98 protein-coding genes and 2 tRNA genes (1 of these 100 running past the window's edge) are annotated in these 115,343 nt (G+C 62.8%); 47 read left to right on the plus strand and 53 right to left on the minus strand.

All coding sequences use genetic code 11. The features are described from left to right. Positions 1–697: 697 nt before the first annotated feature. The 19 genes from QNJ86_RS04330 to QNJ86_RS04420 form a co-directional block, all read right to left on the minus strand. Complete coding sequence (locus QNJ86_RS04330; RefSeq protein WP_283831499.1) at positions 698–3,082, minus strand: VirB4-like conjugal transfer ATPase, CD1110 family; 2,385 nt, start codon at positions 3,080–3,082, stop codon at positions 698–700. Between the two features lie 88 nt (positions 3,083–3,170). Beyond that, on the minus strand, positions 3,171–3,578 hold the full coding sequence (locus QNJ86_RS04335) for a PrgI family protein (protein WP_283831366.1): 408 nt from the start codon (positions 3,576–3,578) through the stop codon (positions 3,171–3,173). A gap of 9 nt (positions 3,579–3,587) precedes the next feature. Beyond that, positions 3,588–3,803, minus strand: a complete 216-nt coding sequence (locus QNJ86_RS04340) for a hypothetical protein (RefSeq protein WP_015539328.1) — start codon at positions 3,801–3,803, stop codon at positions 3,588–3,590. Continuing rightward, complete coding sequence (locus tag QNJ86_RS04345; protein ID WP_283831367.1) at positions 3,797–5,644, minus strand: VirD4-like conjugal transfer protein, CD1115 family; 1,848 nt, start codon at positions 5,642–5,644, stop codon at positions 3,797–3,799. The genes QNJ86_RS04340 and QNJ86_RS04345 overlap by 7 nt, the downstream gene beginning before the upstream one ends. Continuing rightward, on the minus strand, positions 5,641–6,315 hold the full coding sequence (locus QNJ86_RS04350) for a hypothetical protein (protein ID WP_283831368.1): 675 nt from the start codon (positions 6,313–6,315) through the stop codon (positions 5,641–5,643). The genes QNJ86_RS04345 and QNJ86_RS04350 overlap by 4 nt, the downstream gene beginning before the upstream one ends. Before the next feature lie 174 nt (positions 6,316–6,489). Next, positions 6,490–6,783: a helix-turn-helix domain-containing protein gene (locus QNJ86_RS04355; protein ID WP_283831369.1), complete on the minus strand. Its 294-nt coding sequence runs from the start codon at positions 6,781–6,783 to the stop codon at positions 6,490–6,492. Between the two features lie 167 nt (positions 6,784–6,950). Continuing rightward, positions 6,951–7,592, minus strand: a complete 642-nt coding sequence (locus tag QNJ86_RS04360; protein WP_283831370.1) for a class I SAM-dependent methyltransferase — start codon at positions 7,590–7,592, stop codon at positions 6,951–6,953. A 73-nt stretch (positions 7,593–7,665) separates the two neighbouring features. Further along, complete coding sequence (locus QNJ86_RS04365) at positions 7,666–8,271, minus strand: TetR/AcrR family transcriptional regulator (RefSeq protein ID WP_283831371.1); 606 nt, start codon at positions 8,269–8,271, stop codon at positions 7,666–7,668. A 232-nt stretch (positions 8,272–8,503) separates the two neighbouring features. After that, positions 8,504–9,211: a TVP38/TMEM64 family protein gene (locus QNJ86_RS04370; protein ID WP_283831372.1), complete on the minus strand. Its 708-nt coding sequence runs from the start codon at positions 9,209–9,211 to the stop codon at positions 8,504–8,506. A gap of 61 nt (positions 9,212–9,272) precedes the next feature. Beyond that, positions 9,273–10,916, minus strand: a complete 1,644-nt coding sequence (locus QNJ86_RS04375) for a HAMP domain-containing sensor histidine kinase (RefSeq protein WP_283831373.1) — start codon at positions 10,914–10,916, stop codon at positions 9,273–9,275. Further along, positions 10,904–11,563 (minus strand): response regulator transcription factor, encoded by a 660-nt coding sequence (locus QNJ86_RS04380; RefSeq protein ID WP_283831374.1) that lies wholly within the window; start codon positions 11,561–11,563, stop codon positions 10,904–10,906. The genes QNJ86_RS04375 and QNJ86_RS04380 overlap by 13 nt, the downstream gene beginning before the upstream one ends. Before the next feature lie 163 nt (positions 11,564–11,726). Further along, positions 11,727–11,927: a helix-turn-helix domain-containing protein gene (locus QNJ86_RS04385; protein WP_283831375.1), complete on the minus strand. Its 201-nt coding sequence runs from the start codon at positions 11,925–11,927 to the stop codon at positions 11,727–11,729. Beyond that, on the minus strand, positions 11,924–12,331 hold the full coding sequence (locus tag QNJ86_RS04390) for a metal-dependent transcriptional regulator (protein ID WP_283831376.1): 408 nt from the start codon (positions 12,329–12,331) through the stop codon (positions 11,924–11,926). The genes QNJ86_RS04385 and QNJ86_RS04390 overlap by 4 nt, the downstream gene beginning before the upstream one ends. After that, a complete protein-coding gene (locus QNJ86_RS04395) occupies positions 12,321–14,123 on the minus strand; it encodes an ABC transporter ATP-binding protein (protein WP_283831377.1) in 1,803 nt (600 codons plus the stop codon). Before QNJ86_RS04395 ends, QNJ86_RS04390 begins: the two co-directional genes overlap by 11 nt. Next, positions 14,120–15,916 (minus strand): ABC transporter ATP-binding protein, encoded by a 1,797-nt coding sequence (locus QNJ86_RS04400; RefSeq protein WP_283831378.1) that lies wholly within the window; start codon positions 15,914–15,916, stop codon positions 14,120–14,122. Before QNJ86_RS04400 ends, QNJ86_RS04395 begins: the two co-directional genes overlap by 4 nt. 130 nt (positions 15,917–16,046) lie before the next feature. Next, a complete protein-coding gene (locus QNJ86_RS04405; protein WP_283831379.1) occupies positions 16,047–17,048 on the minus strand; it encodes a helix-turn-helix domain-containing protein in 1,002 nt (333 codons plus the stop codon). Between the two features lie 21 nt (positions 17,049–17,069). After that, positions 17,070–18,530: an ABC transporter ATP-binding protein gene (locus QNJ86_RS04410; RefSeq protein WP_283831380.1), complete on the minus strand. Its 1,461-nt coding sequence runs from the start codon at positions 18,528–18,530 to the stop codon at positions 17,070–17,072. Then, positions 18,530–19,255 (minus strand): energy-coupling factor transporter transmembrane component T, encoded by a 726-nt coding sequence (locus QNJ86_RS04415; protein ID WP_283831382.1) that lies wholly within the window; start codon positions 19,253–19,255, stop codon positions 18,530–18,532. Before QNJ86_RS04415 ends, QNJ86_RS04410 begins: the two co-directional genes overlap by 1 nt. Beyond that, positions 19,255–19,863: an MptD family putative ECF transporter S component gene (locus QNJ86_RS04420; protein WP_283831383.1), complete on the minus strand. Its 609-nt coding sequence runs from the start codon at positions 19,861–19,863 to the stop codon at positions 19,255–19,257. Before QNJ86_RS04420 ends, QNJ86_RS04415 begins: the two co-directional genes overlap by 1 nt. Positions 19,864–20,396: 533 nt before the next feature. Between QNJ86_RS04420 and QNJ86_RS04425 the strand changes: the two genes are divergently transcribed. Next, positions 20,397–21,056 carry a hypothetical protein gene (locus tag QNJ86_RS04425; protein WP_283831384.1) on the plus strand — a complete coding sequence of 220 codons (660 nt, stop codon included), beginning with the start codon at positions 20,397–20,399 and terminating at the stop codon, positions 21,054–21,056. A 151-nt stretch (positions 21,057–21,207) separates the two neighbouring features. Here the strand turns inward: QNJ86_RS04425 and QNJ86_RS04430 are convergent, their stop codons facing one another. The 5 genes from QNJ86_RS04430 to QNJ86_RS04450 form a co-directional block, all read right to left on the minus strand. Continuing rightward, positions 21,208–21,396: a helix-turn-helix domain-containing protein gene (locus QNJ86_RS04430; protein ID WP_283831385.1), complete on the minus strand. Its 189-nt coding sequence runs from the start codon at positions 21,394–21,396 to the stop codon at positions 21,208–21,210. 83 nt (positions 21,397–21,479) lie between these two features. Beyond that, positions 21,480–22,745 carry an ABC transporter permease subunit gene (locus QNJ86_RS04435; RefSeq protein ID WP_283831386.1) on the minus strand — a complete coding sequence of 422 codons (1,266 nt, stop codon included), beginning with the start codon at positions 22,743–22,745 and terminating at the stop codon, positions 21,480–21,482. Continuing rightward, a complete protein-coding gene (locus QNJ86_RS04440; protein WP_283831387.1) occupies positions 22,738–23,664 on the minus strand; it encodes an ABC transporter ATP-binding protein in 927 nt (308 codons plus the stop codon). Before QNJ86_RS04440 ends, QNJ86_RS04435 begins: the two co-directional genes overlap by 8 nt. A 28-nt stretch (positions 23,665–23,692) precedes the next feature. Then, positions 23,693–24,484, minus strand: a complete 792-nt coding sequence (locus QNJ86_RS04445) for a hypothetical protein (protein WP_283831388.1) — start codon at positions 24,482–24,484, stop codon at positions 23,693–23,695. Then, positions 24,481–24,978: an RNA polymerase sigma factor gene (locus QNJ86_RS04450; RefSeq protein WP_283831389.1), complete on the minus strand. Its 498-nt coding sequence runs from the start codon at positions 24,976–24,978 to the stop codon at positions 24,481–24,483. The genes QNJ86_RS04445 and QNJ86_RS04450 overlap by 4 nt, the downstream gene beginning before the upstream one ends. 546 nt (positions 24,979–25,524) lie before the next feature. Between QNJ86_RS04450 and QNJ86_RS04455 the strand changes: the two genes are divergently transcribed. Next, positions 25,525–26,889, plus strand: coding sequence for an ATP-binding protein (locus QNJ86_RS04455; RefSeq protein WP_283831390.1), 1,365 nt, complete (start codon positions 25,525–25,527; stop codon positions 26,887–26,889). A 262-nt stretch (positions 26,890–27,151) separates the two neighbouring features. Here QNJ86_RS04455 and QNJ86_RS04460 read toward each other — a convergent pair whose 3' ends face one another. From QNJ86_RS04460 to QNJ86_RS04510, 11 genes are all read right to left on the minus strand, one after another. After that, entirely contained in the window at positions 27,152–27,421 is a 270-nt protein-coding gene (locus QNJ86_RS04460) for a helix-turn-helix domain-containing protein (protein ID WP_283831391.1), read from the minus strand. 28 nt (positions 27,422–27,449) lie between these two features. Continuing rightward, a complete protein-coding gene (locus tag QNJ86_RS04465) occupies positions 27,450–28,793 on the minus strand; it encodes an MFS transporter (protein ID WP_283831392.1) in 1,344 nt (447 codons plus the stop codon). A gap of 98 nt (positions 28,794–28,891) precedes the next feature. Beyond that, positions 28,892–29,848 (minus strand): TetR family transcriptional regulator, encoded by a 957-nt coding sequence (locus QNJ86_RS04470; protein ID WP_283831393.1) that lies wholly within the window; start codon positions 29,846–29,848, stop codon positions 28,892–28,894. 206 nt (positions 29,849–30,054) lie between these two features. After that, on the minus strand, positions 30,055–30,705 hold the full coding sequence (locus QNJ86_RS04475; RefSeq protein WP_283831394.1) for an ABC transporter ATP-binding protein: 651 nt from the start codon (positions 30,703–30,705) through the stop codon (positions 30,055–30,057). A 43-nt stretch (positions 30,706–30,748) separates the two neighbouring features. Then, complete coding sequence (locus tag QNJ86_RS04480) at positions 30,749–32,008, minus strand: FtsX-like permease family protein (protein ID WP_283831395.1); 1,260 nt, start codon at positions 32,006–32,008, stop codon at positions 30,749–30,751. 13 nt (positions 32,009–32,021) lie between these two features. Next, on the minus strand, positions 32,022–33,284 hold the full coding sequence (locus QNJ86_RS04485; RefSeq protein ID WP_283831396.1) for an ABC transporter permease: 1,263 nt from the start codon (positions 33,282–33,284) through the stop codon (positions 32,022–32,024). Between the two features lie 15 nt (positions 33,285–33,299). Then, positions 33,300–34,634: an ABC transporter permease gene (locus tag QNJ86_RS04490; protein ID WP_283831397.1), complete on the minus strand. Its 1,335-nt coding sequence runs from the start codon at positions 34,632–34,634 to the stop codon at positions 33,300–33,302. Positions 34,635–34,812: 178 nt separating this feature from the next. Further along, entirely contained in the window at positions 34,813–36,195 is a 1,383-nt protein-coding gene (locus tag QNJ86_RS04495; protein WP_283831398.1) for a sensor histidine kinase, read from the minus strand. Further along, on the minus strand, positions 36,176–36,862 hold the full coding sequence (locus QNJ86_RS04500) for a response regulator transcription factor (protein ID WP_283831399.1): 687 nt from the start codon (positions 36,860–36,862) through the stop codon (positions 36,176–36,178). Before QNJ86_RS04500 ends, QNJ86_RS04495 begins: the two co-directional genes overlap by 20 nt. A gap of 92 nt (positions 36,863–36,954) precedes the next feature. After that, positions 36,955–37,230 (minus strand): helix-turn-helix domain-containing protein, encoded by a 276-nt coding sequence (locus tag QNJ86_RS04505; RefSeq protein ID WP_283831400.1) that lies wholly within the window; start codon positions 37,228–37,230, stop codon positions 36,955–36,957. An 18-nt stretch (positions 37,231–37,248) separates the two neighbouring features. Further along, positions 37,249–37,635, minus strand: a complete 387-nt coding sequence (locus tag QNJ86_RS04510; protein WP_283831401.1) for a helix-turn-helix domain-containing protein — start codon at positions 37,633–37,635, stop codon at positions 37,249–37,251. Between the two features lie 469 nt (positions 37,636–38,104). Here QNJ86_RS04510 and QNJ86_RS04515 point away from each other — a divergent pair, with 469 nt between their 5' ends. Further along, positions 38,105–38,632 (plus strand): RNA polymerase sigma factor, encoded by a 528-nt coding sequence (locus QNJ86_RS04515; protein WP_283831402.1) that lies wholly within the window; start codon positions 38,105–38,107, stop codon positions 38,630–38,632. Next, positions 38,616–39,716 carry a DUF4179 domain-containing protein gene (locus tag QNJ86_RS04520; RefSeq protein ID WP_283831403.1) on the plus strand — a complete coding sequence of 367 codons (1,101 nt, stop codon included), beginning with the start codon at positions 38,616–38,618 and terminating at the stop codon, positions 39,714–39,716. Before QNJ86_RS04515 ends, QNJ86_RS04520 begins: the two co-directional genes overlap by 17 nt. A 154-nt stretch (positions 39,717–39,870) precedes the next feature. Here QNJ86_RS04520 and QNJ86_RS04525 read toward each other — a convergent pair whose 3' ends face one another. Then, on the minus strand, positions 39,871–40,110 hold the full coding sequence (locus QNJ86_RS04525) for a helix-turn-helix domain-containing protein (RefSeq protein WP_283831404.1): 240 nt from the start codon (positions 40,108–40,110) through the stop codon (positions 39,871–39,873). Positions 40,111–40,335: 225 nt separating this feature from the next. Here QNJ86_RS04525 and QNJ86_RS13885 point away from each other — a divergent pair, with 225 nt between their 5' ends. After that, positions 40,336–40,521 carry a FaeA/PapI family transcriptional regulator gene (locus QNJ86_RS13885; protein WP_365993970.1) on the plus strand — a complete coding sequence of 62 codons (186 nt, stop codon included), beginning with the start codon at positions 40,336–40,338 and terminating at the stop codon, positions 40,519–40,521. Positions 40,522–40,784: 263 nt separating this feature from the next. On the opposite strand, the gene QNJ86_RS04530 is transcribed toward QNJ86_RS13885, so the two are convergent. From QNJ86_RS04530 to QNJ86_RS04545, 4 genes are read right to left on the minus strand one after another with little or no spacing between them, the layout of a single operon-like run. Beyond that, positions 40,785–41,096 (minus strand): helix-turn-helix domain-containing protein, encoded by a 312-nt coding sequence (locus tag QNJ86_RS04530; protein ID WP_283831405.1) that lies wholly within the window; start codon positions 41,094–41,096, stop codon positions 40,785–40,787. Continuing rightward, a complete protein-coding gene (locus QNJ86_RS04535; RefSeq protein WP_283831406.1) occupies positions 41,093–41,470 on the minus strand; it encodes a metal-dependent transcriptional regulator in 378 nt (125 codons plus the stop codon). The genes QNJ86_RS04530 and QNJ86_RS04535 overlap by 4 nt, the downstream gene beginning before the upstream one ends. Further along, entirely contained in the window at positions 41,467–43,215 is a 1,749-nt protein-coding gene (locus QNJ86_RS04540) for an ABC transporter ATP-binding protein (RefSeq protein ID WP_283831407.1), read from the minus strand. The genes QNJ86_RS04535 and QNJ86_RS04540 overlap by 4 nt, the downstream gene beginning before the upstream one ends. Next, a complete protein-coding gene (locus QNJ86_RS04545) occupies positions 43,205–45,055 on the minus strand; it encodes an ABC transporter ATP-binding protein (RefSeq protein WP_283831408.1) in 1,851 nt (616 codons plus the stop codon). The genes QNJ86_RS04540 and QNJ86_RS04545 overlap by 11 nt, the downstream gene beginning before the upstream one ends. Positions 45,056–45,187: 132 nt before the next feature. Between QNJ86_RS04545 and QNJ86_RS04550 the strand changes: the two genes are divergently transcribed. Next, on the plus strand, positions 45,188–45,910 hold the full coding sequence (locus QNJ86_RS04550; protein ID WP_283831409.1) for a TetR/AcrR family transcriptional regulator: 723 nt from the start codon (positions 45,188–45,190) through the stop codon (positions 45,908–45,910). Here QNJ86_RS04550 and QNJ86_RS04555 read toward each other — a convergent pair. Genes QNJ86_RS04555 through QNJ86_RS04570 form a run of 4 tightly spaced genes read right to left on the minus strand, consistent with a single transcriptional unit; the run spans position 45,847 to position 50,728 of the window. Continuing rightward, positions 45,847–47,358 carry an ABC transporter ATP-binding protein gene (locus QNJ86_RS04555; protein WP_283831410.1) on the minus strand — a complete coding sequence of 504 codons (1,512 nt, stop codon included), beginning with the start codon at positions 47,356–47,358 and terminating at the stop codon, positions 45,847–45,849. The genes QNJ86_RS04550 and QNJ86_RS04555 overlap by 64 nt on opposite strands. Next, positions 47,355–48,167, minus strand: a complete 813-nt coding sequence (locus QNJ86_RS04560) for an ABC transporter permease (RefSeq protein ID WP_283831411.1) — start codon at positions 48,165–48,167, stop codon at positions 47,355–47,357. The genes QNJ86_RS04555 and QNJ86_RS04560 overlap by 4 nt, the downstream gene beginning before the upstream one ends. Continuing rightward, positions 48,151–49,137, minus strand: coding sequence for an ABC transporter permease (locus tag QNJ86_RS04565; protein WP_283831412.1), 987 nt, complete (start codon positions 49,135–49,137; stop codon positions 48,151–48,153). Before QNJ86_RS04565 ends, QNJ86_RS04560 begins: the two co-directional genes overlap by 17 nt. A 22-nt stretch (positions 49,138–49,159) precedes the next feature. Next, on the minus strand, positions 49,160–50,728 hold the full coding sequence (locus QNJ86_RS04570) for an ABC transporter substrate-binding protein (protein ID WP_283831413.1): 1,569 nt from the start codon (positions 50,726–50,728) through the stop codon (positions 49,160–49,162). A gap of 526 nt (positions 50,729–51,254) precedes the next feature. Here QNJ86_RS04570 and QNJ86_RS04575 point away from each other — a divergent pair. The 5 genes from QNJ86_RS04575 (at position 51,255) to QNJ86_RS04595 (ending at position 54,677) form a co-directional block, all read left to right on the plus strand. Beyond that, positions 51,255–51,515, plus strand: coding sequence for a helix-turn-helix domain-containing protein (locus QNJ86_RS04575; RefSeq protein ID WP_283831414.1), 261 nt, complete (start codon positions 51,255–51,257; stop codon positions 51,513–51,515). Positions 51,516–51,527: 12 nt separating this feature from the next. Beyond that, a complete protein-coding gene (locus tag QNJ86_RS04580; RefSeq protein WP_283831415.1) occupies positions 51,528–52,919 on the plus strand; it encodes a tyrosine-type recombinase/integrase in 1,392 nt (463 codons plus the stop codon). Positions 52,920–53,006: 87 nt separating this feature from the next. Continuing rightward, positions 53,007–53,080, plus strand: a tRNA-Gly gene (locus QNJ86_RS04585). Between the two features lie 280 nt (positions 53,081–53,360). Beyond that, on the plus strand, positions 53,361–54,071 hold the full coding sequence (locus QNJ86_RS04590) for an HAD family hydrolase (RefSeq protein ID WP_283831416.1): 711 nt from the start codon (positions 53,361–53,363) through the stop codon (positions 54,069–54,071). A gap of 21 nt (positions 54,072–54,092) precedes the next feature. Then, a complete protein-coding gene (locus QNJ86_RS04595; RefSeq protein WP_283831417.1) occupies positions 54,093–54,677 on the plus strand; it encodes a VanZ family protein in 585 nt (194 codons plus the stop codon). Here QNJ86_RS04595 and QNJ86_RS13840 read toward each other — a convergent pair. After that, on the minus strand, positions 54,674–55,279 hold the full coding sequence (locus tag QNJ86_RS13840; RefSeq protein ID WP_347278113.1) for a helix-turn-helix domain-containing protein: 606 nt from the start codon (positions 55,277–55,279) through the stop codon (positions 54,674–54,676). The genes QNJ86_RS04595 and QNJ86_RS13840 overlap by 4 nt on opposite strands. 64 nt (positions 55,280–55,343) lie before the next feature. Here QNJ86_RS13840 and QNJ86_RS04605 point away from each other — a divergent pair, with 64 nt between their 5' ends. Further along, a complete protein-coding gene (locus QNJ86_RS04605; RefSeq protein ID WP_283831419.1) occupies positions 55,344–56,930 on the plus strand; it encodes an LCP family protein in 1,587 nt (528 codons plus the stop codon). 117 nt (positions 56,931–57,047) lie between these two features. Then, positions 57,048–58,904 carry a sensor domain-containing diguanylate cyclase gene (locus tag QNJ86_RS04610; protein WP_283831421.1) on the plus strand — a complete coding sequence of 619 codons (1,857 nt, stop codon included), beginning with the start codon at positions 57,048–57,050 and terminating at the stop codon, positions 58,902–58,904. 124 nt (positions 58,905–59,028) lie between these two features. Here QNJ86_RS04610 and galE read toward each other — a convergent pair whose 3' ends face one another. Beyond that, positions 59,029–60,165, minus strand: a complete 1,137-nt coding sequence (gene galE / locus QNJ86_RS04615; RefSeq protein WP_283831422.1) for a UDP-glucose 4-epimerase GalE — start codon at positions 60,163–60,165, stop codon at positions 59,029–59,031. A 444-nt stretch (positions 60,166–60,609) separates the two neighbouring features. Between galE and QNJ86_RS04620 the strand changes: the two genes are divergently transcribed. Beyond that, on the plus strand, positions 60,610–62,022 hold the full coding sequence (locus QNJ86_RS04620; protein WP_283831423.1) for a phosphohexomutase domain-containing protein: 1,413 nt from the start codon (positions 60,610–60,612) through the stop codon (positions 62,020–62,022). A gap of 331 nt (positions 62,023–62,353) precedes the next feature. Here the strand turns inward: QNJ86_RS04620 and QNJ86_RS04625 are convergent, their stop codons facing one another. Then, on the minus strand, positions 62,354–63,313 hold the full coding sequence (locus tag QNJ86_RS04625) for an ORF6N domain-containing protein (protein ID WP_283831424.1): 960 nt from the start codon (positions 63,311–63,313) through the stop codon (positions 62,354–62,356). 1,030 nt (positions 63,314–64,343) lie between these two features. On the opposite strand from QNJ86_RS04625, the gene QNJ86_RS04630 reads away from it, so the two are divergent. The 9 genes from QNJ86_RS04630 to QNJ86_RS04670 all read left to right on the plus strand — a co-directional run bounded on the left by QNJ86_RS04630 (position 64,344) and on the right by QNJ86_RS04670 (position 77,832). After that, entirely contained in the window at positions 64,344–67,304 is a 2,961-nt protein-coding gene (locus QNJ86_RS04630; RefSeq protein ID WP_283831425.1) for a leucine-rich repeat protein, read from the plus strand. A 119-nt stretch (positions 67,305–67,423) separates the two neighbouring features. Continuing rightward, positions 67,424–68,776 carry an InlB B-repeat-containing protein gene (locus QNJ86_RS04635; protein ID WP_283831426.1) on the plus strand — a complete coding sequence of 451 codons (1,353 nt, stop codon included), beginning with the start codon at positions 67,424–67,426 and terminating at the stop codon, positions 68,774–68,776. 299 nt (positions 68,777–69,075) lie between these two features. Next, the gene (locus QNJ86_RS04640) at positions 69,076–69,726 is read left to right on the plus strand and encodes a YtxH domain-containing protein (protein ID WP_283831427.1); all 651 of its coding nucleotides are present in this window, start codon (positions 69,076–69,078) and stop codon (positions 69,724–69,726) included. 150 nt (positions 69,727–69,876) lie between these two features. Next, the gene (locus tag QNJ86_RS04645) at positions 69,877–70,899 is read left to right on the plus strand and encodes a PRC-barrel domain-containing protein (RefSeq protein WP_283831428.1); all 1,023 of its coding nucleotides are present in this window, start codon (positions 69,877–69,879) and stop codon (positions 70,897–70,899) included. After that, the gene (locus QNJ86_RS04650) at positions 70,892–71,698 is read left to right on the plus strand and encodes a TVP38/TMEM64 family protein (RefSeq protein WP_283831429.1); all 807 of its coding nucleotides are present in this window, start codon (positions 70,892–70,894) and stop codon (positions 71,696–71,698) included. The genes QNJ86_RS04645 and QNJ86_RS04650 overlap by 8 nt, the downstream gene beginning before the upstream one ends. A gap of 193 nt (positions 71,699–71,891) precedes the next feature. Continuing rightward, complete coding sequence (locus tag QNJ86_RS04655) at positions 71,892–72,899, plus strand: TM2 domain-containing protein (RefSeq protein ID WP_283831430.1); 1,008 nt, start codon at positions 71,892–71,894, stop codon at positions 72,897–72,899. 322 nt (positions 72,900–73,221) lie between these two features. After that, complete coding sequence (locus QNJ86_RS04660) at positions 73,222–74,166, plus strand: beta/alpha barrel domain-containing protein (protein ID WP_283831431.1); 945 nt, start codon at positions 73,222–73,224, stop codon at positions 74,164–74,166. 288 nt (positions 74,167–74,454) lie between these two features. After that, complete coding sequence (locus QNJ86_RS04665) at positions 74,455–76,008, plus strand: catalase (RefSeq protein ID WP_283831432.1); 1,554 nt, start codon at positions 74,455–74,457, stop codon at positions 76,006–76,008. 429 nt (positions 76,009–76,437) lie between these two features. Next, complete coding sequence (locus QNJ86_RS04670; protein WP_283831433.1) at positions 76,438–77,832, plus strand: serpin family protein; 1,395 nt, start codon at positions 76,438–76,440, stop codon at positions 77,830–77,832. A 44-nt stretch (positions 77,833–77,876) separates the two neighbouring features. Here QNJ86_RS04670 and QNJ86_RS04675 read toward each other — a convergent pair. Beyond that, a tRNA-Leu gene (locus tag QNJ86_RS04675) sits at positions 77,877–77,959 on the minus strand. 236 nt (positions 77,960–78,195) lie between these two features. Here QNJ86_RS04675 and QNJ86_RS04680 point away from each other — a divergent pair. From QNJ86_RS04680 to hypD, 8 genes are all read left to right on the plus strand, one after another. Beyond that, complete coding sequence (locus QNJ86_RS04680) at positions 78,196–79,623, plus strand: Sapep family Mn(2+)-dependent dipeptidase (RefSeq protein ID WP_283831434.1); 1,428 nt, start codon at positions 78,196–78,198, stop codon at positions 79,621–79,623. An 87-nt stretch (positions 79,624–79,710) separates the two neighbouring features. Continuing rightward, positions 79,711–80,592 carry a tyrosine-protein phosphatase gene (locus QNJ86_RS04685; protein ID WP_283831435.1) on the plus strand — a complete coding sequence of 294 codons (882 nt, stop codon included), beginning with the start codon at positions 79,711–79,713 and terminating at the stop codon, positions 80,590–80,592. Between the two features lie 289 nt (positions 80,593–80,881). After that, positions 80,882–81,595 (plus strand): LytR/AlgR family response regulator transcription factor, encoded by a 714-nt coding sequence (locus QNJ86_RS04690; RefSeq protein ID WP_283831436.1) that lies wholly within the window; start codon positions 80,882–80,884, stop codon positions 81,593–81,595. Positions 81,596–82,331: 736 nt separating this feature from the next. Further along, positions 82,332–85,181 (plus strand): hypothetical protein, encoded by a 2,850-nt coding sequence (locus QNJ86_RS04695; protein WP_283831437.1) that lies wholly within the window; start codon positions 82,332–82,334, stop codon positions 85,179–85,181. A 137-nt stretch (positions 85,182–85,318) separates the two neighbouring features. Further along, entirely contained in the window at positions 85,319–87,037 is a 1,719-nt protein-coding gene (locus QNJ86_RS04700) for a glucose-6-phosphate isomerase (RefSeq protein ID WP_283831438.1), read from the plus strand. A 218-nt stretch (positions 87,038–87,255) separates the two neighbouring features. Next, positions 87,256–89,718 carry a carbamoyltransferase HypF gene (gene hypF, locus QNJ86_RS04705; RefSeq protein WP_283831439.1) on the plus strand — a complete coding sequence of 821 codons (2,463 nt, stop codon included), beginning with the start codon at positions 87,256–87,258 and terminating at the stop codon, positions 89,716–89,718. Between the two features lie 60 nt (positions 89,719–89,778). Continuing rightward, a complete protein-coding gene (locus QNJ86_RS04710) occupies positions 89,779–90,042 on the plus strand; it encodes a HypC/HybG/HupF family hydrogenase formation chaperone (protein ID WP_283831440.1) in 264 nt (87 codons plus the stop codon). Beyond that, positions 90,039–91,148 carry a hydrogenase formation protein HypD gene (gene hypD / locus QNJ86_RS04715; protein WP_283831441.1) on the plus strand — a complete coding sequence of 370 codons (1,110 nt, stop codon included), beginning with the start codon at positions 90,039–90,041 and terminating at the stop codon, positions 91,146–91,148. Before QNJ86_RS04710 ends, hypD begins: the two co-directional genes overlap by 4 nt. A 157-nt stretch (positions 91,149–91,305) precedes the next feature. On the opposite strand, the gene QNJ86_RS04720 is transcribed toward hypD, so the two are convergent. Further along, positions 91,306–92,958 (minus strand): FAD-dependent oxidoreductase, encoded by a 1,653-nt coding sequence (locus tag QNJ86_RS04720; protein ID WP_283831442.1) that lies wholly within the window; start codon positions 92,956–92,958, stop codon positions 91,306–91,308. A 225-nt stretch (positions 92,959–93,183) separates the two neighbouring features. On the opposite strand from QNJ86_RS04720, the gene QNJ86_RS04725 reads away from it, so the two are divergent. The 4 genes from QNJ86_RS04725 to QNJ86_RS04740 all read left to right on the plus strand — a co-directional run bounded on the left by QNJ86_RS04725 (position 93,184) and on the right by QNJ86_RS04740 (position 98,873). Continuing rightward, complete coding sequence (locus QNJ86_RS04725) at positions 93,184–94,593, plus strand: helix-turn-helix transcriptional regulator (protein WP_283831443.1); 1,410 nt, start codon at positions 93,184–93,186, stop codon at positions 94,591–94,593. 359 nt (positions 94,594–94,952) lie between these two features. Next, complete coding sequence (locus QNJ86_RS04730) at positions 94,953–96,455, plus strand: cytochrome ubiquinol oxidase subunit I (RefSeq protein ID WP_283831444.1); 1,503 nt, start codon at positions 94,953–94,955, stop codon at positions 96,453–96,455. An 8-nt stretch (positions 96,456–96,463) separates the two neighbouring features. Then, positions 96,464–97,495: a cytochrome d ubiquinol oxidase subunit II gene (cydB, locus tag QNJ86_RS04735; protein ID WP_283831500.1), complete on the plus strand. Its 1,032-nt coding sequence runs from the start codon at positions 96,464–96,466 to the stop codon at positions 97,493–97,495. Between the two features lie 220 nt (positions 97,496–97,715). Further along, complete coding sequence (locus QNJ86_RS04740; RefSeq protein ID WP_283831445.1) at positions 97,716–98,873, plus strand: DUF4190 domain-containing protein; 1,158 nt, start codon at positions 97,716–97,718, stop codon at positions 98,871–98,873. Positions 98,874–98,987: 114 nt separating this feature from the next. On the opposite strand, the gene QNJ86_RS04745 is transcribed toward QNJ86_RS04740, so the two are convergent. Beyond that, a complete protein-coding gene (locus tag QNJ86_RS04745) occupies positions 98,988–99,254 on the minus strand; it encodes a helix-turn-helix domain-containing protein (protein ID WP_283831446.1) in 267 nt (88 codons plus the stop codon). A 127-nt stretch (positions 99,255–99,381) separates the two neighbouring features. Here QNJ86_RS04745 and QNJ86_RS04750 point away from each other — a divergent pair, with 127 nt between their 5' ends. Beyond that, a complete protein-coding gene (locus QNJ86_RS04750) occupies positions 99,382–99,633 on the plus strand; it encodes a helix-turn-helix domain-containing protein (protein ID WP_283831501.1) in 252 nt (83 codons plus the stop codon). A 23-nt stretch (positions 99,634–99,656) separates the two neighbouring features. Here QNJ86_RS04750 and QNJ86_RS04755 read toward each other — a convergent pair whose 3' ends face one another. Beyond that, positions 99,657–100,100, minus strand: coding sequence for a GatB/YqeY domain-containing protein (locus QNJ86_RS04755; protein WP_283831447.1), 444 nt, complete (start codon positions 100,098–100,100; stop codon positions 99,657–99,659). A gap of 442 nt (positions 100,101–100,542) precedes the next feature. Next, positions 100,543–101,448, minus strand: a complete 906-nt coding sequence (locus QNJ86_RS04760; RefSeq protein ID WP_283831449.1) for a prepilin-type N-terminal cleavage/methylation domain-containing protein — start codon at positions 101,446–101,448, stop codon at positions 100,543–100,545. A gap of 314 nt (positions 101,449–101,762) precedes the next feature. On the opposite strand from QNJ86_RS04760, the gene QNJ86_RS04765 reads away from it, so the two are divergent. The 9 genes from QNJ86_RS04765 (at position 101,763) to purB (ending at position 111,930) form a co-directional block, all read left to right on the plus strand. Further along, positions 101,763–102,251 (plus strand): PH domain-containing protein, encoded by a 489-nt coding sequence (locus QNJ86_RS04765; RefSeq protein WP_283831450.1) that lies wholly within the window; start codon positions 101,763–101,765, stop codon positions 102,249–102,251. After that, on the plus strand, positions 102,251–104,314 hold the full coding sequence (locus tag QNJ86_RS04770) for a PH domain-containing protein (protein WP_283831451.1): 2,064 nt from the start codon (positions 102,251–102,253) through the stop codon (positions 104,312–104,314). The genes QNJ86_RS04765 and QNJ86_RS04770 overlap by 1 nt, the downstream gene beginning before the upstream one ends. Before the next feature lie 6 nt (positions 104,315–104,320). Continuing rightward, a complete protein-coding gene (gene trhA, locus QNJ86_RS04775; RefSeq protein ID WP_283831452.1) occupies positions 104,321–105,061 on the plus strand; it encodes a PAQR family membrane homeostasis protein TrhA in 741 nt (246 codons plus the stop codon). Positions 105,062–105,225: 164 nt separating this feature from the next. Beyond that, a complete protein-coding gene (locus QNJ86_RS04780; RefSeq protein WP_283831453.1) occupies positions 105,226–106,578 on the plus strand; it encodes a hemolysin family protein in 1,353 nt (450 codons plus the stop codon). Next, positions 106,575–107,768 (plus strand): PspC domain-containing protein, encoded by a 1,194-nt coding sequence (locus QNJ86_RS04785; protein ID WP_283831454.1) that lies wholly within the window; start codon positions 106,575–106,577, stop codon positions 107,766–107,768. The genes QNJ86_RS04780 and QNJ86_RS04785 overlap by 4 nt, the downstream gene beginning before the upstream one ends. 289 nt (positions 107,769–108,057) lie before the next feature. After that, positions 108,058–108,876 carry a CMP-2-keto-3-deoxyoctulosonic acid synthetase gene (locus QNJ86_RS04790; RefSeq protein WP_283831455.1) on the plus strand — a complete coding sequence of 273 codons (819 nt, stop codon included), beginning with the start codon at positions 108,058–108,060 and terminating at the stop codon, positions 108,874–108,876. A gap of 194 nt (positions 108,877–109,070) precedes the next feature. Further along, positions 109,071–109,736 (plus strand): potassium channel family protein, encoded by a 666-nt coding sequence (locus QNJ86_RS04795; RefSeq protein WP_283831456.1) that lies wholly within the window; start codon positions 109,071–109,073, stop codon positions 109,734–109,736. A gap of 9 nt (positions 109,737–109,745) precedes the next feature. Next, positions 109,746–110,417 carry a potassium channel family protein gene (locus QNJ86_RS04800; RefSeq protein WP_283831457.1) on the plus strand — a complete coding sequence of 224 codons (672 nt, stop codon included), beginning with the start codon at positions 109,746–109,748 and terminating at the stop codon, positions 110,415–110,417. Positions 110,418–110,586: 169 nt separating this feature from the next. Beyond that, the gene (gene purB, locus QNJ86_RS04805; RefSeq protein WP_283831458.1) at positions 110,587–111,930 is read left to right on the plus strand and encodes an adenylosuccinate lyase; all 1,344 of its coding nucleotides are present in this window, start codon (positions 110,587–110,589) and stop codon (positions 111,928–111,930) included. A gap of 572 nt (positions 111,931–112,502) precedes the next feature. On the opposite strand, the gene QNJ86_RS04810 is transcribed toward purB, so the two are convergent. Next, the gene (locus QNJ86_RS04810) at positions 112,503–114,095 is read right to left on the minus strand and encodes a Tat pathway signal protein (RefSeq protein ID WP_283831459.1); all 1,593 of its coding nucleotides are present in this window, start codon (positions 114,093–114,095) and stop codon (positions 112,503–112,505) included. Positions 114,096–114,246: 151 nt separating this feature from the next. Here QNJ86_RS04810 and QNJ86_RS04815 point away from each other — a divergent pair, with 151 nt between their 5' ends. After that, complete coding sequence (locus tag QNJ86_RS04815; RefSeq protein WP_103264709.1) at positions 114,247–114,957, plus strand: response regulator transcription factor; 711 nt, start codon at positions 114,247–114,249, stop codon at positions 114,955–114,957. 47 nt (positions 114,958–115,004) lie between these two features. Next, positions 115,005–115,343, plus strand: partial view of a sensor histidine kinase gene (locus QNJ86_RS04820; protein ID WP_283831460.1) — the 5' portion only. The gene runs 1,272 nt beyond the window's last position; 339 of the gene's 1,611 nt are visible here — the first part of the coding sequence; the start codon lies at positions 115,005–115,007; its stop codon lies off the right edge, out of view.

A 115,343-nucleotide genomic window follows, 5' to 3' on the forward strand; every position in this document is an offset into this window, starting at 1 on the left:
CCCCGGACGCGTCCGGCCCGCCCGGCCGCGGCAGCAGCGCGGCGGCGGAGCCCGCCGGCGCGGCCCCCCGCGCGAAGGCCCCCACCCGAGGGCGCCGCGTCCCGAAGGGGGCCCGCCGCGCCCGGGGCGCGCCCTTCCGCGGCCGCGTTTCGGAAGGGAGCGGGGGCGGCGGTTTCGCCGGCGGCCCTGCCCGAAGGGGCGGAAGCCCGCCCGAGGGGGCGCTGGGGATCGGACCCTCCCGCGCCGTGACTCTCGGCGCGGGACAGAACCCCCGCCCGCCCGTCTCGGCGAAGCCCTGCCGCCGAGGCGGCTGCGCAGAGGGCGCCGTCCGCGGGGTTCGCGTCCTCGCGCCCGCCTGACCCGTCCGATCCGCCCGCGGCGGCGCGGGCCGCCGCCGACGCCCGCGCGGCGAGCCTCGCGGACGGGAGGAGGGCTCCGGCAAGGGCCGCCCTCCGGCGCGCCCGCGGGCGCGCGCCCTTCCCTGCCGTCGGGACGGCGCGGCCTGCGCCCCGGCGCGCGGCCGCCTTCGCGGGAGCGGCGCCGCGGCGCGCCGCGCGCCGTTCCTCCCCTGCCGTGATCCCCGCGCTCACGGCGTCGGTGCGCCCCGAGCGCGCGACGCCCGAGGGGCCTTCGCCCCGCCCTTTGGCGAGGGGCTCCTCGGAAAGGTCCCTCGCGCGGGCGACTCCCTCTTCCCGGGTCACGGCCGCGCCCCTCCCTCCCCGGGCCCGGGCCGGGCGCCGTCCGCGGGCGCCTTCCCGCGCTTGAGCGCGGCGACCTCGTCGGGCTTGGTGTTGAACAGGTCGTAGAGGGCGCCTTTGGGGAAGTCGTCCTTGAGCGGCACCCGCGCGCCGCCCGCGATGAGCAGGCCCTCGCCCGCCTTGATGGACTCGTCGATGTAGGAGGCCTCCTGCGCGCTCATGTCCAGCAGGTCCGCCCAGGCGCGCCGGTCGAGCGGGGACTGCTTGTGCAGCAGGATGAAGTCCGAGTTCAGCACCATGTTGCGCGCCTCCTCGTGCTCGAGCATGTGCACGCTGTTCTGGGTGATGCCCGTGGCGACGAGGTTGAACTTGCGCCCCTCCGCCCAGAAGCGGCTGAAGTACTCGATGATCGAGGGGTGCCCGAACAGGCTCTGCACCTCGTCGATGTAGAGCCAGGTGGTCACGCCCCGCTCGAAGTTGCGGTACATCCGGTTGCGCACGCACTCGAGGACCGCGACGATCCCGAAGGCGCGCATGTTCTCGGAGAGGTCCTTGAAGTCGACGTTGGTGATGCGGCGGTCGAACGAGACGTTGGAGTGGTGGTTGAAGAACGACAGCGCGCCCGAGACGTAGCGCTCGTAGCGCAGCGCTATGTCGCGGGCCTCCCGCTCGGGCTGCGCCTTCAGGATCCGGTGGAAGTCGCCGAGCAGCGGCACGCGCCCCTCGGCCCCCGCCTCGCGGTAGGCCTCCTCGACGCACCTGCTGATGATGGACTTGTCCGCCTCGGGCAGCCCCTGGTCGCCCTCGGCCATAGTCGCGCTCGACAGCGCCAGGAAGGCGTCGATCTTGAAGGCCATCTGGGCGGAGCGCGACTGGTGCGCCACGTCGGAGAGGTCGAAGGGGTTCAGGTGCGTGTCGGCGTCGGGCGCGAAGCGCATGCACTCGCCCCCGTTGGCCGACACCACCGGCGAGTACTCCCCGGCGGGGTCGAGGACGATGATCTCGTCGTCGGGGCAGGCGAGGATGGTGTTCTCTATCTCGCGCTTGACCGAGAAGGACTTGCCCGAGCCGGGCTTGCCCGCGACGAACCCCATGGGGCTCGCGAGCCTCTTGCGGTTGCACAGCACGAGGTTGGAGGACTGCTTGTTCTGCCCGTAGTAGCCCCCTCCCTCGTGCGAGAGCTCCTGGGTGGCGAAGGGCATCTGTATGGCCACCTGGGCGGTGGTCATCATCCTCGAGACCTCCACGTGGTTGTGCCCGAGCGGCAGGACGGAGTTGAGCCCCTCGCGCTGCCGGTAGTCCAGCGCGTCCGCCTCGATGGAGTTGCGCCTGGCGGTCGACACGATCTGCATCACCTGGTCGTCGAGCTGGCGCCTCGTGGGCGCGTAGGTGTAGACGAGACCCGTGTAGACGTAGAGCCTTTGGTTCTTGTTCTGGAGGTGGTCGAGAAGGTCCTCCGCCTCCTCCTTGGAGTACTTCAGCTCCGAGGGCAGGATCTGGAAGTCGTAGCCCTTCTTCACCGCGCTCATCTGCTCGTCGATGATCTCCTTGTCCATCCACGCGATGCGCTTCTTGACGAACGCGACCGCCTTGGACTTGTCCATCGCCTGGACGTGGATGGAGATCGCCAGCGGGACGGGCAGGTCGATGATGTCGGCGAGGCAGCGGTCCGAAAGCTCGCTGCCGAACCGGTCGAGCACGAGCACCTGGCACCACGTGTCGCCCGACTTGAAGCACGACGCGCTCCCCTCGGGCTTGAAGTCGAGGGAGGTCGGGCACACGAAGTCCTTCGTGGTGAGCCCGCTGGCCGCCCCGACCGCGTCCCACGAGAACCGGCAGGGCCTTCCCGGGCGCAGGAGGCCGTTCAGGAGGGCGACGCGCTCCTCGCCCGACAGGGCGCGCGCGGCGCTGCGTATCTTGGCGAGGGTCTGCTCGGCGTCGCCGCGCATGCGCGCGAGCTTGGGCACCGCCGCCTCGACCGAGGGCGCGCCCACCGCGAAGGTGAGGTAGCGCTCTCGCACGAGGTTGGAGACCCCCTCGCGCATCTTGTCGTTGAGGATGCGGTTGTACTCGGCGGCGTAGCGCGCCGTGTCGGGGTCGTCCGTCCGGAAGAACTCCTTCGAGCCGATCTCGTCCGCGGGGATGGGGCGGTTCACTACCGTCAGCTGCACGCAGCTCTCGGCGCCGAAGTAGTCGAACAGCTGGCACCATCCCGAGAAGATCGCCTGCTGGTTCTCCTCCCGGGCGGACTGGTAGCTGATGTCCTCGAACGCGACGGTCTGGCTGAAAAGCCCCTCCTCGACCTGGGCTATGCCGTTCCTGTAGATGAGGTCGTACCCGATGGCGGCGTACACGTCCCTCGCCGCCCGGCGCCGCCGCCTCATCTCGGCGGTGCGGCCCGTGAGTTCGCGCTCCTGCTCGGCCACCCGCCTCCCGAGCGGCTTGGCCTTCCTCGATCCCTCGGTGCGGTTCTTATCCCTGCGGCTCACGCCTCTCCTCCCCCTTCCTCGCGGCCCTGCGCCTCGGCCGCCTGCCCGCCCTGCCGCACGCCACCCGGCCCGCGACCTCCCATGGCCTGCAGCTCGTCGAGTACAGCAGCACGCCGTCGGAGAGCGCGTGCCTGGCCACCAGCGCCGCGAACCTCTCCGCGGGAAGCCCCTTCGGGCGCCAGAACCCCATGAGCCAGAACGGCATGGACGCCGCCGTGACGGGCAGCGTCGCCGCGTCGACGGGCACCCCGAGCGCGAGGTTGAGCAGCGCCGCGCACGCGACCGACGACGCCAGCCCGCCCGCGGTGCACGCGAGCGTCCTCGCCGAGAGCTTCCCGACCACCTTCTCGGTGTACTCGCCTATGTCCTTGTGGACCGCCACGCTCAGCACGTCCGCCCCCTACGCCGGCAGCCAGCTCGTGTCGAGCATGCCGAAGTAGACGGCCGCGGCGATGATGATCGCCCCGCCCGCGATGGTCGAGATGGCGCTCGCGATGGACGCGCCGCCCTGCTGCTCTCGGATGGCGAGGCCGAGGGACACGGCGCCCCATACGACGAGGAACCCTCCGAGGAAGGTCACGCACCCCGAAACGAGGTTGATGATGTTGGCTAGCATTGCTGGTCTCTCCTCTCCATGTACTCCGCGTAGTCGAAGGGCCTCTCGAAGCGCGCGCCGGGATGCCCGGGGTAGACCTCCGGCCACCTGGGGTGCTTCTCGATGTCGTACTTCCTGTCCTTGAGGGGGCTCGCCCCCGCGATGAGCACGATCGCCTCGTCGCGCGGCAGCCTCGCCACCTCGGAGGGCTGCACGAGGTCGCGCTCGAGGGTGCTCCAGTTGCGGGTGGACGTGGCCGACGCCCCGCGGCTCTCGTTCCACGTGACGGTCGCCACCGTCTCCTTGCCGACGGACTCGGCTATCTCCTTGGCCGTCTCGGTCGACTTGCCGCCGAGGAACAGCAGCGTGTCGCAGCAGTCGACGATGGTCGCGGCGTTGTCCTTGTAGGCCGCCTTGAGCTGGGAGAGCGACTGCAGGCCGAACGCCATCGAGACGTTTCGGCTCCGCACGACGGCGACCATCTTCTCGATGTCGGGGAGCCTGCCGATGTTGGCGAACTCGTCCATGAGCATGGTCACGGGGACCGGCAGCGACCCGCCGTGGTCGAGGAGGGCCCGCCTGCACAGCAGGTTCGCCGCCTGCCAGAGCATGATCGCGAAGAGGAACGAGTAGAGCGGCGAGGTGTCGGACATGACCGCGAACACGGCCCGGCGCGACCCGGGCGAGCCCAGCCGGTCGAGCTCCATCTCGTCGCGGCTCACGAGCTCGCGCACCTGGGGTATCGCGAAGGGCTCCATGCGCGCGTTGCACGAGACGAGGATCGATTTGAGGGTCTTGCCGGCGGCGTCCTTGAACATCTTGTAGTGAAGCAGCGCGAAGTCGGACTCGACGGGCACGGGGTCGGCGACCCTCTCCCACCGGCACCCTCCCGACGGGTCGTACGAGCGCCTTTCCGAGGGGTCGAAGGCGGGCGGCTCGCCGTCCCCGTCGAAGACGAGCCGCATCCCCGTCTCGACCTCCTCGAACAGCAGGTCGAGGGGGCTCCTGTACGCCTCGTCGGACTCCTTGGCCTTGGCGAGCGACAGCAGCGTGACGACGCCCGAGAGCGATCGGTCCTCGGGCGGGCAGCGGAACACCAGGTAGCCGACGAGCGCCACGTAGAGCAGCCGCTCCGCGTTCTCCCAGAAGGGGTCGCCCGCGTGCTCGCGGTCCCCGGAGGTGTTGGATATGAGGCAGGAGACGAACTCGAGGACGTCTGCCTCGTCGCGCACGTAGGCGAGGGGGTTGTAGTGCAGCGACTTCGAGAAGTCGACGGTGTTGAACGACAGTATCCTGTAGCCCGCCTCCTCGAGCATGTGCCCGACGCGGGGGAGCGTCTCGCCCTTGGGGTCGGTCACGAGGTAGTCGGAGTTCATCTGCATAATGTTTGGCTCGAAGAACCCGCGGGTCTTGCCCGATCCCGACCCGCCCACGACGATCACGTTGCGGTTGCGCTCGTAGCGGCGGTCGTGGTCGGGCCTGGACATCGCCATCCCGAAGCGCTCGGTGAGAAGGACGTTCTGGTCTGGTTCCTCCAGGTTCATGAACCTGCGGCCCTCGCGCACGGTGCCCCAGCGGGCGCTGCCGTGCTCCTCGCCCTGGCGCTGCGCGCGCCCGTGCGTGAGCGACCACGCCCACGCGCACCACACCCCGCTCGCGGCCGCGAGCCCCGTCGCGAGCGCGGCAGCCTCGAGCGAGAGGGGGCCGCGGCCGGCGAGGTGGGAGGGGAGCCTGTAGAGGGCCTCCGCCAGGTTGAGGGCGGGGCTTCCCGGCAGCGACAGCAGGCACGCGACGTAGGAGTCCGCGAGCGCGAACGCGGCGAGGGACAGGGCCGCCGCCGCGGCGACGCCTCCCGGCCTCATCTCGCCCGCACCTCCTGCGGGCGCGCCCCGCGCGAAACGGCGCGGGCGGCGGGCCTGTCCGCCTCGAGGGCGGCCGACGCGCGCCTCGCGTGCGCCGCGCGCTCCTCGAGGGGCCTCCAGTCGCGCAGCACCGGCACGTCGTGCTTCTGCCAGAAGGTCTTGGCGTGCGCGGGGCGCGCCTTGGGCGGGGCCTCCTCGGCCCGCCGGTCCGCCCCGCGCTCCCCGCCCCGCTCCTCGGCGCGCCGCCTGATGGCCTCGGCCGCCTTGTCCCCCGCGGCGCCCGCCTCGGCGGCGAGCTCCTCGAAGGAGCGCCAAACCTCGCGCGCGTCGGCGACGCGGAAGAGCAGGTGCTCCCTGCCCGTCGCGGGGTCGGAGAACCACGCGGATTCGACGCCCCGGGCGCCGAGCTTTGCCTCGATGGCGCCCTTGATGCCCTCGTAGCCCTCAATCCCCTGGAACTCGGACATGTCGAGCTTCGCCCACTCGGGGGCGCCGCGGCCCTCGGGGGAGCCGCCCGCGCCCGCCTCCCTGGCGGCCCGCGTCGCGTTCTCGAACGCGCGCCGGATCCTGCCCGCGCGCTCGTACATCGCCTTCTCGCCCATGCGCTCGCCGAAGCGCACGAAGTCGTCGATCATCTTCTCGCCGGCGTCGTCGCCGTAGTCGCTGGACATCGCGCCTCCCCTTCCGTCTGGCGGAAGGGGCATCCCTCCCGCTCGGCCAGAGCGCGGCAGGCGCCCTCGGTGGGCGCAATGCCGGCCCGGATGGGCGGGGAAGGGGCGCGAGGGCGCAGCCCGCGCACTTGAAGGGATGCGATGGGGCGGGCGCGGGCCTTGCGACCCGCGCCCTCACTGGAACCTCAGCGGGCCGAGCGGCTCGCCCTCGCCGTACTCCTCGGCGATCCTCTTCCTTTCGGCGGCGAGGCGGATTGCCATCTCCTTCGTGGCGAAGCACCCGAGCCCCATGTTGAGCACGGCGCAGAGGCGCACGAACTCGTCGACGCGCATGGCGCGTTCCCCGTTGAGGACGCGCCAGAGCCTCTTGCCGTCGACCTCTATGCGGCGGGCGAGCTCGGCGACGCCGATGCCCCGCTCCTGCCGGGCCTGCTCGATCCTCGCCACTATGAGGTCGGCGTGGTTCATCCGTCCCCTTTCCCCGCGCCCGCCGCCCCGTCGGAGCAGGCGGCGGGCCTCCGATTCGCGGACACCGTAGCAGCCGGGCGGGGCGTTGGAGAGGGTGTTTCCCCGTTCTGGGAAGCCGCGGCGTCGTTATGGGGCGCGCGCCCGACGCGAAGGGCAAGTTCGCGCCCTCAGGCCTTCCGGGCGACGCAGACGCACGCAGTCTGCCCGACCCTGCGCCAGTCGACCGCGTCGAACCACTTCCCGAGGATCGCGCGCATCTCGCCCTCCGAGTAGATGCGCACGTCGCCCTCGCGGGAATGCGGCATCCACGCGTTCATGAGGGCGCGGGCGGGCGCGGGCTGCCACACGTCCCCGACGACGAACGCCCCGCCCGGCCTGAGCGCGCGCCATACCGAGAACGCCGCCCGGTCGGGGTCGGGGTAGTGGTGGAAGGAGTCGTTGCACCAGGCGGCGTCGAAGGACTCCTCGGGAAACGGCAGCGCCTCCGCGTCGGCAACCGCGACCTCCGCGCGCGAGCCGAGCCGCGCCCGCGCGGCGTCGGCCATGCGGGGCGAGAGGTCGACGCAGGAGAGCCTGCATCCCGGCACCCTCGCAAGCACGAGCTCGGCCAGCGCCCCCGTGCCGCACCCGAGGTCGAGCAGGCGCGGCCCCTCCTTGCCGGCGACCGCCGAGGCGACCTCCTCTGCCACGACCGGGTAGAGCCCGCGCGCGTGGTCGCCCTCCATCCCGTCGTCGTAGGTGGCCGCCTGGGCGTCGAACGCCGCCCGCGACCGCTCCTTGAGCTCGCGGGCCCTCCTGTCGTCTTCCATCTCCAGCTCCTTTCGTTAAACATTGTTCAATCGTATCGGCCGAAAAAAGCCCCGATCGCCCGGGGCGGGATCCCTATCGTTCCTCGGCGGCACCCTCCGCGCGCCCCGAGCGGAACTCGGCGACGAGCGCGCCCAGGTAGCGCCTCGCGGCGGCGAGGGACGCCTCGTCCGGCATGCCCGGCCCGGAGGCGAGCCCGACGCACCCGTAGGCCATGATCGAGGCGAGCTCCCCGGCACCGTCAGCGGGCGCGCCCCTCGTGAGCGCGTCGAGCTCGAGGGCGGCGGCGAGGTGCGGGCGCACCTCCTCGCACACGGCGAGCGAGAGCCGGTCGTGAAGGGCGCCGTTGCCCTCCGCGTGGAAGTATGCGGCATGGGGGAACGCCGCGTGGTCGGACATCGCCCCGATGCAGCGCTCGACCTTCTCGTCGAGTGAGAGCGCGCGGTCGTCGAGGATCGCGCAGGCGCCCTCGGCGCAGCTCGCCGCGTAGTGCCCGATGGCGGCGGCGAACATGCGCTCCTTGGAGTCGAAGTAGTGGTAGGCGAGCCCCGGCGCGACCCCCGCCGCACGCGCCACCGCGCGCACGGACACGTTGTCGTAGCCCTCCTCCGCGAAGAGCCTCATCGCGCACTCGAGGAGCTCGCGTCTCCTCTCCTCGGGGTCCTTGACCGTCCTCGGCATGCCCGCCACCTCCTTCCGCGCACATGGTAGCCTATTACTGAACATTGGTCAATTATGGATCTTGGAAGGCGGATGGGCAGGGCGGCCAGGCTCGCGGGAGGAGCCGAGAAAGAAGCGGCCGAGCTCTGCCACCGGGATGCCGCACTCCCAACGCGCCTGCTCCATCCTCGCCGCTACGAGGTCGATGTTGTTAACGGTTCGGCTCCTAAAGACGGCGCAGCCAAAGACCCGCCTACCCTTCGCTGCGAGCCTTCTTCTGCAAAGCGGCGTAGGCAAGCCCGCCTGCGACCGCCAGCACAACGGTGACAGCGAGGGTGACCGCAGCGAGCGCCCAATCTCCGTTTGCGGCGAACCCGGCGGCGAGCGTGGATGAGACGACGGACGGGATGCGCCCGACGGTCGTGATCGTTGCGATTCTCCACCAGGGGCAATCGGTGAGCGCCGCCGCGTAGGTGAGGACGTCCTTCGGGGTGCCGGGGATAAGGAACACGACGAACATCGCCGCTTCGAGACGGGATGAGTCCCGCAACCACGAGACGCCTTCGATCTGCTCGCGGGTGAAGAACAGCCGCACGACCCTCATCCCGAGCGCCCGGACTAGCCCTGTGACTGCGAGCGTGCCTGCGAGCGACCCGGCGAGGCACAGCGCCGTGCCGCCCCAGAACCCGAAGAGGTATCCCGCCGCGAGCTCGATCGGTTCGCCCGGCAGGACCGCGACGACGATCTGCGCGACAACGACCGCCACCATGGCGATCGGGGCGAGCAGGCCCCGATCGCCGATCCAGGCACGAACGGCGTCGATGTCCGAGAAGAACGACCAGAGCTTGGGACCAAACGCGATTGCAAGCGCGATCGCTGTGATTGCCGCAGCGGCGCATGCGGCAATGCCGACAACACGCCTTTTTCCGAAGGGGCGAACTGCCGCGCTCCCTTTGCTCATCCCGTCTTCCCTTCCCTCGTCGCTTTCAACACGAGCCTAGAGGAGGAAAGTCAAGAAAGGGTCAACGGTAGAGAATCTCCTCGCTCGCATCGTCTTCGCTGCCATTGTCGGCAGAATCGGCGGGCACCTCAGGCGCAGAGAACGTCGCGGTCGCAATAGCTCCGCCTCCCTTTCGGTCGTCCACCTTGATCGATCCGCCGTGCCTGGCGCACAGCACCGAGCAGACATATAGCCCAAGGCCCATGTGGCCGTCGGAACCGCCAGCAGACGCCGCCCGATCCTTGACTCCCCGCCAGAACGGCTCGAGCGCGCGGGCGGCGGCGTCGCCGAACCCGGGCCCATCGTCGGCGACCTCGAGGACGAGCGCGCCGTCTTCCCAGGACAGCCTGACCTCGACGGTGGACCGCGCATGCCGCGCGGCGTTCGAGGCGAGGTTGTCTGCGACGCGAAGCACCGCTGCGGCGTCCGCCTCCACGACGGGAGGAAGCCCTCGCGACGAGACAGAGAGCGAGGCCCCGTACTCTTCCGCCACGGAGCGCGCGTCCTCCCGGATCCTCTCGAGGAGCGTTTCGCACGCGACGGGCACCGGGCGCACAGACGCGTCCTCGAGCGAGTCGAGCCCCGACATCGAGTCCGCGTACGTGGCAAGGCGCTCCGCCTGGCGCGATATGGCCGACGCCGCCGAAAGCACGCGGTCGTCGTCCGACACCATGCCAATGAGCTCGGCCCTACCCCTGATGACCGTGAGCGGGGTGCGCAGGTCGTGCGCGAACGCGGCGTTCACGCGCCGGCGGCTCTCGGCGGCGCGCCACGTCTCTGTCTTGGCGCGCGCGAGCTCGGAGCGCATCTCCTCGAACCGGGCGCAGAGCCGCCCGAGCTCGTCTCCGCGCTGCGGGGACATCTCGAAATCGAGGTCGCCCGCCGCGATGCGCTGCGCGGCAGAATCCATCGCCGCCACGGGACCGAAGATTCTCGTGCGGTAGAAGCGCCGCCCCGCGACGACGAGGCAGACGACGAAGATGACGGGCACCGATGCGACGAAGGCCCACGCCGTCATACGGTACGCAACCGAATCCCCCGGATAGGGAACGTAATATCCGACGTTCGAGACGATGGGCTTCTCGCCATCCGCGTTTTCGGGCAGCTGCTCAGTGAGGGCGAGAGCCGCCTCGAAGCCCGGTCGCGCAGGACGCTCCGCGGCGTCGTAGGCGGCGATTTCGGAAAACGAGAGGGATTCGTCGTAGACGTCCGACACGCTCGCCGTCCACGAGACGTCGACAACCGTCCCATCCGGGACTCCAGCAGGCGGGTCATCGAGAGAGATCGGCTTGGCATCGCCGCGTGCGCTTCCCTCGACGTAGAGAAAGACGGCGCTCGCTCCGAGGCTTTCGCCATCTGCGCCCATTTCGGTTCCGCCTTGCTCGTACAGGGAATCGAAGGCGGATAGCTCGTACCAGGACAACGTTTCGGCGGGCACGAGGGAGTTCGACCCTTCGTCGAAGACGAACGTGCCCGAGTACGCGTACGGGTCGTCCGAAAGCGTGGTCTGCGCCAGAAGGCCGAACACGCCCGATGAGACTATCGACAAGACAAGGGCGGCAGCAAGCGCGCCTGCAGCGTACAGCGCGAACGCCGCCTTCACCGAGCAGCCAGCCAGACGAGCGCGCAGCCCCTGCGCGGCGCCGCCTTCCCTCACGCCCGCCACGAGTACCCCACTCCCCACGAGGTCTCGATGGGGTCGGCCTCGCAGCCCGCCTGCGCGAAGGCGCGGCGGATGCGGCGGATGTGCTCGGTGACGACCGACGAGTCCCCGGGTTCGTCCCATGCGAGCTCGCGGATCATGTCGCGGTCGAACACCTGGCCGGGCCGTTTGGCGAGCAGCGCGACGATGTCGAAGTCCTTGCGGGCGAGATCGACCGGCCGCCCGTCGACGCGCGCCTCGCGGCGCCCGAAGTCGACCGAGACACCGTTCGAAAAGCCCACGACGGCGCGGTCCGACGCGCGCTCGCGGCGGGCGAGGTGCGCCCGCACCCGCGCGCCGAGAACCTCGAGCGAGAAGGGCTTCGTCACGTAGTCGTCGCCGCCCGCGGCGAACCCCGCGATGGCGTCGGCGTCCTCCACGCGCGCCGTGAGGAACACGATGGGGCACGCGACGGCGTCGCGCACCTTCGCGCACACCTCGAAGCCGTCGCCGTCCGGCAGGTTCACGTCGAGGAGGATGACGTCGGGCCCGCGCCTGCACGCCTCTATGGCGGACGCGGCGTCGCCCGCCACGAACGTGCGGCATCCCTCGAGCCCGAAGTAGTCCGCGAGCATGTCCGCGATGTCGCGCTCGTCCTCCACGATGAGCACGAGTGGGGATCTTCCCGTGACACTACCTCCCATACCGCCCATCACCGCCCTTTCCATCGCCCATTGGGTTGAAGCACAAGGATAAACCCGAATAGTCAACAAACAATCAAATTGCATCCTGGGCATAACGCGGAGAAAAGCTATCTTGCCTCGCGCCTACTGCTTAGATAAATCGGCCGAGCCCGACCCCCAGCTCCATGCACAGCCTCACGAACTCGTCGGCTCTCATTACGCGCTCGCCGTTGAGGACGCGCCAAAGGCGTTTCCGATCGACGCCTATGCGGCGCGCGAGCTCGGCGACGGGGATACCTCGCTCCCAGCGCGCCTGCTCCATCCTCGCAGCTATGAGGTCGATGTGCTTCATGTCTCTTCCGGGCGCTCCGACGCGGCGCGGCTTCCGGGCCGTCGCCCGCCGTGGCCGAGGCGGGCGGCGAGCTTCCTGAACGACTCCTCCGACAGGCAGTGCTCCATGCGGCAGGCCTCGGCCGAGGCGGTCTCGGCGTCCACGCCGGACTCGGCGAGCAGCCGCTCGAAGAAGCGGTGCTTGGCGAGGGTGGCCTCGGCGAGGCGCCCGCCCTCCTCGGTCAGCCGCACGTCGCGGCCGACCACCTCGGCGAGGCCCCTGCGCGCCAGGTTGCCGAGCGCCTTGGTGACGCTCGGCTTGGCGACGCCCATGCGCTCGGCGATGTCCACGTTGCGGCACGACCCGCGCAGGCGGCGGATCACGAGGATGGCCTCGAGGTAGTCCTCTTGCGACTCACGAAGCATCGGTCGGCTCCTCGCGGAGATCGCCTGCAGGCGCGCCGCCTATGCGCCAGCCCTCCGCGCGGCTGCGGATCTCGACGAAGCGGCGGTACGTCCCCTCCTGCCCGAGCAGCTCCTCGTGCGTGCCGCGCTGCACGATCCTGCCGCCCTCGACGACGAGGATCTGGTCGGCATGCTCGATGGTCGCGAGCCTGTGCGCGATGACGACCACCGTCTTCCCCCGCGTGAGCTCGGAAAGCGCTCCCTGTATGAGGGACTCGTTCTCTGGGTCGATGCTCGCCGTCGCCTCGTCGAGGATCACGATCGGGGCGTCCTTGAGCAGCGCCCTGGCGATGGAGATGCGCTGCTTTTGGCCACCGGAGAGGGCGCTTCCGGCCTCGCCCACCAAGGTTTCGTAGCCATCCGGAAGCTCGCGGACGAACTCGTCGACCCGCGCCCTGCGCGCCGCCTCGACGACCTCTTCGTGCGTGGCGCCCGGGCGCCCGAAGCGAATGTTGTTCTCGATGGTGTCGTTGAACAAGTAGACATTCTGGAAAACCGCCGAGAAGTTCCTCAGAAGGCTATCGCAGGTCAACTCTCGCACGTCATGCCCCCCGACGAGAACCGAGCCCTCGTCGACATCCCAGAAGCGCATCATGAGGTTGGCGATCGTCGTCTTGCCCGATCCGCTCGGGCCCACGATGGCGCACGTCGTCTTCTCCGGAATGTCGCACGACACGCCCGACAGCACCTTCGCACCCGATTCGCGACCGTACGAGAACGAGACGCCTCGCAGCTCGATACCGTGCTCAGTAAGGGGGACGTCTCGGCCGTCGGAATCGATGTAGGGGGCGTTCTCTATGGCGTCGATACGGTTCATGATGTCATCGAGATCGCCGAGCATGTGGGCGGAATCGTTCACGCGCTCGACGCCGGAGAACACGGTGAACGAGAATGCGCAGAGGGCAAGGAGCATCCAGAGCTCGATGCCGCCGTTCGCATATCCCCACACGGCAGACGCCACGACGCCGACGCTCGCCAACTTGAACGCAACGAGGTGGACGAGATTGCGAGGCGTGAAGCCGAACTCGATCGCGATGCGCGCCTCCTTCAGCCTCCTTATCGTTGCCAGGATGGGCCGCATCGCGGCCCCTCCATGGCCGTACGACTTCGCCGTTCCGAGCCCCCGGACGTACTCGACGATATCCCCAGCGAGTTGTTCGGTCTCCGCATGCGCCCTCGGCGTCAGGCGCTTCGAGACCCTGTTCACCGCCGTGAGCGCGAGGCAGGATACGACGGTGCCGGCGAGGGCGGCAAATCCGGCCATCGGCTCGAGGATGAAGAGGAACGCCACAACTGCGGCAAGGTTTACGTAGCCGTTGATAACTGCGTCGACCATCTTCATGCCCTGAAGCTCCAAGATGCCCAGTTCCGTGGTCGCCGTCGCCAGTATGTCGCCCGTCTTGACCTCGTCGAAATAGCCGAGTGGGACGCGCTTCAAGACGTTGCCGATCTTGATGCGATCCTCAGGCGCCACCTCGTATCCGATCGACTCCTGCAACCGGTTCTTCCCGTATGTCAGGATGAAGCGCAAGCCTATGCAGGCGATGAGCGCCAGAAGCGACCACCAGACCCACGACGGGTCGAGCTCCTGGATGCCGCGAGCATCCTCCGCGACGCAGGCGAGCAGCCAGGCCGCGAGCATCACGGGCGCGGCCGTTGCCCACGTCATGAAGAACGAGCAGACGCAGCCAAGGATGAGCCTTTTCTTGTAAGGGCCGGTCCAGCGGACGATTCTCATGAGAGCCTTGATCATCGGGAGCCCCCTTTCTGGCCACTCGATCCAGCCGCCCAGCTCCTCGCCCCGATGTGCGCCCTCCACATGCGCCCGTAGAGCGAGCATTTTGCGAGAAGGTCGTCATGGGTCCCTTGGTCGACGATCGAGCCCTTGTCGATAACGACGATGTTGTCTGCAGCCGTGATCGTCGAGAGCCGATGGGCTATGACCACAAGCGTCTTTCCGGCCGAGAGCTTCGCGATAGAGCGCTGGATCTTGTCCTCGTTCTCCGGATCGGTGAACGCGGTGGCCTCGTCGAGGAGGACGATCGGCGCGTCTTTGAGGATCGCGCGGGCTATCGAGATGCGCTGGCGCTCCCCGCCGGAAAGGGCGCCGCCGGCCGCACCGGCTTGCGTGTCATAGCCTTGCGGGAGCTTCGACACGAACTCGTCGCAGCAAGCAGCCCTGGCGGCCTCGGCGACCTCCTCGTCCGTCGCCTGCGGCCGGCCGAGACGGATGTTCTCCCGGATCGTTGCATCGAAGAGGTAGTTGTCCTGGGCGACGAAGCTCACGAGTTCGGACAGCTGGTCGAGGGGCATCTCGCGGACGTCCACGCCGCCCACGGTGACCGATCCGCCGCACACGTCCCAATGGCGCGCGACAAGGCGGGCGATGGTCGACTTGCCCGAGCCGGAAGGGCCCACCAGAGCGGTGAACGAGCCCTGCGGAATCGCGAGGGACACCCCATGGAGGACATCGTCGCCCTCGTCGTAGGCAAACCTCACATCCTTCATCTCGATCGACGCGTCGAGCGGCAGCGCCCGCTCGGCGGGATCGGAGAGCTCGGGCAGGTCGAGGAACTCTCTCGTGTCCGCGACGGCGTACTCCATGGACTTCATCTCGTTGACGAACGAGGTGAACCTCATGATCGGGTCAACGACGGCAAGCGCCAAAATCACGCACATCGCGAATTGCGACGGGGAGAGCGCTCCCGCGAAGTACATCCAAAGTCCGACGGGCAGCACGCCCAGAAGCGTCGTCGGCATGATGCTCGCCATGAGGTTCATGCCGACCCACGTCGAGCGGAACCATCCCATCGTGTAGTCCTTGAAGCTTCGCACCGCATCCGCGTACTTCCGATACGAGTCGCTCGCCTGGTTGAACGCCTTGACTACCTGGATGCCCTCGATGTACTCGACGATCACGCTGTTCACGTGGTTGCTCTCGGCCATGTACGCCGCGTACCTGGCATTGAACTCCTTCAGGCTCGACGCGAATATGCCGAGCCCTATGGGCACGGACACGAGGCAGGCAGCCGCCATGCGCCAGTCGATGGCCACGAGCCACGCCGCGAGCCCCAGGGCGAGGAGCGTCGACCCGGAAAGCTCGGGGATCATATGGGCGAGCGGGACCTCGATCCCCTCGATCCTGTCGAGGAAGACGTTCTTTATCTGCCCGATGCTCTTCCCCTGCACGGTGCCGAGCGACGCCCTCATCAGCTTTTCGACGAAGTCCCGGCGTAGCGTCTCAAGGATGGTGTAGGCGGAGACGTGGGACAGGAGCGTCGAAATGCCGAAGAGCGCCTTGCTTGCGACATGCGATCCCGCGGCCAGGCAGAGCCAGGGGGCTGCGATCTCGAACGTGAGCCGCCCCTCCATGGCCGCCTCTACGATGCGGAACACCGCATAGAAGGGAACGAACCCCGTCCCGACGCTCGCTATCGACGCGGCGAGCGATAGCGCCATCTTTCCTTTGCATCTCCCAGAGTACGAGAGGAGCGTCCCCAGCCAGGAACGCCCCCCTTCGCCCCTGTGCCTGCCGGTTCCAGCCATAGCATCACATCCCCGTCCTGCCCGTATGGCCGGGCAATAGAAGTTAACTAAGGCTTATTATTGGGCAGAGCGGGAGGGGGTTCAGCTCCATCTGGGCGACGCTCGCCCAGATGGTCGGAAACGGCGGCGCCTACCGCAATGAGCGGCGATAGCCGGCGGGAGAGACGCCCCACGCCGACTTGAAGGCGGCGGAGAACTTGGACGGGCTGTCGTAGCCCACCGCGGCCCCGATGTCTGCCACCTTCATCTCGGACTCCCTGAGGAGCTGGGCCGCGAGATCCATCTTGAGGCGCCGGAAGTACGCGGCGGGAGAGGACCCGTACACGCCCTTGAAGCACGCCTTGAACGTCGTGAGCGGCATGTGCGCGAGGCTTGCCGCCTCCTCGACGGTCACCGTCGAGGATAGGTCGCGCGCGATGCTGTCCCTCACTTGCTTGACCCGAGCAACCTGCGATTTCGGGAAGTACGCCATGCCGTTTGCCGGGAGCGGGTCGAGCACGTGGAGCAGCAGCAGGAGCTCGAGCGCCTTGATCTGGCAGTAGCTCTTCCGGATTCTTTCCGGGGTCACGCTGAGCTCCGAGAATATGTGCGCGGCTCCTTCGCAGCGGTGGAGCAGGAACGGGGTCCCGTCGAGGCAGTATCTGCGACGAAGCCTGCGCAGGTCGACGGGGAACCCCTCGAGCGCCCGGAGGATCGACCTCTGGGCGCGCTCGACCTCGTAGGTGACCGTGACGCCCCGGTACCTGCCCGTGGGGAGCAGGAACTCCCCGGAATGGTTCGACCTGTCGTCGACCTTGATGTCCCCGGCTGCGACGTAGGCGCACGACCCGCCCGCCATGGGCTGCTCGAGGCGCCCCTCCTCGCACCAGTCGACGCAAAGGACCTCTGCCGAGGTGGAGAACCCTGAGACGCAGCGCTCCATATGGAAGTCGTTGAACGAGATCATTATCCCGGGAAGCGGCTCGACGAGCGACATCGAGCCGGCGCCCGACTCGGTCTCGATCTCGAGCAGGCCCGAGTCCCCGTTGATGTCGATCCGAACCTCGCCCTCGATGGCGCGCTCCGGCGCATCCCCGAGCACCCGCGCGGGCAGCAGCCCCCTGCTAGAAAAAATGTCCGACGGAATGTCCACGATCCACCTCCTCACACCATCCTACCCGGCGCGCGTGAGCTCCAGCGCGCTGTCGCAGCAGCGGTTCAGGAATTCTCGGTCGTGGGTGACGAGGACTACGGTCGCCCCCTTAGCCGACAGGTCGCGAACCAGCTTCGCTACCTGCTTCATGTGGTCGAGGTCGAGCCCGCTCGTGGGCTCGTCCAAAAGGATCAGCTTTCTTTCAGAAAGGAGCGCACACGCCACGGCGAGGCGCTGCTTCTGCCCGCCGGACAGGGCCATGGGGTGCACGTCCCGCGCACCGAGAAGGCCGAGCGAGGCAAGCGTCGCCTCTGCCCTCTCCTTGGCTTCCCCCTCCTCTCTGCCGCCCAGCGAGAGCATGCACTCGTTCCAGACGCTGTCGCTGAAGAGCTGGTTGTTGACGTCCTGCATCACGAGCGAGACGAGGCGCCTCCGAGCGCGGCGCGCGACCTGCTTCCCTCCGACGAGGACGCGGCCCGCGTCCTTGCGCTCGAGGCCGGCGATCCCCCGGAGCAGCGTGCTCTTCCCCGTGCCGTTCTCGCCCAGGACGCCCAGCACACCGCCGGCAGGAACCGTCACGCTCAGCGGAGCGAACACCGCCCCGTCCCCCCGAACCACGGTGTAGTCGTCCAGCGCGAGGCCAGCACCCGCCTGATTGCCCATCGTCGCGCGCGGCACGCGCACGTCGAGGGCATCGCCCGCGCCGACGGCGCGGAGCCCCATCCCCTCCCGCTCCTCCGAGGAGAGCCCGAGGAGTTCTTCCGGCGAGAACTCGCGGACTATGCGGCCTTTCTCGACGAGAATGGCGCGGTCGATGAGGTCCGAGGCGAAATAGAGCCGGTGCTCGGCGATGATGACGGTCCTGCCCTCCGCGATGACGGAGCGCACCTCGTCATGCAGCCTCTGCACGGCGGTCGTGTCGAGGTTCGCGGTGGGCTCGTCGAGCACGTACACGTCGGGCCTCGCCACGTCGACGGAGGCGAAGACGAGGCTCTGGCGCTCTCCGCCGCTCATCTCGGTGACGTTGCGCCCCAGCAGCCTGCGGGCGTCCAGGGCTTCCACGGTGGTTCTTATCTGTGCCTCGATCTCCGATACGGGAATCCCGCGCGACTCGAGCCCGAAGGCGAGCTCGTCGTTGGACGTGAGGTTGAAGAACTGGCTCTTCGGGTTCTGGAACACGCTCCCGACGCGTTCGGCGAGCTCGTACATCTCGCAGCGGCCGGGATCGAGCCCGCAGACGGAGACCGAGCCGGTCATCTCGATGCCCGGCTCGAACGACGGGATCAGGCCGTTGATGCATTTCGTGATGGTCGTCTTGCCCGATCCCGAGCGCCCGACGAGCATCAGGCATTCGCCCCTTCGGACCTCGAGGTCGATTCCGTCCAGGATCTTCTTGCCCCCTGCCGCCTCGCAGGAGACGTTCTCGAGCCTCACGACGGGCTCGCCGAGCGGTCTTCGGGGCGCATGCGAAACCCTCTCCATCAGGCAGCACCTCCCCACAAGGCAACCGCGGCCACCGCCGCCGCTGCCGCCGAGAGGATCGCCCAGTCCGACGCGCGCATGGAAAGCCTCTCCGTGTCCGTGGACGGGGCGGGGTTCTCGATCCCCCGGCACGTCGCGGCGCGGGAGAGCTCCTCGGCCGTGGAGGTCGCTGACATGACGAGGGGCACCGCGAAGCATTCGAGGCGACTTGCCGCCGGGATGTCGCGGAGAGCCATGGCGTCCCGGATGTGAGCCGCCTCCTCCTTAAGCGTTGGGAAGTAGCGCATCGTGACGGTCAGGGGGATGAGGACCGCCTGGGGCACGCGCAGCTTCGCAAGGGCCGAGGCGATGCGGTGGACGGTGTTGTCCCTCACGAGCAGGGTGCCCACCATGAGGCAGAGGTAGATCTTGCGCGCGAACGTGAGGCTGATGGTGAACATCGTCGCCGCCACCCCGCCGACGACGGGAAGCACGACGTTGAGCACCGCCCACAGCGCGGCATATAGGGCCGCGAAGCCGACCGCCATGCGAACATGGCCGCAGAGCGCCTGCAGGACGGAGACCGTGAGGACGAGCAGGAGCTCGGATTCGATGGATTTGCCCATGAAGGCCGTTGCCGACACGGCGACGAGCACTCCCATGAGCGTGCGCGGGTCTGGATCTATGAGACCCTTCCCCTTGCGAACGCCAAGGATGCGACGGGCATCAGTTTCGGACGTCCGCATTACGCCAGGCCGGCTTTCACGAAGTGCTTCCTGAACATCCCGCGGGCGATGTAGGCGCCGATGAGCCCCGCGACGAAGGTCGCTGCGAACATGGCAACGAGCATGCCCGGGTTTGCCGCCGTCTCGAGCGTCGCGAGGTAATCGGCCCCCATGCCCTGCCCGGCGATCTGCGCGACGAACGAGTCGTGGAAGGCCCACAGGGGCAGCGGGCTTCCGCACATGCCGAAACCGAACACGGCGTAGGCGACGGCGTTGCCCGCGAAGCTCTCATAGCGCGTCGCGGCACGGATGATCTCGGCGACGACGCACGAAGCGAGCATGAGGCCGAGGATGAGGGGCGTGAACATCCCGGTGATGAAGTAGATGAGCGAGGGGACCATTCCGATGATGAGGACGGTCCCGAACTTCGGCACCTTCGCGCAGGCGAGCATGAACGGGATGCCGGCGAACAGGGCGTCGATGGCGGGCATGAACACCCAAAGGTAGGGATGCAGGCCGCTGAGCAGCATGAAGAGGAAGTTGATGACGAAGTAGAGCGCGGTGAAGATGCCGACGGTGATGAGGTCGCGGCCTTTGAGGCCGCGGGAGGCGGAAGGGGTTTCTGACATAGCTCGCTCCTTAGTTAGTTTAGGCTTACTATTTGAGAGTATGCAGCGCTTCCCGACTTCCTCCTAGCCCATTTGGCCAGGGATGTCCCGTTTAGTCAAAAAGATAGACGCGGCAAACAAACAATGATGCCGCTGGCGCTCGTGCGACGAGGTCGTCTCGCTCGTGGAGAACGCCGGGCTCATGGGCGCCGCGCCCGCGGGGGCCCTCTGACGCTCGGGGCGCTTGGCGGCCTTCCTGGGGCAAAGCAGCCGCCTTATCCACCCCCTCGCCTCCTGCCGGCAACCCAGAACACGAGGAGCACCGCCGCGCCGCCCGCTCAAGCGCCGCGGGGCTGTCGCGCCGGTCGGCTCCGCGTAAAGGGCCCGCAAAATCCCCCCACAGCCCCCGAGGGCGGGGCCGGTGGAGGGAGCGCCTCCGGCTTTTCGCAGGCTCCTTGACGCGTCCCCTCCGCGGCGCGGGTCGGCAGCCAAGCCGGGTGAAGGAGCGCCTGCACCCGGCGGGCGCGAGGAGACCCGAGGAAAGGACGGCTGTCATGAGCCATTTCTCCGTTCTGGTGCTGACGAGGGAGGGGCAGGGCGTCGAGGAGCTCCTGCTCCCGTACATGGAGAACTGCTGCGGCGAGCCCCCGCGCGAGTTCATGGAGTTCTTCGAGGACGAGGAGTGCGGAGTCGACGACGAGACGGGAAGGCGGGGCTACTGGCAGAACCCAAACGCCAAATGGGACTGGTACGAGGTCGGGGGCAGGTTCCGCGGCAAGCTCAAGGCGGCGCGCGGCGCTCGGTCGATGCCCGAGCGGCTGGTCGGGCGCTATCCCGACGGGCGCTACGACTCCGCGCGCGTGGGCGACTGCGACTTCGGCCCCGACGAGGGGGCGCGGGCCGCGGCGACGGACTTCTGGGCGCGCGCGGTCGAGGGCGCGGGCGACGGGGCTCCCCCATCCCTCCGCTCCCCCGAGTTCTACCTGCGCAGGTACGGCGACGTCGCCACGTTCGCCGAGGCCGAGTCCTCCTTCAGCACATGGGCTGTCGTGACGCCAGACGGGGAATGGCACGAGCAGGGCGCGATGGGCTGGTGGGGTTTGAGCTCGGAGACCGACAAGGAGGCGCTCGACTGGGTGCGCGGGTTCCGCGCGAGGTTCCTCGACACCGCGGATCCCGATTGGACGGCGACTATCGTCGACTGCCACATCTAGCGCGGCGCCCCGGGCGTCGGGGCGCCCTTCCGCGGGGGCTGCGCGCCCCCGCGCCTGCGGCAGGGGGCCGGCCCCCTGCACCCCGCCGCATCGATCCCCCGCCCGCTCAAACGCCGCGGAGGCTGCTCCCTGCCCGCATGGTCGGAGCAGATCAGCGGGGGCGCGTCGGCGCCGCGAAGTCGGCCAGCCCGACTCGCAGCTCCGCGCACAGCCTCACGAACTCGTCGGCGCGCATGGCGCGCTCCCCGTTGAGGACGCGCCAAAGCCTTTTGCGGTCGACGCCGACGCGGCGGGCGAGCTCCGCCACGCCGATGCCGCGCTCCCAGCGCGCCTGCTCCATCCTGGCGGCTATGAGGCCGAGATGGGACCGCGTCGTTAAGGGCGCGCCGCCCGCCCCGCCCGATGCCGGGCGGGGACGCGAGGTCACGACACCTGATGGCGCCTGAACGACGCGGCGGCGACAGGGGTCGCGACGATCGCGAGAACGGCGTACACGACGAGGATCATCCCGATAAGATCGAACACGACAAGGCCGACCGGGTACGACTCGAGCGCCGAGAAGAGCATGGTGAAGTTGGAGAAGTTGAGCGGGAAAAGCGCGAGCGCGCGCTCGAGGATCCCGACGCCCGCAGAGGGGATGAGCCCGGTGAAGAGGACGAGCACCACGTCGGTCACGAACACCGGGAGCGTCGAGCGGGCCCGCGAGGAGAGCGCGAGGGTGAGGCACGCGAACCCGAGGCACGCCGCGTACATGAGCCCTATCGACACGAGCGCCGCCTGGCCTGCCGTGAGCGGGTAGGGCGAGGAGAGCGCCATGCTCTGGATTGACAGCCCGAAGCCGTCGGCGCCGTAGAACGCGAGCGACACGCCCACGACGATCGCCGCGCAAATCGCGAAGTACGCGGTGGCGTACGCGAGCGCCGCCAGGACCTTCGCCGCCACCAGGCGCGTTCTCCCGTGCCTGGTGGAAAGCACCACGGCGTCGGCGCCCGACTGGTACTCGAACGAGAACACGGGCGCGAGGGTGACGCACACCGCGAGGATCGCGAACACCAGAAACGCGAAGCAGTTGACGATGTTGTCCCAGCCGCCCGAGTAGCCGTACTCGATCGGCTCGGGCACGGACGCCTGCTTCGCGGTCCAGTACCCCCGCTCGGCCTCCGAGTACTCCCACATGCCGCCCTGGCCGTCGTCGAGCGCGTCCTGCGTGAGCCCCGCGACCGCGCCGTACCACTCCGCCGCCATCTCGGGCGTCACGCGGGCGGCGGTCTGGGCGGGCTCCTCGCCTGCGACTTTCCACGGCTTCAGCAGCGTGCTCCAGTACGGGTTGTAGAGCTCGTAGACCTCCTCGTCGGAGAAATTCTGGAACATGAGGTCGTAGACGGCCGCGCCCGTCATCCCGCCCACCGCGTCGCGGTCGATCCGCTCGAAGAGCGTCTCCTGGTAGGCAGCTATGTCCGAGGCGGCGCGCTCGGCCGTGATGGCCCCTTGGTGCTCCTCGGCCTCCGCGCGCATCTGCGCGATGGCCTCGACGCCCGAGACGATCTCCCCTTGGGCGTTCGTCGTCTTGCACTGAACCACGTTGAGCGCCATGACGCCGACGATGAGCGCGACGACTCCGACGTTCACCGCGACCGCCAGGCGGCGGCCAAGCATCTTCTTGAGCTCGAACCAGAAAAGGCTACGCATGGCGGCCCCCCTTCCCCGCGGCGCGGGCCGGCGCGCCCGCCGAAGGGGGCGCCGCCTCGTCGCGGAACACGTACAGGTACAGGTCCTCGAGCGTCGGGTCGGCGGGGGCGGACCCGGGGACCGCCGGCTCGTCGGACACGTAGCGGACGATCGACCGCCCGCCCTCGCCGTAGCGCGCGTTCGCCACCGTGAGGCGCGCGGAAAGCGCCTCCGCCTCGCGCGAGGGGACCGCCGCCTCCCACACCTTGCCCCGCGCCGCCTCGAGCAGGTCTGCCGGCGCGCCCTCCATCACGAACGCGCCCGCCCGCATGACGAGGATGCGGTCGGCGATGCTCTCGACGTCCGAGACGATGTGCGTGGAGAGCAGCACCACCTTGTCCTGCGCGAACCCCGCGATGAGGTTGCGGAAGCGCACGCGCTCCTTCGGGTCGAGGCCCGCCGTGGGCTCGTCGAGGACGAGCACCGCCGGGTCGTTGAGCACCGCCTGCGCGATGCCGAGGCGCTGCTTCATGCCGCCGGAGAACGTGCGGATGCGGCGGCGCTCCTCGCCGGCGAGTCCCACGGCGGAGAGCAGCTCGAGGGAGCGCTCGCGCGCGGCGCGCCGCCCGATTCCCTTGAGCGCGGCCATGTACTCCATGAAGTCGAGCGCCGTGAACTCCGGGTAGTAGCCGAAGTCCTGGGGCAGGTACCCGAGCATCGCCCGGTAGTCGCCGCCCATCCGCTCGATGGGCCGGCCGTCGAAGCGCACCTCGCCCGAGGTCGGGCGCAGCACGCCGCACGCCATGCGCATGAGCGTTGTCTTCCCCGCCCCGTTCGCGCCGAGCAGGCCGTGCACGCCCGGGCCGAGCGCCGCGCTCACGCGGTCGACGGCGATCTTGGCGCCGTACTCCTTAGTAAGCCGGTCGAATGCCAGTTCCACGAAAAAGCTCCTTTCGGTCGAAGGCTGTTCAGAACGCCCGCGCGCGACGCGCGCTCTCGGACGCGACGCCGCCCTGGGCGCACAGGCGCAGCCAGCCGGCCGCCTCCCGTGCGAGCCAGAGCGCGCCGGCGGCCGAGACGGCCGCCCACGCCCAGACCGCGCCGGCGCAGTAGGCGCCGGGCGCGGCGATCCCCAGCAGGAGGCAGAGGGCGCCGACCCCCGCCGACCAGGCGACCGCCGCGACGGTCGCGTCGGCGGCCGCGACCCTCCGGGCGAGCATGAGCCCGCCGGCCGCCGAGGCGAGGTACGGCGCGAGGGCGTACGCCGCCGCCGCGCCCGCGGGGACGGCGGCGGAGCAGACGGCGCAGGCGAAGGCGAGGGCGAGGAGGGTGGCGCCGCCGAGGACCGCGAGGCGCGCGCACGCGACGGAGACGGCGTTGCGCGGGCACGACGCCTCGAGCTCCTGCATGAGGCACGACCTCGCGCGGACGACGCCCGCCAGGCATGCGGCCACGAGCACGGGGCCCGACGCCACCAGGGCGGCCTGCGCCTCGCGCGCCGGCGCGCCGGAGAGCGCGAGGGCGAGGGCGAGGGCCGCCACGGCGGCGGGCGCCGCCCAGAAGGCGCGCGGCGAGAACCTGACGGCCGCCCGCGCGAGGTCGCCCGGCCCGAAGCCGCTTCCCGACGCCCGCGCCGCCTCCGCCGCCGCCAGGGCGGCCACCGCCCCGGCATGCCCCGCGCGCGCCCCCGCCGAGGGGCGCTCGCTGCGGAAACGCTCGCGCAGGGCGCTCTCCAGCCGCCTCTTCTCCGTGAACCTCATAGCGACCCTCCTTCGCCGGTGTCGGACAGCTCGGCCTTGAGCGCCTCGAGCGCGGCCGAGATCCTCCGCCCCGCCGCGAACCTGCTCACGCCGAGCACGCGGGCGACCTCGTTGACGCGCAGGCCGTGGTCGTAGCGCAGCTCGAGCACCTCCCGCTGCTCCGGGGGGAGCGAGGCGAGCGCCTCGCGGACGCCGCCGCCCTGCGGCTCGCCCGCTGCGGCGTTCTCGTCGAGCTGCTCCCACACCCTCCCGCGCCTGCGGTAGGCGTCGGCGCACACGCCGCGCGCGACGGTGAGCAGGAAGGCGAGCGGCTTGCCCCGGTCGCGGTAGCCCGGCAGGCTCCTCACGAACCGCAGGAACGTCTCCTGCGTCGCGTCGAGGGCGTCGTCGTAGGTGGGCGCATGGCGCCTGCAGTACGCCAGCACGTCGTCGTAATGCTCCTCGACGACGCGCCGCGCGCCCTCCTCGTCCAGACCCCTCCCGATGAAGCCCAAGCCCTTCTCCTTCCGTCCTCGCCCTATATAACGCGCGGGGAGCGCGAGATGAGCGCGCTCTCCTGAAAAAAGTTTCGACAATCCTCGGCGCCGCGGGGCGCCGCCCCGTCCGATTCCGCGGCCTCCCCTAGATCAGGTCGTAGGGCATCTCCCGCTTGAAGAGGTAGAACGCGAGGCACGCGAGCGACCACGCCGTTGCGAGGCTCTCGCCGTAGCTCGAGAGGAACCGCCCTGGAAAGCCCATCGCCGCCCCTTCCCTCCATCGGGCACCCTTTCCGGAATCGATTATCCCCTTCGATCCTTGCGGAGCCATTACTGCGGGGTGAAGGGAGGCTTTCGGTTCCGCCTTGCGGGAGGCGACGGGATGCGCGCCCTCCTCGACGCGGACGGCAAGCCCGTCGTCACGCGACCGAGCGTGGATAGCATCGTTGCGATGGGCCGGGCGCCCACTCGCGAGCAGGCGCGGGGCGCAGGGATTGCCAAACGCAGCCCTGCGGTAAAATGTCCCCACGTCCAGCATCGAAAGAAGCCGAGAGGAGGCACACTGTGAACCTCGGCATGGAAAACGAGACCACCGAGCACAAGCGCAGCACGTCCGAGATGCGCGAGGCGATGGAGTCGGTCGCCTCCATCCTCAACAAACACGGATCGGGCACGCTCTACTTCGGCGTGCGCCCCTCTGACGGCGAGGTCGTGGGCCAGGACGTCTCCGAAAAGACGCTGCGCGACGTATCGCAGGCTTTCGGCAACCGAATCGAGCCGAGGGTCATCCCCACCATCGAACGTCTCGAGACCGAGGACGGGAAAGCCTACGTCAAGGTATCCTTTTCCGGCGACGAGCGCCCCTACGCCTGCGACGGGCGCTACCGCGTTCGCTCCGCCGACGAGGATCTGCCCATGGGCGCCGCCATGCTCGAGGAGATGATGCTCGAGCGCGCCGCGAAAAGGAACTCCTGGGACCGCCGTCCCTCCGACAGGCTGCTCGCCGACGTGAACGAGGACGAGCTGCGGTCATACGTCGAACGCGGGGTCGAGCGCGGGCGGATCCCCTTCCCCTTCACCGACGCGAGGGACGTGCTCTCCCGCCTCGGCCTACTCTGCGACGACGGCGCGCTCACCAACGCGGCTGCCGTCTGCTTCTGCGGCTCGCGCGACCCCATGCTGCGCATGGGCGTTCTGGGGAACTCCGACCGCACGCAGATACTCGACAACCACCAGGAGGCGGGAACACTGTTCGGCCTGGTCAAGGCCGCCGAGACCTATATCCTGAACAACACGCGCCGCGAGTTCATCATCGACGGCACGTCCCTCCACCGTACGGAGCGCCCCGAGATCCCCCTGAGCGCGATTCGCGAGGCGCTCTTCAACGCCTTCTGCCATCGCCGCTACGAGGACTCCTCCGCCATCCAGGTGGACATCTTCTGGGACGCCGTCGACATCTACAGCCCGGGCAGCTTCCCCGCTGGCTACGAGCCCGAGGACTACCTCTCCGGCGCCGAGACGGCTTCGAAGCCTCGCAACCCTCTCATCGCGAGCACGCTCTACCGCTCGGGAGACATCGAGACCTACGGCACGGGCCTTCGGCGCATCCAGGGCGCTTGCGACGCGCAGGGCGTGCCCGTCGCGGTTTTTCAGCGAGGCAACGGCGTGCACGTTCGATTCACCCGCGCGGAGGCAGTCGCCGCCGACAAACCGCCAATAACGGGCGAAAAGCCCGCCGACAACCTGTCCCGCGCGCTCGCCCTGTTCGCCGCCAGCGCGATCCCTCTTGCATCTCAGAACGTGGCGGAAAGCCTGGGAGTCGGGCTTCGCCAGGCTCAGCGCATCCTGAGGGAGCTCGAGGCCAAGGGGCTCGTCGAGCGGAGCGGCCATGGTCGCGGCACCCTTTGGAGCTCCGTCGAAGGCAAATGACGCACTATGGCCGAATCGCGACATCGCGACATGTCGCGATGTCGCGATTCCCGCCAGATGCGCGGAATCCTCGCCGCCTGCAACTCGCTCACGCCGCTCCCGCAAGCGCCGCGTAGTCCCGCCGCGAGCCATCGCCGCCCGCTATCGCTGCCCTCTCCCATGGGCGCGGCACTTTCGGTGGCGATTTTCCTAGGAATTACGATGCGGCCCCTGCGTCAAGCCGAAAGTCCGACGCCGCCGTCCGCGAGAGCAGGCGGCGGCCTCATCGCGGGCCGCGGGACGCGTCCCCGCCGCCCGGCCTCCCCTCGGCGTGACGGGCCGGCGCCTCATTGGCGATAAAGGCTCCCAGCCCGACCTCCAGCTCCGCGCACAGCCTCACGAACTCGTCTGCCCTCATGGCGCGCTCCCCGTTGAGCACCCGCCACAGGCGCTTCGGATCCGCCCCTATGCGGCGGGCGAGCTCCGCCACGCTGATGCCGCGCCGCCATCGCGCCTGCTCCATCCTGGCCGCTATGAGGTCGATGTGCCTCATTGAGGGCTCCCGTCTGCACGCGAGGGCGCTAATCTGCGCAAGCTGGAGCTTCGGCTCCCTCCCCATCGCCCTTGAGCCCCTCCCGAACGACCGAGCGAACGGCAAGCGACAGGGCGAGGGAGGCGGCGACCACCCCCGCGACGACGATCGGCACGCCGTCCCGGAACGCGTCCAAAAGCCAGCCGTAGGCGAGCGCGCCGACGGGCGTCGCGCAGTTCGCGAGCGCCATGACGAGCGCCATCACCTTCCCGATGAGGTCTCCGGGCGTCTCCCCCTGCACGAAGGCGACTGCCTGCACGGAGAAGAGCGTGCAGCACGCCATGGTGAGGAAGAGCCCTGCCACGACGAGGGCGTACGAGCCCATGGACGGCAGGGGGAGGGCGCAAGCCGCGGCGACGAGAAGCAAAGCGAGCGATCCGGCAGCGAGCACAACAGGCGACGACGAGAGCCCGAGCCTGCCCGCGAGCGCCCCCGCGGCGATCCCGCCCGCGAGCCCGCCGAGCGCGAGAGCTCCCTCGGCGAACCCCATGAGCTGGGCGGAGAGCCCCAGCACCTGAGTGACGACAACGGGCGCGCCGATGACGACGAACGAGCTCAGCACGAGGTTGAACGCCGTCGCGAGAAGGATCATGCGGAAGATGGCGGGGCTCCCCTCCCGCAGGAAGCGCAGGGCGGCGGCGAGATCCCCCGCCGCCGTGCGCACGATCCCCGCATCGCGCGGCAGGGGCGCGAACGGCACGCGCACCGCAGCCGCCACCAGAACCGCCGACGCCGCGAAGAGGGCGCCCGACACCGCGACGACGGGCGCGATGCCGAACATGCCGAACAAAAGCCCGCCGAGCACCGGCCCCACCAGGCTCGAGAGCATGCCCACCTGGCTGACGACCGCCGCGCCCCGCTGGATCGCCGATCGCCCGACGAGGGCGGGCACGCTCGCCTGCACCGTCGGCTGGTAGACGCTTTGCACGGCGTAGAGCGCGACGAGGGCGGCCACCGCGAGGCCGACGGCGTCCGCCGTCCCGCTCAGGAGCAGGTACGCCGCGCACACCGCCGCCATGACGGCGTCGAGCGCCGCCATGATGAGGCGCTTGCGGACGCGGTCCGCCGCCACGCCGCCGATGGGGGCGAGGACGATGTAGGGCACCCAGGCGCACGCCGTCACGACGCCCATCGCCGCTGACGACCCCGTGACGCCCAGCACGTGCAGCGGCAGCGCGAACCGGAGCACCGCGTTGCCGAACAGCGACACCGTCTGCGCCGCCGCGAGCGCCCAGAACGTGCCCGTCAGGCCCCCTTTCCCCGCTCCCCGATTTCGGCCTTCGACCCCAACGACCCCTTCCGACACCTGCGCCGATCCTTTGCGTTCGTCCATTCCCTTCCTTTCTCTCAGATTAACATACCTACGGTTGGTATGTATAATAGGTAAAAAGAGAAGGGCGGAATGCCCTTCTCTCGACGGACGGCGGGAGGCTACTCCGCCGCCGACGACGCCTCCTCCCGCGCCCGGCGGAAGCCCTCGACCCTGCCCGCCACGTTCTCGGCCGACAGGTCGGCGCCCATGGCCCTGAGCAGCCCCAGGTAGAAGCGCATGCGCGCCTCGAGCTCGTCCGCCGTGAGGGGCTGGAACATCGGGGCGACCCACAGGTTCGCGAGAAGGACGACCACCTGCGCCATCTCGCGCGGCTGGTCGGTGGCGATGGTGCCGTCTGCCATCCCCTGCCGCACGATCGGCTCGATGTAGCGCGGCACCACGTCCTCGAAGACGGAGCGGTACATCACGCCGAGGAGCCTGGAATTGCGCACCGGGTCGGCGTCGATGGCCATCCGCGGCGCGAGGTCCATCTGGGAGCTCGCCGCCGAGGCGTCGAACATGGCCTGCAGCTTCTCGGCGCCGGTCATCGACGCGTCGGCGACGATCTCGTCGTAGCGGCGGAACGCGGCGGCGTCGGCGCGGTCGAGGGCGGCGTCGAGGATCTCCTCCTTGGACTTGAAGTGGTGGTAGATCGCGCCCTTCGTGAGGCCGTCGAGCTCGCCCACGATGTCCTGGATGGTCGTCTTCTCGTAGCCCTTCTCGAGGAACAGCCGCATCGCGGCGTCGAGTATGCGGGCGACGGTCTCCTCGGGGTACTTGTTCCGCGACACGCCTTCCCTCCCTTTCTTACATACCGATGGTATGTTACCACAGATCCGGAGGCGTTCGCGAGTGCCGCTTGCGCCGCGCCGGCGATCCTCGAAGCGATCCAGCCCGACACCCAGAACCGCGCACAGCCGCACGAACTCGTCGGCCCTCATGGCGCGCTCGCCGTTGAGGACGCGCCAGAGCCGTTTGCGGTCGACGCCGATGCGGCGGGCGAGCTCCGCCACGCTGATGCCGCGCTCCCAGCGCGCCTGCTCCATCCTCGCTGCTATGAGGTCGAGATGGTCCATCCGCACCGCCATTCTTCAGCCCGACTCTCTCTACGGTCAGGAGTTGAGCCACTTTTTGATCGCTGCAAAAGCGCATGCCTGCCGCAAAAAGCGGACGGGGCATCGCCACAGCTTTGGCGCTCGCAACGGGGCGAAACCAAAAGAGCCTCACAGGGGGAACGGGCACGCGGCTTCTCCGGGTCGAGCTGTCGTGCTCCTTCGGGTTGCTACCGTTTGCGGTCGCTCGCATAGGAGACGGTCAAGCCCCCTTTTCTCAGACGGAACACGACGTCCGCCTCCTTCGCCACGTCGTTCGAATGGGTCACGACCACGACGCATTTCCCTGCCTCGTGCGCGGTCGCCTTGAGGATCGAGGCCACCTCCGCCGCCGTCGCCTCGTCGAGGCTGCCGGTCGGCTCGTCGGCGAGCACGATCCGCGCCTCCGAAGCAAGGGCTCGGGCGATGGCGACGCGCTGCTGCTGTCCGCCCGAGAGCTTCAGCACGCTACGCCTGCTCTCTTCCTCGGTGATGCCCACGCGCTCGAGCGCGGGCATGGGAGGCAGCTTGGACGTCAGGGAAACGTTCTCCCTCGGCGTGAGGTAGTCGATGAGGTTGTACCCCTGGAATACGAACGCCACGTTCTTGCGCCTGTGGACGGCAAGCCCCATCTTCTCGATGTTGCACCCGTCGCAGATGACCGAACCCTCGGTCGGGCTGTCGAGCCCTCCCATGAGGGAGAGCAGGGTCGTCTTCCCGCACCCGGAGGGCCCGAGTATCGCGTACATCCGCCCCTCCTCCAACGAGACGTTGACCCCCTTGAGGATCTTGGTGCCCCGTTCGTAGGAGTACCCGACGTTTCTCAGTTCCATGATCGGCATTGCCGTACCTTTCTCTTCGCGTCCGCGAATCGCAGGCGCCCGCCTATTCCATCTGTGAGAGGATCTCTCTCGGCTGCATCCGAAGCATTGGGATGCATGACACCGCTACGGCTGCGACGAGGAGCGCCGCACCCGCGCCGGCGACCGTCACGAGAAAGGAGGGGTCGACCGAGACGCTTCCCGCCGCCTTTCCGAATAGGGCCCCGACCGGACCCGCGAGCTGCCCGCTTGCGAGGTACGCAATGACCAGCGCCGCCGCCGCGACGACGAACGCCTCGACGAGGTGCTGGCAGATGATGCCCCGCTTCGAGAAGCCCTCGGCGAGCAGGACCCCGATCTCGCGCTTGCGCGCCCTCGTCGAGACGAGGAGGACGAGCGCCATCACGACTGCGCTCGCCACGGCGACGAGCGCCACGAGCCACGAGACGAGCGATCCGGAGTTCTCGAGCGTTCCGGCGACTCGTTCGTACACCTCCCCGTTGGCCTCCACGTAGTAGTTGTCCCAGTCAAGCGAGGCGGCGTCCTTCGCCCGCTCGACGATGCCGTCGAGTTCGGCGGCGTCCTCTACGAAGAAATCGGCGGACTGGATGTGCCCGCTCGCCCACTCGCCCGCGTATAGGGCGCGCGCCTCGACCAGAGTATCGAGGCTGATGAATGCGTAGTCCTCGTAGTCGTACAGGGTTGAGGGGCGCGACATCGACGGTCTCTCGTCCTCGCCGTCGGCGAGGACCTCGAACAGGCCGGCAACCGTGCATTCGACGGGCTCTCCGTTATCGCCGTCCCTAAATGAAACGGTGTCCCCGACGGCGATTCCGTTGTTTTCCGCTGCTTCTTTGCCGATGATGATTTCGTTGCTGTCTCCGGTCAGATGATGCCCCTCGACAAGGCGGAACGCGCCCGAGAGGAACGTCGAGGCGTACTCCGAGTCCGTGCAGCCGGTCGTGTAGAAGTCGTTTGCAACAAGATCTCCAAGGGGCTTCGGAACCTCGAGCGCGTCGCCGCTCCCGTCAAGGACGGCGCCGATGCCCCAAGAGGAGGCGTTGTGCGCCTTGATCCCGTCCATTGCGGCGATTTCGTCTACCGTCTCCTGCGGGATGGTGTGCAGCGTCCAGTCGTTATAGCCGGCGAGCGTGAAGCTTGCCCCTGTGGCGCCCCGGAGATCGGCCTCCTGCTCCTCTTGGGCGGCCGAGACCGCCAGCCCCGAGATCGCGAGTGTGGCCACTGCGAGTATCAGGCCGAAGAGAAATGCCGTTCTCTTCCATTTCCTGGCGATGCTGAGCATCGCCCTAGTAATCGGGTTCACCGGAAAACCTCCTTCAGTCCGTTTGGGAAAGCACCTGAGCCGGAGAGAGGCGGGCGATCGGCAGGAACGACGCCGCGATCGCGGCGACAAGGATGATCGTCCCTCCCGCCGCCACCAGGGCGAAATGCTCAGGCGTGACGACGACCGCCTCGGCACTCTTCCCGAGAACCGCCCCGAGTGCCCCCGCGAAGCGACTGCTCGCAAGATAAGCGAGCGGGAACGCGGCGGCAGCTGCCAGCAGAGACTCCAGCGCGTACTGAAACGCGAGCGAGGACTTCTCGATGCCGGCCGCCATCATGATGCCCGCCTCGCGCTTCCTGCCGCGCACGGACATCGCGAGGACGAGCGTCACCATGACGGCGCCCACAACGGTCACGAGGGCGCACATCGCGGATACGAGTGTCCCCGTGTCGGAGAGCGCCGCCGAGACGTTGCGGTACACTTCGTCGTTCGCTGTGATCTTGAAATTGCCCCAGTCGATCGAGGGGATGCCCTGCACCCGTGCGATCACGGAATCGAGCTCGGCGGCGTCCGCGACGTAGTAGTACGCCTCGGATATGCCTTCGCCCTCCTCGCCCCAGCCTTCGATCAGGCCCTCTGCGGCGTCCATGCTGCAGAACACGTAGCTTGAGTAGGAGTAGTAGGACGAGTCGTCGTACATGTCCGCCCGGTCCTCCTTGTCCGCCGCCACGTCGAAGATGCCGACGATCTCCATGCCCACCGCCGGGGTGTCGTTCTCCGGGTAGTAGATCCCGGTCACGGTGTCGCCGAGCTTCAGGCCGTTGCGCTCGGCAACCTCCCGGCTGACGATGATGCTGCCGGACATGTCGTCGGTGATGTGGGTTCCCTCCACCAGCTCGAACCTGCCCGACAGGAACAGCTCGTGGTATTGGGAGTTGTAGGAGCCGTAGTTGTAGAAGCTGTAGTCGTCGTGGACCAACTCCTCGCCTTCGCCGTTGAAGATGTCCGGCAAAGTGATCAGAGTGGCGTCGTACCCCTCGATGCCGTCCACCGCGGCGATCTGCCGGATCATGTCCTCGGATATGAACTCCTGCGTGCTGTAGCCCCCGCTCCAGCCGCCTGTCGAGATGTCCCTCTCGACGGTGAAGCTTGCCCCCACCGTACCCCTCAGACCCTCGGCCTGCTCGCCTTGCGCGTCGCGCACGGCGAGCCCCGACATGACGAGGGCGGCGATGGCGAACAGGAGCAGAAGCATGAGAAGCGACTGCTTCCGTTTTCGGACGACGCGCCTGGCCGCCCGCGTTCCCAGGTTCATGGACTTCTCCTTCCTCTAGCCCATCAGCGCGAGTATCCGCTTGGGCTTCATTCGCAGGACGGGTGCCGCCGCCAGAGCGGTCGAGCCCAGGCATAGCGCGATTCCCGACACCCCGACCAGCGCGAAGTCACCCGGGGAGACCTCGACCGAGATGCTCTCTAGCCCGAGACCCTCGTCGCTCCGCTCTCCACCGCCCTCGCCGGACAGGTCGATCGTTTCATACCCTTCGGCGCTGACTTGGGAGAGCAGGCCGCTGCCGACGTGCTGCGCGATCGCGGAGCTGATGCCGAACGACAGAACCAGCGCGAGCGCCGCGACGGCCGCGACCTCGACGAGGTACTGGGCGAGCACCGAGCCCTTCGTGACGCCCATCGCCAGGTACGCGCCCGTCTCCCTGATGCGCCCCCTGAACCGTAGCGTCAGGAACAGGGCGAGCACGACGAAGCAGACGACCGTCACCGAGGCCATGGCGATTGACACGACGCCTTGCAGCCCCTGCAAGGACGCCTTCGCGTTTTGGTAGTCGTTGTCGTAGCGGGTCAGCGTGCAGCTCTCCCAGTCCATCCCCGCTATGGAGCGGACGTCGTCCATGATGCGGTCGAGCTCCTCTGGGTCGTCGACGTAGAAGTCGCCGTACTGGAACCCCGTCTCGCTCTTCGATCCGTACAAAAGCGCGGATGCGGTGGCTGTGTCGGCGAACACGATGTTGTCGTATAGGTCGTAGGACGGCGCGACCCCGATGGAGTCCTGCGCCTTCACGTTGGTGAAGATGCCCGAGACGGTCGCCTCGACGGGCGACCCCTCCCCGCCGACGGGGCTTAAGGTCATCTTCTCCCCGACGGTGAGGCCGTTGCGCGACGCGAAGTCCTCGTGGACGAGCACCCTGGCCGCGCCTTCTCCCTCGATGGGGTCCCCCTCGACCATCTCGAACACCCCGTCGGAGAAGTAGGACTCGGCTTGCGAGCTCGAGTTGGCGACGACCTTTCCGGCGGTTTCGTAGCCTTCCGGAACCTGCGCGGCGCCCTGCGTGTTGATCGAGAGCGGCGCCCCCTGGGCGTCGGAGTAGCTCGCGTACGTGTACGAACGCAAGTCGTGCGCACCCGTTAAGCCGTCGACCTCGAGAACCTCGTCCACGACGGACTGCGGGATGCCCCCGTCCACGGTCTTGGCGTTGACGGTGAAGTATCCCAGCAGCGCCTTCTTGAGGTTCGCGTCGGCGGTGTGGGTGGCGGACTGAATGGCGAGGCATGCGAGCATGAGCGTCGCCACGACCAGGACGAACGCGCAAAGCCCCAGGCTCTTGCCCTTCTTGCGGAGAAGGTAGAGCCGGGCCCGCGTGAGCGCGTTCATGGTCGGACCGTCCGCCCGGCGCTTCGAGACTCCTTCATTTCATCGCTCCTTTCCCTTCGCGCCCATCGCCTTCAGGGGCGCGTTCGGCCCAATGAATTCAATGGTGCCGTCCGAAGGTGGAGCTGAGGAGGAGTTGGGGAGTGGTTTTGGGGCAGGCGTCCACGCGATCGACGCGGGTCTACTTCGCCGCCTCCATGGCACGTCGGAAGTCGGCGGTGAAGGCGACGCCCTCGTCGGTGTTCTGGATACTGCAGGCGACGCCGTGTCGGTCGAGGGCGACTTTCGCGATGTAGAGTCCCAAGCCGGTCCCGCCGCTTTCCCGGCTCCTTGACCGGTCGACCCGGAAGAACGGCTCGAACAGGCGGGGTAGGTCGGCCTCGTCGATATGGGCACCCGAGTTCTCGACTTTGAGCACGCCGCTTGCGAGCCCGACCGAGACGAGCGCGCCGGGCTCTGAATGCGTGATGGCGTTTTCGACCACGTTGGCGATCGCCTTCTCGACAAGCGAGGCATCGCCCTTGATGGGGCAACCGGACCGCACGTCGCGCCACAGGCGCACGTCACGCGTCTGCGCGAGTGAATCCAGACGATCGCAGACCGCCACTGTCAGGGCGCCCACGTCGACGGTCTCCTCCATAGGCGAGAAGTCGCCTGACGCGCGCGCGGCAGAGATGATTTCCCTGACGGCGCTCTCCATCTCGTTGGTCGTCTCCAGGCAGTGCCTGAGGTAGGTGTCGCGGTCCTTGAACTCCCCGACGCTGTAGATCATTCCCTCGAGCTCTCCCTTCAGCACCGCGATAGGGGTCTTAAGCTCGTGCGAGACCGATGTGAAGAAGTCTATCCGTTCGCGTTCCTGCTCACGTTCGCGCTCGATGTCACGCCGGAGGCCCTCGTTTGCCTGCTTGAGCTCGCCCATGGTCCTCTCGAGCTTCTCCGACATCTCGTTGAGGCTTGCTGCCAGCACTCCTATCTCGTCTGCGCGGTTCTCTTCGCATTTCCACGTCATATCAAGCGAGGCCATCCTCTTGGCGACGCCGCTTATGCGCAGAAGAGGCTTCGAGTAGTACCGCGCACACGAGAACGCACCCAAGGCTGAGATCGCGAGGATGGCGACGGAGACGGCGGGCAAGAGCCCGAGCAGGATTCCGGAGGCCTGCGAGACCGCCACGAGCGAGACGTTGGCCTGCACGTGGTAGGCGCGCCCTCCCTCGGAGAACCGGGCGGACAGGCTCATCGTCTGCCCCGGCGAGGATACGCTCTCCGCGTCGGCGAAGTTGACGGAGTACGTCTCGGCGCCCTCCTCGTCGACGATCTGGACCGAGGCATTGTTCCTCACCGAGAACTCGAGGACGTCCTGCTCGGTGGACCGCCATCCGCGATCCTCGAGGAGCGCGACGAGCTCCGAGAAGTCCGACGACACCTGCCCCTCAATCTCGGTCTGGTAGTTTCGCGGAAGGAACACCGCCACCATGGCGTAGATCAGTGCGCAGCACGCGACGAGCAACGCGAGCATACCGAGGAACGTCTTGAGCTCGATGCTCTCAGAGATTTTCTTTCGCAACCCTGTACCCCACTCCCCGGACGGTCTCTATGCAGTCGACACCGAGCTTCCTGCGGATGTTCTTGACATGGGTGTTGACGATCCTCTCGTCGCCGAACCAGCCTTCGCCCCAGGCGCGCTCAAGCAGGTTTCGGCGTGTGAATACGCGCCCCGGGTTCTCGAGGAGAGCTTTCAGGATCTCGAACTCCTTGGCAGTGAGCTCGAGAGGGGAGCCGTCGACGGATACCGAGAAGCCTTTCGGGTCGAGGACGACGCCTCGCCATCGCAGGATGCCTTCGCCGGCACCATCGCCCGTTTTGGAAGATTCTGCCCGACGCAGTACAGCTTCGATGCGCTTTATCACGAGAGGCATCGAGAACGGCTTCGTGACGTAGTCGTCCGCAAGCGCGTCGAACCCCTTCATCTGGCTCGCATCGTCATCGAGCGCAGTGAGCATTATGATGGGGGCGTCGCTTTCCGACCGGATGATCTCGCACACGGCGAACCCGTCCGTCTTCGGAAGCATGACGTCGAGGAGCACGAGGTCAGGGCGGAACGAGCGGAACTTCGCGACGCCCTCCACGCCGTCGCCCGCCATCTCGACGGAATAGCCGGCTTCCTCGAGAAACGCCCTGATGATCCGCCGTATGGATTCCTCATCCTCGACGACCAGTATCTTCTTCGGCACGCGGTCCTCCGATCGGGTTGCGGGCCGACCCGGCCCTTGTTTCACATGCGCAATTCTACCAAAGCGCTTTCTACAGCTTTCATTCACCGTGCTCATCCGGAACTGTCGTGACGGGCTCCACGCCTTTGCATTCCGAAACACCCTGTTCTCCCTGCGACGCTTATGAGAGCGAACCTTTCAAGTCCGACACCCAGCTCAGCGCACAGCCTCACGAGCTCGTCCGCCCTCATTACGCGCTCGCCGTTGAGGACGCGCCAGAGCCGTTTGCGGTCGACGCCGATGCGGCGGGCGAGCTCCGCCACGCTGATGCCGCGTTCCCAGCGCGCCTGCTCCAACCGCATCACAATGCGGCCTTCGTAGTCGACCATTCCCTGCTTTCCGGGCGCCTACCTCACGAAGAGGCCGCCGCTGATCACCCCGTAGGCCACGATCGCGGCGAAGAACGCCAAGACGACGCAGCCGACGGCCAAAAACGCCCTCCACGCCTTCCGCGCCGCGCCCTTCACCCCCTCCACGTCCGAGTAGATCGAGGAGATCTGCTTCTCGGACTCGTTGAGGGCGCGCACGTCGCCCACGTCGACGCCCCTCACGAGCTCGTCGAGGCTCATCTCGTAGTAGTCGGACAGAAGGACGAGCCTCTGGAAGTCGGGGTAGGACTGCCCCAGCTCCCATTTCGACACCGTCTGCCTCGACACCCCGAGCTCGTAGCCGAGCTGCTCCTGGGAAAGCCCCTTCCTCCTCCTGAGGTCGGCGAGCCTGTCGTTGAAGTTCATGGCGGTTCCTTTCAGTCGATTGCCAAACCGCGCCGCATCGGCGCACGACCATGGAACCGCGAGGGCGGCCCGGGCGCCACCAACGACGGTTGGCAATCCGTCAACCCGAGGCGACATAAGGCAAGGATACGGCGGCATGTGCGCCCGGTTGCCTATCTCCCGGCGATTTCCCGCTGAACGCACTTCGGCAGCTTGGCGAAGACGAGTCAGTAGCTCGTGTCGCTGAGGCCGAGCGCCTGTTTGGCCATTTTTTGGGGGAGGGGGGTCGCGGGCTCCACGGCGCGCGCCTCCTTCGGTCGGCCGAAGCGTACATTGTACCAAGGTCGCCGCACGATACGGGGCGGGGCTTTCGCCGACGACACCGGAGAAATACCGTCACATTTCCCCTCTCCGCGTGTGTAATAAGCGAAGGGAAAGTTCCGAAAATCCCCTCGACGCGATCGCGACGACCCGAAAAGGAGGTGAGGAGATGCCGCATCGAACCGGCGCGCCCGACCGCAGCCCCGAGAGGCTCGTGCGCGACTACGCCGACCTCGTCCTGCGCGTGTGCTACACCTACCTGCGCACGACAGCCGACGCCGAAGACGTGTGCCAGGACACGCTTTTGAAGCTCATCTGCCGCGAAGAGCCGTTCAACGGCCCCGACCACGAGCGCGCATGGGTCATCCGCGTGGCATCGAACGCCTGCAAGAACCTGCTGCGGAGCCGCGGCGCCCACCCCGAGGTGGGGCTCTCGTCGGCGCCCGAGCCCGAAGCGGCGCCCGAGCCCGACGAGGCAGCCCTCGCCCGAAGGGACGAACGCGTCCTCGAAGCCGTGATGGCGCTGCCGCTGCCGCAGCGCGAGGCGGTCTACCTCCACTACTACGAGGGCTACCCCACGCGCGAGGTCGCGCGGATCGTCGGCGCCACCGACGACGCCGTGCGCCAGCGCCTGAGCCGCGCCCGCGCAAGGCTCAGAGACGACCTGAAGGGAGACTACGATGACTTCCCCGCTTGATCCCTACAAAGCGTCCCTCGACAAACTCGAATTCGACGACGAGGCGAAGGCCCGAATGGCTTCCAACCTAAGAGCAGCGGCGGCCACGCGTATCGTCGAGTTCCCGAAGAACGCCGCCGTCCGCCGTCCCAAACGCCGACTCGCCCTGGCCGCTGCCTGCCTCGCCGCCGCCCTCGCCATCGGCGGAGGCGGCGGGGTCGCCGTGGCGGCGGGCGTGCTGCCCAACCCGGCCGACGTGCTCTCCGACGTCTTCGGCGGCGCGCCGGCCCAGACCGAGCTCCTGAACGAGGTCGGCCGCCCGATCGGCGCGAGCGCCACTTCCAACGGCGTCACCGTGACGGCCGAGGCCGTGGCGGGCGACCGGTCGAACTTCACCGTCGTGTACGACGTCGAATTCGACGACCCCTCCGTGCTCGAGGGGATCGAGCCCGGGGAGGACGGCACGCTGCCGCTCGTGGCCGACGCCACCCGTCATGTGGACGGTGTCAGCGGCGGGGGCGGCGGGTCCTGGTTCTACGACGCCGACCCCGGCGACGGCACCATCCAGTACGCCGAGACCATGGGCTTCACCACCTGGAACGGCGCCGGCATCGTCGGGCGCACCATGCGCTTCTGGATGAGCGAGATCAGGGCATACGATGCCGAGGGTGGGTACACGACCCTGGTGACCGGCAACTGGAGCCTCAAGTTCGAGATGAACTACGTCGACACGACCGTCGACCTCCCGGCCGGTCAGGAGACCGCCTGGCAGGGCGCGGGCGTCACGGTCGACGCCGTGGCGGTCTCCTCCGTCGGCGTCACGGTCGACTACACGATCGACCGCCAGGTCGGCGACCTCGGCCCCTCGGGCAAGCTGAGCGACGAGGCGCGGGCCAAGCAGGAGGCGGTCACCGGCCTGCCCGTCGCCGTGACCTTCGCGGACGGCACCACGTTCGACGCGACCAACGCCAACACGCATTCGCAGGAGCAGGGCGACGGCACGAGCGCCGTCACCAAGACGGCGACCTACGACCGCATCGTGGCCGCGAGCGACATCGTGAGCGTGACCGTGGGCGACGTGGAGATCCCCGTGAGCGCCGCGTAGCCGCGACGCGAGCCATCGCCACCAACCATCGGCGCCCGCCGCCCGCTCCCATGGGCGGCAGGCGCTTCCGCTGTCGGCTTTCCCGAGGATCACAATGCGCCCTGCGTCAAGCCGAAAGTCCGACGCCGCCGTCCGAGAGAGCGCGACGGCGGCCTCACCACGGGCCGCGGGATGCGTCCCCGCCGGCCGGCCTCGCCTCGGCGTAACGGGCCGGCGCCTCATTGGCGATAAAGGCTCCCAGCCCGACCTCCAGCTCCGCGCACAGCCTCACGAACTCGTCGGCCCTCATGGCGCGCTCCCCGTTGAGGACGCGCCACAGGCGCTTGCGGTCGACGCCGACGCGGCGGGCGAGCTCCGCCACGCCGATGCCGCGCTCCCAACGCGCCTGCTCCATCCTGGCGGCTATGAGGCCGAGATGGGACCGCGTCGTTAAGGGCGCGCCGCCCGCCCCGCCCGATGCCGGGCGGGGACGCGAGGTCACGACACCTGATGGCGCCTGAACGACGCGGCGGCGACAGGGGTCGCGACGATCGCGAGAACGGCGTACACGACGAGGATCATCCCGATAAGATCGAACACGACAAGGCCGACCGGGTACGACTCGAGCGCCGAGAAGAGCATGGTGAAGTTGGAGAAGTTGAGCGGGAACAGCGCGATCCCTCTTGCATCTCAGAACGTGGCGGAAAGCCTGGGAGTCGGGCTTCGCCAGGCTCAGCGCATCCTGAGGGAGCTCGAGGCCAAGGGGCTCGTCGAGCGGAGCGGCCATGGTCGCGGCACCCTTTGGAGCTCCGTCGAAGGCAAATGACGCACTATGGCCGAATCGCGACATCGCGACATGTCGCGATGTCGCGATTCCCGCCAGATGCGCGGAATCCTCGCCGCCTGCAACTCGCTCACGCCGCTCCCGCAAGCGCCGCGCAGCCCCGCCGCGAGCCATCGCTGCCCGCTATCGCTGCCCTCTCCCATGGGCGCGGCACTTTCGGTGGCGATTTTCCTTGGAATTACGATGCGGCCACTGCGTCAAGCCGAAAGTCCGACGCCGCCGTCCGCGAGAGCGCGACGGCGGCCTCACCACGGGTCGCGGGATGCGTCCCCGCCGGCCGGCCTCGCCTCGGCGGGACGAGACGGCGCCCCCTTGGCGAGGAAGGCGCCCAACCCGACCTCCAGCTCCGCGCACAGCCTCACGAACTCGTCCGCCCTCATGGCGCGCTCCCCGTTGAGGACGCGCCACAGGCGCTTCGGATCCACCCCTATGCGGCGGGCGAGCTCCGCCACGCTGATGCCGCGCTTCCATCGCGCCTGCTCCATCCTGGCCGCTATGAGGTCGATGTGCTTCATTGGGCTATCGGGCGGCGCGCCGGAGCGCGGCTTCAGGGTCATCGCCCGCCGCGGCCGAGATGCTCGGCGAGCTTCCTGAACGACTCCTCCGACAGGCAGTGCTCCATGCGGCACGCCTCCGCTGAGGCGGTACGGGCGTCCACGCCGGACTCGGCGAGCAGGCGCTCGAAGAATCGGTGGCGCTCGAGCGTCGTCGACGCGGCGCGCTCGCCCTCCTCGGTGAGGCGGACGTCGTGGCCGCACATCCAGACGAGCCCGGCTGCGGCGAGGTTCGAGAGCGCCTTGGTGACGCTCGGCTTGGAGACGCCGAGGTGCGCCGCGATGTCCACGTTGCGGCACACCCCGCGCAGGCGGCGGATCACAAAGATGGCCTCGAGGTAGTCCTCGGAGGATTCGCCGAGAAAATGAGCGGTCATCGGACTTGTTCTCCGATCGTCCACGTCAAGCCAGATTGCTGGACGTCGACCATTCGCCTGAACACCCCGCCAGACGCGAGCAAATCACGTGGACTCCCCTCTTCCACTACCTTGCCTGCGTCCAGCACGATAACCTTGTCAGCGTTCAGCACGGTTCTCATGCGGTGGGCGATCACCAGAACGGTTTTTCCAGCAAGAAGCCCAGAAAGGGCTTCCTGGACCTTCGTCTCGCTCTCGACGTCGAGAGAGGCGGTTGCCTCATCAAGAAGGACGATCGGGGCATCTTTGAGCAACGCCCGGGCGATTGAGATTCGCTGCCTCTCTCCTCCTGATAAGCGCGATCCGTTTTCTCCGATCCTCGTGCGGTAACCGTCTTTCATCCGCAAAACGAACTCGTCGCAGTTCGCTTCCCGCGCTGCGGCGAGAACCTCTTCATCGGTCGCTCCAGGCTTTCCAAAACGTATGTTTTCCATGATGGTGTCATCGAACAGGACCACATCCTGGAAGACCTGAGCGTAATAAGTCAGCAGAGCTTCCGGATCGATCGTCGACACGTCCGTCCCGCCAAGGGAAACAACCCCCTCATCAGCATCCCAGAATCTCGCCGCGAGCCTGACGACAGTCGACTTCCCCCCTCCCGAAGGGCCGACGAGCGCGGTTACCTCCCCTTCTTTAGCAACGAAAGAAACCTCCGAGAGAACATCGCCGCCCCGTTCGTACGAAAAAGACACATTCTTGAAAGCGATGTCGAAGCTTTCGGGGCTGATTATCCTTTCGCCCTTTTGTCGGGGCTGATCTTCGATAGACTTCATCCTTCGGATCCCAACGCGGAGCGAGAGAAGCTCTGCTATCACCTCGAGCACCGTGCTGATCGGGTCGTAAATCCTTGTTGCGGCAAGGAGGAAGCAGAAGTAGATCATAAAGTCGACCTGGCCGTTCGCGAGAAGTACGGTGCCGACTACCACAGTCGAGGCCATCCCCAATCTAAGAAGCGCTTGGGCGGCGCTCACCGGGACAGCGGTTGCAAGCTCGTTTGAAACCTGGGTACGTTCCGCCTCATCGATTCTTTCGTCAAGTCGAGAAACGAACGAATCCGTCTTGTTCCCCGCGCGTATCTCCTGGGCCCGTTCGAGATACTCTTGTATATCGCCCGCCAGCCTCAACTGCTCGCCGACAAGCCTTTCGTTTGCACGGCGCTGGCGCCTCGCGCTGCCCAAAACGATCCCGAGGGCGACGGGCAGAACCCAGAGCGCCGACAGGGCAAGCCTCCAATCGAGTACGAAAAGGACTGCGGAGACGATGGCGGTGGAGACCGCAGTTCCGCACAGCAGAGGTACGATGTGCGAGAACATTCTCTCCTGATCCGAGCAGTCTTTCATAAGCGTGGTGGTAAGGTCAGATATCTCCTTTCCGCCGAAAAACGAGAGGGGCAGCTCCCTGAGCACCTCGGCGAGCTCGATTCGCTTTCTTGCGCTTTCCGCGTACACGGAGTTATACGTGAACTCGTACTCAAGCCACTGAGTAGCCAGCATAAGAGCGAGCACGACGGCGATGTTGACGGCGTAGAATCCGAGATTCGGCAGAGGGGCGTCAGGGTCAACGAGATGCGCGAGGAAATCTCCCGCCACCATGCAGATGATCCCGATAGGCGCCATCATAACGAGGTTAGCAACGGCGCAGAACAGCGCGCCTCTTTTGAACTCGAAAGCCCCCCTCTCCGTAAGGGCGAACTTCTCACGCAGCATATCCGCCCCTCTCTCCGATTTTCCACGAAAGGCCCCTTTGGCACTCGGACCACATGCCAGAATAGGTGCCGCCAAGCTCCAAGAGATCGCGATGAGTTCCGGACTCCGCAATCTTCCCGGCTTCGACGACGCAGATGAGATCGGCGTCCACCACCGTCGACAAGCGGTGCGCGATCATAAGGACCGTCTTTCCGCGGGTGAGCTTCGAGAGCGCCTCCTGGATGAGGGATTCGTTCTCCGGGTCGGCGAAGGCGGTCGCCTCGTCGAGGACGACGATGGGGGCGTCTTTGAGGATCGCGCGGGCGAGGGCGACCCTTTGGCACTCGCCACCCGACAGGGATACCCCCTTCGGCCCGATTTCGGTGTTCAGCCCGAAAGGGCATTTCGCGACGATGTCCTCGCAGCGAGCCGCCCTCAGCGCCCTCTCGACGTCTTCTCGCGTCGCATCGGGCTTCGAGAACCTGACGTTGTCGAGGAGACTCGCTGCGAAAAGCTTGGTGTTCTGGAAAACGAACGAGACGGTATCCATAAGGTCTTTTTGTGCCATCTGGCGCGTATCGACGCCGCCTATGGTAATAGTCCCGGCATCCTGATCCCAGAACCGGGGGACGAGGCTCGCTATGGTCGTCTTGCCACCACCCGAAGGGCCGACGAGCGCGACGGTTGCCCCCTCCGGTATCGACATGCTGAGGTCGTCCACCGCCTTCGAGCTCGAGCCGGGATAAGAAAACGACACGCGATCGAACTCAACCCCGAACCGCCCAGGTCGCCGAGCAGCGCTTTCGGCAGGGAAGCGCATTGTCGGCTCGGACAGGATAATCTCGAATCTGGAGACCGCGTCCTGCGCCATTGCCAGCGCTTCCGACGCGTAGAGGATCTTCGTCATCATCGAGGTCGTGAGAGCGCTGAACACCGCGTAGAAGAGGAAGTTCGAGAACAGAAGCGAGAAAGAGCCCGCATGCGCAGCGAGAAGTATCGCGACCGGAACCAATACGGCGAACGTGGCGTTGATTGCAACGATCTGGACGATCTGAGGCCCCTCGCAGAACTTCGAGTACCCGTGCGCCATGTCGCGGTATTCGATGACCGAGTCCCGGAAGGCTTTGAAGGAGTTGGCCGTCTGCTGGAATATCTTTATTGCGGGCATGCCCCTCACGTACTCGGTTGCCGCCGCGTTCATCTTGTTCAGGGCGGTTTGGTAGTTTCTCACGAAAGTCAAGTAGTTCGAGTTCTCGTCGCTTGATCCCCCTCCCATGATCTTCCACATGCAGATCGCGGAAACCAGCACAGGGACAAGGCATGCCAGCCCCATCCAAAAGTCAAAAACGAACATGACCGCAAAGAACGCGATTGGCGTGACCAAGGCTCCGACAAAATCCGGGAACTTATGAGCTAGAACGTTTTCGGTTTGGCCGGCGCACCCGTCGATGATCCTTCTCGTCTCCCCCGAAGGATGAGTCGAGAAGTAGCCGAGCGGAACCTTGGCAAGATGCCTCAAAGCAGCCTTTCTCATATTGTTCGCCGTCCGAAAAGCAGCGATATGCGTGCACATCAATGCGCCGAAATAGACCGCGACCCCAAGCGCGGCGAGAGCCGCCGCGGCGACCGCGAACCCAAGCACGTCTTCCGCCTCGCCCCAGAACGGCGCCACCTCGACAAAGCGAGACAGGACGAACCAGACGAGCACGAGCGGCGCAACTACGAGCGCGGCATGGACCGCAGAGAGCGCGCAGCCGACGACGGTTAGCGCTTTGTACGACCCCGCATAATCAAGTAGCTTGAGCAACGGCGGTTTTTCGCAACCGCCGTTGACCTCGCCGCGTTCGAGTTGTCTCTCCATCGCTCCTCCTTTTATTGGTCACTGTCCAAATAAAAATGATACATCAAGGAGTTTCTATTGACTAACAATTTGTTTTCCAACATGATGGTGGCGACCGCACGGGATCGGACGGAGCCAGCAGAGGAGGGCGTCATGACCGCGAAACCGTCTCCTCGAAGAGACTGCGATCTTCCCGAGCTCACCGCCGAAGCAATACGGGATGCGGCCGTGCGATTGACGAGAGAGAAAGGCCTCGACGGGTGGAGCATAAGGCAGCTCGCAAAAGAGCTGAAAGCATGGCCCAACAACATCAGTTACCGCGTCGGAAGAAGAGACGACGCCGCTCAGCTTGTCGTCGATTACGTCATGGGGGAGATCGACGTTCCCGAAGACACCGGCGATTGGAAGCCTTGGTTCGAAGAGCTATTCGTCAGAACTCGTAAGGTTCTGAGGCGCTACCCTGGCGTCGCGCGCAGGCTTGCCGCCGTAGGACCCGGCCTTGGGGCGGCAAACGAAACGATCCACAGGGGGATATCCCTGCTTGAGCGCGCGGGATTCGGAGATCGGAGCGCCGAGATCTACTCATCGCTCATGTGCAACGTCTGCGCGTTCATCGCCACCGAAGACGACAGGGATTCCATGGCAGAAGAGCGAAAAGCGAAAGGAGCCCAGTACTCTCGGGGGGCCCACAGCAAAGACCGCGAGGTGGCATCGCTGGGAAAGGTCGTGGCGCCGATCGCAAAGGACGAGGCTGCCCGGCAGCGCTATTTCGATGACCAGTTCCTGAATCTCGTGAGGGCGCTTATCGCGGGCTACAGCTCTATCGCCCTCGGACAGCAAGAAGGCGCCGATCGCTCATTGGGGACGCGGAGCTGAGATTGGCACGTGTAGTCTGCAACGCGAGCGGAGTGAGACACCATTATGACGGCCAGGCCCTCTCTCTCCTTGAGCTCGTTTATGGTGTCGAGTATCTCTTTTTGGGTGGTCGGATCCAGAGCCGACGTAGACTCGTCGCATATGAGGACCGACGGCGAGTGCGCCAAGGCGCGTGCGATGGCCACCCTCTGGGCCTGGCCTCCCGATAGGGCGCGAGGGTAGTACCCCTTGAGCGCCCTCGGTAGCCTCACCGTGTCGAGCAGCTCGTCAACGCGCGCATCGCATTCCGACGAACTCTGGCGCGGATGGGTTCTGCTTACCGCGCGCGCAAGCTGGGTCCCCACCTTCACTGCGGGGTTAAGGCTCGTTGCCGGATCTTGCGGAACGACCTGCATACCGAGCAATTGCTTTTTGTTTCTGCGAGAAAAAGCAGCCGGAACCTCCTCGAGCACTCCGCCCGAATCGAGCCGTATGGTTCCCCTGGATGCTGGCCGCTCTCCAATCAGCGCTTTCACTACGGTGCTCTTCCCCGAACCGGAGTCTCCGACAAGAGACATCCCCCGCCCTTTGCCGAGAGCGAACGACGCGCCGCTAAGGGCCTTCTTCCCATCGGGCGTCACGACGTCGAGATCTTCGACGAGAAGCACGGGATCGCTCGGCTCAGAAGCACTGCGGCCCCCGTCGACGGCAAGCCTTTGAGCCGAAACCAGACGCTGGGCGTACTCGGTCCTCGGGGCACTGAGCAGCTGCGAGGAAGTCGCCGATTCCACCACGACCCCTCGCCGCATCACCGACATAGACGGCGAAAGTCTGCTTGCGATCTCGAGATCGTGCGTGATGACCACAACCGTCGTCCCCGACTCTTCGCAAACGCGGCGAACGGTGGCAACGACCTCGTTGGCGGCGGCATCATCCAGTCCGGCGGTAGGTTCGTCGAGAACGAGAACCTTTGGGGTGGAGGCAAGGGCGCGAGCAATGGCGACGCGCCTCCTTTGTCCTCCCGAAAGGGAGGACGGCCGCCTCTCTAGAATCCTATCGACTTCCGACAGGCCAACTTGCGCAATCAGACGTTCGACTCCCGACCTCGAAAGGGAGGCCGTCTCCCCGACAAGGCGCCCCACCGTAAGATGAGGGGTAAGCGACAGCGCGGGATCCTGAGAAAGCCATGCAACCGTCTTTCGGCGATAAAGAGCCAAGTCCGATTTGGAAAGACTCAGGACATCTTCCCCGTCGACGAGGATAGACCCCGAAACATGCCTCAAACCCTCCCTGATGCATCCGAGCAGAGCGAGGGCCAAGGTCGTTTTTCCCGATCCCGACTCCCCGACCAACGCCATTCCGGTTCCTTCCCAGACATCAAGAGACAAGCCGTCGAGAACCCTTTTTCCGAGCTCATCCTCTATGATTAACTGAGACACGCGAACGATAGGGGTCGCGTCTGCCATCATGCCATACTCCTGTCTCCCAATCTGTCAAGCAGAAGGTTCCCAGAAATCGTGATGCTCGCAATGGCGATTGTCGGCGCAAGAGCCGCCCAGGGGTTCAGGGCGATACCCGATACCCCGGTCTGGATCATCGTTCCCCAGTCAGCTCCGGTCCCCAGAGGATCGAATCCGAGAAACGCCGCAGAGGCTACCAAGTAGATTGCGTTGATGAACCGAAGGCCGACGGTGGTCGCGATGGGCAGAACCATGTTTGGAAGGATCTCCCTCGCCGCCACTACAAGGGGAGGGTCCCCAGCCAGCCTCGCTATCGAGACATAAGGCGCACCTGCCAGCGGGCGCACGAGAGACCTCGTGTAACGCGCTATGTACGGAGCCGACACGGCGGTCGTTACCGCAACCATCGTCGCGATGCCCGACCCCAAACCGAAGACAAGCACCATGATGACGAGCATGGAGGGAACGACCAGGAGCATATCGAGCGCGTACGACAGCACCTTTGCAGCCTTGGATCCTCCGCTCACCGCAAAGCCGAGGACGACGCCGACGAAGGATGCAACGGCGGTTGAGAGCGCCGCAACCGCCAAAAGCTGCGCGCCGCCGTGGAGAAGCCTCATCAGCACATCCCTACCGAGCCCGTCGCTTCCAAGCAGATGCTCGGGTGACGGCGGCGCAAAAGCGGCGGCTACGGTGCTCGAACCGTCGCCGGGCACGAAGTACCCGACGATCGTCGCGATGATGGCAACCGCGAAGAAGGCACCGGAAACCCAGGTCGTCAGCCCACTCCGTCGCGTTCGTTTAGGCATCCTGCTCATACCGAGAGCCCTCCCTCGAGCCAAGAGCGTCTGCTATCCAGTATGCAGCCAACGAGACGGCTACCACCACGGCGGAGCTCGCCATCAGCAGATCGGGCTCCCGATTGAGCACCGCATTCACAAGCAGGGTTCCAAGCCCAGGGAAGCTGAAAAGGGACTCAATGATGACCGTCCCGCCAATGAGGTAGGGAACGACAGACGCAACCGATTGGGCAACAGGGGCGACAACCCCTGGGAGCAGATGCCGCAAAACGACCAAACGCTCCTCCAATCCAGAAAGACGCGCCGACTCGACGTGAGGCATCTTGCTCTCCTGCTCGACCACCGCCCTGACAGGCCGGATCAGGGTGCAGGCGCCGATAAGGGAAATCGCAGCGATGGGGAGAACCATGATGATGGGCTTCTCGAAGAGAGACCCCCCGCCAGTCGGCAGAAGCGAGACGGCGGGAAACCAGTGAAGCGCAGTTGCGAAGATCGTCACTATCAGCAAGCCGATCACGAATTCAGGAGTGCCCACCACTACCAAAGACATCGCGCTTACCGCTTTGTCTAAGGCTTTCCCACTATGAAGGCCAGCGCAAAGCCCGCCCGCCAAGCCAACAGCGATCACTACGATCAAGGAGATCGCGAAAAGCACCGCCGTCCGCGAAACGGGCCCCACCAATGCATCCGCAACTGGGAGACCCGAGGAAAGCACCGTTCCGAAATCGCCCTGAAGAGCGCTGACGATCCAGGCCCCGAACCGGTAGAGCACCGGTTTGTCGAGTCCGTATTCGGCCGCGAGCTCCGCCACTCGATCAGGAGTCGCCTGAAGCCCAAGGCGCTGCGTGGCGGCATTGCCGGGCAGCGCCTCTAGAGCGAGAAAGACGAGAAAACAGGTGAACAGAAGGGAGATCGCAAACAGCGCGACGCGCGAAAGGATGCGAACGACGCCTCTCTTGCGCGCTCTCCGTGCAGCATTGTCGGACATGCCTCACCGGCTCCCTCTGCCGTTACTCGGAAAAGGCAGCATGAGCGAACAGGGGCACCGACAGCGTGATCTCGATACCGTCCAGCGTATCGACCTGGCCGCTCAGGTCGGCGCAATACCCCCACACGATGTCGCCGCCTTCTGCCCATAGCCTTGCTTGCGCTTGGTTCAGGATGTCGGCCCGCTCTGCCTCGTCGACGGTCGAAGTCGCCTGGGATAGAAGGGCGTCGTATTCTTCGTCTTTCCACTGGCTGAAGTTGTAGGGGGAACTCCCGCCCGTGTACATGACGGCGGAGGCGATGTACGGCCTGTTGATAAGATACGTCGCGAACACCTGGGCACCGTAGATGGTGTTCATATCCGAGAACAACGTTGTCGGATCCTCTTCGATGATCGTCACGGAAACGCCCGCCTCCTCGAGCTTCTGGGCGAGCATCTCCGCAGAGTCGTTGACCCCCGTGGTCGTCTCGGCGGTCGTGATGGAGATTTCCGCGACCCCCTTTTCGCTGAGAATCCGCTTCGCCTCGTCAAAATCGTATCCGCGCTGCTCGAGGGAATCGTTGTAGCCCGGCATTCCCTGACCGAGAACGTCGTTTCCGACAACGCCCGCCGACCTGAAGATCGTATCGCACATCGTCTGTCGGTCGACGACCATCTTGAATGCGCGGCGGACGTCGGGATCGTCGAACGGAGCCATGCTGGCGTTAAGGCAGAAGCGGAACGAGCTGGAGTTCTCGATTCCCCCGTTGAACACGGCGAACCCCGTCTGCCCCTCCAGCGTCGCGGCGTTGGTCGTCGAGATCTGATGGGCGTAATCGACCTCGCCAGTCGTGAGCGCCGCATAGCGGGTTTCGGGGTCGGTGATGGGGATGATTTCCACGGTGTCGATCGCGGGAGCGCCTCCCCAGTACTCCTCGTTCTTCAGCAAAACGGCGCCCGTATCCGGAGAGAAGCTCGACAGCTTGAACGGGCCGCTCCCGATGTCCTGGGAAAAGTCGTCCCCGGCGCTACCCTTCGGAAAAACGAACGTCACCGCCGACACGACTTCGTCCCAAAAGGTCGCCTGCGGGGAGAGAAGCCGAAGAACGAACGTGCGCTCGTCTTCGACAGTGCTGCCCGCCCAATCGACGTTCGAGTAGAACGATGCGTACATTGGGGATGTGCCCGCATACTGCAAACTGTAAAGGGCGTCCTCGGCAGTGACGGGATCTCCGTTGTGGTAATAAACCCCCTCTCTTAGGGTGACCGTCCAGGCGGTTGCATCCTCATTAGGCACGATTCTCTCCGCAAGTTGATTTTCAACGATGCCGTTCCTGAGGAGGATGAGGGAGTCGTAGACATTCAGCGCGATGGCTAGAGGCAGCAATGTGCTAAAGGTCGCCGGATCCAGCGTATCCGTCGTGCTTCCCATCATCGCAACGCGAAGCGTTGTACTGTCCTGCGTCGTTGGCTCCTCTTGATCTGTCCCGTTTTCGGAAGAGCAGCCGCCAAGCAGCCCGCCCATTCCGACAGCGAGGGCCGTTCCCCCCACAAGCTTGATGCAATCTCGCCTCGAAATCGACGGCGAAGCGGCTTTCAACATGTCGCGCATGCTCTTCGTCCCTTCTCTTGGAGTAGTTATTTGAACACTGTCCAAATATGACTGGATCATGATAGCGCATAGAGTTTCATTTGTCTAACTTAAAATCGGACACCTTTCATACGAGAAAACGGGGACGAGCGGCTCGCTGAATCAAAATGTGGGCTCGTCGCTTAATTCGCATCGCCTACGCTATCGCTCAGCCAACGACCTTATGCCAACCCAATCGAAGGGTGTTTCCCCAAGAGTGAAGGAATCACGAGCGCCTTCAGCATTAGAGGAAGCGCCGCGCGGTCCATTCGACACGATCAGAACGGGTACGCCGCTTCCCAAAACGGCGAAAAGAACCCCGAGCCGCAGCGGAAGGGAGTACGGTGCGAGAAACGCGCGGCCGGCATCGCCCCTCCGCGAAACCCCCGGCCGCGTAGCACGGATCGGGCGCGCCCGCAACCGTGCGGGCTACCCTGGGGCATCGTTGCGCCGCGGCGCAGACCCGCCCAGAATGGGCGCGCACGGCGGAGACGAAGGAGGGATGACGATGGATGCAATAGGAGAGCTGAGAGTCGACGTGGAGCGGCTGCGGGCCGCGGACCCCGAGGGGCTCTACCTGTTCATGATGCGGGACTACCCCTACATGATGACGCCCGACCAGGTGGCGGAGTTCACGAACACGACCGGCCAAGAGGTGAGGCGCCTTCTCAGGCGCGGGGAGATGCGCGGGTGCCGCGTGGGCGTCAAGTGGCTCGTCCCCAAGATCTCGCTGCTCGACTACCTCTACGGGCGAAGGCGCGCGGAGTAGCGGGGCGCGACCGTGGCGAGGCTCTTCTGCGACAAGCCCTACAACCTCGACGAGGCGGCCGCCAGGCGAGGCGTCCCGCGCCGCAAGCGCGGCGACTCCCGCACGACCGCCTACGAGCTCACGATCCGCGTCCCCGAGGAGTTCCGCCGCTACTTCGGCGGGAAGAAGAAGCTGACGCGGACCGTGTTCGCCCTCAACAAGCGGGTCGACCTCAAGGGAAAGGTCAAGGACTTCGAGGACGAGAAGAGCGCCGAGCTGGACCTCGCGCTCGAGGCGGACGGGAAGGACCCCGCCACGCTCGCGCCGCGAGCCTTCGCGGAGATGCCCTTCGGCGAGTACTGCCGCCGCTACGTCGAGCGGCGCACCGGCGTGGTGGCGAAGGGGACGACCGTCAACGAGCGGCGCTACCTCGCCTACGCGAGGGCGACCCTGGGCGAGATCCCCCTCAAGGACCTCACCGCCGACGACGTCGAGCGGTGCCTGCTCGCGGTGCCGCGGCTCTCCGAGGAATGGGCCGCCGAGCACAGGAGGCGGCTCGAGGAGAACCGCGCGAGGAAGTGGCGCGAGGGGAACCACCGCAGGCAGAAGCCCTTCGGCCCCCTGCGGGTCGCCGGCCCCCAGATGCAGAACAAGGTTCTCAAGTTCGTGCGCGAGGTGCTCAACGACGCGCTCGACCGGGAGCACGTGACGAAGAACGTCGCGAAGAAGCGCTTCCTCTCAAAGGGCTTCAGGAAGGGCAAGCCGCTGATCGACCCCCTCATGGAGGACGAGGCCGGGCGGTTCCTGCGCGAGGCCTCGCTCCTCCCGACGGGCGCGCTGAAGGTCGCGGTGCTCGTCCTGTTCGCCACCGGCATGCGGCCCGAAGAGATGCTCGCGCTGCGCGTGGGCAGCTTCTCCCCCGCCGACGCGGAACGCGGCCGGGACGCCGAGCTCCGCATCGTCGCCGCGCTGCGCGACGGCGAGATCGAGGGCTTCACGAAGTCCGACAGCTCCATGAGGACGGTGCCCGTCGACTCCTACACGGCCTCCGTGATAGAGGAGTGGATCGAGGCGAAGAGGGCGGACCTGGCGGAGATGGGGCTCGTCATGAACAGCGCGACGCCGCTGCTGGGCACCGCGGGCAGGCCGTGGCCGTACGAGAGCTTCCGCAACGAGTGGGGCCGGTTCATCGAGCGGGCGGGGTTCAAGGGCATGCGGCCCTACGCGCTTCGCCACACGTTCGCGACCATCAACCTCGCGCGCGGCGAGAACGTCAAGACCATCTCGGTGCTGCTCGGGCACGCCGACGCGTCCTACACGCTCGACCTGTACGTCGGCTACATCCCGTCGACGACCAGGGGGCTCGCGGACCGCTACGTCGGGGGCCTCGCCCCCGAGCTCGCCGAGTCGCCGAAGGCCGCCTGACGGGGGCGCGTCCTGCGGATTGTTTGAAGGAGGGAGGATTCTCGATGAGACGACGCCGCGATGCGCTATACTATCGCTCGCTGAATCGCGGGCGTGATTCAATGGTAGAATTTCAGCTTCCCAAGCTGACCACGCGGGTTCGATTCCCGTCGCCCGCTCCATCGCCTCCACACGGGCACCGCATTCCGAGCGGTGCCCGTTTTTCGTCGAAAAGGGTATTCAAGCCCCCGGGGCTGTCCAGTATAATTTCCAGTAGATAGCGTATTGTGGGTATGCATCTTGCGATAAGACCAGGTCGGAGTTACGCGTGTTTCCGATGCCTTCAGTAAGCGGACGGCTTCCCAAGCTTGTATTCGCGGGTTCGAGTCCCGTCACCCGCTCCATGAACCTACTATCCAAGCTTCGTGCTTGGATTTTTTGTATAAGGACTGAGGTAACAATATGGAACCAACGACCACTTCCGTATCCGCCGAATCCGCCACGTCGTCCGCGCCCTCGCCCGCGGGCTCTTTCGAGGCGTTTGTCTTTGACTTGGACGGTACGCTGCTCGACACATTGCCTGACCTGGTGGTACTCACGAATGCGGTACTGCGCGACGCAGGCTTTCCTGAGCGTACGCCAGCAGAAATACTCAGCTTCGTGGGCAATGGCGTGAAGGCGCTCATGTATCAGGCGGTGCCGGCCGATGCCGATGAAGCCGCTGTTGAACAGGCTATGGAGCGCTGGAAGGCCCTCTACCCCGACTACGGCCACAAGCTGACCAAACCCTATGCTGGCATCCCTGCGCTGCTGGATGAACTCAAGCAGCGCGGCGTGAAGTTGGGCGTGCTGTCGAACAAGTTTGACGAAGGCGTGCAGGATGTCATCGCAACCTATCTGCCTGACACCTTCGACACCGTGCATGGCGAATGTGCCGACATCCCGCGCAAGCCCGACCCAACGGGGCTTTTGCGTACAGCTCGCGAACTGGTGGTGGAACCCGCGCACCTGATGTATGTGGGCGACTCGCCGAACGACGTTGCGGTGTCACGTAATGCGGGCACACTCGTTGCAGCGGTGACCTGGGGATATCATGATGCCGAAAGTCTGAAGGCTATCCAGCCTGACTTTCTCATCGACGATCCGCGCGAACTGCTGCACCTCGTGCGCTAACCGCTCATACTAAGGTAGCCCGTGCACAGCGCCCCTAACAACCAGTCGCGCAACCAGCATCAGTCCCTCGTCGCACCCCCGGTACTCGCAGCGCCTGCACCCACGCCCACGCGCGCCTCATCCCGCTACACCCTTATTAGCTGGGTGCTCGTCGTGGTGTGGGCCGGCTTCATTTTTTTCATGTCGTCAAATTCCGACACAGGTCTCAACGAGGGTCTCGGTCTCTTCTCGCGCATCTTTCAAGATTTGAAGGCGTTCCAAGCCCAGCTGTTCGGGCCCGACGCGGACGTCATATCATCTCTCGCGCACTTCTGCGAATACACGGTGTTCGGCGCGCTGCTGGCGAATGCGCTGCGTTGCCATCTGCCGCTCGGGCGCGCCTGCCTGCTGGCCATTGTGTGTGCCAGCTTCTACGGCGTCACTGACGAACTTCACCAGCTCTTCGTGCCTGGGCGTATGTGTGATCCTCTGGATTGGCTCGTTGATACCTTCGGCGCCAGCCTTGGCTCCGGTCTGGCCTTCCTCTGGTTCCGCCGCCGCGCTCGCATACGCTCCAGCGTCGACAGCGCAACCTGCGCCGCCGCCAACTCTCGCGCTCGCCGCTAACCCAAGCGCGCGTGTCCTTCGCGTCGCGTGCGCGCTTCGGCAGCCTCCGCCGGCATTAGCAATTCCTCAAGTGACACATCCAAAGCGTCAGCCAGGCGCACAATAACCGAAAGGCGTGGATCGGCCGTTCCGTTTTCAATGCGATTGAGGAAGGGGCGTCCGATATTGGCCATCAAGGCGAACTTCTCTTTCGTCAGCTTAGCTTCCTTCCGCAAACGTGTCACGTTGCGGCCGAGGGAGACCGCAATGAGGTCTCGCTCGCTCGTGAGCGGGGTGTGGGACAAGGGGTCGGTTTGTTCTTCGCAAAGCAGCATGATGAAAAGCCTAGCGGCTTTGACGTAAGGCGCTGTAACCACGTGATTACGTTTTGTCGAATATCTCGATACACGGTTCGTATGTGAGGTTTGTCCCCTTGGCATGCCAATTTTATGGGGTTCACGCATCGATGATAAAATGGACAAGAACCTGTGCGGTTTGCCCATACCATCTCGGACGATGGTTGAAAGCCAGATTCCCTGGCGAAAGCGCGGCGGCCCACGATAGAACTCGCACGAGCACAAGTCTCGTTTGTGCAGGTGAAGGCAGTGGAAACGGCGGCGCATCCCGTCACCCCGCTGGCCTCTGGCACCTCCCCGAAAGTGGGGCCGAGACTGTTGAGGAGAACCTATGGCGCCACGAAACTCTCGCACCAACCGACAGGAAGCGCGCTCGTCGCGCGTACCGCAATCGGCTCGGGCGGTCCGTTCCGCAAAGGCGGCTCAGTCGGGCCGCGGTGCTGGGCAGCCCATCGACACGCAGCCCACGCGCGAGCCGGACTCACGCGCGGACGCCGCCTCGTACCGTTCGGCCTACGTGTCCGGTAGCCAGGGTCGCGACGCGAATGCCGCATACTCCCGCCAGTCGGCCATCAGCCAGTACTCTCGTTCCAACCCCCAGTATTCTACGCGCGCAAGCAAACGTATGAGCAGGGGAAAGAAAATCGCGCTGGGTGTTGTGGCCGCGCTGGTGGTAGCCGTGGTCGGCGCGGGCACCGCGTTTGCGTTCTACATTAACTCTATTAACGCTGAACTCGGGGGCAACAAGTCGAGCGATGAAATGAAGGCAATCCAGGATGTGCTAACTCCATCGAAAAGTTTTGACCAGCCGTTTTACATGATGCTCATCGGCTCCGACAAGCGAGAGGGTGACGAAGCGGCGGGTGCGCGCTCCGACACGAACATCGTCGTGCGTGTTGACCCGAAAGCCAACCAGGCCACCATGCTTTCCATCCCGCGCGACACCATGATTGACATCGACGGCTACGGCCGCAATAAGTTCAACGCGGCTTACAATTACGGTGGCGCTCCCTCCAGTATTCGTGAGGCAAAACAGCTGCTCAACGTGGATATTTCCCACTATGCCGAGGTCAACTTCGAAAAGCTAGTGGAGTTGGTGGATGTCGTGGGCGGCGTGGACGTGATGGTGGACGAACGCATCGACGACCCGGACGCCGACAACACTACCGACAACCCCTACGGCAAGCGCATCATTATTGAAGAAGGCCAGCAGCATCTCGACGGCGAGGCCGCGCTCGTGTTCGCCCGCAGCCGCGCCTATGTTGATGGCGATTTCACGCGGACCGCCAATCAGCGCAAACTCATTATGGCTCTGGTGGAGAAGGTACTCTCGCTGCCGGTGACGGAGCTGCCTGGCGTCATCCAGAGCGCCGCAAAGTGCGTGAATACCGACCTGTCGGTGACCGACATCGTGAACTTGGCGCAGCAGTTCAAAGACGCGGGCGACCTGACCATCTACTCGGCTATGGTGCCTTCGGTTATTCCGGACTTCCTGATTGACGGTGTATCCTACGTGTTCAACGTGCCTGAAACCACTAAGGAGATGGTGAAGGTGGTCGAACAGGGCGGCGACCCGAACACGGTCGTGGTAACGCCCGAGGCTGAGGCGTCGGCGAAGGCGCAGTACAGCGGCTACGGTGGCGGCAGCAGCGGCAGCACCTATGGGTTGAACAGCGCAAACGACAACTCTGGCTACTATAATCCCAGCACCTACAGCGACGGCACCTCGGATGGCGGCTCCGGCTACGGCACCGGCGGCGGAACCGACGTGCCCTCCGGCGACGATACAGCAGGTGGCGGCTCGGGTTACGACCCCGGCTATGATCCTGGCTACGACCCCGGCTACGATCCTGGAATCTCCGATGGTGGCACTGGCGGTTTGGACGAAACCGGCGGCACCGCAGAACCCCTCGCCTAGTTCGCTCTCGCGTGAGCGGTGGTTGCATTTTCCCGCGGCGCAGCCCATACTTGATATCCACACGATGGGGCCCACCGTGCTCCGCGCAGACACATCAAAAGGGCGAAGGATGCGGGTATGGGTACGGCGAACGAAAGCGATCATCACCACAAGCGAACCCCGCGTCGCCCTGGAGCATTTTCCGCTCGCGCGCTGGCCATCTTGGTGAGTTCCATCCTGCTGGTAGCCGCCGTTGTGGCCATCGTGTTCGATCTTTACTCAATGTCTCTCAGTGACGAATTCAACAAGATGTCGGCTGAGGGCATGAACGACTTCACCACCGCTCAAAAGGTGGAAGTTGAAGCGTCCATCAGGGAAGTCTCTAGCTCCCTGTCCACCATTCGTACGCTGGCTGAAGCCTCCGATATCGACCCCGAGGGTGCTGCGTTTGCCAATTTCCTCGCCGCGTGGAACGAACGGCGCTCGTATCAGGTCACGTACGCCAGCATCGAGTCCCTCAAAGAAGGCCTCAAAACCTCCGCCATTCCGGAACGCGATGAGCACACGCTGGAACTGCTCGAAAACGGGGAAAGTATCGTCTCAGATGTGCGCAAGTCGCATCGCCTCAACGGCTATTATTACAGCATTGCCGAGCCTGTGGTGAAAGAGGGGCACGTGGTAGGCGTGCTGCGCAGCATTGTGGACGCGCGCGGCCTGGTAACTTCCACGCAGGTCAAGTCACAAATTTCATTTCTCGGGTCGCTGCTTATCAAAAATGATGGCACCATCGTGGCCGTGTCGCAGGACATGGAGCCGCTGAATGGGCGAAGCCTCTACGACCTTCTGCAAGACTACGGTTTCGACGAGGCCGAGGTGCAGCGCATCCGCGATAACGTTGAGAACGACTACGACGTGGCCACCATCCCTATTGGATGGCGTGACGGGCGCACCGTGTTTTTTACTTCCGTGCGGCTGAACGTGAACGGATGGAGCATCGCGAACTTCACCGAAGAAGCTTCCATGACGGAGCATTCCCAGGTTATTCTTCGCGATATGGTGGCGGCCGGTTCGGTGCTCATCGTCATCAGTGCTGCGGCGTGCATCGCGGTGGCACTGGTGCTGAGCCGCTTCCGCCAAAAAGCACGGCGCGAATCCGAGCGCTACGCCGTGCTTTCGGAATTCACCGATACGGTGCTCTTCGAATATTCCTACGCTGACGACGTGATGGAACTTTCGCCCAACGCGCGCAGCGTGTTCACGGTGGCCGCGCTGAAACGCACCGACTACCTAAAAAACGGAACGCCGCTGGTGGTAGTGCATGCCGAAGACGTGCAGAAAATTAAAGAGTTACTGGAGAATCCGGCGCCCGAGGGCGAGGTGCACACGCTCACGTTGCAAGCGCGCTCAGCCACGGGCGAGTACCGTTGGTACACCGTCAAGTGCCGCTACCTCTACGAGAGCGACGTGCCCTACGCCGCCGTCGGCAAGATGGTGGACGTCACGCAGCAGCGCGCCGTGGAGGAACAGCTCACGTGGCGCTCGCAAATTGATGGCCTGACGAAAGCGCTCAACAAGGTAACCACCGAAGAGCGCGTGAACGAGGTGCTGGACACGTGCGAGGCAGGGCGTTTGTTTGTGATTGATGTCGACCGGTTTAAGCAGGTGAACGACCGCTACGGGCATAGCATGGGAGATAGGGTGCTTGCGGGTGTCGCACGTGTTCTGTTTGAGGTGTTTCGCCAGGACGATCCCGTCGGCCGCGTGGGCGGCGACGAATTTATCGTCTTCGCGCCCGGACTCTCAAGCGAAGAGGCTGCCGAGGAAAAGAAGGAAGCGCTGCGCGTCCAGCTGGTTACGCTCGGGCGTGAGCTGGGGGTTTCCTCGCTGTCGGCAAGCGTGGGTACGGCGCGCTATCCGGAAGACGGCGCACGGTATGAGGAACTGTTCGACGTGGCCGACCGCGCGATGTATCGCGCGAAGCACGCGCGCTCGTAGGAGCGAGCGCAGGGCACCCGGACAAGAAGGCGCCAAGGGCCGCCGCCCCCCCGCACGCACAAAAAAACGACCCGCGCGCTGTGGTTTGTCAGCGTGCGGGTCGTTCGTGTTCTACCAGGAAGGCTTACGCCGTGGCGTACCCGTCTGGGTTGCCCGACTGCCAACGCCAGCTGTCGGCGCACATGCGGTCCAGGTCGTATTCCGCCGTCCAGCCCAGTTCATCGCGCGCTTTGTCGCACGCGGCGTAGTTCTCGGCGATGTCGCCCGCGCGGCGCGGCTTAATCTCATAGGGAAGCTCGCGCCCGCACGCGCGCTCAAACGCGTGCACCACATCAAGCACGCTTGAGCCCTTCCCCGTGCCCAGGTTGAAGATGCCTACACCGCGCCGCGTGCCGTCCACTGCCGGCTCGCCCGCAAGCGAGCCCAGGCCGCGCGGCTCGCCGGTGCCCACTTTGCCGCCCATCCAATCGAGCGCCGCCACGTGCCCGCGGGCCAGGTCAACCACGTGAATGTAGTCGCGTACGCCCGTGCCGTCGGGGGTGGGGTAGTCGTCACCGAACACGCCCACGCGCTCAAGCTTGCCCACGGCCACCTGCGCCACGTAAGGCAGCAGGTTGTTCGGAATGCCCTTCGGGTCCTCGCCAATGAGGCCGCTCTCGTGCGCGCCGATGGGGTTGAAGTAGCGCAGCAGCACGACATTCCACTCATTGTCGCCCACGTAGAGGTCCGTCAGCACCTGTTCAAGCATGCTTTTTGTTTGGCCGTAGGGGTTCGTGGCATCGTGCTTCGGGCAATCCTCGGTAATGGGAATGAACTCGGGTTCGCCATACACCGTGGCGCTCGACGAGAACACGAGGTTCTTCACGTCGTGAGCGCGCGCCACATCGCACAAAACCAGCGTGCCGGCCACATTGTTCCAGTAGTATTCCAGCGGCTTCTGCACGCTTTCGCCCACGGCCTTGAAGCCGGCGAAGTGGATGATGGCGTCGATGTCGTGTTCCGCGAAGATGCGCTCAAGCGCGTCGCGGTCCAGGATGCTGGCCTCGTAGAACGCCAGGCGCGGGTCGTCGGGCGCAAGGCCGGTGATCTGCCGCACGCGGTCGAGCGCCACGGCACTCGAGTTGCTGAGGTCGTCCACCACCACGACGCGATACCCCTGATTCAGCAGCTCAACGCAGGTATGGCTCCCAATAAACCCGGCGCCTCCTGTCACGAGCACGCATGTTTCGCCATGATCTTTCGCTAGGCTCTTGTTCGCCATGGTCCCTCGCTTTCGCCCTGTGGCGCACCCGCGCCGACATTTCTTGTTCCCACTATCGTACCAGCCCCCGCTCCCGCCCGCCGTATTGCGCGACAAAACACCACGAGCGCGTGTCAGCAAGTTGAAAAAGGTCTTCGATAATTATCCTTGATAAAGAATAAATAAGCGATTAAGATACCTACTAGAGCAGGAACAACAAGCATACTCTCCTCCTTCTCTTCACTCGTCCACCACAAGGCCGCCTCCCCCTAGCGGCCTTGTGGTGCCTCTCGCAAAAAGCACCCCCCCTTCCACCACTCATTTTTCGTCACTCATTTACTCCTTGTGCATCGACTTGGTGAGATTTGGGCGACGGGGAACGTGCATTGACTATAATAGGAAGGACTAGAGCGCAGCGCGGGCGAACGTTCGGCCTCGCTGCTTCCCGTGCGGAAAGGACACCCAGTGGCAGATATTCACTTCGGTACCGACGGATGGCGTGCCATCATTGGCGAGGACTTTACGGACGAAAACCTCGTGCGCGTGGTTGACGCGGCGGCGTGCATCTTCAAGGAAGATGCGGTGGCCGCAGGCCGGCCCGCCGAGGCACCAGGCACGCTTCTTATTGGTCACGATTGCCGCAAGGATGCGCACGCGTATGCCCAGCTGGCAGCCCAAGTTGCGGCCGCGCACGGCTTCAACGTGAAGCTCACGCAGGACTACTGCCCCACGCCGACGCTGTGCTGGTCGGTGGCGCAGGATGCGGAAGCCGTGGGCGGCATCATGCTCACGAGCAGCCACAACCCGGCCGAGTACCTGGGCGTGAAGCTGCGCATGGCCGACGGCGGCGCCGCTGGCAAAGAGTTCACCGACCGCGTGGAAGCCGTGCTGCCCGACGCGGCCACCGATGCGCGTGGCGCGTATGAGGAAGTCGACCTCATGACGTCCTACCTCGCGGCTCTGAAAAAGCTCGTGGACGCCGACGCCATCCGCAACGCGCACCTGCGCGTGGTGGTGGACCCGCTCTACGGCGCCGGCCGCAAGCACCTGGCGGGCCTGCTGCGCGACCTGGGCGTGGAAGTGTGCGAAATCAACAATGCCGAGGATCCCACGTTCGACGGCCTGCATCCCGAGCCCATTCCGCCTTGGGTTGACCGCTGCATCGCGAAGGTGCCCGAGCTGGGCTTCGACGCGGGCTTCATCAATGACGGCGACGCGGACCGCATCGGCGCGGTGGACGAGCACGGCAACTTCGTGAACCCGCACCGCATTATCACGCTTCTGGTGTCTCACCTGGCCGAAGATAAGGGTCTGCACGGTCGCGTGGTGTCCACCATCACGGCGTCGGCCATGCTCACGCGCCAGTGCAAACGCCTGGGGCTGGAGCTGACCAGCACGCCCGTGGGCTTCAAGTGGATCTACGCCGAAATGGAGAAGGGTGACGTCATGCTGGGAGGCGAGGAATCCGGCGGCATCGGCATTCCCAGCCACGTGATGGAGCGCGACGGCCTGCTGATGGCGCTGCTTCTGGCCGAGACCATGGCGCAGCGCGGCATGAGCCTAGGCCAGCTCGTCGATGACATGTTCGAGAAAGTGGGCAAGCTGGAATTCGAGCGCCGCGGCCTTACCATTACGGAAGACCAGATGGCGAACTTCCGCGCGAACATCGTGCCGACGTATGCGCCCGACGAGATTTGCGGCAAAAAGGTGGTCGACGTCGATCGCCGCGACGGCGTGAAGTTCTACCTGGAAGGCGACGCCTGGGTAATGATGCGCCCCTCTGGCACCGAACCCCTGGTTCGTATTTACGCCGAAGCCGAAACCGTTGACGAAGTCCGCGCATTGTTGGACGCCGCAGAAGCCGTTGTAACAAAGTAAAGTGCAAGGGGGGCGACCAAGCGGTCGCTCCCCAAAAAATGTGACGCGCCCGCGCACCATAAAAGTCTGACGCGCTTACGCGCTACCTATTACGCCAAAATGTTGCATGCTCTTGGCATTTATACAGCATTTTGATCAGCCAAGATGCCAAATTGGCATCTTAAAATTCACTCTCCCCGCGCAGCGGTCTTCGTTGCGTTTCCAAAAGTGTGACGCGCTTCGCGCTATTGATTACACCAAGAGATACCTACCCTCCCTACGACTATGACGAGGGCTTTTTCATGTACCATAAACCTAACTAAAAAGATAATTTTCGCAAAGACTCAGTTCACTATTGCTTGAGGCACGTGAGGATAGCGTTTGCGGCTCCTTCGTCCTCCAAACGAGCGATGCCGAAACTCTTCTTTCCGGCATCCTTGAGAGACGCGCCAACAAGGTAGGCTTCCACTCCGTCGAGGATAAGGAAGCGGTCATGGAAAGCGGTGCTGTGGCGCACTTCGAGCTGCGGATACTGCGCGTTAAAGGTGTCTACGTCGCCTTGGGTGAGGTGGGTGCGCGGATGGGTCCACACAATGACGGCCACCCCTGGAGCCTTTTTGGCGAGAATGTTAAGCGTGCCTACATCGACGTAGCCGTCTATCAGAACAATCTCGCGTTCTGCCTTCTGAACCAGTTCCACTAGCAGTTCAAAAGCGTCATAGATCTGGCCGTCGAAAAACACTTTCTGTTTGGGAGCTTCATGCGTCTCCATGTAGTCGAATACACGCTCGAAGCGTTCATCAGTGGTTTTCTGATACTGAAGTTGTCGTAACTCTACGGCGCGGATCTGCTCGAACAACGCGGCATTGCTCGCGATGAAATGCCGCATTTCGACGAAGGCATCCATTATTTGAACGCTCACACGGATGGCTGTTTCGCTCCTGAGCACCGCCGAAAGCATTGCTACACCTTGCTCGGTGAAGGCGTAGGGCATGTATCTACGTCCGCCTCTGCCGTTTTCCGCGTTTGAGGTCACAATTTGTGACCTCAAAGAATCGGACTCCTCTTTAGTTAGATGGAAGCGGAATCTTTCAGGAAATCGGTTGATGTTGCGCCTGACAGCCTGATTCAACGCCTTGGTCTCAACCCCATAAAGCATCGCCAGGTCACTGTCGAGCATGACCTGCGTGCCTCGAACCGTGTAGATGAGGTTGCGGATCACCGGCTCATTTGAAGGGGCGAGCAACATGCCTCCGCTTGCCCCTTCTGTTTTTATGACGCTGGCGGATAAGCCCTTCTCTTCTTCCGTCATCGTACCCGCCCCTTCTCCCGGTATCATGTGTAGCAGGATATCGGATGTCAAAAATCATCTATAACTATAAAGATAAACTTCTAACAAGTGATTCATGAATCGTCCTAAAACGTGACGCGCTTCGCGCTACCTATTACGCCAGAAAGCAGCTGCCCTTCCTACCACTATGACGAGGGTTCTTCCAAGTACCATAAATCTAACTAAAAAGGTAATCTTCGTAGGGGCGCCCTTTCGCGCGCAGCGCAAAAACGCAGGTCAAGTTAGCTTTCATTTATTAACGTCCACCAGGTACGTCAACCCTCGTAGGGATGCTCTCCAGAGCATCCGTTCGCGCGAAGCGCGAAAACAGGGAAGCCGATTGTATTCTCCGCCTTCGGCGGAGCGGATGCTCTGGCGAGCATCCCTACGAAGGTAACCTAACAGATAAGGTTAACGTTATCTACATATGCCCGCGTCATAAGGCGAGGGTAGGCGGGGTGTTTTGGCGTATTAGGTAGCGCGTAAGCGTGTCACTTATTGTGGAGAAAATGTGGAGGCGGGAAGGTGTTGGGTATGGGTCTTGCTGGGGTGTGAGGAATATGTTCTACCTGCGGGAATGGGGGTTGGGGGTATGGAATCTGCCAGCAATGGGGGAGATCGGGTACTCTTCACAAACTCCCTCCGCGTGCTACCATGCCGAGCATATCCCACACCTAGTGGGGTACGTGCATCGGGAAATGCACTCAGCTTTTGAGTAAAGGGACAATGGAAATGAACAATCGTCGAGCATTAAGGCTTGGCAAAGTAGCGTGTGCAGCAACTCTTACACTCACACTTGCCACAAGCCCACTTACTGCCTTCGCAGACACTGCAGAATCTGAAAATCTCCGGGGGGGGGGGGCTTTCTGAGCCTCTAGCCGTCCAAGGCGAAACTCCAGGAACTACCACAAGTACTGAATCTCTTGCGACTACGGTCGCCCTTCTTGAATCTCAAACAACTGGATCACTCCCGCTCATACAAGGAACTCCTAAAGCAACCCTCGGAACCTTCGTGTCCGAAGGCCTCATCTTCGAAGTGAACGAAGACGGCACAACAGTTTCTCTTGTTGGCATCAATGCCACCGATCTCAAAAACATCTCCGTCCCCACCCAGGTTTCAAGTGGTAATGACACCTACACGGTGACTACCCTCAAAAACCTTGGGGGGGGGGGGGCATTCACTGAGTATTCTGTAGAATCACTCTCTCTTCCTGAAACAATCAAAGATATCGACGACGAGGCCCTCAAAGGTTGCCCGTCGCTCAAGCATGTCCAGATAAGCCCCAAGTGTGAGGGCTTTATCTCGTTTGACGACATGATATTCACCAAAGACTACTCGCAACTCCTGCTCATTCCCGAGGGCAAGGAGGGCGCTGCTTCTCTCCCCGACCAGTCCACCCTTGTCTCTGCCACTGCATTTTCCCGGTGCAGTGTGCTTTCTCAAATCCTGGTCGGGGACAGCGCCACGTTTACCTCATATGACGGAGTGCTCTACTCCAAGGACCTAAAAACCCTGGTTGCTTGCCCCGCAGGCATCGGCGCTTCCATCGTGATTCCCGCTGAAACAGAATCCATCGACAAGGATGCTCTCTCAGGCTGCAAAGACCTCGCATCTATCACCGCGCTGGGTAACGTTCAAAAGATCGATCCCACGGCCTTCTCCGACGAAACCAAAGCAACAGCAGTAGTTGCTCTCCCAGCAGGTGAGGACTACGACTCCCGCAAGTCAACCTGGGAGAACGCCGGCTTCCAACACTTCACCGAACCCGCTCAACCTGGTGCAAACACAAACCAAGACACCGCCAACGAAGCCACTGGCCTCACCTACACCCTGCTCAACGACTACACCCTCTCCGTCTCCTGGCAAGGCAAAGACGACCCCGATGCCACTCTCGAAATCCCTGCATCAGCTGAGATCAACGGCGTGTCCTATCGCGTGAGCACCATCGCCGAAAACGCCTTCGCCAACCGCGGTTCTCTCACGAGTGTGAAACTCCCAACCACCATCACTGCCATCAACAACGGAGCTCTCGCAGGTTGCGCAAACCTCTCAACCATCGACTTCCCGAACACCCTACGCACCATCGGCGAGCGCGCCTTCGAAGCCACCTCCCTCAAGGACGTGTGGCTTCCTGCCAGCATCAACTCCATCGGCTCCCGCGCCTTCGCCTCTTGCTCCAACCTTGAGCGCGTAGTCGCTCTCGGCACTCCCGAAGTCACCACCGACGCCCTCGCTGGCTGCACAAACGTCTCGATCTACATTCCCTCCGGCTCCGAAGACACCTGGAACCCAGGTCTTCCCCCCGACAACAATCACCTCATGCCCTACGGTATCACGCTCTCCGAAGAACCCCTCGCCCTTGAAGCCGGCCAAGAAGCTGACCTTCTCGAAGGGGGCAACCTCCAAGCCCCCGACCCGATAAAAGCTTCCTACTCCTATGCTGCCGCACCTCTATCGGTGGATGCTGGTCGCGTGAGCGCCAAGAAGGCAGGAACTTCTGACGTCACCGCTGTGCTCATGTTGGATGATGTAGAACTCTCTCGTGCAAGCAGGACAGTAGAAGTCTCTCCGAGCCCCGATGCTGAAACCAACATCGTCCAGCTAAACTCCGAGGTATCCCTTCCTTCAACGTATCTCGCAGACCTCCGCACCGCTTCCGCACCCATCAGCGTTGACGCTCCTTTTGCTGTTACCTTTGGCCAAGATGCACCCTACGACGTGGCGGAGGATAAATCTCCCACTTCTATGGAGGCATCAGCTAAGTTCATCAACAACATGGATGTTTCCGTACGGCTTTCCAAAGTTACTTGCACATCACAAAACTTTAGCAACGTTTTAGCGGCTAACCCTGGTGCTCAAGGTCTCATGAATCAGAAGCTTTTCAGTCTTTATCCTGAGGGTACAACAGACGACAACAAAATGGTTAATTTTGGCTTTGACCCATCTGTAAATGACGTGACTCCCAGAAACCCAGGCGCTTTCACCATTTCGCCTAAAGCCTCATCCTCTTATATCTTCCGTCTGAATCTAGCCAACGCTAAAGTCAATCCAGCTGTTGCTGATGCTGGCATCACGACGCAGAATCTCGCTACTGTGATGTGTACCTTCGAAGCAGCTCCGCTTCTCGGTTTTGGCAATGGTGATGTCTCGTCGTCCTTCTACTTGAAGGATAAAAATACCAGTGAAGTGTATACAGCAGCCGAAGTCAAAAATCATGCTAACGCAATTGCCAGTGGCAATACAGTTATAGAAGCAGCATATCGGTCTTTCATGACAGACGAGAACACTTATGAATGCAAGGCTATCTGGGGTAATACTTCCTACGAAATACGTATCATCGGCATCAACCACGATAAACTCGTTGAGCGGACAGCTGATGGTCGCACAGTAGCTGGCCTTACATTCCAGTTCAAAGATTTACTTAAAACAATGTATCCAGTTAATAGTAAAAAGGACGCTAATGACTGGGGTGTTAACTCCGGCGGTTGGGGCGAAAGTGAGTTGCGCGCTAGGATGAATCCTGGCACAGATACTGTCGTCTACGGTACCGATGACAATGAAATTTGGGATTCTGTTCCAAATGATCTTAAGAATAATATTGAGACCGTTATAAAAAAATCTAGCCCACATGGTTCTAAAACCGCAATCGCTACCACTTCTAATGACAACCTTTTTATTGCAAGCTATTACGAACTTGGGGGGTCGGTAAAGAGCGGGTGGGAGACCTATATATGGATGACCGAGGAGGGCGCACAGTATGATTATTGGAAAGGAAAAGTAATCCCATACGGGTATAACGAGGCTTTGAAAAAGAAGTGCGAAGTGTCTTCGACGTTATACGATACTTGGTGGGAAAGGACTATCCCTCCAAGCAGTTCTACAAGTTTCATGCTTGTGAATCGAAACGGTGAAACCGACAACAATAATCATGCAAAAATGTCGTACGGCGTGTGCCCCTGCTTCTGCCTCTAATCTTGCATTCAGAATCTACCGGGGTTGTGTCCCCGGTAGATCACCACCTTCTTTGCAACAACAGCAGCTATCCCTGTGGCTTTCAAGCTTCGGGGTTCAAAGAAAGGAACGTGCCAGCCATGCCGAGCACGAGATATATATTGAAGTCAAGTACGCGGCACGTAGGTGCCGGCATCCTTGCGCTTCTGTTTGTCCTTGTAACAGCGTTAACGCTTGTCTTACCTGCTGTAAAGGCCTATGCAGCAGGCAGTGGAAGCACCTCACTTGGCATCATGATCATTGACTCGTCCAAGGGTCAAAGCGCCTCCCCAGGCACCACCAATCTTGGCATCCGTGTAACCAACTCTAGCGTTAAGTTCGAAACAGAATACATCCTCACGCTCAACTTTAACGATACCTCGGGTAACACCTCAACGGTGACCGCAATCTACAACCAGCTTCTTTCGGCTATTACTGATCTTCCTTCGCGTACAGGCTATACCTTCCTTGGCTACTATGACTCACCAGAGGGCGGCAAACAAATCTACGACAAAGACGGCACGAGCACTCTTGTTTGGAAGACAGCAAAAGACACTACGCTTTTTGCTCATTGGCAAGCTACAACTACGCTGGTCTCGTTTGATCAAAACACAGGAACAGGTGGACAGACTGTTCAGGTGACTGCTACGTATGATTCTGATATGCCTGCTATTACGGCTAAACCCACAAAGGGAAACCATATCTTCTTGGGCTACTTCGACGATGCCAGTGGTGGCACCAAGTACTACAACGCTGATCTTACGAGCGCCACCAAATGGAACAAAGTAGATGCTACTGCTACCCTCTATGCCCAGTGGCAGATAAACTCCTACACCTTCACCTGGAACGCTAATGGAGGTAACTGGAGTGGATCTTCTGATGACAAGACCACCACGGTCAACCATGATGCGTTGGTGACTCCACCGAAGGAACCCTCTCGTCCTGGATATAAGTTTGATGGGTGGTACAAGGAGGGACTCACTGTCCCTTGGGACTTCAAAACTGACAAGCCAACGCAGAACACCACCCTTTACGCCAAGTGGTCGGAGCATATTGTGTGTGATATTCCTGTCTCAACGGTGTTTCAAATAGATGCTAAAGGAGACGTAACTGACATTACCGGTAAGAGTCATGCGTTTGTTTCAGATACTGATGCTCCTATAGTGGTGACCTCCGCTACAAGTGCGCTGCTTGCAGGTGCTGATACGTTGTTCCCCGATGAAGCAGCAATGAAAGGTGTTGCCATTTTGATTACGCCTAAGGGAGGCCAGCAAAAGTCCATCCCGCTCCCAACAGCAACCCCTGCAACTCTCGGCTGGCGCATCGAAGCGAACACGACCTTGCCCGTCACCTTCGGCTTACACCTTCCTGCAACTGCCCGCTTAAACTACCTGGCAAACGATGGCACGGCTGAGATAGCCAGCATTTCCTATACCGTTTCTCTCGCTTCCTAATGAGGTGCTCGCCGCCTCAGCCTCCGAGAGGCGGTGCACACATATCTGCGGCAGGGACCACCCGTCCTGCCACATAACCCGCAGGCGCGCCTTCCCATCACGGGCGCGCCTGTTGGTGGTTCCTCATCTGGTTCAACCACCTCGCCAACCGCACAAAACATACCCCCGCCCCACCTTCGCTTTCCCCTTCTCAGCAACGAAACGTCAACTGAATTCTATTGCGCCTGTGTTTTCCCTCGCTGGCGGGGGAGGGTGCCCCTATAATGAGCGAATAGACAAACGTCCTGAAGGAGGCAGTTATGGGCAAGAAAATAGGAGCATTCCTCGTCGGCGGGCTGATTGGCGCCGCCGCTGCGCTTTTGTACGCCCCGCGATCCGGGCAGGAGACGCGCGCCCTCGTTACCGAAAAGGTGAACGCGGCATGGGGTGAGGCGCAGGAACTGGGCGCGCAGGCGTCCGCTGGCGCTCAGCAGATGTACCAGGATGTCACCAGCAAGGGCCAGGATATCGCCCACGACGTGGCATCGAAGGGTCAGGATTTCGCGCATGACGTGGCCTCCAAGGGCCAGCAGGTCATGCAGGATGCCCAGGCCAAGGGCCAGGAGCTGTACGGCGCGGCCAGCGCTCGCGTGCAGGAGGCGGCCGACACCATTAAGCCGGCGTTCTCTGACAAAAACGACGAGTTGCGTCAGAAGATTGAAGCCGCACGTCAGCGCATCGCTGCTCAGGTAGCCAAGAACGCCGAGCAGGCGCACGAGGCCGTCAGCGAGAAGATTCCCGTGGCTGCCGATGCGGCTCAGGACGCGGCCGACACCGCGAAGGACACGGCCGAAAAGGTTGCGGACAAGATTGAGGGCGCTCCGGAAGCTTCCTCTTCTGAGACTCCGCAGTACGCGCCGGCTGGTCAGCCGGGCGGTTCGGACATCGCGGAAGGCAAGCAGCAGTACTAGTAATAGGTACAGCGACAGGCGGCGGCGCAGAACGTCGGGCGGGTTTCTCCTGCTCGGCGGGCGTCGCCGCTTTCGCATGGACGGCGTGCCGCCGCGTTGTTCGCCTGCGCTGTGAGAGGGCGCATGCGGGCTGCGGGCAGGAGGGCGCGCATGGGGGATAGATACATGGCCAACCAACTCATCAGCACCGACGAGCTTATTGGCGTGCGCGTTGTCGGCGGCAAAAACGGCACGCGCCGCATCGGCAAGGTGCGCCGCATCGTCTTCCATCCCAAAGAGCGCCGCGTGGTGGGCTTCGTGGTGAAGCGCCCCGACTTGCTGTGGATGTTCCGCCGCAAGGATATGTTTGTGGCGATTGACGGCTACGATTTCGAAGACGGCCGCGTGGTGGTGCACGACGACCCGTCGGCCACCGACCGCGGCGCGTGCAAGGCGCTCGGCGTTGACTGGGACGAGTGCGTGCTGTGGGTGGGCCTGCCCGTGATGACGGCGGACGGCGACGCGCTGGGTATGGTGGGCAACGTTACGTTTAACCGCCTGACCGGGGCAATTGATACGGTGATCACCGACTCGGGTGCCACGGCGAATGCGCTGTTGGGCCGTCGCGAGATTTCCGCAAGTATGGTGAAGGGCTTCCGCCGCGGCATGGGTGCGGCGCTGGCGCAGACAGGAGCCGAGGGCCAAGAGGGCGACGAAGTGGTGCTGGGCGCCATTTTGGTGTCCGACGAGGCGCGCTCACTTGCGGTTGAAGGCGGCTTGGCCGAGAAGGCCGGCGAGACTACGGCCGTGGTGTTGGATAAGGCGCAATCGGCTGTTGACAAGGCGAAACCCGTGGTGAGCGAGGCTGCCAAAAAGACGGGCGAAGTGGTGAACAAGGGCGCGTACGCCACCGGCAAGCAGATTGCCGCCACCAAAGGTATGTTCTCCGGGTTCAAGGAGGAGTACCAGAAGGCGCGCGGGCCGAAGGCGAAGGACGACGGGGACGCGCAGGCGCTTGAGAAGGCGGAGCCCGCTGGTGCGAAGCCGGCGGCCAGCAAGCCCGCAGCGGCATCTGCAGCAAAGCCCGCGGCCAAGAAGCCGGCCGCCAAGCCCGCCACCAAGAAGCCCGCTCCCAAGAAGAACATGTTCGCTGCGTTCAAAGAGGAATACGACAAGGCTCGTCACGATGACTGATAAATTCAACACGGGTAAAATCAAACAAAAAGTCGAAGAGCGCAAAGAAGAGTTGCACGAAAAAGCCGAGCAAGAGGTAGTCGTCCGCGGGCGCAAACTGGAAAAGGGCGATATCTTCAAGTTTGTGGGGCTTATTGCGTTCTTTGCCATCATGATTATAATTTGTTTGCTCATCTGGCCTTATATTGCCGACATTTTTGAGCCGGGCGGGCTGGATCGCGTCATCGCCGACGTGCGCAACGCAGGCCCCGTGGGCTTCCTTATTCTGCTGGGGCTGCAATTCTTGCAAATTGTGGTGGCGTTCATTCCCGGCGAGGTGGTGCAAATTGCGGCGGGCCTCTTGTACGGCCCGTGGCTGGGCGCGCTCATTATTTTGTTGGGATGTATCCTGTCCAGCGCGTTCATTTTTGCGCTGGTGCACAAGCTGGGCGCGCCGTTCGTGCAAAGCATCGTGCCCACGAAACACCTGGAGAAATTCCGTCGCTTCGAAAAATCTGGCAAACTGAACATCATCGTGTTCATTCTGTTCCTCATTCCGGGGTTGCCGAAAGACGTGTTCACGTACCTGGTGCCGCTCACCGACATGCGCATGCGCACCTTCCTGTTGCTGTCGAACCTGGGGCGCATTCCGGGCATCATCGTGTCCACGTACGCGGCTGATGGCCTGATGGAAGGGCGTTTTGTAGAAAGCGCCATCATTTTTGGCGTGGCGGCGATTATCGCCATTTTGGGCATTGTGTTCCAGAAGCGCATTATGAGTTTTCTGGAGAAACGTACGGATCATCGCAAGGACGACTAGGCTCAAACGTTTGGGCTTCGGAGCGTCCGGATTTCGGACTTTTGGATCTTTAGGAAACGGAAACCTTAAGTAAAGTTTTCAGAGGGCAACGGCATGGTGACGTTTTGTCCACGTTGCCGCACGCCCCGATACTATGGCGCTAGATCAAAGCGCGCTTTTTGCGCGTCCGTCATATGAGGAGAGAGGTTGAGCCATGAACGCACCCGATAAGAATTTTGGCGCGACCGACGAGGTTGCCTCCGCCGAGGCCGAACTGCGTGCTGCGCAGGAAGCGCTTGAGGCCGCGAAGGCACGTCTGGCGCAACTAAAGGAAGAGCACCCGCCTATCGAGCCTGGTGGAGAGGATGCGAACGAGGACGCTGAGGATGCAGCTGAGGACGCTGCTGAGGTACATGCGGTCGAGGACGAAAGTGCCGAAGAGGCTGCGGAAGATGCCACAGCGGTGACTGCCGTGATTGAAGTCGAGCCCGTGAGCTGCAAGGTTGAGGAAGTTGAGGTGGTTGATGGGGAAGAGGCACCCGCGCCTGCCGCCGATGAAGAAGGTGCCGTTGAGGCGTCGGATGAATCCGAGCCAGACAAGCCTGAGGCGGTGCCCGATTGGATTCCCTATTCTACGGCTTCCGCGCCGGCGGCGGTGCCTATGCCTGCGTCTTCGCCGGAACCCGCGCCCGCCGCGGCCGCGCCCGCATCCAGCGACGTGCCGCCGGTTCCGCCCACCTATGAGGCCCAACCCGTCGGAGCGTCTGCGCCCACGCCGGGCTCGGTACCGCCTCCACCAGCGGGAGCGTCCTACCAGCAGCAGCCTCCGTCGCAGCAGCCCGCCGGCTATGCAGCTCCCGGCTACGGTCAGCCGCCGCACGCCGGCCCCGGTGCCGTGCCGCCGCAGCAGCCGTATTACAACTACCAGCAGCCGTATTACCAGCAACCGTATGCCCAGCCGGTCCTCACGACGAAGGATCACGTGGCCGCCGGTCTGCTGGCTATCTTCCTGGGCTCGCTTGGCATCCACAAGTTCTACCTAGGTTATAACACCGCCGGATTCATTATGCTGGCTGTCACTATTGTGGGCAGCATCTTCACCTTGGGTCTCGCCGCCGGCGTCATGGGCATCATCGGCATCATCGAGGGCATCCTGTACCTCACGAAGTCCCAAACCGAATTCGAACAAGTATATGTAGTAAACCAAAGAGAATGGTTCTAAGAGTTTCGGCGGCTTAACAGCCGCCGAAACCCCCCGACGCTGCGGCCGCTTGTGGTACCCAATCTTCGCGCGATCACGAAGACTCGCGTACCCAAGTACGCTTCGCCTTCGCGATCCCACGAATCTCGGGCACCACAAGCGGCCTCGCTGACTGACTAGCGCCAACCTGGGCGCTGCTCAATGAGGTAGTTGTTAAAGCCGCTTGTCTTTTCGTTCGCCAGTTTTTCGGTGTAGAGGGGCGGGCGGGTTTGTTTTTTGGCTAGAATGACGGTATCGAATGGCGAGAGCGCCTTGCGAAGCACGTCCTAATAAGGAGGAAATCATGCCCCACATCACTCGTGACCAGGTTCGAGTTCCGGCCGATGTCATGCCGGAGTCCCGTGACGAGTACATTGAGAACTACCTGAAGGCCACGCGCGGAACGGGCCGTCTGATGCTGTTCGCGTGCGACCAGAAGATTGAGCACCTCAACAAGGACTTCTACGGCGAGGGCATCGACATCGCCGACGCCGAGCCGCAGCACCTCTTCGAAATTGGGCGCCAGGGCGTGTGCGGCGTGCTTGCTGGACAGCGCGGCCTCATTGCGCAGTACGCGGCCGACTATCCCGAGATCAACTACCTCGTGAAGATGAACTCCAAGACGAACCTTGTGGGCGTGAAACAGGACGACCCGTATTCGCCGCAGCTCTACGATTTGGACGCTGTGCTGGCCATGCGCGAGGCGGGCGTGAACATCGTGGGCCTGGGCTACACCATTTACCTGGGCAGCGAGTATGAGTCCACCATGATGGCCGAGGCTGGCGAGCTGATCGCTCAGGCTCACGCGAACGGCCTACTGGTGGTGCTGTGGATCTACCCGCGCGGCAAGGCTGTGGCGGCGGAGAAGGATCCCGACCTTATTGCTGGTGCTGCGGGCGTGGCGCTCTGCCTGGGTGCCGACTTCGTGAAGGTGAACCCGCCGAAGCCCGAGGGCGACGACACGCGCACTCCGGCCGAGGCTCTGAAGGTTGCCTCCATGGCTGCGGGCCGCACGGGTCTGGTGTGCGCCGGCGGCTCCACGGTGGATGCCGAGACGTTCCTCACGCAGCTCTACGATCAGATCCACGTGGGCGGTGCCTGCGGTAACGCTACCGGCCGCAACATCCATCAGCGCTCGCTGGACGAGGCCGTGCGCTTGACCAAGGCCATCAGCGCCATCACCTTGGCCGACTACTCTGTGGCTGACGCCCTGGCCATCTTCAACGGCGAAAAGGATTTCACGCTGTAAGCAGCTAGTTTTCGCGATCTCCCAAGCCCGCTGCAACCTCCGTTGCCGCGGGCTTTCTTTTTTCATGCACGTTGAGATGTTTCACGTGAAACATCTGCATTCATTTTTTTGCTTTCGTGCACTTTTCGCGCAGTAACTTTTTCATTGATTGTAATGATACTGTGATCTTATTGAGATTTATTCTCAATAAGAGCGGCGAAAGAGTTATTTGCGCGTATGCTGAATCCATCAAATAGCAAACCGCCCGGAATTATTTCTCCTGGGCGGTACAAGGGAAGGGATTCGCCCATGACCGACCACATTGATACCACGAAGCTCACCAGCGAAAACGGTGCACCTGTTGCTGACAACAACCACACGCTGACCGCCGGCGAGCGCGGCCCGATGATGCTCCAGGACAACTGGATGATCGAGAAACTCGCGCACTTCGACCGCGAAGTCATCCCCGAGCGACGCATGCACGCGAAGGGCTCTGGCGCGTACGGCACCTTCACGGTGACCGGCGACATTTCCCAGTACACGAAGGCCGTCGTGTTCCAGCCCGGTGCCGAAACCGACGTGTTCGTCCGCTTCTCCACCGTGGCCGGCGAGCGCGGCGCGGCCGACGCCGAGCGCGACATCCGCGGCTTCGCCATGAAGTTCTACACGCCCGAAGGCAACTGGGACCTCGTGGGCAACAACACACCGGTGTTCTTCCTGCGCGATCCGAAGAAGTTCATCGACCTCAACCACGTGGTCAAGCGCGATCCGAAGACGAACATGCACTCCGCCCAGAGCAACTGGGACTTCTGGAGCAGCCTGCCTGAGGCGCTGCATCAGGTGACCATCGTCATGTCCGACCGCGGCATTCCGGCCAGCTACCGCCACATGCACGGCTTCGGCAGCCATACGTATAGCCTGATCAGCGCCAACAACGAGCGCGTGTGGGTGAAGTTCCACCTGAAAACCCAGCAGGGCATCAAGAACCTCACGGACGAGGAAGCCGCTCAGATCATCGCTGGCGACCGTGAGAGCCACCAGCGCGATCTGTTCGAGGCTATCGAGCGCGGCGAGTTTCCGAAGTGGACGTTCTCCATCCAGGTGATGGACGAGGCCACGGCCAAGAACTACAAGGAGAACCCGTTCGACATCACCAAAACGTGGAGCCACAAGGAGTTCCCGCTCATCGAGGTGGGTGTGCTGGAGCTGAACCGCAACCCCGAGAACTACTTTGCTGAGGTGGAGCAGGCCGCGTTCTCGCCGACGCACCTGGTACCGGGCATTGGCCTGTCGCCCGACAAGCTGCTGCAAGGCCGCCTGTTCGCGTACGGCGACGCGCAGCGCTACCGCCTGGGCGTAAACCACAACCACATCCCGGTGAACCGTCCGCGCTGCCCCTACGCCGAGTTCCATCGCGACGGCCAGATGCGCACCGACGGCAACTTCGGCGGCACCATCGGCTACGAGCCCAACAGCTACGGGCAGTGGCAGCAGCAGGCCGACGCGGCCGAGCCGCCGCTGGACCTGTTCGGCCCCATGGACGCGTGGGACCCCGCGGATGACCCCACCGACGACACGTTCTACCAGCCGGGCGCACTATATTGCCTGATGGAAGAGCCGCAGCGCGCCGCCCTCATCGGCAATACCATGCGGAATATGGAAGGCGTCACGGAGAACATCCGCCTGCGCCACGCGGCCCACTGCTACAAGGCCGACCCCGAGTACGGCACACGCCTGGCCGAGGCACTGGGTGTGGACGTGACCCGTGTTAAGGAACTCGCCGCAATGACCCACGAAGAGCGCATGGCCGCGACTGGCCAGGCGGTACCCACCCGCAAGAAGGGTGGCGAAGTTCGCGCATAGGTTGATTGATGGGCCACGTGATTATTCTCTGACCCAAAAAATCAACAAATGTTTCACGTGAAACATTTGAAACCAAAAACACGCATCACCAAAAAGGAGCGCATCAAAAAACGGTGCGCTCCTTTTCCGTTACTCAAAAATGAGTGATTTTTTAACTGGAATAATTTTTTCATTGATCGGAAATTTGATTACGTGGCAGGTATTCAAAAAATGATTGAAGTTGAAGTAATGAATAATTTTTTCAGCGATGAAAATTTATTGGTTACATTATCATCACTCAAAAAATCGTTGCAGCTCTTTTGCTTCATGTTATGAGTGGTGTCGCCCGTAGTGTCACTCCCGTTGCGCGCTTCTTGGTTCTGCGGTTGTTTCTTTAATTTGGGTCGTGGTATGGTGAAGTGGAAATTTCACTTCTGCAAGGAGGGGTTTATGAGGAAGCGGTGGTTGGTTGTTGGGGGGTTGGTGGTTGCTTTGGCGGCGGGGGTTGGGCTGCTTGCGGGATGTGGCTCGGCTCAGCAGCAGGGTGGCGAACCTGATCCCGCGCCGACGCCGGGACCTGCGCCTTCGACGGCGGCGTACGACGGGCTCGCCGTGGCACAGCCAGCGATTCCCGAGAAGCCGGCCGAAGACGACTACGACACCTGGATGAACACGCTTGACGCCAACCCCGTGGACTTCAACTTCACGCAGTCCCTTTCCGCGTTCGCCTATCGCAGTGCGGCTGCGGTGCTTGACCCAACAACGGATGCCGTCGGCGCCAACGCCAACGTCAACGCCGACGCGTCTGTGAACAGCGCTTACTCCCCGCTCAGCCTCTACTACGCGCTCGCGCTTGCGGGCGAAGGCGCAGCAGGCACCACGGCCGAACAAATTGCGGCCGCGCTTGGTACACCCGCGAACCTTAGCACGGCCGAGCAGTGCGGCAACCTGTTCCGCGTGCTCGCCACCGATCCGCAGTCGGAGGTAACTCTGGCTAACTCCCTCTGGCTCGGAAAAGACACCCCCTTTGAACAGGCCTTTATTGACACAGCCATCAATCAATTCTACGCCACACCCTTCTCGGCGGAATTCGGCACTGCGGCCACGGATGCCGCCATCGCCTCCTGGATCAGCGACAACACGGGTGGCCTCATCAACCCGCAGGTGCAAACCGACGCAAGCCAGATTCTCTCCATCATCAACGCCATCTACTTCAAAGGCAGCTGGTCAGACCCGTTCGACACCTCGGCCACCACGCAAGAGGTGTTCCATGCGGAACAGGGCGACGTGCAGGTCGACTTCATGACGCAGCGTCTCGAAAGCCCGCAGGATTTCCGCCGCACCGACACCTACCTGCGCGCCAGCCGCAGCTTCGGCGGCGGCGCTTCCATGACATTCGTTCTGCCTGCCGAGGGCACTTCGGCGGCCGACCTCATGGCCGACCCCGCCGCGCTCGAAGAAGCGTTTACCGCCCCGTCCGATGACTTGGGTCGCATCACCTACATCATGCCGAAAGCCACCTTCGACAGCTCGTTCGATCTCATCCCCGCGCTGAAGCGCCTCGGCGTGGAGGACGCGTTCGGCGACGCCGCCAATTTCTCCAACCTTACGTCCACGCCAGCCTTCATTTCCGAAGTGAAGCAAGAAAGCCACGTGACCTGGGACGAAGAGGGCGCAGAAGCCGGCGCTTACACCAACATGGGCATTGCGAAAATGGCCCTCCCGCCCGAAAACGTCGAAGAGGTAGAACTACGCCTCGATCGCCCGTTCCTCTTCCAAATAACGTCGTCGCAAGGCATTCCCCTCTTCATAGGCATCTGCGGCGACCCAACCAAGACAGCGTAACAAAAAAGCCCCGGCTCTTAGGAACCGGGGCTTTTGTTTGCGGATGGTGCCCGAGGCGAGAGTCGAACTCGCACGTCTAGGACAACGGTTTTTGAGACCGCCGCGTCTGCCATTCCGCCACTCGGGCGCATCGACAAAGTATACCGGATGCCTCCCGACCCGTCGAGGGGCAACTTGCACGCCTCGCCGTATTCGCGCATTCACGGCGACGATCACTCAACATCCATCAAACGCCCTGGCGCGCGCCCGCGGAAAGCAGCATAATGGGACGAACCGCAATCGACGGCACGCGGTGGGCTCCACGCAAAAAAAGCCCGCCACCTGCCGTCATCCACGCACGTGAACGAGAGCCGGGAGGCAGCCATGGAACATGACGAACTAACTGCTAAAATCGACGCCTACCTCGATAAAAACTGGGACGCCATGGTGGAAGACATCGCCACCCTCGTGCGCATCCCCAGCTTCCAGGAGGACGACAAGAAGGCCGACGGCGCCCCCTTCGGCCCCGGCCCCAAAAAGGCGCTCACGGCAGCGCTTGATCTGGCGGAAAACATGGGCTTCACCAGCCACGACGCTGAAGGTTACATCGGCTTCGCCGACTTCCCCGGCACCAGTGACACGCAAATTGGCATCATCGGGCACATGGACGTGGTGCCGGCCGGCCCGGGCTGGACGTTCGAGCCCTATGACGTCACGCGCAAGGACGGCTACCTGCTCGGCCGCGGCGTGCTGGACGACAAAGGCCCCAGCGTCATGGCCCTGCACGCCATGAAATTCTGGAAGGATCTGCAGGACGCGGGCGAGGCCCCGCAGTTCCGCTACACGCTGCGCTTCCTGTTCGGCGCGAACGAGGAATCCGGCATGGCTGACGTGGCCTACTACCACCTGCACTACGATGACCCGGCGTTTCTGTTCACGCCCGACGCGGAATTCCCCGTGTGCTACGGCGAAAAGGGCGGCTACGACGGCGAATTGGTGAGCAAGCCCATCGAGCCGTGCGCTCGCGTGGTGGTGGAATTCGAAGGCGGCATGGCCACGAACGCGGTGCCGGGCCTGGCCCACGCCATCGTGAACGCCGACGCGCACGAGCTGCCGAACACCGACCGCATTGTGGTGACCGAGGCCGGCCCCGGCCGCGCGCGCCTGGACGCCACGGGCAAAAGCGCACACGCCTCCATGCCCGAGACCGGCGTGAACGCCATCGGCCTCATTGTGGATTACCTGCTGGAACACGGCCTCTGCGGCGCGGATGAGCGCGCGTTCTTCGAGCTGGATCAAAAGCTGCTCAACCACACGGACGGCAGCGGCCTGGGCATCAAGTCCTCCGACAAGTACTTCGGCCCGCTCACCGTGGTGGGCGGCACTATCAAGCTGGAAAACGACCGCTTCGTGCAGTCGCTCGACAGCCGTTTTCCCACGTCCATCACGGCTGACGAAATTACCGAACGCGTGCGCCAGCTGGCCGATGAAATTGGCGCAACCTTTGAAAACACCCTGCTCATGGAGCCGTTCTTGGTGAAGCCGGACTCGCCGGTTATCCAGGCGCTGCTGAATGCGTACAACGAGGCCACGGGTGAAGACGCCAAGCCGTTCACCATGGGCGGCGGCACGTACGCGCGTGAGTTCAAGAGCGGCGCCAGCTTCGGCCCGGAAAAGCCGTGGGTGAAGGACCCCGAGTGGGTGGGCAGCATGCACGGCCCCGACGAGGGTGTGAGCGAAGAGCTGCTGCGCCAGTCGTTCAAGATTTACGCGCTTACCATTGACAAGCTGATGCAGCTTGACCTGCAGTAACGGCGAGCGTTACGCGCCCCGGCGACCATGTGGTGTGCCGGGGCGCTTTCTGTTTTGCGTGCTTTCATATGTGAAAGGAGGCGTCCGATGGTGGACACCGTGCCCGATAATTTTGTGCCCGCGCTTGGCATAACCGACGCCGAGGGGCTGGAAAAGGTATCCGACGGCCGCATCATTCTGGAGGGGCTGCCGAACACACGCGATGTCGGTGGTTTGCCCGCGGCCGACGGGCGCTTCGTCAAGCACGCGCGGCTCATTCGCTCGGGCGCGCTGGCGGGTGCCACAGAGCGTGACCTGGAGATACTCACCGACAACTTCGACGTGCGCACGGTGGTTGACCTGCGCACTGCCGAGGAACGCGCCGAAAAGCCCGACCCTGAGGACGCGCTCATGAACGTACGCTTCGTGGATGCGCCGGTGCTGAGCACGTCGGCGTTCGGTGTCACGCACGAGGGTGGCCTGCGCGGCATGATGAAGACGCTGCGCACACTGCAGGACGACCCGGCCCAGATCATGATGGACTTATACCAAAAAATGATGCTGGACGAGGACAGCCGCCGCGGGTTCGCAACCTTCTTCAACGCGGTGCTGAACACGCCCGAGGGCGCGGTACTGTGGCACTGCACGGTGGGGAAGGATCGCGCGGGCCTTGCCGCCATGCTGCTGTTGCACGTGCTGGGCGTGTCGCGCGACGACATCATGCGCGACTATCTGGTGACGAACCGCTATGTGGCGTCGCGCACCGAGGACATCACCGACGCGCTGGCGAAGTACCACCTGGCGGGCAAGCTGGAAAGCAGCATTCAGGTGCTGAACTCGGCTGACGTGCGGTTTTTGACGGCGGCGCTGGATGCGGCCGAGCAGCAGTATGGCAGCTTGGACGAGTATGTGGAACGCGGCGTGGGCGTGAGCGCCGACGAGCGCGCTGCTTTGCGCGAGCGGTATTTGACTGACAATCCGCAGGGGTAGTGCGGGGGCGGCAAGCGCGGGACGGGTGGCTGACGGGTGGTTGGCCACCGGGCAGCGCCCCGGCGCCCGGCCGCAGCACCCCCGCAGCTCCCCCTTCGCCAGCCTCTTCCGCAGTATCAACCCGTCAGCGGCAGCGAAACGCCGCTTTCCGGTTGCTCGCGCGGTTGACGGAAGGCCAACGGCGCCCGACGGTAAGTAACATCTTATCTTCACGCTTTTTGCTGGTTTCTGCCTCCCATGCTCTATAATGAGCCTGTGCAATTGCGGGTTCAGAAGCTAGGAGGCTCAAGTGTTAAAAGCGATGATCGTCGATGACGAGGCTCCGGCTCGCTCCGAACTCAAGTTCCTGCTTGATGAGCTGGGACAAACGGAAGTCGTCGCCGAGGCCGCCAGCGTGCGTGAGGCCATCGAGAAGTTGAAAGAGTACCCGTGTGACGTCATGTTCCTGGATGTGAACATGCCCGAAGCCACGGGGTTGCAACTTGCCGAGGCCCTGCAGCATTTGAAATTCCCCCCCGCCGTCGTATTTGTGACGGCGTACAGCGAGTTTGCGCTGGAGGCGTTCAAGGTGAGCGCCATCGATTATTTGGTAAAGCCGGTTGAAACCGAGCGCCTGTCGCAGGCCATCTCGCGCGTGCGCGAGCACGTGTCGCTGCACGTGCAGGCCCAAAAATCCGAGCGCATTCCGGTGGAAAAGGGCGGGAAGAAAATTCTCATCGGCATTGACAAAATCCGTTTCGTCATGGCGCGCGACGACTACGCGTATCTGCAAACCGACACCGACCGCTACTTCTCTACGGTAAGCTTGGCTCAGCTGGAGAAACGCCTGGACGGTCACGGGTTCTTCCGCGTGCATCGCGGCTATCTGGTGAATCTGTCGATGGTGGAAGAGATCGAGTCTGTCTCCGGAGGCACGCTGCTGCTCACGCTGAACGGCACCGACGAAAAAATTCCCGTCTCCCGCCGCCGCGTCAGTGCTTTAAAGAAGGCGCTGGGTTTGTAAAGTGTGTGTGCTTGATAAGGCGTAACGGAAATATTATCGAAAAGGTAAGTGTAATAACCATCCGCTCCGGCTACTCGGGGCGGATTTTTTATTGCTAATAAATAATTTTTTAATCAATTATTTTTTCACTAAATGTTTCACGTGAAACAGTGCTTGCTTTTTTGGTTATTCATGCATCGCTTCTTTTTTCTATTTTTTATTTCTCCCATTTTCAAATTTTTATTTTTTCGTTTTCTCAATTATTTGAAATAACTTTTTTGTTGCAATGTTTCACGTGAAACATTGTTTGAACCTTGCTGGACCTTTTTGGAATTTGGAAAATACGTTAACGGGGTAACTTTTTCTTTCGTTTGCCATATTTATTATTGTTTGGCGGTTGTCGTGCCAGATCATCGGTATAATGTCGAATATATTCAGCATGCGCTTGTTTTGCTGGTTAAACAACGCGCCTCGGGGGTGGGATAAACTCCGTAGCGCTGCGCCAACCAACGAGCGCAAGACGAAAGGTGCCGGGGCGCTGGGGCGCGCCTTGTGAGCATTGAAGTTCAACGCAGTAGGTGCTGGTCAGCAGCGACGTCATTCGTTGTTTGAGGAGCGGCCTGGCTTAAGGCGGAGAACGGAAACACGTATAATGGGCGGTTGGAAAAAGTGCGCGCTCTTCGAGGCGGGGAAGGAAGCGGGTGCATGGGTGCGCGGCGCGACACAATGGCGCAGCTGAGGCCTTAGCACGGTGGGCATGGCAGGTTCGGAACACTCACTTTCGTTAAACGATTTGCTGGGCCTTGGGTCCGGTACGCCCGAGCGCGCCTTGGAACAGGAAGAAGTCGCCGCGCCAGAGCCGCCCTCCGAGCCGTCGATTGACCTGCTGCTGAACCTGTTGGGCGGCGAAACTTCGAAGGCTCCGGCTGAACCGCTTCCGAGGAAAGACGCGCAGCAGGAGGCCGTTGTTGAGCAGGTGCCGACGCAACCCGTCACTGACCAAGTGGTTGCTGAGGTTGCATCCGCCGGCCATGTTGAACGGGTCATGACAGGTGTGGTGACAGAATACGTTCCGCCGCTGCCGCGCGTGCCGTTTGCGGGCGGGTCCGCCCCTGCTCAGGAAGCCGTTGCTGCTTCTGCGCGTGCAGCTGAGGAACTGCCGGTAGCCACGTATACTCCTTCGCCTATGGCGTCTTCAGCGCCTGCATCGCAGGGTGCACCCGTGCCCGAGGCGTCGACCGCGCTTCAAGTGGAGGCCGTGGCCCAGCAGAACGAAGCCGAGTTGGATTTTTTGGCGGAGTTGTTGGCAATCGCGTCGCTCCCCATCGTGAAAACGGCTCCAACTCCACCGCCCGTAGAGCCGGCTGCTGCTGCCTCACCTGCGGCACCCGAAGAGACTGTCGCTCCTGCTTCATCGCAAGCTCCCGGTGCTGAACCGGCAGTTCCAGCAACACCTATAACGCCTACTCAATCGTCAGTTTCTGCTGAGTCGGTAACTCCCGCTCCATCGGCGGCTGAGTTCCTGCCTGCGATGCCAGCTGTCCCTCTGCACGCCGCCGCCCCAGCGGCTGCCGATCAGGGGAGTGCTATCCCTGCAACTTCCGCCCCTGCTCAGCCCGCTTCGCAGCCCTCGAACGAAGCGGCTGAGAAACCACAGTTGGCTGAGCAGGAAGAACCCCCGACGGGATTGTTCTCGAAGAAGGGCAAGCACGCCGGCAGTCGCAAAGATCGTCGCGCGGCCAAGGGCAAGCACGCTACCGAAAAAGACGCAGCCCCCGTAGAAGATCCCCGTCCGCAGCAGCAAAGTTCACCGGCAGAACAGGTGCCTTCGCAGGCGATGCCACAGCTTGAAAAGGCTATTGAACAGGTACAACGTCCGGCAGCGGAAACGACCGCTCCCGTTGCTGCGCCGGCAGAAGCGGCCGTGGCAACTCCTGCGCCTACTCCTGTTTCAGCCGGACCAGCGCCCCAAATGGCCGCTTCCGCAGCGTCGGTAGCGCCTGCTGAAAGCAGGGATGCCTCGTCGTGGAAATCCGCTGCGTACACTGTGCCATTCGCGCCCATCGTGTCGGAGTCGGTTCTGCGGCAGAACGCCGCGTCGGCGGTTGCGGCTGCGGCCTCGGCATCGGCGACGTCCGGCCCGGTGGTGCAAAGGCCCGTCGCGGCGGAGCGCTCGGCCCAGCCTGCTTCTTCCGTCCAAGCAGATGGGGTGGCGGATGCGGCTGTGACCGGCTCCGATGCGGTGACTTCCGCGTGGCTGGCGCTCGATCGCTCGGAACTCGATGACCTCACGCGTCTTGAGATGCTGCGCGCTGTTCGCAGCAAGTTGGAAGCCGAGATTCTAGAACTTGACCGTATGGCGGCCGCTGCGCAGAAAGCCCCCGCTTCCCAGCAGGCGCGCGGCCACCAAGTGCCCGTTCAGCAGGCATCGCCTCAACAGCCTCGTCAGGCTGTTGCGCACCAGGCGGCAGCCCAGTCGGCTGCGCCTCACCAGACACCTGTTCAGCAAACGGTGACTCGCCAGCAACCCCGCCAAGCGATGCCCCGGCAAAGCGCTGTTCAGCAGGCAGTTGTTCAACGCGCGGCCGCTCAACCTATGGCGGCACAAGGCGCTTCCAAACCTGTCGCGCAGGTTCAGCAGCAACGTCAACAGCAGCCGCATCCCCAGACCGGGACTCAGCGCTCCCAGTCCCAAGCGGCACCAAAGCAGCAGGTCAAACCCCAGGCGCAACCTGTCCAAAAGCCTCAGCCCCAGGCCAAGCCGCAGCAGACCCAACCCCAACCCCAACCCCAACCCCAACCCAAGGCCAAGTCCCAGGTTCACCCCGCGCAGCCCCCTGCGCAAAACACCGAATGGGCGCCCGTTCCCACCAGCGCGCTGTTCCCGCCGGCCGCCAAAGGGAAGCCTCCGGCCACGCGCTCGTCACTCTCGCCCACGCCACCCAACGAAAAGGAAGAGCCCCTGCTCGGCGAGCGCCCCATTCCCGACAGCCCCCTGTTCAATACCGCACCTGCGTCGCTTGCCGACGGATTGCGTGAGGGAGCGGGCAGCCACGTTCGCCACCTGCGCATGAAAATTGCGCTCGGCGTGACGGGCGTGCTGGTGGTGGTGGCCCTGTTCCTTGGTGCCGTGTTCCAGCTCTCACAGTCGGGGACCCCGGCCGTGCCGCAGGACAGCGACACCCCCGCCGCCGACGCGCAGCAGCAGGATAACGACGCGCAAAAGCCTAACGACGACGCGAAGAAAACACCCGCCGACGACTCGCAAAACACCACGTCAGAGCAAGATTTATCCGGCACCGTGGTCTACCGCTACCGCCAGACCGCGGGCCCCGACGCGCCCTCCACCGTGGAGCGCACCACATTCGGCGAAGACGGCCTCTGCCGCACGTCAAGCCTGGAAATAACGTTCAACGACGAAGCCGAGGCCGCCGACTTCCTCGACACGCTCAAGCGCGATTACGGCACCGCGTTTCTCGATGGCAAGGTTGACGGCACGCGCGTGACGGCGCTCATTGATGTTGGTTCGAACAAACTCGACCGTGACCAGTATGAACGCGCCCTGCGAGCCAGCGTCTCGGACCTTTCCGTCGTCAAAAAGTCTTAAACCCGCGCCGCCCGATGCCGCGCCGCCCGCCGTGTTTTCGCCGCTCGTATTCACAACTGCATCACAAGCGCAGGCCCAGCGCGCGCGAACGCGTTGCGTTTGCTAGAATGAGCGGAACTCCGCTGAAAGAAGGTTTCATGATCTCCGGTGACATGGAAAAACTGTATCCTTCCGCGAAAACGCTCGTGAAGGAATGTGTTGCCAGCCGCGTCCACGCGAAGGACGCGACGCTGTACGATTTCTCCGAAGGCGCTCAGGCGTGCGCCCAGGAATTCATGGGCTGGACCGATCTTGCCAGCAACCCGCCGTGCGCGCTGCGCGAGATTCAGGAATTTGCCGATTCCATCATTGCGCAGGGGCTGAAGACTGTCGTGCTCATTGGCCAGGGCGGCTCCACGCAGGCCCCCATGACCATCACCAAGTACAACAAGCCGGACTCCGCCCGCATTTCGTTCAAAACGCTGGACTCCGACTCGCCCGTGCGCGTGCGCGCCATCCTGGCGGAAGCCGACCCGCACACTACCTTATTTATACTGTCGTCGAAAAGCGGCGGCACCATTGAGCCGCGCCTGGCGCTGAGCGCCGTGCGCGATGCCGTGGCCGACTCCATGCCGCCTGAGGAGTTGGCTGGCCACCTGGTGGCAATCACCGACCCGGGTTCTGACCTGGAGCGACAGGCACGCGAAGAAGGCTGGGCCGCCGTGTTTTCCGGCGAACCCTCCGTGGGTGGCCGCTTCTCCGCGCTGTCGGTGTTTGGCCTTCTGCCTGCCGCGCTGGTAGGCATTGACCTGGAAGAACTCATGGCGCGCGCCGTCGAGGCCGAGCAAAAGTGCAGCGAAGACGCCATCGACAACCCCGCCATTGGCCTAGCCGCCTTCCTCTACGACAACTACCTGCAAGGACGCAACAAGTTCTCGTTCCTCACGCCGAAACGCGGCCGCGTACTGGGCCTGTGGATTGAGCAGCTGGTGGCCGAAAGCCTGGGCAAAGAGGGCCAGGGCATCCTGCCGAACATTGAGATTGACTCGCTGGTGCTGAAGCGCGACCCCGGCGACCGCACTATTATTGTGTACCAAACGAAGACCGACCTGTGGGACGAGCGCAAGAACTTCGAGATGAGCCTATCCTACATCGACCCCACCATCCCGCGCGCGAACTTCAAGATTGACACCGTGGAAGAACTGGCCGAACACTTTGTCATGTGGGAATACGCCATTGCCATGTGCGGTTTCCTGATGAAGGTGTGCCCGTTTGACCAGCCCGACGTGGCGTCGGCGAAGGCCGTGGTGCTGGATATTTTGAACGAAGGTCAGCCCGCGCCTGACTTCGTGCAGGACTTTATCGGTGACGTGAACATGGGCGAAGTGGAGGTGCGTCTGGCGCCGTGCTTCAAGGATTGCACCGACGTGCAGAGCGCCCTGCGCGCGCTGCTGGGCAGCATTCAGCCGGGCGATTACTTCGCACTGAACGCGTTTCTGCCGTTCACGGGCGAGTGGCGGCGTGAAGCGCTGGAAGCTATTCGCCACAGCGTGGCCGACAAGCGCCGCGTGGTGTCGTGCCTTGAGGTGGGCCCGCGCTACCTGCACTCCACGGGCCAGCTGCAAAAGGGCGGCCCGAACAACGGCGTGTTTTTGATTCTGTCGGCCGACGAGTTGAAGGACATTCCGCTCACGCGCGAGGCCGAGAGCCTGGGAATGCTGGCGAAGGCGCAGGCCTCCGGCGACCTGGTGACGCTCGCCGACCGCGGTCGCCGCTGTGTCCACCTGCACCTCCCCGACAACTCCGGCGTAACCCTGCGTGCGCTGGCGCAAGCGATTACGGAAGTTTTGGAAACTCTTGATGTTCCGACAGCCTAACGGCTGTCGGAACATGCCGACGCTGCGGCCCCCTGTGGCACCTGATCTCGCGGCGATCCCGCAAGCTCGCGTAACGAAGTACGCGTCGCTTGTGCGATTCCCACGATCTCAGGCACCACAGGGGGCCTCGCTGACTTACTACGCCAACCGGGGCGGTTTGGCATACGGACCGGTAAGGTAAACGTTCGTGCTTTGTGTGAATTGATTGGGGGCGGATTATGATTGAGGCGCTTGATATACAGGTGAAGGGTATTGTGCAAGGGGTGGGGTTCCGCCCCTTTGTGTATCGTTTGGCGAAGAAGTACCTGGTGAATGGGTGGGTGCTCAACGCGGCGGACGGCGTGTTCATCCACGCGGAGGCCGAGTCGAAGCTGCTTGACGAATTCGTGCTGGAGCTGTCCGAGAACCCGCCAGCCGCCTCGCAGGTGGACGAGATCGAGCTCAAGGAAGTGCCGCTGGAAGACTTCGACACCTTCGAGATTCGCTTTTCGGATGCCGGTGCCGTGGAAAAAACGACGCTCGTGTCGCCCGATCTGGCCACGTGCGACGACTGCGCGCGCGAGCTGTTCAACCCCAACGACCGTCGCTTTCGCTACCCCTTCATCAACTGCACGAACTGCGGGCCGCGCTTCACTATTATTGAGAAGCTTCCGTACGACCGTAAGAGCACGTCAATGAAGGAATTTCCCATGTGCGAGCGCTGCGCCACCGAGTATGGCGACCCGCTCGACCGCCGCTTTCACGCCCAGCCCGACGCGTGCTTCGAGTGCGGGCCGCACGTGAGTTGGCGCGAGCACGAGGACGGGAGCATCGACGCGCCGCTGGGCCCGGTGACCTGGGGAACCACGCGCGAGGAAAGCGACGCCCTTTTCGCCCGCGCCGTGGAGCAGTTGCGCGCCGGCAAGATTCTGGCCGTGAAGGGCCTTGGCGGGTTTCACCTGGTGTGCGACGCAAACAACGCAGATGCCGTGGCGCTTTTGCGCGCGCGCAAGCACCGCGAGGGCAAAGCGTTCGCGGTCATGATGCCCGATCTGGACGCCGTGCGCCGCGTGTGCCAGGTAAACGATGCCGAGGCTGCTGTACTTTCCGGCTCGCAACGCCCCATCGTGCTGCTGAAGAAGCGCCCCGATGCCACCTTCGCTCCCGCGCTGGCTGATGCCCTCCCCGAACTGGGCGTCATGCTGCCCTACACCCCCGTGCAACACCTCCTGCTGCACGATTTCGCGGAAGCAACCGAGGGGAACGTGGTTCCCATGCTGGTTATGACCTCGGGAAACATTCATGATGAGCCCATCGTCATTGACGACGCGGACGCTTATGAGAAGCTGTTCGCCGTGGCCGATGCGTTCATGGGCCACAACCGCGCCATCCGCGCGCGCTACGACGACTCGGTCGTGCGTGTCATCAGCGCCGGCAGTGCTGGCGAAGCCGTCCAATTCGTCCGCCGCGCCCGCGGCTACGCCCCTCTGCCGTTGACGATGCCAGGTGGCCAGCCGGCAGAACAGGCTGAAACATTCTCGATCTTCGCCACGGGGCCGGAGCAGAAGAACACCTTCACGCTCACGCGCGACAGTGAGGCGTTTGTTTCGCAGCATATCGGCGACATGGAAAACGCCGAGACGTTTGACGCGTGGCTGCAGGCGAAAGACCGCTACGAGACGCTGTTCGAAATAGCGCCGCAGCGCATCGCGTGCGACCGTCATCCCGAGTACCTGGCGTCGAAATGGGCGCATGAGCAGGAACGATCGTCCGGCGTGCCCGTGACGGAAGTGCAGCATCACCACGCGCACATCGTGTCGGTGCTAGCCGAGCACGGTCTGGAAGGCCCCGTGTGCGGCATCGCCTTCGACGGCACGGGCTACGGCGAGGACGGCGCCATCTGGGGCGGCGAAGTGCTGCTGAGCAACCTCACCGCGTTTGAGCGGTTTGCGAACTTTGCCTACGTGCCCATGCCCGGTGGCGCGGCAGCCGTGAAGCATCCGCTGCGTATGGCCTATGGCGCGCTTTGGGCGTTTGACCTGCTGGAACACCCAGGTGCCGCCGATGCACTCGCCGCGCTGGGTGAGCAGGCAGAAGTGTGCGACCAGATGATTGAGCGCGGCCTCAACACGCCCATGACCTCGTCGGTTGGTCGCCTGTTCGACGCCGCCAGCGCGCTTCTGGGCATCTGCACCGAGCCCACGTACGAAGGCGAGCCGGCCATTCTCCTGGAAGCCGCCATTGATGCCGCCGCGCCAGCCGGCAGTACCGCCGCCGACCCCGACCCCGACGCCACCGCCCGCTACACCCTCGAAGTCGTAAAAAACACCGCCACCCCTGAAAGCACCGCCCAAGACACCTCCGTCGTGCTCTTCGACGCCGCGCCCACCTTCCGTGCCCTGCTGGAAGACAAGGCGGCCGGCGTGCCCACGGGCATCATCGCGCGGCGCTTCCACGACGCGTTTGTGCAGGTCATCGTTACGGCGGCCGAGCTGGTGCGCGCGATGTACGACATCAACACCGTGGCGCTTTCCGGCGGCGTGTTCATGAACCGCTACCTGGTGGAGCACGCGCTGGCGGCGCTCGAAGCGGCCGGATTCACGGTCGCCGTCAACCGCGATCTACCGCCTAACGACGGCTGCATTTCGTTCGGTCAGGCTGTGGTAGCATGGGCCTCGAACACAGAGGGCGCTTCTTCGTAGCGCCGCCCGCAGGCCCGCGCCCTGCGGCGCGCCGGCACCAAGAGAAAGAAGGCATGTATCATGTGCTTGGCCATACCCGCAAAAGTGACCGAACTGAAAGAGAATCGCCTGGCCACGGTGGACATTTTAGGGGTCACGCGCGACATCGCGCTCGACCTCACGCCGCAGGCTGGCGTGGGCGATTTCGTGCTCGTGCACGCCGGCTTCGCCATTGAAGTGGTGGACCCGGACTACGCTCAGGAAACCATCGACCTCATCAAGCAGTTCCCTGAACTGGCCGGTGAGGATATCCCCGACGTGGTGGAAACCGAGGCCGCCCGATGAGCGCCTCCGACGCTGCCACCATGGAGGCCGAACTCGCCGCTTTTAAGGACCCGAAACTGGCGCGCGGTCTCATTGAATCCATCCAGAAGCTGGCGCCCGCCGGCGGAGCCACGCTCATGGAAGTGTGCGGCACCCACACGGTGGCCATCGCGCGCAACGGCATTCGCAACCTCATGCCGGAGAGCATCAAGCTTGCGTCTGGCCCCGGCTGCCCGGTATGTGTCACTTCGAACCACGACATCGACACGGTTATTGCGCTCGCGCGCGTGCCCGGCGTTACCATTGCCACGTTCGGCGACATGACGCGCGTGCCGGGCTCCACGTCCAGCCTGCTCAAAGAGCAGGCGGCGGGGCGCTCCATCCAGATAGTGTACTCGCCGCTCGACGCGCTGCGCCTCGCCCAAGAAAACCCCAGCCGCGAAGTGGTGTTCGTGGGCGTGGGTTTCGAAACTACCACGCCGCTGGTGGCCATGGCCATCAAGCGCGCAGCCGAAGCGGGACTCACCAACTTCAGCGTGTTCGGCGCGCACAAAAACATGCCGGGCGCGTTGGAAGCCATCATCAACGACCCGCAACTCCAGTTGGACGCGCTCATTTTGCCTGGTCATGTGAGCACTATTATCGGTGCGAAGCCCTATCAATTCCTGGCGGAAAAGTACGGCATCCCTGGTGTCATCACTGGTTTCGAGCCGGTGGATGTGCTGCAGGGCATCGCCATGATCATGCGTCAGCTACACGAGGGCCGCGCGGAAATTGAGATTGCTTACGCGCGCGGCGTTATGCCCGAGGGCAACTCCGTGGCGCTCGCCGCCATCAACGAGGTGTTCGAAACGTGCCCCGCTCTGTGGCGCGGCCTGGGCGAAATCCCCGGTTCCGGCTATCGCATTCGCGAAGAGTTTGCCCAGTTCGACGCTGTGCGCCGCTTCAACCCCGAGGTCGAACCCACGCAGGACCCCAAAGGCTGCCGCTGTGGCGACGTCCTCCGCGGCATCATGGCTCCCAGCGAGTGCCCCCTGTTCCGCAAAGTCTGTACCCCCGAAAACCCGGTGGGCCCCTGCATGGTCTCCAGCGAAGGCAGCTGCGCCGCGTACTACCGGTACTATTGATAACCCACAAACGGCGGTGCGACGGACAAAAAACTTCCCCGCACCGCCAAGCAAGTGCCCCCAAAAGCATACGACGGCCCGAAGTCAACTTCGGGCCGTCGTGATAAGCGCCGCCTGGGAGGGGAAGGCGGTGCGGAATCAGCCGTGCAACAAAAGCCTATGCTTCAGTATTCGCCAAAGCGCTCTTTGCGGAAATGCGGCCAAAGATGAGGCATTCAGCCACATTGCCGCCGCCCTCATAGTAGTGACCCCAAATGGAGCCAAACTCTCCAGCGGAATACAGCCCCTTAATAGGATTGCCGTCGTAGTCAAGAATAGAGCCGTCAGCAGCGCGGACGGGGCCGCCGTCGGTGTTGAGGAACGACGGAGCGCACAGCTGAGCATAGAAGGGCGGTTCCTGTACCGGCACAAGAGTACTTTCCGGACGGTGGAAGTACACATCTTTGCCAGAAGCGCAGCATTCGTTCCACTGGTTTACCGTAGTCACCAACTCTTCAACCGGCACCTTCATCTGCATTGCAAGTTCCTCGATGGTGTTTGCAGCGTAGGCGTAGCCCTTTGCATCGGGCGTTGATCCATCCTCTGACGGCGGGATGGCTCCCTGCTCAAGCCCGTTTTTATCGAACACAAACCACGCTTTCGAAGGCATGGGCAAATGCGGCCATTCGCCACCAAATTGCATATGGCCGTGACGTGAACCTACATGAAGGCTAAGGTCGGACATATAAGGGTACTTCTCACGAACGTTGTAGCCGTCCCAATCCATGTAGAAGCGCCGTCCGTTAACACCCACCGTGATACCGAAACCCTTCGGCGCGGGCTTGAAGATGGGCGGGTTGGTATAGGCGGTATTCTGAAGGTCGCGGCCAGCCATCCAGAAGCCCGCAACATTGTTCATGTGCCAAAAATCTGCACCCAGTTTTGCGCAGATGCGATGGCCGTCGCCCGTGTTCAGAGACCCGGCGGCAGGAACAGCTGCACCTTGGCCCAGATAGTTCTGCATCATTTCGGGGCTGTGCTCAAATCCTCCGCAGCACATGATGACGCCTCGTTTTGCCTTGATGCGCTTCGGGTTCTTCTCGCCAGCAACCACACCGAGCACTGCTCCCGTATCGGCATCTTGCACGAGGTCGACAAGCGGCGTCGAGGTGCGGTAGTCCACTATGTCGGAGTGCTGAGCCACTGCTTGTTCCAGGAAAACCTGAATGTGATTCGGGCCTTTGACCTCCACTTTGCTGTTCTTGCCAACGGCGAAGTAACCAAACGCGTAAGAATTTTCATACTCATGGTATTCTGCGTTGCGCTCTTCAGGGTCCGTGGCGGGCTCGGTGATGCTCATCTCTTCTTTGATAGCACCATTTTCAATCACCCAGTCGAAAATTTCGGCACATCCCTGAGCGTAGGCGTCGAGCACGTCATCAGGTGTTGTGCCGTGGGCTAGTGTCTTCAAATAAGATGCCAGCTTTTCAGGTTCTTTGGTCCAAATGGCATCGCCCTTGCAAAACGGGCTGTTGCCGCTGGGTGCGGAACCCTTTTCCATAAGCAGGCATGAGGCTCCGTTTCCTTCAGTGGCCACTGTCAAAGCTGCGGCGTTGCCTGCAATGCCAGCGCCAACAACAATGACGTCGAATTCCTCGTCCCAGGTTCCGTTGTTTGCGGAAGAAGTCTTATCCGCGTTTTGCGCGGAAGGCGCGCACCCCGCAAGTCCCATGGCGGCCATTCCCGCTCCAGCCAGTGCTACGCCAGCGGTTTTCACGAACCCTCGACGAGACTGCTCCGGCCCCTTTGCGTACTTTTGAGAATTGTCCATAATTCCCTCCTTGTTGCTTTTGTTGTAGCGACGCTATCACCATGCCCTAACGAGAAGACTTTGAACATCGCCGGAAAGGGAGATTTCCGCAGGTGAAGGCCATCCCCAAAACGGACGATATTGCGTTGGATTTATCGCGGTCGTATGATGAGGTAATAGAAGCCCCCTTCTTGAGCGGTTTTCAGAAGTGAGTTTCCATGCGTCGGGAGGATGACCATTAATAGCATGAAAAAGTATCAAACTACCCTCTGCGTGGCATTGGGCTGGGCATTACTTGCGGTGTGGGCCGATTTGTTTGGTCATTCGCCAGGGTTCGCTATTCCCTATTCAGGGTTGATAGGCTTGGGAAACATGAGAGTGTATTGGCTTGTTGGCCTGCTGGTTCTCGCGATAAGCATGGCAGCTTTGCCTCGTTGGTTTGAGCGTGTAAAGCGCTATCTGTTCTTCTGCTTGCCTTTGGTGGCATCATTTGGAACCATGGCTTTCGCCGTGGCATGTCAGCAGACGTTTTTCCCACCAGAAGTAGTGGCTTTATCAGGCATTATTGTTGCGGGAGCAGGCTATACGTGGTTTACGTGCCTGTTCTGCGGCATGTTGGCGCAGACGCAGTGCATGCGGTATGCCATAGGCAGCATCGTAGCAAGCCTGGCGCTCAAAACGGTTTTAGTGCAGCTCTTCACCGGGGTGTTAAGCGCCTCGGCACAAGTTGGTCTCGCCATTGCGCTTCCTCTTATTATTACCGGGTTCGCATTTGTGGCGGAGCGTGGGGAAGAAACGCGTACTGATAAAGATGAATGGAGGCCAATGGAAGATGGCTCGACTGCTTATCGCTCAATTGTTCCGCAAATTATTGTAGCGGTGTTGGTTGTAGCAACTACGCGCGTTATGACGCCCCTCGGGTTTTTCGGCGATCCGCTCAACTTGTTTTCGGGAGCGTTCTCTGCGGCGGTGGGGTCTGTGGGTGTGGGCGCCGTGCTGGTGGCGCTTTCGTATGTGCTGCTTGAGAAGCGCACAAAATCGCGTTTGAGCAAGCGGTTTATGCCCGCATTTCTTGTTATTATCTTCGCTTATTTTCTGTCAGCTACAAGTGCTTCATATCAGGGGATGCTTGCGGCAACAACCGAGGTATTCATCACGGCGATTGAAGCGCTTTCTCATGCACTGTTCTGGACGATAATGGTAACTACTATTCGTCTCAAGGAAGCATCGCCGTTTCGTGTGGTGGGGTTGGCGGCTGGTCTCTACGACGCCATTTCAATTATTTGGGTGGTGTTTTTCTTCAGCTTGGGCGTGGTGAACAATGCGGTAATAATTGTGGTTGCGTTCGTTATTGTCATGTTAGTGGTGTGGCTGACGGATAGAAACGATCAGGAGTCAAGTGAAGTTGTGCCGCCCGATCTTATGGTTGATCGACGTGCGGAAATAGCGAAAGCTCACGGACTTTCTCCACGCGAAACGGAAGTGTTTATGATGCTGGCGCAGGGGCGTTCCCGCACTTATATTAGTGATGAGTTGGTGGTATCGGAAGGCACGGTTAAAACGCATATCTCTCATATTTATACGAAGTTGGGTGTACATGGCCGTCAGGAAATGTTTGATCTTCTGCTTTCCGGCGAAGAGGGGGAGGATCGATAGTGGAACGGCTGGTTAGGGGTTGCAACAAGACCTGCTTCAGAGAAGTGTGACGCGCTTCGCGCTACTGATTACGCCAAGAGATGATTGCCTTCCCTACCACTATGACGAGGGCTCTTCCATGTACCATAAACATAACTAAAACGATAACCTTCGTAGGGGCGCTTCACGAAGCGCCCTCTCCGCCAAAGGCGGAGAACCCAACCACGACCAACATTACCCTTCGCAAAAAAATCCTTCAACGCGTAGTATTCCTTCATAATTGGTGCTACTATGGTAGCAATTAGGATCCGAGGGGAAAGCGCTGCGAGGACGCTTCCCCCTCGGAATCGCAAGTTCCAAGGACAAGAAGGGGGTGCGCAATGGATTTCTTCTCCGATCCCGTGATGCTGGCACGAGTGCAGTTCGCCTTGACGGCGGCCTATCACTTCTTCTTCGTGCCGCTAACCATCGGCCTGGGGTTGATCCTAGCCATCAACGAAACCCGGTACTACCGCTCGCGCGACGAAAAAGACGCGGCGGCCTCCCGTTTTTGGGTGAAGATCTTTACCGCGACGTTCGCGATAGGTGTTGCCACGGGCATCACGATGGAGTTCTCATTCGGAACGAACTGGGCCGACTACTCGCGCTTTGTGGGCGACATCTTCGGCGCGCCGCTGGCGGCCGAAGCGCTGCTGGCGTTCTTCCTGGAGTCGGTTTTCCTGGGCATTCTGCTGTTCGGCCGCAAGACGGTTTCGCCGAAGTTTTACCTGGTGTCGGCGTGGCTCGTGTGGTTTGGCTCGTGCCTGAGCGCGCTTTGGATCCTTATCGCTAACTCGTGGATGCAAACGCCCGCCGGCGCCGAGCTGGCAGCCGATGGCTCGAAGGCCGTCATCACTGACTTTTTGGCTGCGGCCACGAACCCGTCGCTGCTGGCGCGCTACAGTCACGTGGTAATTGCCCTGCTCATTATGGGTGCGTTCGTGGCTATGGCCGTGTCGGCGTGGTATCTGCTGAAGAAGCGCCACACCGACTTCGCCATGAAAACCATGCGCATCGGCGCCGTGGTGGGCATCATGGTCAGCTGCGTCATGATTTTCACTGCGCACGCCTCCGCCGTGGTGGTGGCCGAAGAGCAGCCCACGAAACTGGCCATGATGGAAGGCATGTACGACGACGAGGTTCCGCCGCTCTACCTGTTCGGTTGGGTGGACGAAGAGAACCAGGAGGTCATCACGCCGTTTGCCATCCCCGGCGGCACCAGCTTCTTGGCCACCGGCACCTGGGATACCGAATATCAGGGCCTGAACTCGCTGTCCGAAACGGAAAAGTACGGCGCGCTCGACCCCGAGACGGCGCCCGTGAACTTCGTGTTCCAGACCTACCATATTATGGTGGCCATGTACGGCCTCATCATGATCACGGCTATCCTCGCTATTGTGTTTACCCTGCGTAAAGGCAAGATTCAGAACATGAAGTGGCTGCAGCGCCTTGTGCTTATTTCGCCGGTGTTCCCTTTGATTGCTATCCAGACGGGTTGGTTCACCGCTGAAATGGGACGCCAACCGTGGGTAGTGTATCCGTCAACCACCGGCCCCGACGGCGTGGCTCTGGCCACTGACCAGGCAGCTTCCGCGTCGGTGTCGGCGCCGGAGCTTATGATTACCATGCTGCTGTTCTTCCTGGTGTACGTGTTCCTTATTGTGGCGTGGGCGCGCGTCATGGGTCGCTTCATCAAGGAAGGCCCGGTGGTGAGCGCGGCTGACTCAAGCGAGGCGGCTGAGGCCGCGGGTGCGGGCACGGGTGCGTCGGGCGCTCGTCAGGCGGACGTCGTTCCCGGTTTCGCGCCGGTCGACGAACCCGCGGTTGTGAAAGGCGGTGAGTAGCCGTGGAGATGACGTTCTTCAACGTGCTGTGGTTCTTTCTGATCTTTGTGCTGATAGGCGGGTACTTTGTCCTTGACGGGTTCGATCTGGGCGCGGGTGTGCTGTATCCGTTCGTGGCGAAGAACGACCACGACAAGGCCGTCGTGCGCCGCAGCATCGGGCCGGTGTGGGACGGCAATGAGGTGTGGCTGCTTACGGCGGGCGGTGCGCTGTTCGCGGCGTTTGCGCCGGCATACGCCACCACGTTTTCCGGGTTCTATCTGGCGGTGATGCTGGTGCTGTTTGGCCTGATTGTGCGCGCCGTGGCCGTGGAATTCCGCGGGCATGACCCGCAGTGGGGCCGTGCATGGGACGGCTGCTTCTTCGTGGGGTCGCTGCTGCCGGCGCTGCTTCTGGGCGTTGCGGTGGGCAACATTTACGCGGGCATTCCCATGAGCGAGGCGGGCGACTACATCGGTATGCCGCTGTTGGGCCTGATTACGCCCTTCACGCTTCTGTGTGGGCTGTTGGGTTTGGCCATGTTTATGGCGGCCGGTGCGTCCTGGTTGGCGTTGAAAGCGCCGAAGCCCTCCGACATGCAGGCGCGCGCGGCGAAGCTGCGTTTGCCCTTGCAGATGGCGGCGCTTGTGCTGTTTGTAGTGGTGTCGGTGTACGGCCACTTCGGCATTCAGCCGGCTATGGATCCGGCGCTTGGTGCGCTGCGCTGGGTGTTCGCGCTTGTTTTTGTGGCAGGTATTGTGGCCTCCGTGGTGCTGGCGCGGAAGAAGGAAAGCGACCTCGGCGCGTTTTTGGCGCAGTCCGTATCGGCGTTTTCCCTGGTGGGCCTTTTGGCTGCGTCGATGTTCCCCAACTTGGTAGTGGCATCGGCCGACAGCATTGGCCCGTCCATTACGCTGATGAGCGCCGCGTCCTCGGAGCTGTCGCTCATGTGGATGACCATTATCACGTGCGTGGGTCTGCCGTTGGTGCTGGTGTACCACGTGATTATCTACCGTACGTTCCGCGGCCGCGTGAAGGACGATGACCTGGCGCATTACTAAGTGCCTGGGGAAGGTGTGCGCGAAGGGCACCCGCGCGCCGTTATGTAAGTAATTAGATCAAAAATCTTGAAGGCCGGTTCGTTTTTCGAATCGGCCTTCGTCATCCTATAGTATAGTAACAAAATTGATTATAGTACGCGCGAGGGGACAACCGGGGGGAGAAGCTCCTGGTTCGATGGCCACAGGGAATGGCCCGCGCCTGAACGAGAGGAGAGCCATAATGGCAGATGATTTTGACAAGGAGCCGCAGAAGCCTGAACCTGCCGAGCCCGCGCCAGTGCCCGAGCCTGCTCCGGCAGCCGATCCCGCGCCTGCCGCTAGCGAACCGGTTCCCGAAGCTGAGCCCACGGCCGCTCCCGAGTCCGCACCCGTGCCTCAGCCCGTCGCTGCACCCGCACCACAGCCGCCCGCGCCCGGCACGCAGCCCTACCAGCAGCCGCCAACGCAGCCGTATGCGCCGCAGCCGAGTCAGCCGATGCCTTACGGCCAGCAGCCCGCACCTGGTCAGCCGGTGAATCCCTACGGTCAGCCGGCTCAGCCCTACTACCAGCAGCCCATGCAGAAGAGCGGCAAAGCCACAGGCGCGCTCGTGTGCGGTGTTCTCGCTATCCTGTTCGCGGGGTTGCCGCTTGTGGGCATCATCCTGGGCATTATTGCCATCGTGATGGCGGGTAAGGCCGTGAAGGAATCGGGCAAGGACGGCAAAACAACGGGTGGCAAGGTGTGCGGCATCATCGGCATTGTGCTGTCGGTGATTGCGTTCATCCTGTATATCGTGCTGAGTATGGGTGTGCTTGCGTACGTGGCTTCGCAGTCCGACGCGATCGACCGGACGCCCGTCTCGTCCTCTTCGACGAACGATTCCAGCGTGACTCTGACGGAAGAAGAGCAAAAGGTCCAGACCGTGGTTCAGACTGAGCTCGACAAGATCAAGAACAAGGACGCCGCATTCATGCAGAAGCTGGCGGCCGAACTCGATGACGAGTTCTCCACTTCATCGGGCTATAGCCTTACCGAGCTGGGCGTTGAGCCGATGGCGTTCGCGGAGTGGCTGGTGGCCGACTTCGATTACAAACTGGACGGCGTCTACGCGTTCAGTGATGGCACGGGCAGCGCTTACGCCGATGTCACGCTGCGCGACGGGTACGCGTTCCTGAGCGCTTTCCTGAACGATGCGACGGAATTTGCAAACTCTGGCGAGCAGATGGACGAAGCTACCGCGAAGGCGCGTCTCGGCGAAATTTTCAACGCCGCGATGGAAAAGACGGCCGATATGACCGACCAGTACATCAGCTTGGAGTTGAAAAAGACGGGCGACACCTGGGCTGTTGACCAGGACAGCTGGGATGAACAGGTCAGCTACCTTTTCGGTATCTAAAGTATCGCTTGCGCGGACATGATTCGAGCAAGCGATGCGAGTACGTTATGGAAGGCGGGTCACGCGGCTCGCCTTCCCGGTTTTCCCGATGAAGAAAGACGATCGAGTGAAGGGCTAATTGGCATCGTTCGGAATGATGCGATCCTCGTCGAAGAAGAATAGTCCCAGCTCAATGCCCAGTCCGTCGGCAAGGCGCGTAAGGGTATCAACGATGGCGTTCTGAAGGCCGCTTTCGATATCGGCGATGTTAGTGCGGTCGACGCCCGTCATGCGGGCTAGCATGCGAACCGACAGGCCTTGCCGCGTTCGATACATGCGGATGCGCCTACCAATGTTGATTCTGGTTTCAGAGGTTGGGATGAATGTAGTGTCGGGCTGCATTCATCAAGATTATGATATGCTTAGCGAACTTTGGCGGTATGTGTACCTCCAGTCACGTGCTGTCAAACCAGGTGAATCCGCAGTTGAGGAAGGGGATGGCGACAACACAATGCCCCTCGTAATCAGGATGGACAAACTCATGCGAAAGCACGGACTCAGTCTGAACGAGCTTTCGCGGTTGGTGGGTATAACGCCGCCGAATCTCTCGCGCCTGAAAGTGGGAAAGTCCAAGTCAATCCGTTTTTCGACGCTTGTTCCGTTGTGCGAGCATTTGCAGTGCCAACCGGGCGATTTGATTGTGTTTAAGAAGGCTGAAGACCTCACCGACGACGATGTCGTGTGCACTATAGGGGCTCCGCGCGCCCGCAAGAAAAGCTGACGAGCGCGGGAATTCGTTTCATCTTATGAGAGGCGGGTGCCCAGCTCTTGTGCTGCGGCAGCCTTGTCGAAGTTGCCGGACGTCTTCTGCGTGAGCGCACCCATGACGCGCCCCATGTCCTTTTTGGAAGACGCGCCCGTTTCCGCCAGCACTTCCCCAATGAGGGCGACCAGTTCATCGCCCGAAACTTGCTTGGGCAGATAACCTTCCAAGATAGCCACCTGCTCGGTGAGCATGTCCGTGCGCTCCTGGTCGTTGCCGGCCTTGATGGAGCCGTCGAGCGTTTCCTTCGTTTGCTTGATGAGGCGCTTGAGCATGGCGTCCACGTCGGCGTCCGTGATGTCGCGGCGCTCGTTCACTTCGATGTTTTTAATCTCGCCATGCACCTGGCGCAAGATGGACAGCCGCGGCTTATCCTTCGCCTTCATTGCGGCCTTGATCTCGTCTTTCAGCTCGTCATACTTCACGCTACGTCTCACTTTCACTAGCACTCATATCTCACCCCGGAGTATACCCCACACTCACTCTCAAAATGTAACCCCGCTGAACACCTGTCACGTATGTTTCACGTGAAACAATAAAAAACGAAAAAATTATTGCTATTACTAGGATTCATTCCCAATAACACCCCTCAAAAAATCAATTTTTCGAAAGTTGCCCCCCAAAAAATGTTTCACGTGAAACACGCGCAATAAAAAATCGAACATCAAAAAACGAATGAAAAAGTGAACAAAAAATAAATGGCCAAAAGAGCAACAAAAGAATGAAAAAAGATAGAGAAAAGGAACAACGAATGGATGACCAAAAGAGCCAGCAATGTTTCACGTGAAACAATTTGCGAAAAATCAGTCGATTAAAAAATTATTTTTATTCGCGATGAAAAAGTTAATGAAAAAATGAATGCAGCTATTAAGACGCCGCCTCAAATTTCCCGTTAACAAGATTCACTTTATTGTTTTGGTTTTGCTGCAAGATTTCGAGCATTTTTGCTCTTGCATCGGATGTGCTTTGGCCTATTCCTACACCATTGGGGACTTGGTACCACTGACCTTTGCTGCTTTCGCCAAGAAGTCCGTTGTTGTCGCATATGTAGTAAGCCGTCCAGTCGTTTTTCCTGGGATCCGGATTTGTTCCAGCGTAAAGGAAAGCCGAAGAGGAATTTGCTTCGAGGCTTTTGAATTCAATATATAAGGTACCTGTCTTATTATTTTTTCCGATGCCCTCAACAGAAGGCCACTCTTTTAAGCCATTCTTTATAGCGTATGCAATTCTAATTCCAGAATCTCCCTTTAAGACATTTCCGTATTCATCGACAAGGTCATTTCCGTTTTCATCTTTCTGGTGATACCAACTGCCATCAAAATCTAAAATGCCCAAATACAATTCTTCGTCCATGCCCAAGCCGTGGATGCTGCATTTTACGGCTATGCCGCCGGTTTCTAGATTGCCCTGAATTGAGTATGATCCTTTTTTGGGACAGAGGGAGTTGCCGTTGGTTTGGTCGCCTAGTTGCTTCATGCAGTCGATGAGCAGGCCTTCCAAATATCCAGCCTGATCGGCATCTTTGTTGAACATTGCTTCTATGGTTACCATGCTCTTGAGCGAGCGGCGGTTGGATTCGCAGGTGGCGGCCTCGGCCTTCTCAAGCTGGGTGATGAACGTGGGGATGGCAATAGCCACCAGGACGCCGACTATGGCTACTACTACCAGTAGTTCGGCCAAGGTGAAGCCCGCTTCGTGGCGGAGCGGGGCGGGGTGTCGGTTGGTTGAGGCATGCATTGTGAAGTTCATCTCCTTCTTGCCAATCTGCATCATACCTGCTCTTCGGCGTGTGTACAACAACAGGGGGAGGGCAAATAATCGTTCAACCGAACCGCGTCAGCGATAACTTTCACACGCTAACGGTAAAGTAGCCACACGCTTTTGCCCACGAAAAGTCCCGCCCGGCGACGTGTCACAGCTTCGCCCACGTAAGCCACTCCTGGCGACGCGTCGCATACCTCCGCCCACGAAAGCCCTTGTGGGGGAAAGCAAAATCCTTGTTACAGGTGTGGGGTGCACGCGAAGGTAACCCTGTGCTCTGCTATGATGGTTTCATAACCCAGCAAACCGCTGAACGAGGGACATTCATGAGAGACCTGCCTGCGAACCAACTCAATCCAAAAATTAAGAACGTGTGGCGCATCAACGATGCCATCTGGCTGACCGTGGTGTTCATCTGCTGCTTTGTGCCTTTTGCCATTGCGGCAGCCGTGGAGCCGGCCGGTTGGATAACCATCACGCTGATTGCCATTGCCGTCGTCTACCTTGCGTGCCTCATCATCTGGCTCATCGTGCTGCCGCCCATTCGTTTCGTGCGCTGGCGCTACGAGCTGTCGAACGACTACCTGGACATCGCGCGCGGCATCATATGGCGCAAACGCTTCATCATCCCGTTCATTCGCGTGCAGAACACCGACACGCGCCAAGGCCCCATCCTGCGCGCGTTTGGCCTGTCCAGCGTGACGGTGGCCACGGCGGCCGGCGAACACGAGATTCCCGGTTTGGATGTGGAAACGGCCGATCAGCTGCGCGATAAGGCGGCCGAACTGGCACGTCTCGCTCAGGAGGACGTGTGATGACCGACTATCCGCAATCGCCTTCTCAGCCGGGCGAGCCGCAGCGACCGCCGTACCCGCAGCAGCCGCCGTACCCGGACGCGCAAGGCCAGCCACAAACGCAGCCCGCGTACTACCAAAGCGCACCCTATTCGCCGCAACCAGGCGGACAGCCTGTGCCCGCGCCCATGCCTGCACAACCGTCCTACCAGCCACCGGCCGTCCCGCAGGAACCTGAGCGCCAGCATGTTCACCACAGCTACATTTGGCTGGGAAGCATTCAGGTGGGCGTCAGCATCTTTGTTGTCATGGTCATCTCGATGTTCTCAGCTATTGCCGGGGCACTTGCGGAAGGCGAAACCCTCGGGAGCGACCTGCCCATCGTTCTCTTGGTGATAGGACTGTCGTTCGGTGGGCTGCTGCTCATCATTGGTATTGTGTTTCTGTTCCAATGGTGGTCGTACCGCAACCTTTACTACGAGCTGGGGCCCGAGGAATTCAACCTCTACTCTGGCATCTTCAACAAAAAGCGCGTGCACGTGCCCTACCAGCGCATTCAGTCGGTCGACCAACGCGCGTCGCTGCTCCAGCGCATCTTTGGCGTGTGTACCGTGAGCATTGACACGGCAGGCGGCTCTACGAACAAGGCCGTTTCGGTGCCCTACGTGCAGAAGTCGAAGGCGGAACAGCTGCGCACGGAACTGTTCGCCCGCAAGCAATTCGTCACGGCGGTGCAGAATGGTATGGACCCGGTGCAAGCCGCCCAGGCGGTTGCCGCCGCCAGTGGCGTCATGATGCCGCAGGTTGCCCCCAGCGCCCCCGGCCAACCAGGAGCCCCTGGCCAACCGATCGCCCCCGGCGCCCCCACCATACCCGGCGCCCCCGCACCCGCCACCGCCAACCTCCCCCACAACGTCCTGGACGCCCCCGCCGAAATCTGGCAAGACGTGCGCGGTGTGTTCGGTGGCGCAGCCATCGACACCGGACAGGTCACCTACGAGTACGGCCTCAGCAACAAGGAGCTCGTGTTCACCGGCCTGTCAAACAACACGGCCCTGGTGCTTATAATCATCGGCGTGCTGGGTGGCGTCGCGCAGTTCGCCGGCGAGATAGTGCCCCTGTTCATGGGAGAGGGTAACCCCCTGGTGAACAGCGTACTCGCCTGGAGCGCGCAGCTGTTCGGCGGCAGCCTTATCGCCGCAGGCGTCGCAGCGGTGCTGCTGTTCGTGGCGGCGGCCTGGCTCCTTTCCATCATCGGCACGCTTATCTCGTTCGGCGGCTTCCGCGCGTGTCGCCGCGACAACCGCATCGAGGTGGAGCACGGCCTGCTGCAGCACCAACATCAAAGCGTGTCCATCGACCGTGTGCAGTCCGTTATGGTGAAGCAAAGCTTCATCCGCCGCCTGCTGGGCTACTGCGAACTGTCGCTCGGCAAGATTGACGCCATGGCTAACAGTTCGGACGAGCAACAAAAGAGCCTGACCCAAGGTCTGGTAGTGCACCCCTTCGTCAAGCTGAATCGCGTGCCGGAAATTCTTGCGGGCATCATCCCCGAGTTCGCGGACGTGCCCGTGGAAAGCACTCCGGTGGCCCCCGTGGCCCTGCGCCGTGCCCTCATCCGTCGCGGCATCATCCAAGGCACGGGCTTCTGGCTGGCCGTGATGGTGGCCATCGCGCAGGTGTGCTGCAACCTGTTCATTCCCGCCACCGGCCCCGATGCCGAGGCACTTGCCCTGCTGAACATGGGTGCGTATATAGCCTACGCGCTGTGCGTCGCGCTGCTGGTGCTTGACCTGATAGGCGCCGTGCTCTGGTTCCGCGGCACCGGCTTCGCCTACAACGAGCGCTTCATGCAGATAAGTAACGGCGGCTTCTCGCGCGAAACCATCAGTTTCCCGCGCAAGAAAATTCAGTACGGCTCCACCAAAACAAACCCGTTTCAGCGTCGCGCCGGTACCGCCACGGTGAGCGCGCGCACGGCAGCGGGCGTGGGCGGCACCACCGTTCGTCTGATTGACGCTCGCGCGGAAGATGCTGCGGCATGGCTTGACTGGCTCAAGCCCCGTACAAATGTGATAGAGTGAGGCACCATGAACAAACATGAAACATCCGACGGTCAGGAAGGCCGAAGTACCACGCCTTCATCCCATTCCCCTGCGGCCGTGCTTGCTTCGGCAAGCGCCGCGAACACCAAGCGCGCAGTGCGCGAATACTCGCGTGGCGAAGAAGTAGCGAACTCGCTGACGCATGGCTTGGGCATTGTGCTCGCGTGCGTGGCCATTGCCATCCTACTGTCGCGCGCATCCGCAGACGGCGGCGGCATCTACCTGTTCGCGTCGCTGGTGTACACCGCCACCATGCTGTTGGAATACACCATGTCCACGCTCTACCACGCCGTCACCAACGAGCGCGCGAAACGCGTGTTCAAGGTGCTCGACCACAGCTGCATCTACCTGTTCATTGCCGGCTCGTACACGCCGTTTTGCCTCATCTCCCTGGCCGATTCAGGCGGAATGTGGTTCTGCGCGTTTGTGTGGGGCGTGGCGCTTCTGGGCGTGGCGTTCGAAGCGTTCTGGGTGTTCCGCCCGCGCTGGATTTCCGCCGTGCTGTACCTGCTGCTGGGCTGGAGCGTCGTGTGGTTTTTGCCCCAGCTGGTGGCCGCGCTTCCCACAACGGGCCTGTGGCTGTTGGTGGCCGGCGGCGTGTGTTACACCATCGGTTGCGTGTTCTACGTGCTGAAAAAGATTCCCTATATGCACTCGATTTTTCACGTGTGGGTGTTGGCGGGCAGCATTTGCCAGTTCATCGCCATCGCCTACTATATTATGTAAGCGGTGCGTGCACGAGCGCGCGGGCATGACAGCCCCACGGTTTGCCGGAGCGGGAGCGGCGCGAACCGTCCGCACCCCTTTGGCGAAGGCGCTTTGGCGCCCGGCGGCCCCGCAGAAGCGCGGCCGCGTCCCACCGCCTTATGAAGGAGTGAAACCCAAGCATCATGGACATTTGGATTAGCATAGTCGTTACCTTCCTGTTAGTGCTGGTGAATGGCTATTTCTCTATGTCGGAAATGGCTCTTGTTAACGCGAAGCACGTGCTGTTGCAAAAAGAAGCCGACGAAGGTGACAAGAAGGCCCAGCGCGCGCTGGGCCTGGCAAGCGACTCGGGCCAGTTTTTGGCCACCATCCAGGTAGCCATCACACTGGTGGGCTTCTTCGCCTCGGCCGCCGCGGCCACGAATTTGTCCGACCCGCTGGCGAAGTGGCTGTCTAGCTTTGGCGTGGAGTGGCTCGCCCTCATTGCGCCTGGTTTGGCGCCTGTTCTCATCACGCTGGTGGTGTCCTACCTCAGCATTGTGGTGGGCGAGCTGGTGCCCAAGCGCATTGCGCTGGCCGACGCCGAGCGCGTGAGCAAGTCGGTGGCAGGCCCCTTGAGCGTGTTCCAAAAAGTGGTATCGCCCCTGGTGGCGCTGACATCGGCCTCGGCAAATGTGCTGTCGCGCATTCTGGGTATCAAAGATGCCGACGAGCGCCAGAACGTGTCGGAAGAAGAAATCAAGTACATGGTCACCGACAACGACGAGCTGTTAGACGACGAAAAGCGCATGATCCACGACATCCTTGACCTGGGCGACATGACCGTGCACGAAATCATGCAGCCGCGCGTGGACATGATGCTGGTGGAAGACGTGGAAACGGTGCGCCAGGCCATCGACCGCATGCGCGGCACCGGCTATTCGCGCCTGCCGGTGTACCATGAGGACATCGACCACATTGTGGGCATCGTGCACTACAAAGACCTGCTGGCGCCGCTCATGGACGGCAAGGAAGACGAGCCGGTGGCGGACTTCGCCTACGAGGCCCTGTTCGTGCCGGAAACGAAGGACATCTTCCCGCTTCTTTCCGAAATGCAAACGAATAGGCAACAGATGGCCATCGTGGTTGACGAGTACGGCGGCACCGATGGTTTAATTACGGTCGAGGACATTGTGGAGGAAATTGTCGGCGAGATTATCGACGAGTCGGACATCGAGGACAAATACGTCACCCCCCTGAAGGACGGCGAATGGCTGGCGGACGGGCGCTTCCCCGTGGAAGACGCGCTGAAGCTGGGCTGGCCGGTGACGGAATCGGACGACTACGAAACTATCGCCGGTTGGCTCATGAGCATGCTGGATGTGGTTCCCCAGGTGGGCGACGAGTTTTCCATTGGGGGTTACCGCTTCAAGATACAGGGGATGCGCAGACGGCGCATTTCGAATGTGCGCGTAACGCGCGAAGTGGGGCCGAACGGCGAAGGTGCCGAGGCTGCCGAAGGTGCTGAGAGAGGCTACGACCAGGAGGAAGCGTGACGGAAGATACTCGGTTACAGCGCTCGCGTGACGCCCTGCTGGGCGGCGTGTGTGCTGGCTTGGCCGAGCACTTCGACGTAGACCCGGTGATAGTGCGCATCCTTGCGGTGGTGCTGACGATTGGCACGGCGGGTGCGGCTGCGTTGGTGTATGTGGTGCTGTGGATGATCTTGCCGCTGGCACCCAAAGAGGTGGGCCCGGTTGAGGTGGCCCCCCAGTCCGTCCATTCCGACACGTATGGGGAAGTGAAGTATCAGCCGACGCGTCTGCGTACGGAAGAGGCTGCTCACGCTGCTGCTGAGGCGGCATCCGTGCAGCAGGCGCGCGTTTCACAGCCGTACGTGGGAGCTGGGCATGTTCCTCCCGAGCCGCCCGCCGCCGCTGCGGCCGCGTGGGCGCAGGGAAGGCCGGGGAGTTGGCAAACTCCGCCGCCCGGGTGGCAACCACCCGGGTGGCAGGTGCCGAATTGGCAAACGCCACCGGTAGCCGGGGTTGCGCCGCAATCGCCGTATGCGCAGCAACCGGGGACGGGGGCGGGGGTTTCGCCGGTGCCGCCGGTTGCGCCCGCGTCCGCCGCGCCCGCGTCCGTGCCACCTGCGGTGTCGGTGCCGCCCGTACCGCCGGTTGCCCCGGTCGCGCCCGCACCCGTACCCGTCGCCCCGGTCGCACCTTCTGCCGCCGAACGCCGCGACGGTGCCGTCACCGCAGGCATCTGGGTAGGTTCATTCCTCCTGTTCGTCGGCGTAGGCATGCTGCTGGGTAAAAACATCGACGGCGTATCCTGGTGGCAATTCTGGCCGCTTGTGCTTGCGGTGGTCGGCATCGTGCAGATGGTGGTTCCCGGCGCGCCGGGCCATCGCACCGACCGTTTCGTTGCTGGTCTCACGTTGTTTTGCCTGGGCGGCACGCTTCTCCCCATGAGCCTTGGCGTGACCGCATGGGCCACCCTCATCACCATGGTGGTGCATTTGTGGCCATTGCTGCTGGTCATGGCTGGTTTTTCCCTAATTGGTGCCGTCACACATTCGCCCGTATGGAAACTGGCATCCGGTGCGTGCTTCGTCATGTTCTGCATCGTCGGTCTGGCGTGGTACTCGGTTCCCGGAGCCGTGGATTCCTTGGTGTTGGTGCTTCCGTACGGTCGGGAGTTCGTACTTCCCTTTGCTATAACCATTGCGGCGGCGCTATAGACGCTACCGCTCACCGCGAGACTTCACAAACGGTGAAGGCGTTCGAAAAACCCGCGTGCGCCAACCATGGAGAGCCACCTGCACCTCTGCGGTTTTTGCATTTGTCAAGCGAACAAAACGTGGAGGCCGTCTCCACACTTTTTTGCCCCGAACACCCCCCATGGGCTAAAATACACTTCGACAAAACAGCATAGCGCCCCTCGGCAGCAACCACTCCCTTACAACCTACCACGCTGTCACCGCCTTGGCGGTATAGTCGCACGCTGTTCAAAGAAAGGTAATCGAGGATTTGGCTAGCAAACGATACAAGCAGCGGAAGTCGAGCATCGTCGCGAAAGTCGCGGCGGTTGGTTGCGCCTCTTTGGTGGTAGCTGGCGGCATCGGCTTTGGCTTCGCTTCTGCAGGCGGCAGCGCCCAAGAGGTCAATGCGTTCGGCATTGACGCGTTGAGCGCCCCTGCTTCCGAAAGTTCTCTGACGCTTGCGAACTATACGTCTTCCGACTCGCAGGATTCGCACGCAAACACCGCGCTTACCACTACGGCGAAGCGCGACATTTCCAAGGGCATCCAGGCCATTGAGGCCAAGGAAGAAGCCGACCGCAAAGCAGCCGAAGAAGCTGCTCGCGCTGAGGAAGAGGCCCGCGTGGCCGCTGTCGAAAGCGCCAAAGCGCAGCAGCAAGCGGTTGTTTCTCAGGAAGCTACCACGTCGGCGCTTGACGGTTTGGCCGATGTTGACTGGTCGGTGGGCCGAGACGCGTTCATCGCTGAGTGGACGGCCCGCATTGATGCGTATTTGGCTGGCTCGCCGCTGGCGGGGCAGGGCGTCACCTTTGCCACGGCCGCCTGGGACAACGGTGTTGATCCCCGCTGGTCACCCGCTATTTCCAACACCGAAAGCACCAAGGGTGCCCACTGCTTCCTTCCCTGCAATGCGTGGGGCTGGGGCCAGTCGAGTTGGGGCAGTTGGGAAGAGGCCATCAATGCGCACGTGGCAGGCTTGGCCAGCGTGTATGGCTACTCAATCACCTACAATGCGGCAGTTACGTACTGTCCGCCCAACGCCGCTCATTGGTTTGCGAGCACACTCGCACAAATGAAATCGATCTAATGTTTCCGCCGGCCGAGAGCCGGCGGAACTGTTTTAGGGGCTGCTCGGTTTACGGCCGGCGCGGCCGCCCAAGCCCTCCCACCCATGCAGCTTTTTTGCCAAACGGTGCCGATATGCGCCTGATGTGCGGCGATTGCAGTATGCTATGCCTCAGCACGGATAGCGCCGCAGCGGCGCTCCAAGAAAGGACAGGCATGAGCAACGTTATTGTCGTCGGTTGTGGGCGTGTAGGCTCGCAGCTGGCGAACATGCTGTCAGACAACGGCAGCAATGTGTGCGTTATCGACCGTAACGCCGATGCGTTCGCGAATCTCGGGCGCAACTTCAACGGCTCCACGGTTCAGGGCCTCGGTTTCGACGAGGAAACGCTCATCAAGGCCGGCGTGGAGGACTGCGACGTCATGGCGGCCGTTACGCAATTCGACAACACGAACCTCATGGTGGCCGAGGTGGGAAGCCGCCTGTTCGGTGTGCCGCATGTTATCGCGCGCCTGTACAACCCCGACCACGAGCGCGCCTACATGCAGCTGGGTATCGACCATGTGTGCGGCACGTCGCTGGTGGCCGAGGACGTGTTCAGCAAAATTGTGTCGGGCCACGGCGCTCATATCGACACGTTTGGCGAATTCGAAATTCTACGCTTTTCCTTGGACTTGCGTTGGCGCGAGACGGATCAGCGCACCATTCGTGTGTCCGAGATGGAGCGCGACCACGACGTGCGTATTATCGCGTTCGAACGCGGCGACGGTTCCGCCTCGTCCATTCCCACGCGCGATTCCATCCTCTACCACGGTGACTCAGTCCTCGCCTGCGTCCGCCACGAGTTGATTGAATCGTTCTCAAAGTATATTCAGGACTAGGGAGTAGCTATGTATATCATCATCGCTGGTGGCGGGAAGATTGGGGAATATTTGGCTAACGTGTTGCTGCAAAGCGGCAACGACGTGGCTGTGATTGAGGAGAACCTACAGACGGCCGACCACCTGTCCATTGTGCTGGAGGGCCGCTACCTGGTCATTCACGGTGACGGGTGCGACTCGAAGTATCAGGAAGATGCTGGCATTCGCAAAGCCGACGTGTTCGTGGCCACTACCGGTCAGGACGACGATAACCTGGTGTCATGCGAAATTGCCCAGCGCGTGTTCAACGTGCCGCGCTGCATCGCGCGCGTGAACAACCCCAAGAACCTGCGCATTTTCCGCGAGGTGGGCATCGAAAGCGTGTCGTCCACCACGCTGATTGCGAACCTCATTGAGGAAGAGACGCTGCTGGGCAGCGTGAGCGTGGCCTCGTCGCTGACGCACGGCAACGTGACGCTGGCCGAGGTCACCGTCCCGCGCATGCGCTACCACTCGAACGAGGCCGGCATACTGGCCTCAAGCGTTCCCATGCCCGACGACAGCCTGCTGGTAGCCGTCTCAACAAAGGACGACGTCGAAGTGGTGAACGAGGACACGGTGCTGTACGCCGGCGACAAAGCCATCGTAATTGCTGATACAGACGTGCTAGATCAAGTGCGCGCGCTGTTCAAAGGCTTGTAGGCTCCGAGGGCCTGCGGCCCACAGACAGACTCGCTGACTTACTACGCTCACTTCTCATAAGCGCGTCCCGCCGCACTCTCCGCTTCGGCGCTTTCCGTGGAATGGCACGCGGGGCGTTTCTTCTGCGATATAGTTATCCCATCAACTTTGGCAGAGGAAAGGGATCGGCGTGATCAACCGCTACACGCGCCCCGCGATGGGGGCCATCTGGGAGCTGCAAAACAAGTTCGAAATTTGGAAGGAAATTGAGGTTCTGGCGTGCGAGGCGCAGGCTGAGCTGGGCAAATCCGGCATCACGAAGGAAGAAGCTGCGTGGATTCGCGAGCACGCCAACTTCACCGTGGAGCGCATCGATGAGATTGAGAAGGTGACGAACCACGACGTCATCGCCTTCACCACGAACATGGCCGAGTACATTGACGCCGATATTCCGGAGGGCACCGAGCCGCCGAGTCGCTGGGTGCACTACGGCATGACGTCGTCCGACTTGGGCGACACGGCGCTGTCCTACCAGATCACGCAAGCTATCGACATCATTCTGGAAGACATCAAGCAGCTGGGCGAAACCTGCAAGCGCCGCGCATTTGAGTTCCAAGAAACGTTGTGCGTGGGCCGTACGCACGGAATTCACGCTGAGCCTATGACGTTCGGCATGAAGTTCGGCAGCTGGGCCTGGGCGCTCAAGCGCGCGCAAACGCGCATGGAAGAAGCGCGCAAGGTGGCCGCCACCGGCGCTATTTCGGGTGCGGTGGGAACGTATTCCAGCATCGACCCGTTTGTGGAGCAGTACGTGTGCGAGAAAATGGGCCTCACGCCCGATCCGCTGTCCACGCAGGTGCTTGCGCGCGACCGTCATGCCCAGGTCATGGCTGGCCTCGCGGTGACAGCCTCCACGCTGGAGAGCATCGCCATGCAGGTGCGCCTGCTGCAGCAGTCCGACGTCATCGAGGCTGAAGAGCCGTTCGCGAAGGGCCAGAAGGGGAGTAGCGCCATGCCGCACAAGCGCAACCCCATCACAGCCGAACGCGTGTGTGGCCTGGCTCGCGTGGTGAAGAGCAACGCGCAGGTGGCGTTCGACGACGTGGCGCTGTGGTATGAACGCGACATCAGCCACTCCGGTGCCGAGCGCGTGGCGCTGGCCGACAGCTTCATCGCGCTGGACTACATGTTCGGCAAGATGCAGTGGATGCTCGACGGTTTGCAAACCTACCCGGCCAAGATGGAGCACAACCTATGGCGCACGCGTGGCCTGATTTTCAGTTCGAAGGTGCTGCTAGCGCTGGTGGATACGGGCATCAGCCGCGAGGACGCCTACGTTATCGTGCAGCGCAACGCCATGAAGGTGTGGGAAGACATCCAGAACGCCGTGGACGGCCCCACGTACCGCGAAAACCTTGAGGCCGATCCCGAGGCGAATCTTAGCAAAGAAGTGCTCGACGAAATTTTCGACCCTTGGGATTTCCTCACCCGTAAAGATGTCGTGTTCGACCGCCTGAAAGCCCTAGAATTCTAAGGAACGCGTGCTATAATATCAATGTCAGCGATGCCCGTGGTTCTGAAAACGCTGTACGGGCGACGCATTAAGTTCGGGATCGGTAGTTGCCGCTACCGATCCTTCTTTTGCTTAATGGGCACTCTCCCTAACACGAGAACGATAACGTCCAAGGCGAACGAACCTATAGTGCAGCAAGCTGCAAGTACGAATAGGATGTCCATGACGACCACCTCCTTTCGGAAGCGTCGCCCCAGGTTCAATCGAGCATCGCTGACCCATTTATTTTAACAATTCAAACCCACTTTTAAAAGACACTATTTTCCCAGTTCAATACCCATTTTTGCGCTTGATTTCTGTTAGATTTCCACTTGATTCGCGCTTGATTTTCGTAAGGTTGCAAGCCAAAAGTAAGATTACCTAACAGATCAATTTATCATAGTGAGCAACGAAAGGCAGCTCGATTGGCGAAGGGGATGGGGGTGCGCCGCGAGTTCCGCACGAGCCGGATAGCCCAGTGGGCTATCCGTGCGAGCTCAGGACTGCCCGAGCGCCGTACCTCCCGACCCCAACGCACCGAAGCGGGCAGGTCCTTAAGCGAGCGGCCGCCAAACTCTTACGAGGCAGTATTTTTTGGGTTCGCCGTTGAGGGGTTTGTCGTCTATGTTGGCGTAGGTTACTACGACGTTGTTTGAGCCGGTGGAGGCCAGGTATTCGCCGTAGTCGTCGGCACCGTTTTCGGGTTCAATAAGGAAGTACTGCTTGGTGGCCAGGTCGATGCCGTTCACGGTGCGCGTGCTTTTCACCATGAACGCGCCGCCGCACCAGGCGGGCGCAGCGGACGGCGTGCGGCTGTAGCAGAACCAGGGCGCGCCGCTGTAATTTCCGTCCGAAACTCCCTCAAGCGGGGTGTACGTGCCAATGTGTGAGATGCCGTCGCCGTACTGGTACCACGCGTCGAACGAAAACGTGAACCCGGTGTCGCCGTAGCCGGCCTCCAAGGGGCGCATTGCCCGGGGGAGCACCATGGTGTCGCGCACCTCGCCGGAATCGGCATCCAGAAGCGTGAGCTGGTAATACGTACCGGACGTGTCCGCGCGCGGCGTGATAACCACGCCGTTGGCCAGTGCGTAGGGCGGCGTGCACAGGCGGCCGTGCGAGGTGTAAGCCACCTCAGCCTCAGCCGCGCCGAAGGCCGCGCGCTTCACCAGGGAGTCCTCGGTGCTGTACGGGCCATTCACCTTCGGCAGCACCTGCCAAAACGCGTGCGACCCCGCAGCGGCAATGGTAGGCGTTTCCCAATCGGAGTCGCCCTCGTCCAAAAGCTGCGGCTCGCCCAAGGTACCCCCGCTCAGCCGCGCGGCGTACACGCGCCAAATGCCCTCAAGGATGTTGGCCTCGGTCCACACCAGGCCCGAGGCCGTGGCTCGTGCGTCGTACACGTCGAACCCGTCATCCTGACCGACGGCCTGCTCCAGCACGGTGGTCAGATCCCCCGAACCCAGCGACAAAATACCCACGTGCACCAGCGGTTTTGCCGTATCGTTGGGAAGCAGGCATGCGGCCACGTCATCACCCGTCGCCCACAGCAGCGTGCCGTAGGGCAGCTCGTAGCGCCCGGCCAACTCCACGCGCTCAGCCGTGTCGTCCAACTTGGTGAAGGGACTCTCTTCGTCATCAACGGCCAGCGTGGTCACGTTCGCTTCGGGAACTTCTAGCACGGTGATGTCGCTTGCGGCTTCTTCCTCGCGCTTCTTGAGCAGCACCGAGGCACCGCCGCCTGCGGCCGCGAGCGCACCCACGCCCAAGGCACCAAACAGGAAGTGACGCCGCGTGAGCAGAATCTCGCCACCTGTGGGGGTAGGAACGCGTACGCCCTGATCAGCGCCACTGCTGCCACCGCCACGCTTATGCACGCCACCGGCACCACCGCCGGCCACCGCGCTTCCAGCCTTCTGCTGGGTCCCACCGCGCGTCTTCCGCTTGACCGCCGCGCGCGTGGAGTTCGATCCCAGGCCAGGGCCACCGCCAAAGCCGCCAACATTTCCGACGTGCCCGCCGCGCGCGTCCTTTTTTCCGCCAGCATACAGGGCACCGCCAGCCGAACTGCCGCGCCGCTGGGCGCTGCGTTTGGCCGCGCCACCTGACCGGGCGTGGTTGGCATGTGTTGATCTGCGGGTTACCATGGTGTTTATTGTGTCATTTCCTGCACGGGTTCCAGCCGGTCCAAGGGGAATTGCTACAATAAACGCAAACACGACCTGGGCGCTCGGCAAGGAATGCGCCACGTGCGCGACCGGGTGCTTTACCAGCTGGCGACGACTTGAGGTGGTATTCATGAGCAACGAAACGCGACGCATACTGCTTGTTGAAGACGAAAAGGCAATCCGCGATGCCGTAACGGCGTACCTGGAGCGCGAAAACTACTGGGTGACGGCGGTTGGCGACGGCCAGGAGGCGCTCGAGGAATTCTCGAAGCACCACTTCGACCTGGTCATTCTCGACCTTATGCTGCCCCGCGTACCGGGCGAGCGCGTCTGCCGCGCCATTCGCGACAACTCCGACGTACCTATTATTATGCTCACGGCGAAGGGCGAAGTGGAAGACCGCATCATCGGCCTGGAACTGGGCGCCGACGACTATTTGGTGAAGCCGTTCAGCCCCCGCGAACTGGTGGCCCGCGCCCGCGCGCTGCTCCGCCGCGTGCATGCCGACAGCGAACCGCAGCGCGAGGTGCTGGAGTTCGGCGAACTCACCATTGATGTGTCCGGCCACAAGGTGCTGGTCAACAACGAGGAAATTGACCTCACGGCCAGCGAATTCAAGCTGCTCACCACGCTGTCGCGCTATCCCGGCCGCGTGTATTCGCGCATGGAGCTGGTGGAGAAGGTGCTCGGTTACGACTTCGAGGGCTACGAGCGCACCATCGACAGCCACGTGAAGAACCTGCGCGCGAAAATTGGCGACAACCCGCGCAGCCCGAAGTGGCTCCACACCGTCCACGGCGTGGGTTATCGTTTTGAGGATCCGACCAAGGTTTCGCAATAGGCGCCTTCGGCGTCGAAGTGAACCCCACCGTGCAGGAGGGACGCAGCGTGCAGGATTCGGCGACGACCGGGCCCATCGGCAAGGCGGGGGCGGACGACGCCAACGCGCGCAAGCGTAAACGGTCGGGCTGGGCAGACCTTTCATACACCACCCGCGTGACGGCGGCATTCGCCTTCATCGCGGCCATGACCGCGCTGGTGGCCATAGGCGTGGTGTCCTTTGTGTGGGAGCAGCACTTCCAAACGTACACGCGCGAAAACATGCAATCGGTGGCCGAAATTACGGCCGCCAACATCGCCGTGAAATACGAGGCTAGCGGCACGTTTGACGAAGCCACACTGGGCCCGGCGCGCGCCATGATTGAAGTGACGCCGGGTGTGGGCATG

The organism is Gordonibacter faecis (genome assembly GCF_030077735.1).
In the GTDB taxonomy this organism is placed as follows: domain Bacteria; phylum Actinomycetota; class Coriobacteriia; order Coriobacteriales; family Eggerthellaceae; genus Gordonibacter; species Gordonibacter faecis.

Excerpts from the sequence above, each read along its gene's own strand:
- QNJ86_RS04330 (WP_283831499.1), bottom strand. The coding sequence starts at position 3,082 with ATGAGGCGGCGGCGCCGGGCGGCGAGGGACGTGTACGCCGCCATCGGG.
- QNJ86_RS04340 (WP_015539328.1), bottom strand. The coding sequence starts at position 3,803 with ATGCTAGCCAACATCATCAACCTCGTTTCGGGGTGCGTGACCTTCCTC.
- QNJ86_RS04345 (WP_283831367.1), bottom strand. The coding sequence starts at position 5,644 with ATGAGGCCGGGAGGCGTCGCCGCGGCGGCGGCCCTGTCCCTCGCCGCG.
- QNJ86_RS04350 (WP_283831368.1), bottom strand. The coding sequence starts at position 6,315 with ATGTCCAGCGACTACGGCGACGACGCCGGCGAGAAGATGATCGACGAC.
- QNJ86_RS04355 (WP_283831369.1), bottom strand. The coding sequence starts at position 6,783 with ATGAACCACGCCGACCTCATAGTGGCGAGGATCGAGCAGGCCCGGCAG.
- QNJ86_RS04360 (WP_283831370.1), bottom strand. The coding sequence starts at position 7,592 with ATGGAAGACGACAGGAGGGCCCGCGAGCTCAAGGAGCGGTCGCGGGCG.
- QNJ86_RS04365 (WP_283831371.1), bottom strand. The coding sequence starts at position 8,271 with ATGCCGAGGACGGTCAAGGACCCCGAGGAGAGGAGACGCGAGCTCCTC.
- QNJ86_RS04370 (WP_283831372.1), bottom strand. The coding sequence starts at position 9,211 with ATGAGCAAAGGGAGCGCGGCAGTTCGCCCCTTCGGAAAAAGGCGTGTT.
- QNJ86_RS04385 (WP_283831375.1), bottom strand. The coding sequence starts at position 11,927 with ATGAAGCACATCGACCTCATAGCTGCGAGGATGGAGCAGGCGCGCTGG.
- QNJ86_RS04390 (WP_283831376.1), bottom strand. The coding sequence starts at position 12,331 with ATGCTTCGTGAGTCGCAAGAGGACTACCTCGAGGCCATCCTCGTGATC.
- QNJ86_RS04395 (WP_283831377.1), bottom strand. The coding sequence starts at position 14,123 with ATGATCAAGGCTCTCATGAGAATCGTCCGCTGGACCGGCCCTTACAAG.
- QNJ86_RS04400 (WP_283831378.1), bottom strand. The coding sequence starts at position 15,916 with ATGGCTGGAACCGGCAGGCACAGGGGCGAAGGGGGGCGTTCCTGGCTG.
- QNJ86_RS04410 (WP_283831380.1), bottom strand. The coding sequence starts at position 18,530 with ATGGAGAGGGTTTCGCATGCGCCCCGAAGACCGCTCGGCGAGCCCGTC.
- QNJ86_RS04415 (WP_283831382.1), bottom strand. The coding sequence starts at position 19,255 with ATGCGGACGTCCGAAACTGATGCCCGTCGCATCCTTGGCGTTCGCAAG.
- QNJ86_RS04420 (WP_283831383.1), bottom strand. The coding sequence starts at position 19,863 with ATGTCAGAAACCCCTTCCGCCTCCCGCGGCCTCAAAGGCCGCGACCTC.
- QNJ86_RS04425 (WP_283831384.1), top strand. The coding sequence starts at position 20,397 with ATGAGCCATTTCTCCGTTCTGGTGCTGACGAGGGAGGGGCAGGGCGTC.
- QNJ86_RS04430 (WP_283831385.1), bottom strand. The coding sequence starts at position 21,396 with ATGGAGCAGGCGCGCTGGGAGCGCGGCATCGGCGTGGCGGAGCTCGCC.
- QNJ86_RS04435 (WP_283831386.1), bottom strand. The coding sequence starts at position 22,745 with ATGCGTAGCCTTTTCTGGTTCGAGCTCAAGAAGATGCTTGGCCGCCGC.
- QNJ86_RS04445 (WP_283831388.1), bottom strand. The coding sequence starts at position 24,484 with ATGAGGTTCACGGAGAAGAGGCGGCTGGAGAGCGCCCTGCGCGAGCGT.
- QNJ86_RS04460 (WP_283831391.1), bottom strand. The coding sequence starts at position 27,421 with ATGAGGCACATCGACCTCATAGCGGCCAGGATGGAGCAGGCGCGATGG.
- QNJ86_RS04465 (WP_283831392.1), bottom strand. The coding sequence starts at position 28,793 with ATGGACGAACGCAAAGGATCGGCGCAGGTGTCGGAAGGGGTCGTTGGG.
- QNJ86_RS04470 (WP_283831393.1), bottom strand. The coding sequence starts at position 29,848 with ATGGACCATCTCGACCTCATAGCAGCGAGGATGGAGCAGGCGCGCTGG.
- QNJ86_RS04475 (WP_283831394.1), bottom strand. The coding sequence starts at position 30,705 with ATGCCGATCATGGAACTGAGAAACGTCGGGTACTCCTACGAACGGGGC.
- QNJ86_RS04485 (WP_283831396.1), bottom strand. The coding sequence starts at position 33,284 with ATGAACCTGGGAACGCGGGCGGCCAGGCGCGTCGTCCGAAAACGGAAG.
- QNJ86_RS04490 (WP_283831397.1), bottom strand. The coding sequence starts at position 34,634 with ATGAACGCGCTCACGCGGGCCCGGCTCTACCTTCTCCGCAAGAAGGGC.
- QNJ86_RS04505 (WP_283831400.1), bottom strand. The coding sequence starts at position 37,230 with ATGGTCGACTACGAAGGCCGCATTGTGATGCGGTTGGAGCAGGCGCGC.
- QNJ86_RS04510 (WP_283831401.1), bottom strand. The coding sequence starts at position 37,635 with ATGAACTTCAACGACAGGCTCGCCGACCTCAGGAGGAGGAAGGGGCTT.
- QNJ86_RS04515 (WP_283831402.1), top strand. The coding sequence starts at position 38,105 with ATGCCGCATCGAACCGGCGCGCCCGACCGCAGCCCCGAGAGGCTCGTG.
- QNJ86_RS04520 (WP_283831403.1), top strand. The coding sequence starts at position 38,616 with ATGACTTCCCCGCTTGATCCCTACAAAGCGTCCCTCGACAAACTCGAA.
- QNJ86_RS04525 (WP_283831404.1), bottom strand. The coding sequence starts at position 40,110 with ATGGAGCAGGCGCGTTGGGAGCGCGGCATCGGCGTGGCGGAGCTCGCC.
- QNJ86_RS13885 (WP_365993970.1), top strand. The coding sequence starts at position 40,336 with ATGGTGAAGTTGGAGAAGTTGAGCGGGAACAGCGCGATCCCTCTTGCA.
- QNJ86_RS04530 (WP_283831405.1), bottom strand. The coding sequence starts at position 41,096 with ATGACCCTGAAGCCGCGCTCCGGCGCGCCGCCCGATAGCCCAATGAAG.
- QNJ86_RS04535 (WP_283831406.1), bottom strand. The coding sequence starts at position 41,470 with ATGACCGCTCATTTTCTCGGCGAATCCTCCGAGGACTACCTCGAGGCC.
- QNJ86_RS04540 (WP_283831407.1), bottom strand. The coding sequence starts at position 43,215 with ATGCTGCGTGAGAAGTTCGCCCTTACGGAGAGGGGGGCTTTCGAGTTC.
- QNJ86_RS04545 (WP_283831408.1), bottom strand. The coding sequence starts at position 45,055 with ATGGAGAGACAACTCGAACGCGGCGAGGTCAACGGCGGTTGCGAAAAA.
- QNJ86_RS04550 (WP_283831409.1), top strand. The coding sequence starts at position 45,188 with ATGACCGCGAAACCGTCTCCTCGAAGAGACTGCGATCTTCCCGAGCTC.
- QNJ86_RS04555 (WP_283831410.1), bottom strand. The coding sequence starts at position 47,358 with ATGATGGCAGACGCGACCCCTATCGTTCGCGTGTCTCAGTTAATCATA.
- QNJ86_RS04560 (WP_283831411.1), bottom strand. The coding sequence starts at position 48,167 with ATGAGCAGGATGCCTAAACGAACGCGACGGAGTGGGCTGACGACCTGG.
- QNJ86_RS04565 (WP_283831412.1), bottom strand. The coding sequence starts at position 49,137 with ATGTCCGACAATGCTGCACGGAGAGCGCGCAAGAGAGGCGTCGTTCGC.
- QNJ86_RS04570 (WP_283831413.1), bottom strand. The coding sequence starts at position 50,728 with ATGCGCGACATGTTGAAAGCCGCTTCGCCGTCGATTTCGAGGCGAGAT.
- QNJ86_RS04575 (WP_283831414.1), top strand. The coding sequence starts at position 51,255 with ATGGATGCAATAGGAGAGCTGAGAGTCGACGTGGAGCGGCTGCGGGCC.
- QNJ86_RS04590 (WP_283831416.1), top strand. The coding sequence starts at position 53,361 with ATGGAACCAACGACCACTTCCGTATCCGCCGAATCCGCCACGTCGTCC.
- QNJ86_RS13840 (WP_347278113.1), bottom strand. The coding sequence starts at position 55,279 with ATGCGCCGCCGTTTCCACTGCCTTCACCTGCACAAACGAGACTTGTGC.
- QNJ86_RS04605 (WP_283831419.1), top strand. The coding sequence starts at position 55,344 with ATGGCGCCACGAAACTCTCGCACCAACCGACAGGAAGCGCGCTCGTCG.
- QNJ86_RS04610 (WP_283831421.1), top strand. The coding sequence starts at position 57,048 with ATGGGTACGGCGAACGAAAGCGATCATCACCACAAGCGAACCCCGCGT.
- galE (WP_283831422.1), bottom strand. The coding sequence starts at position 60,165 with ATGGCGAACAAGAGCCTAGCGAAAGATCATGGCGAAACATGCGTGCTC.
- QNJ86_RS04625 (WP_283831424.1), bottom strand. The coding sequence starts at position 63,313 with ATGACGGAAGAAGAGAAGGGCTTATCCGCCAGCGTCATAAAAACAGAA.
- QNJ86_RS04635 (WP_283831426.1), top strand. The coding sequence starts at position 67,424 with ATGCCGAGCACGAGATATATATTGAAGTCAAGTACGCGGCACGTAGGT.
- QNJ86_RS04640 (WP_283831427.1), top strand. The coding sequence starts at position 69,076 with ATGGGCAAGAAAATAGGAGCATTCCTCGTCGGCGGGCTGATTGGCGCC.
- QNJ86_RS04645 (WP_283831428.1), top strand. The coding sequence starts at position 69,877 with ATGGGGGATAGATACATGGCCAACCAACTCATCAGCACCGACGAGCTT.
- QNJ86_RS04650 (WP_283831429.1), top strand. The coding sequence starts at position 70,892 with ATGACTGATAAATTCAACACGGGTAAAATCAAACAAAAAGTCGAAGAG.
- QNJ86_RS04655 (WP_283831430.1), top strand. The coding sequence starts at position 71,892 with ATGAACGCACCCGATAAGAATTTTGGCGCGACCGACGAGGTTGCCTCC.
- QNJ86_RS04660 (WP_283831431.1), top strand. The coding sequence starts at position 73,222 with ATGCCCCACATCACTCGTGACCAGGTTCGAGTTCCGGCCGATGTCATG.
- QNJ86_RS04665 (WP_283831432.1), top strand. The coding sequence starts at position 74,455 with ATGACCGACCACATTGATACCACGAAGCTCACCAGCGAAAACGGTGCA.
- QNJ86_RS04670 (WP_283831433.1), top strand. The coding sequence starts at position 76,438 with ATGAGGAAGCGGTGGTTGGTTGTTGGGGGGTTGGTGGTTGCTTTGGCG.
- QNJ86_RS04680 (WP_283831434.1), top strand. The coding sequence starts at position 78,196 with ATGGAACATGACGAACTAACTGCTAAAATCGACGCCTACCTCGATAAA.
- QNJ86_RS04685 (WP_283831435.1), top strand. The coding sequence starts at position 79,711 with ATGGTGGACACCGTGCCCGATAATTTTGTGCCCGCGCTTGGCATAACC.
- QNJ86_RS04695 (WP_283831437.1), top strand. The coding sequence starts at position 82,332 with ATGGCAGGTTCGGAACACTCACTTTCGTTAAACGATTTGCTGGGCCTT.
- QNJ86_RS04700 (WP_283831438.1), top strand. The coding sequence starts at position 85,319 with ATGATCTCCGGTGACATGGAAAAACTGTATCCTTCCGCGAAAACGCTC.
- hypF (WP_283831439.1), top strand. The coding sequence starts at position 87,256 with ATGATTGAGGCGCTTGATATACAGGTGAAGGGTATTGTGCAAGGGGTG.
- QNJ86_RS04710 (WP_283831440.1), top strand. The coding sequence starts at position 89,779 with ATGTGCTTGGCCATACCCGCAAAAGTGACCGAACTGAAAGAGAATCGC.
- hypD (WP_283831441.1), top strand. The coding sequence starts at position 90,039 with ATGAGCGCCTCCGACGCTGCCACCATGGAGGCCGAACTCGCCGCTTTT.
- QNJ86_RS04720 (WP_283831442.1), bottom strand. The coding sequence starts at position 92,958 with ATGGACAATTCTCAAAAGTACGCAAAGGGGCCGGAGCAGTCTCGTCGA.
- QNJ86_RS04725 (WP_283831443.1), top strand. The coding sequence starts at position 93,184 with ATGAAAAAGTATCAAACTACCCTCTGCGTGGCATTGGGCTGGGCATTA.
- QNJ86_RS04730 (WP_283831444.1), top strand. The coding sequence starts at position 94,953 with ATGGATTTCTTCTCCGATCCCGTGATGCTGGCACGAGTGCAGTTCGCC.
- cydB (WP_283831500.1), top strand. The coding sequence starts at position 96,464 with ATGACGTTCTTCAACGTGCTGTGGTTCTTTCTGATCTTTGTGCTGATA.
- QNJ86_RS04740 (WP_283831445.1), top strand. The coding sequence starts at position 97,716 with ATGGCAGATGATTTTGACAAGGAGCCGCAGAAGCCTGAACCTGCCGAG.
- QNJ86_RS04745 (WP_283831446.1), bottom strand. The coding sequence starts at position 99,254 with ATGCAGCCCGACACTACATTCATCCCAACCTCTGAAACCAGAATCAAC.
- QNJ86_RS04750 (WP_283831501.1), top strand. The coding sequence starts at position 99,382 with ATGGACAAACTCATGCGAAAGCACGGACTCAGTCTGAACGAGCTTTCG.
- QNJ86_RS04760 (WP_283831449.1), bottom strand. The coding sequence starts at position 101,448 with ATGATGCAGATTGGCAAGAAGGAGATGAACTTCACAATGCATGCCTCA.
- QNJ86_RS04765 (WP_283831450.1), top strand. The coding sequence starts at position 101,763 with ATGAGAGACCTGCCTGCGAACCAACTCAATCCAAAAATTAAGAACGTG.
- QNJ86_RS04770 (WP_283831451.1), top strand. The coding sequence starts at position 102,251 with ATGACCGACTATCCGCAATCGCCTTCTCAGCCGGGCGAGCCGCAGCGA.
- trhA (WP_283831452.1), top strand. The coding sequence starts at position 104,321 with ATGAACAAACATGAAACATCCGACGGTCAGGAAGGCCGAAGTACCACG.
- QNJ86_RS04780 (WP_283831453.1), top strand. The coding sequence starts at position 105,226 with ATGGACATTTGGATTAGCATAGTCGTTACCTTCCTGTTAGTGCTGGTG.
- QNJ86_RS04795 (WP_283831456.1), top strand. The coding sequence starts at position 109,071 with ATGAGCAACGTTATTGTCGTCGGTTGTGGGCGTGTAGGCTCGCAGCTG.
- QNJ86_RS04800 (WP_283831457.1), top strand. The coding sequence starts at position 109,746 with ATGTATATCATCATCGCTGGTGGCGGGAAGATTGGGGAATATTTGGCT.
- QNJ86_RS04810 (WP_283831459.1), bottom strand. The coding sequence starts at position 114,095 with ATGGTAACCCGCAGATCAACACATGCCAACCACGCCCGGTCAGGTGGC.
- QNJ86_RS04815 (WP_103264709.1), top strand. The coding sequence starts at position 114,247 with ATGAGCAACGAAACGCGACGCATACTGCTTGTTGAAGACGAAAAGGCA.